96 protein-coding genes, 3 tRNA genes and 1 pseudogene (2 of these 100 only partly in view) are annotated in these 114,039 nt (G+C 67.3%); 41 read left to right on the plus strand and 59 right to left on the minus strand.

All coding sequences use genetic code 11. From position 1 onward, the window contains the following. Positions 1-322, minus strand: partial view of a TonB-dependent receptor gene (locus ACZK4H_RS06570; protein WP_099551378.1) — the start only. 1,883 nt of this gene lie to the left of the window's left edge; 322 of the gene's 2,205 nt are visible here — the first part of the coding sequence; its start codon is at positions 320-322; its stop codon lies beyond the left edge, outside the window. A gap of 136 nt (positions 323-458) precedes the next feature. Here ACZK4H_RS06570 and ACZK4H_RS06575 point away from each other — a divergent pair, with 136 nt between their 5' ends. Next, on the plus strand, positions 459-872 hold the full coding sequence (locus ACZK4H_RS06575) for a MerC domain-containing protein (protein ID WP_019338435.1): 414 nt from the start codon (positions 459-461) through the stop codon (positions 870-872). Positions 873-982: 110 nt separating this feature from the next. After that, entirely contained in the window at positions 983-1,162 is a 180-nt protein-coding gene (locus ACZK4H_RS06580; protein WP_004150462.1) for a 30S ribosomal protein THX, read from the plus strand. Between the two features lie 151 nt (positions 1,163-1,313). Here the strand turns inward: ACZK4H_RS06580 and ACZK4H_RS06585 are convergent, their stop codons facing one another. The 3 genes from ACZK4H_RS06585 to ACZK4H_RS06595 form a co-directional block, all read right to left on the minus strand. Further along, positions 1,314-2,564, minus strand: coding sequence for an alkaline phosphatase family protein (locus ACZK4H_RS06585; RefSeq protein ID WP_099551377.1), 1,251 nt, complete (start codon positions 2,562-2,564; stop codon positions 1,314-1,316). Between the two features lie 424 nt (positions 2,565-2,988). Next, positions 2,989-3,480, minus strand: a complete 492-nt coding sequence (locus ACZK4H_RS06590) for a methylated-DNA--[protein]-cysteine S-methyltransferase (RefSeq protein WP_012510484.1) — start codon at positions 3,478-3,480, stop codon at positions 2,989-2,991. Continuing rightward, the gene (locus ACZK4H_RS06595) at positions 3,477-4,955 is read right to left on the minus strand and encodes a DNA-3-methyladenine glycosylase 2 family protein (protein ID WP_099551376.1); all 1,479 of its coding nucleotides are present in this window, start codon (positions 4,953-4,955) and stop codon (positions 3,477-3,479) included. Before ACZK4H_RS06595 ends, ACZK4H_RS06590 begins: the two co-directional genes overlap by 4 nt. A gap of 514 nt (positions 4,956-5,469) precedes the next feature. Here ACZK4H_RS06595 and ACZK4H_RS06600 point away from each other — a divergent pair. From ACZK4H_RS06600 to ubiM, 4 genes are all read left to right on the plus strand, one after another. After that, positions 5,470-6,633, plus strand: coding sequence for a COG3904 family protein (locus ACZK4H_RS06600; protein WP_099551375.1), 1,164 nt, complete (start codon positions 5,470-5,472; stop codon positions 6,631-6,633). 58 nt (positions 6,634-6,691) lie between these two features. Then, positions 6,692-7,237: a DUF4019 domain-containing protein gene (locus ACZK4H_RS06605; RefSeq protein ID WP_099551374.1), complete on the plus strand. Its 546-nt coding sequence runs from the start codon at positions 6,692-6,694 to the stop codon at positions 7,235-7,237. Between the two features lie 11 nt (positions 7,238-7,248). Further along, positions 7,249-7,638 carry an MAPEG family protein gene (locus tag ACZK4H_RS06610; RefSeq protein WP_099551384.1) on the plus strand — a complete coding sequence of 130 codons (390 nt, stop codon included), beginning with the start codon at positions 7,249-7,251 and terminating at the stop codon, positions 7,636-7,638. Positions 7,639-7,718: 80 nt separating this feature from the next. Then, a complete protein-coding gene (gene ubiM, locus ACZK4H_RS06615; protein ID WP_099551373.1) occupies positions 7,719-8,897 on the plus strand; it encodes a 5-demethoxyubiquinol-8 5-hydroxylase UbiM in 1,179 nt (392 codons plus the stop codon). A gap of 11 nt (positions 8,898-8,908) precedes the next feature. Here the strand turns inward: ubiM and ACZK4H_RS06620 are convergent, their stop codons facing one another. Beyond that, positions 8,909-9,130 carry an RNA-binding S4 domain-containing protein gene (locus tag ACZK4H_RS06620; protein ID WP_012479588.1) on the minus strand — a complete coding sequence of 74 codons (222 nt, stop codon included), beginning with the start codon at positions 9,128-9,130 and terminating at the stop codon, positions 8,909-8,911. 266 nt (positions 9,131-9,396) lie between these two features. On the opposite strand from ACZK4H_RS06620, the gene ACZK4H_RS06625 reads away from it, so the two are divergent. The 6 genes and pseudogenes from ACZK4H_RS06625 (at position 9,397) to ACZK4H_RS06650 (ending at position 19,056) form a co-directional block, all read left to right on the plus strand. Next, positions 9,397-11,343: a DEAD/DEAH box helicase gene (locus tag ACZK4H_RS06625; protein ID WP_099551372.1), complete on the plus strand. Its 1,947-nt coding sequence runs from the start codon at positions 9,397-9,399 to the stop codon at positions 11,341-11,343. Between the two features lie 227 nt (positions 11,344-11,570). Then, a pseudogene (locus ACZK4H_RS06630) lies at positions 11,571-13,994 on the plus strand (putative bifunctional diguanylate cyclase/phosphodiesterase). 109 nt (positions 13,995-14,103) lie between these two features. Then, complete coding sequence (locus tag ACZK4H_RS06635; RefSeq protein WP_099551370.1) at positions 14,104-15,768, plus strand: sensor domain-containing diguanylate cyclase; 1,665 nt, start codon at positions 14,104-14,106, stop codon at positions 15,766-15,768. Between the two features lie 34 nt (positions 15,769-15,802). Further along, positions 15,803-16,525 carry a pseudouridine synthase gene (locus ACZK4H_RS06640; RefSeq protein ID WP_099551369.1) on the plus strand — a complete coding sequence of 241 codons (723 nt, stop codon included), beginning with the start codon at positions 15,803-15,805 and terminating at the stop codon, positions 16,523-16,525. A 144-nt stretch (positions 16,526-16,669) separates the two neighbouring features. Then, entirely contained in the window at positions 16,670-17,734 is a 1,065-nt protein-coding gene (locus ACZK4H_RS06645) for a sensor domain-containing diguanylate cyclase (RefSeq protein WP_099551368.1), read from the plus strand. A gap of 161 nt (positions 17,735-17,895) precedes the next feature. Then, positions 17,896-19,056, plus strand: coding sequence for an AAA family ATPase (locus ACZK4H_RS06650; RefSeq protein WP_099551383.1), 1,161 nt, complete (start codon positions 17,896-17,898; stop codon positions 19,054-19,056). 45 nt (positions 19,057-19,101) lie between these two features. Here the strand turns inward: ACZK4H_RS06650 and ACZK4H_RS06655 are convergent, their stop codons facing one another. Genes ACZK4H_RS06655 through ACZK4H_RS06665 form a run of 3 tightly spaced genes read right to left on the minus strand, consistent with a single transcriptional unit; the run spans position 19,102 to position 21,342 of the window. Further along, the gene (locus ACZK4H_RS06655; RefSeq protein ID WP_032128349.1) at positions 19,102-20,049 is read right to left on the minus strand and encodes a DMT family transporter; all 948 of its coding nucleotides are present in this window, start codon (positions 20,047-20,049) and stop codon (positions 19,102-19,104) included. A 34-nt stretch (positions 20,050-20,083) separates the two neighbouring features. Continuing rightward, positions 20,084-20,902 carry a DUF72 domain-containing protein gene (locus ACZK4H_RS06660; RefSeq protein ID WP_099551367.1) on the minus strand — a complete coding sequence of 273 codons (819 nt, stop codon included), beginning with the start codon at positions 20,900-20,902 and terminating at the stop codon, positions 20,084-20,086. Next, a complete protein-coding gene (locus tag ACZK4H_RS06665; protein ID WP_099551366.1) occupies positions 20,899-21,342 on the minus strand; it encodes a VOC family protein in 444 nt (147 codons plus the stop codon). The genes ACZK4H_RS06660 and ACZK4H_RS06665 overlap by 4 nt, the downstream gene beginning before the upstream one ends. A gap of 110 nt (positions 21,343-21,452) precedes the next feature. Here ACZK4H_RS06665 and ACZK4H_RS06670 point away from each other — a divergent pair, with 110 nt between their 5' ends. The 3 genes from ACZK4H_RS06670 to agp all read left to right on the plus strand — a co-directional run bounded on the left by ACZK4H_RS06670 (position 21,453) and on the right by agp (position 26,341). Then, on the plus strand, positions 21,453-23,012 hold the full coding sequence (locus tag ACZK4H_RS06670) for a serine hydrolase (protein WP_099551365.1): 1,560 nt from the start codon (positions 21,453-21,455) through the stop codon (positions 23,010-23,012). A 199-nt stretch (positions 23,013-23,211) separates the two neighbouring features. Further along, positions 23,212-25,050: a multidrug efflux ABC transporter SmrA gene (gene smrA, locus ACZK4H_RS06675; RefSeq protein WP_478473065.1), complete on the plus strand. Its 1,839-nt coding sequence runs from the start codon at positions 23,212-23,214 to the stop codon at positions 25,048-25,050. A 67-nt stretch (positions 25,051-25,117) separates the two neighbouring features. Beyond that, the gene (agp, locus tag ACZK4H_RS06680; protein ID WP_099551363.1) at positions 25,118-26,341 is read left to right on the plus strand and encodes a bifunctional glucose-1-phosphatase/inositol phosphatase; all 1,224 of its coding nucleotides are present in this window, start codon (positions 25,118-25,120) and stop codon (positions 26,339-26,341) included. A 9-nt stretch (positions 26,342-26,350) separates the two neighbouring features. Here agp and ACZK4H_RS06685 read toward each other — a convergent pair whose 3' ends face one another. Continuing rightward, complete coding sequence (locus ACZK4H_RS06685; RefSeq protein ID WP_099551362.1) at positions 26,351-27,352, minus strand: polysaccharide lyase; 1,002 nt, start codon at positions 27,350-27,352, stop codon at positions 26,351-26,353. A gap of 143 nt (positions 27,353-27,495) precedes the next feature. Further along, positions 27,496-29,304, minus strand: a complete 1,809-nt coding sequence (locus tag ACZK4H_RS06690) for a DUF885 domain-containing protein (RefSeq protein WP_099551361.1) — start codon at positions 29,302-29,304, stop codon at positions 27,496-27,498. Between the two features lie 112 nt (positions 29,305-29,416). On the opposite strand from ACZK4H_RS06690, the gene ACZK4H_RS06695 reads away from it, so the two are divergent. Further along, entirely contained in the window at positions 29,417-29,773 is a 357-nt protein-coding gene (locus tag ACZK4H_RS06695) for a GFA family protein (RefSeq protein ID WP_099551360.1), read from the plus strand. A gap of 32 nt (positions 29,774-29,805) precedes the next feature. Continuing rightward, the gene (locus ACZK4H_RS06700; RefSeq protein WP_099551382.1) at positions 29,806-30,585 is read left to right on the plus strand and encodes a DUF4349 domain-containing protein; all 780 of its coding nucleotides are present in this window, start codon (positions 29,806-29,808) and stop codon (positions 30,583-30,585) included. A 31-nt stretch (positions 30,586-30,616) separates the two neighbouring features. Here ACZK4H_RS06700 and ACZK4H_RS06705 read toward each other — a convergent pair whose 3' ends face one another. Continuing rightward, positions 30,617-30,910: a hypothetical protein gene (locus ACZK4H_RS06705; RefSeq protein ID WP_005408721.1), complete on the minus strand. Its 294-nt coding sequence runs from the start codon at positions 30,908-30,910 to the stop codon at positions 30,617-30,619. A 68-nt stretch (positions 30,911-30,978) separates the two neighbouring features. After that, positions 30,979-31,923 (minus strand): LysR substrate-binding domain-containing protein, encoded by a 945-nt coding sequence (locus ACZK4H_RS06710; RefSeq protein WP_099551359.1) that lies wholly within the window; start codon positions 31,921-31,923, stop codon positions 30,979-30,981. A 115-nt stretch (positions 31,924-32,038) separates the two neighbouring features. Between ACZK4H_RS06710 and ACZK4H_RS06715 the strand changes: the two genes are divergently transcribed. Beyond that, positions 32,039-32,911: a DMT family transporter gene (locus ACZK4H_RS06715; protein ID WP_049454681.1), complete on the plus strand. Its 873-nt coding sequence runs from the start codon at positions 32,039-32,041 to the stop codon at positions 32,909-32,911. A 574-nt stretch (positions 32,912-33,485) separates the two neighbouring features. Here ACZK4H_RS06715 and ACZK4H_RS06720 read toward each other — a convergent pair. Beyond that, a complete protein-coding gene (locus tag ACZK4H_RS06720; protein ID WP_099551358.1) occupies positions 33,486-34,388 on the minus strand; it encodes a peptidylprolyl isomerase in 903 nt (300 codons plus the stop codon). Positions 34,389-34,524: 136 nt separating this feature from the next. Between ACZK4H_RS06720 and ACZK4H_RS06725 the strand changes: the two genes are divergently transcribed. Both ACZK4H_RS06725 and ACZK4H_RS06730 read left to right on the plus strand, forming a co-directional pair. After that, positions 34,525-34,890, plus strand: a complete 366-nt coding sequence (locus ACZK4H_RS06725; RefSeq protein WP_099551357.1) for a PadR family transcriptional regulator — start codon at positions 34,525-34,527, stop codon at positions 34,888-34,890. Continuing rightward, positions 34,887-35,876 carry a sensor domain-containing protein gene (locus tag ACZK4H_RS06730; protein ID WP_099551356.1) on the plus strand — a complete coding sequence of 330 codons (990 nt, stop codon included), beginning with the start codon at positions 34,887-34,889 and terminating at the stop codon, positions 35,874-35,876. The genes ACZK4H_RS06725 and ACZK4H_RS06730 overlap by 4 nt, the downstream gene beginning before the upstream one ends. A 200-nt stretch (positions 35,877-36,076) precedes the next feature. Here ACZK4H_RS06730 and ACZK4H_RS06735 read toward each other — a convergent pair whose 3' ends face one another. Then, positions 36,077-37,384, minus strand: coding sequence for a polyhydroxyalkanoate depolymerase (locus ACZK4H_RS06735; protein WP_099551355.1), 1,308 nt, complete (start codon positions 37,382-37,384; stop codon positions 36,077-36,079). A 93-nt stretch (positions 37,385-37,477) separates the two neighbouring features. Next, entirely contained in the window at positions 37,478-38,068 is a 591-nt protein-coding gene (locus tag ACZK4H_RS06740) for a class I SAM-dependent DNA methyltransferase (protein ID WP_099551354.1), read from the minus strand. A 187-nt stretch (positions 38,069-38,255) separates the two neighbouring features. Here ACZK4H_RS06740 and ACZK4H_RS06745 point away from each other — a divergent pair, with 187 nt between their 5' ends. After that, positions 38,256-38,711, plus strand: a complete 456-nt coding sequence (locus ACZK4H_RS06745; RefSeq protein ID WP_049433848.1) for a CopD family protein — start codon at positions 38,256-38,258, stop codon at positions 38,709-38,711. Positions 38,712-38,995: 284 nt separating this feature from the next. On the opposite strand, the gene ACZK4H_RS06750 is transcribed toward ACZK4H_RS06745, so the two are convergent. The 24 genes from ACZK4H_RS06750 to ACZK4H_RS06865 all read right to left on the minus strand — a co-directional run bounded on the left by ACZK4H_RS06750 (position 38,996) and on the right by ACZK4H_RS06865 (position 67,368). Next, positions 38,996-39,955 carry an acetyl-CoA carboxylase carboxyltransferase subunit alpha gene (locus ACZK4H_RS06750; protein ID WP_054171326.1) on the minus strand — a complete coding sequence of 320 codons (960 nt, stop codon included), beginning with the start codon at positions 39,953-39,955 and terminating at the stop codon, positions 38,996-38,998. A gap of 113 nt (positions 39,956-40,068) precedes the next feature. Next, complete coding sequence (locus ACZK4H_RS06755) at positions 40,069-40,938, minus strand: hypothetical protein (protein WP_099551353.1); 870 nt, start codon at positions 40,936-40,938, stop codon at positions 40,069-40,071. Positions 40,939-40,995: 57 nt separating this feature from the next. Continuing rightward, complete coding sequence (gene dnaE / locus ACZK4H_RS06760) at positions 40,996-44,586, minus strand: DNA polymerase III subunit alpha (RefSeq protein WP_099551352.1); 3,591 nt, start codon at positions 44,584-44,586, stop codon at positions 40,996-40,998. Between the two features lie 216 nt (positions 44,587-44,802). Then, positions 44,803-45,462: a ribonuclease HII gene (locus tag ACZK4H_RS06765; protein WP_099551351.1), complete on the minus strand. Its 660-nt coding sequence runs from the start codon at positions 45,460-45,462 to the stop codon at positions 44,803-44,805. Beyond that, positions 45,459-46,661 carry a lipid-A-disaccharide synthase gene (gene lpxB / locus ACZK4H_RS06770; RefSeq protein ID WP_239503756.1) on the minus strand — a complete coding sequence of 401 codons (1,203 nt, stop codon included), beginning with the start codon at positions 46,659-46,661 and terminating at the stop codon, positions 45,459-45,461. The genes ACZK4H_RS06765 and lpxB overlap by 4 nt, the downstream gene beginning before the upstream one ends. A gap of 53 nt (positions 46,662-46,714) precedes the next feature. After that, entirely contained in the window at positions 46,715-47,506 is a 792-nt protein-coding gene (gene lpxA / locus ACZK4H_RS06775; protein ID WP_099551349.1) for an acyl-ACP--UDP-N-acetylglucosamine O-acyltransferase, read from the minus strand. A gap of 16 nt (positions 47,507-47,522) precedes the next feature. Then, the gene (gene fabZ, locus ACZK4H_RS06780; RefSeq protein ID WP_012479607.1) at positions 47,523-47,981 is read right to left on the minus strand and encodes a 3-hydroxyacyl-ACP dehydratase FabZ; all 459 of its coding nucleotides are present in this window, start codon (positions 47,979-47,981) and stop codon (positions 47,523-47,525) included. Beyond that, positions 47,978-49,000 (minus strand): UDP-3-O-(3-hydroxymyristoyl)glucosamine N-acyltransferase, encoded by a 1,023-nt coding sequence (lpxD, locus tag ACZK4H_RS06785; RefSeq protein WP_099551348.1) that lies wholly within the window; start codon positions 48,998-49,000, stop codon positions 47,978-47,980. The genes fabZ and lpxD overlap by 4 nt, the downstream gene beginning before the upstream one ends. Before the next feature lie 533 nt (positions 49,001-49,533). Next, positions 49,534-51,897, minus strand: a complete 2,364-nt coding sequence (gene bamA, locus ACZK4H_RS06790) for an outer membrane protein assembly factor BamA (RefSeq protein WP_099551347.1) — start codon at positions 51,895-51,897, stop codon at positions 49,534-49,536. Positions 51,898-51,971: 74 nt separating this feature from the next. Beyond that, on the minus strand, positions 51,972-53,330 hold the full coding sequence (rseP, locus tag ACZK4H_RS06795; protein ID WP_099551346.1) for an RIP metalloprotease RseP: 1,359 nt from the start codon (positions 53,328-53,330) through the stop codon (positions 51,972-51,974). Positions 53,331-53,385: 55 nt separating this feature from the next. Further along, entirely contained in the window at positions 53,386-54,576 is a 1,191-nt protein-coding gene (locus tag ACZK4H_RS06800; protein WP_099551345.1) for a 1-deoxy-D-xylulose-5-phosphate reductoisomerase, read from the minus strand. Positions 54,577-54,578: 2 nt separating this feature from the next. Continuing rightward, positions 54,579-55,415: a phosphatidate cytidylyltransferase gene (locus tag ACZK4H_RS06805; protein WP_099551344.1), complete on the minus strand. Its 837-nt coding sequence runs from the start codon at positions 55,413-55,415 to the stop codon at positions 54,579-54,581. Next, positions 55,412-56,179 carry a polyprenyl diphosphate synthase gene (gene uppS, locus ACZK4H_RS06810; RefSeq protein ID WP_099551343.1) on the minus strand — a complete coding sequence of 256 codons (768 nt, stop codon included), beginning with the start codon at positions 56,177-56,179 and terminating at the stop codon, positions 55,412-55,414. Before uppS ends, ACZK4H_RS06805 begins: the two co-directional genes overlap by 4 nt. Positions 56,180-56,184: 5 nt before the next feature. Further along, the gene (gene frr / locus ACZK4H_RS06815) at positions 56,185-56,739 is read right to left on the minus strand and encodes a ribosome recycling factor (RefSeq protein WP_049427358.1); all 555 of its coding nucleotides are present in this window, start codon (positions 56,737-56,739) and stop codon (positions 56,185-56,187) included. 96 nt (positions 56,740-56,835) lie between these two features. Continuing rightward, entirely contained in the window at positions 56,836-57,564 is a 729-nt protein-coding gene (pyrH, locus tag ACZK4H_RS06820) for a UMP kinase (protein WP_005408745.1), read from the minus strand. A 121-nt stretch (positions 57,565-57,685) separates the two neighbouring features. Further along, complete coding sequence (locus ACZK4H_RS06825) at positions 57,686-59,224, minus strand: GGDEF domain-containing protein (protein ID WP_099551342.1); 1,539 nt, start codon at positions 59,222-59,224, stop codon at positions 57,686-57,688. 271 nt (positions 59,225-59,495) lie between these two features. Next, on the minus strand, positions 59,496-60,371 hold the full coding sequence (tsf, locus tag ACZK4H_RS06830) for a translation elongation factor Ts (protein ID WP_099551341.1): 876 nt from the start codon (positions 60,369-60,371) through the stop codon (positions 59,496-59,498). 126 nt (positions 60,372-60,497) lie between these two features. Further along, positions 60,498-61,304 (minus strand): 30S ribosomal protein S2, encoded by an 807-nt coding sequence (gene rpsB / locus ACZK4H_RS06835; protein ID WP_005408748.1) that lies wholly within the window; start codon positions 61,302-61,304, stop codon positions 60,498-60,500. A gap of 220 nt (positions 61,305-61,524) precedes the next feature. Further along, a complete protein-coding gene (locus tag ACZK4H_RS06840) occupies positions 61,525-62,223 on the minus strand; it encodes a fimbrial biogenesis chaperone (protein ID WP_164145925.1) in 699 nt (232 codons plus the stop codon). Continuing rightward, a complete protein-coding gene (locus ACZK4H_RS06845) occupies positions 62,223-62,441 on the minus strand; it encodes a hypothetical protein (protein ID WP_185959189.1) in 219 nt (72 codons plus the stop codon). The genes ACZK4H_RS06840 and ACZK4H_RS06845 overlap by 1 nt, the downstream gene beginning before the upstream one ends. 227 nt (positions 62,442-62,668) lie before the next feature. After that, positions 62,669-63,706 (minus strand): Csu type fimbrial protein, encoded by a 1,038-nt coding sequence (locus tag ACZK4H_RS06850; protein ID WP_099551067.1) that lies wholly within the window; start codon positions 63,704-63,706, stop codon positions 62,669-62,671. Continuing rightward, positions 63,703-66,081 carry a fimbria/pilus outer membrane usher protein gene (locus ACZK4H_RS06855; RefSeq protein WP_099551068.1) on the minus strand — a complete coding sequence of 793 codons (2,379 nt, stop codon included), beginning with the start codon at positions 66,079-66,081 and terminating at the stop codon, positions 63,703-63,705. The genes ACZK4H_RS06850 and ACZK4H_RS06855 overlap by 4 nt, the downstream gene beginning before the upstream one ends. 7 nt (positions 66,082-66,088) lie before the next feature. Next, positions 66,089-66,838 carry a fimbrial biogenesis chaperone gene (locus tag ACZK4H_RS06860; RefSeq protein WP_099551069.1) on the minus strand — a complete coding sequence of 250 codons (750 nt, stop codon included), beginning with the start codon at positions 66,836-66,838 and terminating at the stop codon, positions 66,089-66,091. Further along, positions 66,838-67,368, minus strand: coding sequence for a Csu type fimbrial protein (locus tag ACZK4H_RS06865; RefSeq protein WP_099551070.1), 531 nt, complete (start codon positions 67,366-67,368; stop codon positions 66,838-66,840). Before ACZK4H_RS06865 ends, ACZK4H_RS06860 begins: the two co-directional genes overlap by 1 nt. A gap of 173 nt (positions 67,369-67,541) precedes the next feature. On the opposite strand from ACZK4H_RS06865, the gene map reads away from it, so the two are divergent. Genes map through dapE form a run of 6 tightly spaced genes read left to right on the plus strand, consistent with a single transcriptional unit; the run spans position 67,542 to position 74,471 of the window. Continuing rightward, entirely contained in the window at positions 67,542-68,384 is an 843-nt protein-coding gene (map, locus tag ACZK4H_RS06870) for a type I methionyl aminopeptidase (RefSeq protein WP_005408754.1), read from the plus strand. 20 nt (positions 68,385-68,404) lie between these two features. Further along, the gene (locus tag ACZK4H_RS06875; RefSeq protein WP_447385576.1) at positions 68,405-71,014 is read left to right on the plus strand and encodes a [protein-PII] uridylyltransferase; all 2,610 of its coding nucleotides are present in this window, start codon (positions 68,405-68,407) and stop codon (positions 71,012-71,014) included. After that, complete coding sequence (gene dapD, locus ACZK4H_RS06880) at positions 71,014-72,075, plus strand: 2,3,4,5-tetrahydropyridine-2,6-dicarboxylate N-succinyltransferase (protein WP_099551072.1); 1,062 nt, start codon at positions 71,014-71,016, stop codon at positions 72,073-72,075. The genes ACZK4H_RS06875 and dapD overlap by 1 nt, the downstream gene beginning before the upstream one ends. Positions 72,076-72,077: 2 nt before the next feature. After that, positions 72,078-72,944, plus strand: coding sequence for a hypothetical protein (locus ACZK4H_RS06885; protein WP_099551073.1), 867 nt, complete (start codon positions 72,078-72,080; stop codon positions 72,942-72,944). A gap of 31 nt (positions 72,945-72,975) precedes the next feature. Next, entirely contained in the window at positions 72,976-73,347 is a 372-nt protein-coding gene (locus ACZK4H_RS06890) for an arsenate reductase (RefSeq protein WP_197577866.1), read from the plus strand. Continuing rightward, a complete protein-coding gene (gene dapE / locus ACZK4H_RS06895; protein ID WP_099551074.1) occupies positions 73,344-74,471 on the plus strand; it encodes a succinyl-diaminopimelate desuccinylase in 1,128 nt (375 codons plus the stop codon). The genes ACZK4H_RS06890 and dapE overlap by 4 nt, the downstream gene beginning before the upstream one ends. 55 nt (positions 74,472-74,526) lie before the next feature. Here the strand turns inward: dapE and ACZK4H_RS06900 are convergent, their stop codons facing one another. Then, complete coding sequence (locus ACZK4H_RS06900) at positions 74,527-75,405, minus strand: tetratricopeptide repeat protein (RefSeq protein ID WP_099551075.1); 879 nt, start codon at positions 75,403-75,405, stop codon at positions 74,527-74,529. A gap of 336 nt (positions 75,406-75,741) precedes the next feature. On the opposite strand from ACZK4H_RS06900, the gene asnB reads away from it, so the two are divergent. Both asnB and ACZK4H_RS06910 read left to right on the plus strand, forming a co-directional pair. Further along, positions 75,742-77,433: an asparagine synthase B gene (asnB, locus tag ACZK4H_RS06905; protein ID WP_099551076.1), complete on the plus strand. Its 1,692-nt coding sequence runs from the start codon at positions 75,742-75,744 to the stop codon at positions 77,431-77,433. A gap of 100 nt (positions 77,434-77,533) precedes the next feature. Beyond that, positions 77,534-78,922: a cation:proton antiporter domain-containing protein gene (locus ACZK4H_RS06910; RefSeq protein WP_099551077.1), complete on the plus strand. Its 1,389-nt coding sequence runs from the start codon at positions 77,534-77,536 to the stop codon at positions 78,920-78,922. Positions 78,923-79,000: 78 nt separating this feature from the next. Here the strand turns inward: ACZK4H_RS06910 and ACZK4H_RS06915 are convergent, their stop codons facing one another. After that, positions 79,001-81,328 (minus strand): penicillin acylase family protein, encoded by a 2,328-nt coding sequence (locus ACZK4H_RS06915; protein ID WP_099551078.1) that lies wholly within the window; start codon positions 81,326-81,328, stop codon positions 79,001-79,003. A gap of 124 nt (positions 81,329-81,452) precedes the next feature. On the opposite strand from ACZK4H_RS06915, the gene bfr reads away from it, so the two are divergent. Beyond that, on the plus strand, positions 81,453-81,941 hold the full coding sequence (gene bfr / locus ACZK4H_RS06920; protein ID WP_010486279.1) for a bacterioferritin: 489 nt from the start codon (positions 81,453-81,455) through the stop codon (positions 81,939-81,941). A gap of 273 nt (positions 81,942-82,214) precedes the next feature. Here bfr and parC read toward each other — a convergent pair whose 3' ends face one another. Next, on the minus strand, positions 82,215-84,458 hold the full coding sequence (gene parC / locus ACZK4H_RS06925; RefSeq protein WP_099551079.1) for a DNA topoisomerase IV subunit A: 2,244 nt from the start codon (positions 84,456-84,458) through the stop codon (positions 82,215-82,217). 60 nt (positions 84,459-84,518) lie between these two features. Continuing rightward, positions 84,519-85,400, minus strand: coding sequence for a helix-turn-helix domain-containing protein (locus ACZK4H_RS06930; protein ID WP_185959191.1), 882 nt, complete (start codon positions 85,398-85,400; stop codon positions 84,519-84,521). A 172-nt stretch (positions 85,401-85,572) separates the two neighbouring features. Between ACZK4H_RS06930 and emrR the strand changes: the two genes are divergently transcribed. From emrR to emrB, 4 genes are read left to right on the plus strand one after another with little or no spacing between them, the layout of a single operon-like run. Beyond that, entirely contained in the window at positions 85,573-86,016 is a 444-nt protein-coding gene (gene emrR, locus ACZK4H_RS06935) for a multidrug efflux system transcriptional regulator EmrR (protein WP_099551081.1), read from the plus strand. After that, entirely contained in the window at positions 86,013-87,506 is a 1,494-nt protein-coding gene (gene emrC / locus ACZK4H_RS06940; RefSeq protein ID WP_099551082.1) for a multidrug efflux transporter outer membrane subunit EmrC, read from the plus strand. Before emrR ends, emrC begins: the two co-directional genes overlap by 4 nt. A gap of 11 nt (positions 87,507-87,517) precedes the next feature. Continuing rightward, positions 87,518-88,696: a multidrug efflux MFS transporter periplasmic adaptor subunit EmrA gene (emrA, locus tag ACZK4H_RS06945; protein ID WP_099551083.1), complete on the plus strand. Its 1,179-nt coding sequence runs from the start codon at positions 87,518-87,520 to the stop codon at positions 88,694-88,696. A gap of 7 nt (positions 88,697-88,703) precedes the next feature. Further along, a complete protein-coding gene (gene emrB, locus ACZK4H_RS06950; RefSeq protein WP_099551084.1) occupies positions 88,704-90,290 on the plus strand; it encodes a multidrug efflux MFS transporter permease subunit EmrB in 1,587 nt (528 codons plus the stop codon). Between the two features lie 111 nt (positions 90,291-90,401). On the opposite strand, the gene ACZK4H_RS06955 is transcribed toward emrB, so the two are convergent. From ACZK4H_RS06955 to ACZK4H_RS06965, 3 genes are all read right to left on the minus strand, one after another. Then, on the minus strand, positions 90,402-90,569 hold the full coding sequence (locus tag ACZK4H_RS06955) for a hypothetical protein (protein ID WP_239503755.1): 168 nt from the start codon (positions 90,567-90,569) through the stop codon (positions 90,402-90,404). Between the two features lie 431 nt (positions 90,570-91,000). Beyond that, positions 91,001-91,085: transfer RNA gene (locus ACZK4H_RS06960), tRNA-Leu, on the minus strand. Between the two features lie 50 nt (positions 91,086-91,135). Then, positions 91,136-92,035: a LysR family transcriptional regulator gene (locus ACZK4H_RS06965; RefSeq protein ID WP_099551086.1), complete on the minus strand. Its 900-nt coding sequence runs from the start codon at positions 92,033-92,035 to the stop codon at positions 91,136-91,138. A gap of 99 nt (positions 92,036-92,134) precedes the next feature. Here ACZK4H_RS06965 and ACZK4H_RS06970 point away from each other — a divergent pair, with 99 nt between their 5' ends. Continuing rightward, entirely contained in the window at positions 92,135-92,881 is a 747-nt protein-coding gene (locus ACZK4H_RS06970) for a sulfite exporter TauE/SafE family protein (protein ID WP_099551087.1), read from the plus strand. Between the two features lie 56 nt (positions 92,882-92,937). Here the strand turns inward: ACZK4H_RS06970 and ACZK4H_RS06975 are convergent. Together ACZK4H_RS06975 and ACZK4H_RS06980 are read right to left on the minus strand one after the other, a co-directional pair. After that, a tRNA-Leu gene (locus tag ACZK4H_RS06975) sits at positions 92,938-93,022 on the minus strand. Positions 93,023-93,227: 205 nt separating this feature from the next. After that, positions 93,228-93,312 (minus strand) — tRNA-Leu (locus tag ACZK4H_RS06980). 128 nt (positions 93,313-93,440) lie between these two features. Between ACZK4H_RS06980 and rnr the strand changes: the two genes are divergently transcribed. The 3 genes from rnr (at position 93,441) to rlmB (ending at position 97,351) form a co-directional block, all read left to right on the plus strand. Then, positions 93,441-95,900, plus strand: coding sequence for a ribonuclease R (gene rnr, locus ACZK4H_RS06985; RefSeq protein ID WP_099551088.1), 2,460 nt, complete (start codon positions 93,441-93,443; stop codon positions 95,898-95,900). A gap of 130 nt (positions 95,901-96,030) precedes the next feature. Then, positions 96,031-96,516, plus strand: coding sequence for a GFA family protein (locus ACZK4H_RS06990; protein ID WP_099551089.1), 486 nt, complete (start codon positions 96,031-96,033; stop codon positions 96,514-96,516). Between the two features lie 91 nt (positions 96,517-96,607). Then, positions 96,608-97,351 (plus strand): 23S rRNA (guanosine(2251)-2'-O)-methyltransferase RlmB, encoded by a 744-nt coding sequence (rlmB, locus tag ACZK4H_RS06995; protein ID WP_005408775.1) that lies wholly within the window; start codon positions 96,608-96,610, stop codon positions 97,349-97,351. A gap of 395 nt (positions 97,352-97,746) precedes the next feature. On the opposite strand, the gene ACZK4H_RS07000 is transcribed toward rlmB, so the two are convergent. Genes ACZK4H_RS07000 through ACZK4H_RS07010 form a run of 3 tightly spaced genes read right to left on the minus strand, consistent with a single transcriptional unit; the run spans position 97,747 to position 102,382 of the window. Beyond that, positions 97,747-99,186, minus strand: coding sequence for a TolC family protein (locus ACZK4H_RS07000; RefSeq protein WP_099551950.1), 1,440 nt, complete (start codon positions 99,184-99,186; stop codon positions 97,747-97,749). Then, a complete protein-coding gene (locus ACZK4H_RS07005) occupies positions 99,183-101,141 on the minus strand; it encodes a MacB family efflux pump subunit (protein ID WP_099551949.1) in 1,959 nt (652 codons plus the stop codon). Before ACZK4H_RS07005 ends, ACZK4H_RS07000 begins: the two co-directional genes overlap by 4 nt. After that, entirely contained in the window at positions 101,138-102,382 is a 1,245-nt protein-coding gene (locus ACZK4H_RS07010; protein WP_099551948.1) for an efflux RND transporter periplasmic adaptor subunit, read from the minus strand. Before ACZK4H_RS07010 ends, ACZK4H_RS07005 begins: the two co-directional genes overlap by 4 nt. Before the next feature lie 204 nt (positions 102,383-102,586). Here ACZK4H_RS07010 and ACZK4H_RS07015 point away from each other — a divergent pair, with 204 nt between their 5' ends. From ACZK4H_RS07015 to ACZK4H_RS07025, 3 genes are all read left to right on the plus strand, one after another. Next, the gene (locus ACZK4H_RS07015) at positions 102,587-103,315 is read left to right on the plus strand and encodes a response regulator (RefSeq protein ID WP_005408779.1); all 729 of its coding nucleotides are present in this window, start codon (positions 102,587-102,589) and stop codon (positions 103,313-103,315) included. A 6-nt stretch (positions 103,316-103,321) separates the two neighbouring features. Beyond that, positions 103,322-104,731 carry an ATP-binding protein gene (locus ACZK4H_RS07020; RefSeq protein WP_049428723.1) on the plus strand — a complete coding sequence of 470 codons (1,410 nt, stop codon included), beginning with the start codon at positions 103,322-103,324 and terminating at the stop codon, positions 104,729-104,731. 177 nt (positions 104,732-104,908) lie between these two features. Next, positions 104,909-107,935: a ligand-binding sensor domain-containing diguanylate cyclase gene (locus tag ACZK4H_RS07025; RefSeq protein WP_099551947.1), complete on the plus strand. Its 3,027-nt coding sequence runs from the start codon at positions 104,909-104,911 to the stop codon at positions 107,933-107,935. A 233-nt stretch (positions 107,936-108,168) separates the two neighbouring features. Here the strand turns inward: ACZK4H_RS07025 and rnt are convergent, their stop codons facing one another. From rnt to pstA, 8 genes are all read right to left on the minus strand, one after another. After that, positions 108,169-108,819, minus strand: coding sequence for a ribonuclease T (gene rnt / locus ACZK4H_RS07030; protein WP_014036542.1), 651 nt, complete (start codon positions 108,817-108,819; stop codon positions 108,169-108,171). Between the two features lie 317 nt (positions 108,820-109,136). Then, positions 109,137-109,658: an HvfX family Cu-binding RiPP maturation protein gene (locus ACZK4H_RS07035; protein ID WP_099551946.1), complete on the minus strand. Its 522-nt coding sequence runs from the start codon at positions 109,656-109,658 to the stop codon at positions 109,137-109,139. Between the two features lie 25 nt (positions 109,659-109,683). Next, positions 109,684-110,439, minus strand: a complete 756-nt coding sequence (locus ACZK4H_RS07040; RefSeq protein ID WP_099551945.1) for an HvfC family RiPP maturation protein — start codon at positions 110,437-110,439, stop codon at positions 109,684-109,686. Beyond that, on the minus strand, positions 110,432-111,307 hold the full coding sequence (locus ACZK4H_RS07045) for an HvfB family MNIO-type RiPP peptide maturase (protein ID WP_099551944.1): 876 nt from the start codon (positions 111,305-111,307) through the stop codon (positions 110,432-110,434). Before ACZK4H_RS07045 ends, ACZK4H_RS07040 begins: the two co-directional genes overlap by 8 nt. Continuing rightward, positions 111,294-111,650, minus strand: a complete 357-nt coding sequence (locus ACZK4H_RS07050) for a hypothetical protein (protein ID WP_099551943.1) — start codon at positions 111,648-111,650, stop codon at positions 111,294-111,296. Before ACZK4H_RS07050 ends, ACZK4H_RS07045 begins: the two co-directional genes overlap by 14 nt. A 267-nt stretch (positions 111,651-111,917) precedes the next feature. Then, a complete protein-coding gene (gene phoU / locus ACZK4H_RS07055; RefSeq protein ID WP_014036547.1) occupies positions 111,918-112,625 on the minus strand; it encodes a phosphate signaling complex protein PhoU in 708 nt (235 codons plus the stop codon). Between the two features lie 65 nt (positions 112,626-112,690). After that, positions 112,691-113,521, minus strand: a complete 831-nt coding sequence (pstB, locus tag ACZK4H_RS07060; protein ID WP_005408788.1) for a phosphate ABC transporter ATP-binding protein PstB — start codon at positions 113,519-113,521, stop codon at positions 112,691-112,693. A 19-nt stretch (positions 113,522-113,540) separates the two neighbouring features. Further along, positions 113,541-114,039, minus strand: the 3' portion of a protein-coding gene (gene pstA / locus ACZK4H_RS07065; RefSeq protein WP_032127902.1) for a phosphate ABC transporter permease PstA. The gene runs 365 nt beyond the window's last position; only the last 499 of its 864 coding nucleotides appear in the window; its start codon lies off the right edge, out of view; its stop codon occupies positions 113,541-113,543.

The following is a 114,039-nucleotide window of genomic DNA, read 5'->3' on the forward strand; positions in this document are numbered from 1 at the left end:
CTTCCTGGCCGCGGATGATCGGGCGGCCGACGCCGGGGCCGAAGAAGGTGCTCTGCACGCCGGGCAGCTTGGCCACGGTATCGCCGAGGGTGCCGGCCTTCTGCTCGTCCAGGCGTTCACCGGCCAGTACCTCCACCGGGCGCGCCAGCGATTCGGCGTCGCCCTGCAGCGGCGAGGCGGTGACCTGCACCGACGACAGTTCAGTCAGGTGGCGGTCACGATGGGAATCGTCTTCGCTGGCGGCGAAGGCAACGGTCGGAAGCAGGGCGGTGAGGGCCAGGGCGAGGGAATGCGGCTTCAACCGCGGGGTACGGGCGGGCATCGGTGGGTCCTTTGTTACACTGTATCAATCGCTGGGCGCACGAATCCCGTCAGCGGGACAGGGGGGAGGGAAACCGTGCGGGTCGGGGAGGGATGTTATATTATTCCATAACGATTCGCCGACCCTGCTGGAAGTCATGTCCCTGTCCTCACGCCTGCGCCACCTGCTCGACCGTTTCGGCGCCACTGGTTCGATGCTGTGCGCGGTGCATTGCGCGGTGATTCCGGTGCTGCTGGCCGCAGCGCCTTCGTTGGGCCTGTCGTTCTGGCTGAGCGACGGCGTGGAACAGGCGCTTGTGGTGTTCGTGACCCTGCTGGGGCTGTTTAGCCTGGTCTGGGGCTACCGTCGCCACGGCGCGCTGCGTGCGCTGGGCTTCCTGATTCCCGGCCTGGTCGCATTGTGGGCCGGCGTGCTGTACGACCCGTTGCACCACAATGCGGTGCCGCACGCGGTGGTGATGACCGTCGGCGGCCTGCTGGTGGGTGTGGCCCATCTGGTCAACCTGCGCCTCAACCACGGTCACGTGCACGACGCCAGCTGCGCGCACTAGGCGCTCCGTGATAGGATTTTCGATCGTGCGCGGGGGCGCCCAGCAAGGCGGCCCCGCCGAACCCGTGTCAGTACGGGGTAACCAGATTTCACATTTGAGGAGTTGAAGACATGGGTAAGGGTGACCGCAAGACCGCCAAGGGCAAGCGCTACAACGCCAGCTACGGCAACGCCCGTTCGCACACCGCGAGCAAGGTCGCCGTAGGCGCCGCTGCTCCGGTTGCCAAGAAGACCGTGGCCAAGGCTCCGGCGAAGAAGGCTGTGGCGAAGAAGGCCGTCGCCAAGGCCTGATCCGGCCGAACGACCGGTTCAAGGAAAAACGCGGCGCCTGGCGCCGCGTTTTTTTATGCGTGTCGTCCTGGCCGCCGCGTTCGCCGGGCATGGCCCGGCGCTACCCACATTGGCGCGGTAACGCCGGGCCATGCCCGACAGAGACATTCGATCAGCGCAGGGTCTTCTTCAGCGTTTCCGGATTGCCGTCGTTCGGCGCGGCCGGCACCTGCAGCAGGTGGGCCAGCAGCGGGTAGACGTCGACATTGTCGAAGCCATCGATCACCAGGCCTTGGCGGAACGACGGGCCACCGGCCACGAACACCGCACGCATGGACGGCAGCGCGTTGTCGTAGCCATGAGAACCCCGGTCCTGCTTGGCGCGCTTGGCGATCTTTTCGCGGTGCAGTGCATCCCAGCCTTCATCCATGGCGCAGACGATGGCCGGGACCCGCGGGTGCGTGCCGTAGTGCCAGCGCGGTGGCAGGTTTTCCTTCTTCCAGCATTCGTAATGCGCATGGCGGCCGAGCAGGGCGCGCTCGGCCTCTGCTTCGCGGCCTGCGACCGGCGCGAAACCCACCGACTGGCCCTGGCTGACATTGCGCGCGATGGCCGGATCGGCCATCGATTCGGTCGCGATCACGTGGCCATCGGCCACGCTGGCCATGCCATGGTCAGACACCACGATGACGTTGGTGGTCGCAGCCAGGCCGCGCTGCTGCAGTCCGTCGAGCACCTGGCCGACGATCTGGTCGGCGCGCACGATGGCGTCGGCGTACTGCTTCGACTCGGGGCCGTAGTTGTGACCGGCCTTGTCCACGTGTTCCATGTACAGCGTGGTGAGGCGCGGTGCATCAGCATCGGTCTGGGCCAGCCAGTCGAGCACGATGCCGGCGCGCTGCTCCAGCGGTTCCTTGCCGTCGTAGATGCGCCACTGGCTCGGGCGCACGCCGCGGATTTCCGATTCACTGCCCGGCCACGACGTGGTGGCCGAGCGGACGCCGGCGTTCTCGGCGCCGACCCAGATCGGTTCGCCGCCCCACCAGGCACTGGTGGTGACGGCCTCGCGGTTGCTCAGTTCGAAACGGCCCAGGGTTGCATCGTCCATGCTGTTGTTGACGATGCCGTGGTGGTCCGGACGCAGGCCGGTGACGATGGTGTAATGGTTGGGGAAAGTCAGCGACGGATAGGACGGCGTCATCCAGCGCGCACGTACGCCTCCGTCGATCAGTCGCTGCAGGTTCGGAGTGAGCCCACGGTCCAGTGCATCGGCGCGTAGGCCATCGATGGAGATCAACAGCAGCTTGGGCGGCGCAGCCGAAGCGACGGGTGTGGGAACGGAGGCGGAAGGGGCGGGCGCGGTGGTGCAGGCGGCCAATGGCAGCAGCAGCGCCAGCGCGCAGGTCAGGCGTACGGAAGTCATCGCAACATCATAAGCGGCGGCAATGACGCGCCCAAGACACGGCGCGCTGTCGCGCGCCGTGTCCGCGCATTTTTCCTTATCCCCGCGCCTGTCGGCGCGCCCCCTTCAACAAGAAGGGGGCTTTTCTCCAGACATATTCCTGATGCTTCCATCCACGCATGGCGTGGATCTACCGTGTTGACCAAGGTCGACACCTACCAACAGTTGCGCAGTGCACCACCCCGACAGATCGCAGGAATCTGTCGAAGGCGTGGTGGGGCCGGTTGCGGTGGTGTCCGCGGCATGGATGCCGCGGCCAAGCCCCCATGGACGGGTTTACGGCGTCCCCCGCAACCGGCCCACCACGCCATGCCTCGGAATGCTGCTGTTGCTTCGGCCGTTGCGGTTGCCTCTGCGGGTGCCGGGCGGCGCCCGGCCAGCCCTCTCAGGCGAACAGCGGGGCCTGGCGTTGTTCCAGCCGCAGCAGCGCGGCCTTGGTTTCCAGGCCGCCGCCGAATCCGGTGAGCGCGCCATTGCTGCCGATCACGCGATGGCAGGGCAGGATGATCGGCAGCGGGTTGCGGCCGTTCGCGGCGCCGACCGCGCGGGTCGCACTGGGCTGGCCGAGGTGCTGCGCCAGCTGCAGGTAGCTCCAGGTCTGGCCGAATGGGATCAGCGCCAGCGCCTGCCACACCCGCAGCTGGAACGGCGTGCCGCGTGGCGCCAGTTCAAGGTCGAAGCTGCTGCGTTCGCCGTGCAGGAACTGCAGCAGCTGTTCGCGCGCTTCCGGCAGCGCATCCGGTGCGTAGTGCCAGTCATCGCGTCCGCGTGCCGGATGGCGGTTTTCGGGGAAAAGCACATGTGACAGGCCACGTTCGTCACCGGCGATGGTCAGCACACCGATCGGGCTGTCGAAACGATCGAACAACAGGGTCATGTCGGTTCTCCAACGAAGGTTCCGGACAGGTGCCACAGGTGCAGCACGGCATAGGCGCGCCACGGGCGCCAGGGTTGCGAGCGTGCTTCGGTCGCGCGTTCGCTCAGGCGCTGGCCCTGCGCGTGGCCGAGGACCTGCTGCAGCACCAGGTCACCGGCCGGGAATGCATCGGGCTGGCCGAGTCCGCGCAGGGCGATGTACTGTGCGGTCCACGGGCCGATGCCGGGCAGTGCAACGCAGCGCGCAACAAACTCCTCCAGAGCCTGCCCGGGTTCGAAGTCCAGCTGGCCACTGGCACACGCAGCGGCCAGCGCACGCACGGTTGAGGCTCGGCTGCGCGGCAGTCCGATCGATTCCAGCGGCGCCTCGGCCAGTACCTCTGGTGCCGGAAACTGGCGATCGAACTCGGACGGCATGCCCGGCAGATGCGCACCGTACGCATCCACCAGACGCCGCGCAAAGGTAGTGGCGGCGGCGACGCTGACCTGTTGGCCGAGCACGGCGCGTACGCCGACCTCGAAGCCATCCCAGCCGCCCGGAACGCGCAGGCCTGGGCGTTCGGCGATGCCGCGCGCCAGCAGTGGTTCTTCGCCGAGGGCTGCGTGGACCTGCTGCAGATCGGCATCGAGGTCGAACACGCGACGCACACGGCGCACGATGTCGGGGATCAGGCGCGGGTCGACCGCACCCAGCTGCAGACGCAGTTCCGGGCGCTTCGGGTCGGCAGTGACGCGCAGCAGGGTGGGGCGCTCCGGCGTGCCGAGCACGCGCTGGTAGCTGTCGTCGCCGATCAGTTCGATGCCGGGCAGGCTGCGCTTGCGCAGGAAGGCCAGCATGCGCGGGAAATCCAAAGGTGGGCGGTACACCAGGCGCAGCACCAGGCCGCCGTCATCGGCTGCCAACGGTTGATGCTGGCGGCGCAGCGCGGTCGGCGCCATGCCGCAGCCCTGCAGGAACGCGGTATTGAAACGTCGCAGGCTGTTGTAGCCGGCGGCCAGCGCGACGTCGGTCACCGGCAGGGTGGTTTCGGTCAGCAGCTGTTTGGCCAGCAGCAGGCGGTGGGTGGCATGGATCTGCCCGGGTGTGGCGCCGAGATGTTCGACGAACAGGCGCTGCAGCTGGCGCGCGCTGAGTCCAATCTTCTGCGCCAGGTCCGCTACCGGTTGCTCCTGCAGGAAGCCGCCGTGGATGATGGCCAGGGCGCGCTGTACGGTCTGCCCGGCGAGGGCCTGCTGGGCCTGTGGCGCCAGTTCCGGGCGGCAGCGCAGGCAGGGGCGGTAGCCGGCAGCGGCGGCCGCGGCCGCGGTCGGGTAGTAGGTGATGTTGCGTGGCTTCGGCGGTGGCGCCGGGCAGACAGGGCGGCAGTAGATGCCGGTGCTGCGCACGGCGGTGAAGAACACGCCGTCGAAGCGTGCGTCGCGGGCCAGGCGGGCGCGGTCGCAGGCGGCGGTGTCGAGGGCGAGGGCGGTGTCCATGGCGCCAGTCTAGGCGTGTGCGGGTAGGGATACTCGCCACATTCGGACATGGATGCTGAAGGGGGTCAGGCCGGGCTGCGCCCGGCACCCGCGGTAGTGCCGGCCGCTGGCCGGCAACAGCAACAGCAACAGCAGAAGCGGGATTCCTGTGGGATGGCGTGGTGGGTCCGGTGGCAGGGGACGCCGTGAACCCCCGGGCCGGCCCAGCCGCTGGCGGCTGGGCGTTCGGGCGCTTGCGAAGCAGTGCTTCGCAAGCAAAGCGCCCTCACCCATGGGGGCTCGATGGCGCCATCCATGGCGCCAACGGTCCTGCCAGCCCACATCGCCCACCTCTGTCAGTTGGTCGCTGCAGTTGGTGGGTGCCGACCGTTGGTCGGCACGCTTTGCTGTTGGTAGGTGTCGACCTTGGTCGACACGCTTTCCCAAGGGTCAGAAGGGGTTCAGTGCCACGCGCTGAATGCGCGCCCCGGACGGGTAGACTGTGGCTCTTGCTCCCATGAATCCCGGTTGCCCGATGTCCGCCAAATTCCGCTGGTTGCCCCTGTTGTGCCTGGCCCTGGCGGGCTGCAGTCAGCTGGAAAATCCAGGCAATGTGACCGCTGCCGACAAGGCAGCGCGGGCGCCGGCCAGCGATGGCGAGAACATGGTGTCGATCAATGCCGCCGATGCGCCGCCGCCGCCGGCGCCGCCGCGCAGCCGGGCGGATCGGCCGTGGCCACAGGCGCAGCTGGAGAATGGCCGCGCCTGGGTCAGCTGCAGCACGGAATATGCTGGCGATGCCGGCGACGGCGTCGAGCTGGAGGGCCTGCAGCGCGAGCAGATCACCCAGGCCCTGGCGCCGTGCGCCGAACGTGGCCTGATGCGCGTGCGCTACGCCGGCAAGATCAATCCGGGCTTCGCCGAAATGATGTGGCGGTTGGCCGTGGTCGCTGACGATCAGAAGATCCACAAGCGCATCCTCGATCTGGATTCCAGCGGCGGCCAGGTGGAATCGGCGATCGTCGCCGGTGACAGCATCGGTGAATCCGGCTGGACCATCTGGGTGCGCGAAGGCTCGATCTGCCACAGCGCCTGCGTGTTCGTGCTGGCCGCCGGTGACAACCGCCTGCTGTCGGGCAAGGTCGGCATCCACCGCATGATGCGCATCAGTTCCAAGGCCACCTCGCGCGCGGAACTCAACCGCGAGCTGCACGAGGTCTACGACAACGTGAAGGACTACCTGCAGCGCAACGGCGTGGCGGTGGGCGTGGCCGACCTGATGATGACTGTGCCCAATCGCAGCCTGCGCCTGCTGACGCCGGACGAGCTGCGTCAGTACGGCCTGGATGGCACCAATGCGGTGCAGGACGATCTGGAACGGATCAAGCAGATGCGCGCCTGTGGCGATGACTTCGTGCAGCGCAAGGACGCGTTCCTGATCGCCTTCGACCAGCAGTGCAAGCGCGAAGGCGCCGACATGGAATCGATCAACAGCTGCGGCCAGGCACTGAAGCAGCGCTTCGGCTTCCCGGATGCGGTGTGCCCGGAAGAAAGCCCGCTGTCGGAGATCGATGTGGCAACGCTGCCACCGGCACCGTCGGAGCCGCCGCCGGTGGCCGAACAGGCGCCGGCAGACACCGGCACGCCCGCCGCGCAGGCCGATGCCGCAGCGGTGGAAGGCAGCGCCAACGCGCGCTGACGGACAGCTCACCGTGCTGGCGTAGACTGCGGTTCTTTCCCGAGAACCGGCGGTGTTCATGAAACGCGTGCTCCTGCTGCTGTCCCTGATGCCCATGCTCGCGTTGGCGCAGACGCCTGCGCCCGCCACGCCCGCCCCGGCGCCCGCGCGCCCGGCACCGGCCTCGCCGTCGGCTGCAAAACCGGCCACCGCCGGTGCTCCGGCGTTGACCGCCGCGCAGCAGGCACAGGTGCAGAAACAGGATGCGGAAATGGGTGCGGCCGCAGTGAAGGCGGCGCAGCTGGTTGATGCCAATCGCGCCGGCGAGTTGTGGGATGGCGCTTCGGCCGTCGCGCGCCGTGCAGTACCGAAGGCCGCTTTCGTCAGCCAATTGACCGCCGAGCGCACGCGTCTGGGTGCGCTGGCCGGGCGTGGCCAGCCGACCATCACCCGGGTCAAGTACAGCGCCGGTGCCGCGGTGCCGGAAGGGCTGTACATCAACGTCAGCTTCCCGACCCGTTTCGCCAACAGCGCACAGCCGGTGCGCGAACTGGTCTCGTTCCGTTTCGACGAGGACCAGGTGTGGCGCCTGGCCGGATACAGCCTGCGTGCGTCGGCACCCTGAGGAGATGAATGATGGCAACTGAACTGACAATGCTGGCCTGGTCGATCGTGCTCGGCTTCGTCTACATCTTCGCTACCTCCACCGTGGTCACCCGCGAGCGCGGGATGAAGTGGAATGCCTCGGCACGCGATGGCGAAGCGAAGCCGCTCAGCCCACTGGCCGGTCGCCTGCAACGTGCGCAGGCCAACTTCCTGGAGACGTTCCCGTTCTTCGCCGCCGCCGCCATCGCAGTGGTGGTGGCCGGTCGCGGCAACGACACCACGACGTTGGCCGCGCAGGCCTACTTCTGGGCGCGCGTGGTCTACCTGCCGCTGTATGCCGCAGGCGTGCCCTATGTGCGCAGCCTGGTGTGGGCGGTGTCGCTGCTGTCGATCCTGGCGCTGGTGTTCGCGTTGTTGTGACCCGGGCCTGATCCAGATCAAGGCCGGTCAGGTGCGTGGCGCTATGCTGGCCCGGACTGAATCAACGGCAGGAGGCGCGCATGCGCAGGATGGACGTGGTGGTGGTCGGCGCCGGACCGGCGGGTCTGTGCTTCGCGCGTGCGCTGGCCGGCAGCGGGCTGCAGGTCGGGCTGGTCGAAGTGCAGCCGCGCCAGGCGCTGGCCGAGGCCGCCTTCGATGGCCGCGAGATCGCGTTGACCCATGCCTCACGGCAGAGCATGGAGCAGCTGGGGCTGTGGCAGCGCCTGCCGCAGGCCGAAGTCGCTGAGCTGCGCGATGCCAGGGTGATGAACGGCGGCTCGCCGTTCGCGCTGACCTTCGCCAGCAGCCAGGTTGACGGCCAGCCGCTGGGCTGGCTGGTACCCAATCATCTGATCCGCCGTGCTGCATGGGATGCCGTGCAGGGGCAGGACGGCCTGGAACTGTTCGACGGGCGCAAGGTGCTGGGCGTGCAGGCCGATGCGCAGGGCCACGTGGTCAAACTTGATGACGGCAGCCAACTTCATGCGCGGCTGCTGGTGGCCGCTGACAGTCGCTTCTCCGCCACCCGCCGCATGCTTGGCATCGGTGCGCAGATGCGTGACTTCGGCAAGTCGATGCTGGTGTGCCGCATGCAGGTCGAGCGCGACCATCACCACACTGCCTGGGAATGGTTCGGCTACGGCCGCACGATGGCGTTGCTGCCGCTCAACGAGGGCCAGGCATCGGCGGTGATCACGCTGCCGCCGCGGCAGATCGAGGAGCTGCTGGCGATGGATGAGGTGGCCTTTGGCGACGCCGTCAGTGCTTGCTTCGAACACCGCCTTGGCCGGATGCAGCCGGTGGCCACGCCGCAGGCGTATCCGCTGGTCGGTGTGTACGCGCACCGTTTTGTCGGCGAGCGTTCGGCGCTGATCGGCGATGCCGCCGTCGGCATGCACCCGGTCACCGCGCATGGCTTCAACCGGGGCCTGGCCAGCGCGCAGCGGCTGGCGCAGGGTATCGTCGCACAGCAGCGCCGCGGTGCCGACATCGCCGCCGCCGGCATGCTGGCCAGCTACCAGCGCGGTCATCGGCTGGCGTCGCGGCCTCTGTACGAGGCCACCAACGCGATCGCCAGCCTGTACACCGACGATCGCCGTCCGGCGCGCCTGCTGCGGGCGGCGGGCCTGCGCCTGGCGCAGGGCGTGGCACCGTTCAGGCAACTGATTGCCTCGCACCTGACCCAGCGCGTGGCCTGAACAGCTTCAGATCAGCCGGCGGCCAGCACCCGGATCTGGCTGTCGGCGAATTCGACCACCTGGCCTGCGCGGATCTTGCAGGCCTTGCGCAGTTCGACTTCGCCGTCGACCCGCACCTGGCCGTCGCTGATGACCATCTTGGCCTCGCCGCCACTGGTGACCAGGTCGGCCAGCTTGAGCAGCTGCTTGAGTTCGACGTAGTCGCCGTCGAGGTCGAATTCGAGAATCTGCATGGAGCGGGGTTCCTGGAAAGAGGGCGCGGGCCAGCGGCCGGGCCGGGAAGAGGGCGCGTATTGTGCGCCAGCGCGGGGCATGACGGCACGCGCACGGAAAGCTGTACGCCTCGTTCAGGATCAATGCGGTATCATTCCGCTCTGAGCGAGTGAAATCTCCTCCGACCGAGCAGCGCCAGGGCACGCGATAAGAAGGGCGCCCAAAGCGCGGACCATCACCTTTTTATCGCACTGCCAGGAAGACGGCAGTGCCTTCGGAGTTCCCCATGTCCCAAGATTCCCAAGCGCCGCTGCAGTTTGCGCAGCTCGGCCTGTCCGAGCCCGTGATGCAGGCGGTCACCGCCATCGGCTATGAAACCCCGTCGCCGATCCAGGCTGCCACCATCCCGGCGATGCTGGAAGGCCGCGACGTACTGGGCCAGGCCCAGACCGGTACCGGCAAGACCGCAGCGTTCGCACTGCCGGTACTGTCCAACATCGACCTGCAGCAGATCAAGCCCCAGGCCCTGATCCTGGCGCCGACGCGCGAACTGGCCATCCAGGTCGCCGAGGCGTTCCAGTCGTATTCGTCGAAGATCCCGGGCTTCCGCGTGCTGCCGGTGTACGGCGGCCAGCCGTACGGCCAGCAGCTGTCGGCCCTGCGCCGTGGCGTGCATATCGTGGTCGGCACCCCCGGCCGCGTGATCGACCACCTCGACCGCAGCACCCTGGACCTGTCCGAGCTGAAGACGCTGGTGCTGGACGAAGCCGATGAAATGCTGCGCATGGGCTTCATCGACGACGTCGAAGCCGTGCTGAAGAAGCTGCCGGAGCAGCGCCAGGTAGCCCTGTTCTCGGCCACCATGCCGCCGCAGATCCGCCGCATCGCGCAGACCTACCTGCAGGACCCGGTGGAAGTGACCATCGCGGCCAAGACCACCACCTCGGCCAACATCCGCCAGCGCTACTGGTGGGTGAGCGGCATGCACAAGCTGGATGCGCTGACCCGCATCCTGGAAGTCGAGCCGTTCGACGCGATGATCATCTTCGCGCGTACCAAGGCCGGCACCGAAGAACTGGCCAGCAAGCTGCAGGCCCGTGGCCTGGCCGCTGCCGCCATCAACGGTGACATGCAGCAGGCCCAGCGTGAGCGCACCATCGCCATGCTGAAGGAAGGCAAGCTGGACATCCTGGTCGCCACCGACGTGGCCGCGCGCGGCCTGGACGTGGAGCGCATCAGCCACGTGCTGAACTACGACATCCCGTACGACACCGAAAGCTACGTGCACCGCATCGGCCGTACCGGTCGTGCCGGCCGCAGCGGTGAGGCGATCCTGTTCGCCACCCCGCGCGAGAAGGGCATGCTGCGCCAGATCGAGCGCGCCACCCGCCAGCCGATCGAAGAAATGCAGTTGCCGAGCGTGGAAGCGGTCAACGACACCCGCATCAGCAAGTTCACCTCGCGCATCACCGAAACCCTGGGTGCCGGTGGCCTGGACTTCTACCGCCAGCTGCTGGAGCGCTTCGAGAACGAGCAGAACGTGCCCGCCATTGAAGTGGCAGCCGCGCTGGCGAAGATGCTGCAGGGCGATACCCCGTTCCTGCTGCAGCCGCCGGTGCGGGCCCCGCGTGAAGAGCGCGCGCCGCGCGAACGCTTCGACCGTGGCGACCGTCCGGAGCGTGGCGATCGCTTCGACCGTAACGAGCGTGGTCCGCGCTTCGAGCGTGGCCCGCGTCGCGATGACGCCGAAGGTGGTTTCGAGCAGCGTCCGCGCCGTGAGGTTCCGCCGCGTGGTGCGCCGGAGCAGGGCATGGAGACCTACCGTATTTCGGTCGGTCACCAGCATGGTGTGAAGCCGGCCAACATCGTGGGCGCCATCGCCAACGAAGCTGGCCTGGAAAGCCGCTTCATCGGCCGCATCGACATCCACGACGACTTCTCGCTGCTGGACCTGCCGGCACAGATGCCGTCGGACGTGCTGTCGCACCTGCAGAAGGTCTGGGTGTCCGGCCAGCAGCTGCAGATGCGCGCGCTGGCCCCGGGTGAAGACACCAACCCGGCCCCGCGCCCGTTCAAGCCGCGCTTCGACAAGCGTGGTCCGGGCGGTCCGGGTGGCCCGCGTCGTGGCGGCCCGGGTGGTCCGGGTGGCAATGGTGGCGATCGCGGCGGTGACCGCGACAGCCGCCCGCCGCGTCGTGACGGCTTCAAGCCGCGCGGCCCGCGCAGCTACTGAGTCGTACCGCAGCCATGACAACGCCAGCCTTCGGGCTGGCGTTGTCCGTTATGGGGCTGGAAAAGGGGACGGAGGGGATTAAGTCGTAAATGGCTGGCCGGGGGGCTTATGCCGAAAACGACTTAATCCCCTCCGTCCCCTTTTTCGCATGGCCAACACATTCCCGGTCCTAGGCTGAGCTGGTTCCAAAGGAGGTTGTCACCGCATCACATTCGGGGGGATCCGGGATGGGTAGGAGTGGCACGGACCAACAGAGCCGGCGGGTGCCGATGACCCGCGGCCTGGGACTTCGGTTTGCGTTGTTGACGGGCATGGCGATTGGACTGGTCGCACTGTCCGCCTTGATCCAGGAACTGCAGGCGGCTTCCACCGCCTGGATTGCCGGCCAGGGGTACTGGTCGCGGGGGCAGCAGGACGCGACCGCCGCACTCAGCCGCTACCTGGCGCGTGGTGATGCCCAGGACCTGGACGATGCACGCCGGGCCCTGCAGGTGCCCATGGGGGATCTGCAGGCGCGGCTGGCACTGGAGCAGGCCGAACCGGACGAGGCCAAGGCCCGGCAGGGCTTCCTGCGGGGCGGTAACGCGCGCGCCGATATTCCACGACTGGTGTTCTCGTTCCGGTATGCACGCGACATCGGCGCATTCCGTGAAGCGACCGCCCTGTGGCGGCAGACCGACGGCGACCTGATGGCCGTGCAGCGGCTGGTGGATGAGCTGCAGCAGCGGCACGGCCAGGGCGGGCTGCCGGTCGCTGCGCGTGACCGCTACCTTCAACAGCTGCGTGATCTCGACCGTCGCCTGCAGGTGCAGGCGCAGGCGTTCTCGCAGGCATTGCTGCGGATGGCCACCATGGTGCGCATCGCGACGCTGGTGGTGGGAGGACTGTAGGTGCTGGCGATCAGCCTGATGGCGGTGGCTCTCGCGCGCCGCGTGGGCAAGGACCTGACCGAACACGAGAGCCGCTTCCGCGCGGCGTTCTACCAGGCCAACGTCGGCATGCTCAAGCTTGACACCGAAGGCAGGGTGGTCGAAGCCAACCAGGCGATGGCCGATATCCTCGATTACCGGCGTGAGGTGCTGCTGCAGATGTCGCTGGGCGATCTGCTGATGGAAGGCGAGCTGGTCATCGACGGCGTCGGCCGCATCGACTGGGACCGCCAGCTGCGGCCGAGCGAACTGCGCTTCTGCCGGCGTGACGGCAGCCTGGTCTGGGGGCGCTGGAGCGGTACCGGTGTGCGCAGCGCCGGCGGTGGCCTGTCGGTGTTCGCGATCATCGAGGACGTCAGCCAGAACCATGCGCTGGCACGCGAGATCGAGCACCACGCCAGCCACGATCCGTTGACCGGCCTGATCAACCGTCGCGAGATCGAACGCCTGCTGGAACGCGCACTGCTGCAGGTGCGCAGCGATGGTGGAACGCATGCGCTGTGCTACATCAATCTGGACCACTTCAAGCTGGTCAACGACAGTTTCGGCCACGCCGCCGGCGATCAGATGCTGCGCAGCTTTGCCGACTACCTGGTGGCTGCGGTGCGTGATGGCGACTGGGTCGGGCGACTTGGCGCCGATGAGTTCGCGGTATTTCTTGCCCATGCCAGCCAGGACGAAGCCAAGCGGGTGCTGCAGCGGGTGATCCGCAACCTGGGGCAGGCGACCTTCCCCATCAGTGAAGGCCGCCCGCAGCTGAGCTGCAGCATCGGCGTGGTCGAAGTCAGCGCCGACGCACCCGATGTGAACTGGCTGATGAGCGCTGCCGACAGTGCCTGCTATGCCGCCAAGCAGGCCGGCCGCAACCGCGTGCACTGCTTCAACGAGAACCGCATGGCACTGGAGGAGCGGCGGCAGGAGGCCGAGCGCCTGCAGGGTGTCAGCCTGGCGATGGCCGAGAACCGGATGCTGTTGTATGCGCAACGCATCGCCCGGGTTGGCGATCCGTCCTACCTGCACTATGAAGTGCTGGTGCGCATGCGGGGCACCGACGGCAACCTGCACCTGCCCGGACAGTTCATGCCTGCGGTGGAGCGCTATGGCATGGCGGTAGCGCTGGACCGGCACGTGCTCGGACTGCTGTTCCGCCACCTGCAGGTCTGCCCGGTGCATGTCCGCCAGCTGGGACTGTGCAACGTCAATGTATCTGCCCAGTCGATTGCCGAACCGGGTTTCCTCTCCTTCGTCTGCGACCTGCTCGAACGCAACCGTGCGCTGGCGTCCAAGCTGTGTTTCGAGATCACCGAAACGGCCGCGATCAGCAACCTCAGCCAGGCCCGTGCGTTCATCGACGCGGTGAAGGCGCGCGGCTGCCGGATGGCGTTGGACGACTTCGGGTCCGGCCTCTCTTCGTTCGGTTATCTGCGCCAGCTGCCGGCCGACATGCTCAAGATCGACGGCGCCTTCGTCCGCGACATGGACACCGACCCGGTCAGCCACGCCACCGTGCGCGCGATCAGTGAACTGGGGCGCGAGCTGCAGATGGAGGTGGTGGCCGAATGGGTGGAGACCGCCGAAGTCGCCGCCGCACTGACCCGGCTTGGGGTGCAGGGCCTGCAGGGCTATGCGGTCGAGCGGCCGCAGCCGCTGGAGCGGATGACCCTGGCTGACCTGAGGCCGTTCCGGCTGGTGGCCGTGAAGGGACCGCCCAGCGCAGGCTGAACCGCGGGCGCCGACTTTGGTCTACACATGCGCGGCGTGCCCGGCTGCGATAATGCGCGCCAGGGGCGACGCGCAGTGGGCGCGGACGTAAGCAGGAACAGGACGTGGCGTGGGCGGCAGGCAGTGGCGGTATGGAACAGGAGCGGTGTTGGCCGTCCTGATGGTGTGGTTGGCGTTGCCGTGGCCGCTTCTGGCTGCAGAGGCCGTGTCGGGCCGTGATTATCTTCTGGTCGGCGGTGCTACCGACGAGCCGACGCCGCACCGAGCGTGCACGCCGCAGATGCTGTCCGGCGCCCGCCAGCAGGCCGAGGTGCCCGCACCGCCCACTGGCTGGTCGGGCGAGCCGCAGGCACTGGATGTGTTCAACGTCTTTGCCGGTGAAGTGCGCGTCCAGCATGGCGACCGCGAAATCTGCGGCGACATGCATGATGCCCGTACCCGCGATTCGCGTTTCCGCGCAGGTATCGGCATGGTGGCCGTACCGCCGGCAGGCAGCCACGAGCCTTTCCTGGTTTCCTGGCAGACGCCGCTGAAAACACGCTGGGTACCGACCCTGCGGCTGGGCGCACCCAGCCCGGTGCAGCAGAACGATACCGCGCGCCTGCTGGTACGTGCCGCCTGCATCGCGGTGGCGATCGCGCTGGCGTTGTCGGCGCTGATGGCGTTCCTGACCACGCGCGACCGAAGCTTCCTGGTCTATATCGCCTGCACCACCGTACTGGTGTTGTGGCAGGCCATCCTCGGCGGGCTCAGTGGCTACCCGGAACCCTGGCTGCCGGTGGGGGAGCATGGCGCGAGGTGGCTGCTGTCGTTGACCGCGGCCTCGCAGGCGCTGGTGCTGCCGGCACTGTGGCGGCTGAACGGAGGCGACCGCGTGCTGCCTCGATCGCGCTCTGCGCAGCTGCTGGTGTTGTGGACCCTGATGGCGCTGGCCGCGCTGGTGCCGTGGCTGCGCTGGGAGCATCTGGCCTGGGTCGCACAGGGCCTGCAGGTGTCCTATCTGTCCGGGTGTGGCCTGGCACTGCTGGTCGGCCTGTGGGCACGCTGGCGCGGTGACCGTTGGGCGCAGGCGGGTCTGGCAGCGCTGGCACCGATGCTGGTACTGATCATCGCCGATGCCTGTGGTGCGGAGTGGCTGCTGGAATACCGGGTGGAGGCGCTGCAGCTGGCGGTGACCTGGTTGTTGATGATGGCTGCCTACGCCCTGAACCAGCGGCTTGGCCGCCTGCGCCAGCAGCGTGACGAGCTGCGCCAGCTGGCCGAGACCGATGGCCTGACCGGCCTGCCCAACCGTCGTGCCGGCCTGCAGCAGCTGGCGCGGCATCTGGAGCGTGTCAACCGTGAAGGAGGGCCGCTGGTGATCGGCTTCCTCGACATCGACCTGTTCAAGGACATCAACGACCGTCATGGCCACGCGGTGGGCGACCAGGTGCTGGTGGCCGTCGCGCGGGCCTTGCGCACGGCGGTGCGCAGCCAGGACGAAGTGGTACGGATGGGTGGCGAGGAGTTCCTGCTGCTGATGCCGGGCATGCCGCGTGAGGCGGCATCGGCGCGGCTGGACCGCCTTCGCCAGCGCATCACCGAGGCCGGCCTGGCGTTGCAGGTAGCGGGGCTGGAAGTGACGGCCAGCATCGGCCTGGCACAGTGGCGGCCGGGCGAGGATGACCTGGCGGCACTGCTGCGGCGGGCCGACCATGCCATGTACGTGGCCAAGCGCGCAGGCCGCAACCGTGTGTTCGACGGTGAAGAGCTCGATCCGCCCGGCCCGGCATGAGGCGCAGCGGGCGGCGATGCCGGATAATAGGGCGATGACCACCCGACTCAACAAACACATCGCCGACACCGGCTTCTGCTCCCGCCGCGAGGCCGATCGCCTGATCGCCGCCCGCCGCGTCACCGTCAACGGCCACCCGGCCGGCACCGGTGCGGTGGTGGGCGAAGAAGACCAGGTACTGGTCGACGGCCAGCCGCTGCGCGCCCGCGTCGCCCGCAAGCCCGGGACCCGCCGCCACGTCTACATCGCGCTGAACAAGCCGGTCGGCGTCACCTGCACCACCGAAACATCGGTCAAGGGCAACATTGTCGACTTCGTCGGCCACGAACAGCGCATCTTCCCGGTCGGCCGACTGGACAAGGAGTCCGAAGGCTTGATCCTGATGACCAGCAACGGCGACATCGTCAACCAGATCCTGCGCGCTGAGAACGGCCACCAGAAGGAGTACCTGGTGGCGGTGAACAAGCCGGTTACCGATGAATTCCTGCGTGGCATGGCGCGCGGCGTGCGCATCCACGATCAGATGACCCTGCCGTGCAAGACCTCGCGCATCGCCAAGTTCGGTTTCCGCATTACCCTGCAGCAGGGCCTGAACCGGCAGATCCGACTGATGGCCGCTGAATTCGGCTACCGCGTGACCCAGCTGCGCCGTGTGCGCATCGACAACATCAAGATCGGCGCGCTGAAGCCGGGCCAGTGGCGCAACCTGACCGAGCAGGAACTGCAGGGCCTGCTGCCGAAGCAGCTGGACTGGTAACGCGTGGTAGTGCCGGCCGCTGGCCGGCTGCACCAGTCATCGAATGACTGCGGGATGCCGGCCAGTGGCCGGCGGTACCTGTTGTGCGGTTTACGCACCGGCATCCGCTAGACTTGGCGGTGACCTGCCGGAACATGACGCTGCATGATCAAGCCCGACAAGCCCGCCAACGAAGCCCTTCGGCTTGAGGCGCTGTACCGCTACCGCATCCTGGATTCGGAGCGTGAGAAATCCTTCGACGACCTGGTAGTGATCGCCAAGGCGGTCTGCGGCACTTCGATGGCGGCGGTGACCCTGATCGACGTCGAACGGCAATGGTTCAAGTCGATCCAGGGCATCGATGCGGCGGAGAACCTGCGCAGCGAATCGATGTGCGGCCACGCCATCCTGCAGCCGCAGGAAATCATGGTGGTGGAGGACGCGCTGCAGGACATCCGCTTCCACGACAACCCGGTGGTGACCGGCGATCCGCACATCCGCTTCTATGCCGGTGCGCCGCTGATCAGTTCAGATGGCCTGCCGCTGGGCACGCTATGCGTGTTCGACGCGCATCCGCAGCACCTGGCCAGCGACAAGGCCGAGGCGCTGGCTGCTCTGTCGCGGCAGGTGATGCTGGTGATGGAACTGCGCCGCTTCGCCCTCGACATCCAGAAGCACATGCTGGAGCGCGACGATTACGAGCGCCTGTTGTCGGAATACCAGGACGTACTGCTGGCGCAGAATGCCGACCTGGCCGCACAGAGCCGTACCGATGCCTTGACCGGCCTGCCCAACCGCCGTGCGATGGCGGCCGCGCTGGAAGAGGCGGTGGCCGGGAATCCGCCCAGTGCGGCCTGCGTGGCGCTGCTGGACATCGACCATTTCAAGCACATCAACGACTTCCAGGGTCACGCCACCGGCGACCGGGTACTGGCCGAACTGGGAGCGCTGCTGCGCTCGCACTTCGCCGGCCGCGGCATGGCCGCGCGTTATGGCGGCGAAGAGTTCGTGGCGGTGATGCCCGGTACCGATCTGCGCACCGCGGAGCTGCAATGCGAGTTCCTGCGCCTGGCGGTGGCCGACCTTCCGCTGGGTTTCCCGGTCACGATCAGTATCGGTGTCGCCCAGCACCTCACTGGCGAGAGCGTGGACGAGACCCTGGCACGTGCCGACAAGGCGTTGTACCGGGCCAAGGGCAATGGCCGCAACCGGGTGGAACGGGCCGACTGAATCGCCCCCCCGTCGAATGGATGCGACGTGCGGATGATTCGATGCCACTCAGGTAGGCCCACGCCACGCGTGGATGCCGTTCCCGATTCAACACCGTCGCGTCGCAATCCCTGCGACCACGACCGGCCAGCATGGTGCATCTGTTCCCGCGGACGCCGACCATGCTGCAGACCCTGGCCATCGCCCACTACCGTTCACTGCATGGACTGGTGCTGCCGCTGCAGCCGTTGAATGTGGTCACCGGCGACAACGGCAGTGGAAAATCCAGCCTGTACCGCGCGCTGCGCCTGTTGGCGGAAACCGCGCAGGGCGGAGTGGCCGCAGTGCTGGCGCGCGAAGGTGGACTCGGCTCGGCGTTGTGGGCCGGCCCGGAAAAGATCGACCGCCGGGTCACGGCGGGCGACATTCCCCTGCAGGGTGGCCCGCGCCAGGAAGCGGTGGGCCTGAAGCTCGGCTTCGCCACTGACCAGTTCGGCTATGCGATCGACCTGGGCTATCCACCGCCCAGCCGTTCAGCGTTCGCACTGGACCCGCAGATCAAGGCCGAGGCGATCTGGGCCGGGCCGTTCCTGCGCAGCGCCAACCTGCTGGTCGATCGCCGCGGGGCGATGGTGCGGCAACGCCATGCGCACGGCTGGGATCGGGTCGACGACCGGCTGTCATCGTTCGACAGCCTGTTCACCCAGGTCGGCGATCCGCAGCGCATGCCGGAAACCATCGCCCTGCGTGAGTACATCCGTCGCTGGCGCTTCTACGATCATTTCCGCAGCGATGCCGATGCGCCGGCGCGGCAGCCGGCGATGGCCACGCGCACGCCGGTGCTGCATCACGACGGCCGCGATCTGGCGGCGGCCTGGGTGACCATCCTCGAGATCGGAGATCCGGTTGCCTTGGCACGCAGCGTGGACGATGCCTTCCCAGGTGCCACGATCGGCTTCGAGGAACTGGATGGCCGATTGGCCCTGCGCTTCCACCAGCCCGGGCTGCTGCGGCCCTTGTCGATGACCGAGCTGTCCGATGGCACCCTGCGTTTCCTGCTGCTGGCTGCCGCACTGCACACACCGCGCCCGCCGCCGCTGCTGGTGCTCAATGAGCCGGAGACCAGCCTGCATCCAGACCTGCTGCCGGCGCTGGCGCGGCTGATCATCGCCGCCAGTGCACGCAGCCAGGTATGGGTGGTGTCTCACGCCAGCCGGCTGATCGCCGCGTTGGAGCAGGCACCGGGCTGCCACTCGCTGCACCTGCACAAGGAGCAGGGCCGCACGTTGTTGAGTGGGCAGGGGCTGCTGGATGCCCCGGCATGGCACTGGCCGCAGCGCTGAAACGTCGCTCCACGCGCGGTAGATCCACGCCGTGCGTGGATGCACTCAATCGGCGATGTTGCGCGCCTCGGCCGTGCCAAGGATTTCCGGATGCTGCACCGGCTTGCGGCGATTGAGCAGCGGATGCAGGAACACTGCTCCGACGATGATCGCCACGCCCAGGTAGAACCATGGCGTGACCTCGTGCTGCTCGCGCAGCAGCACCACCGCCAGCACCACTGCGTAGACAGGTTCCAGGTTGGTCACCAGCTGTACGGTGTAGGCGCTCAGGTGGCGCAGCGCGACCAGGGCCAGGGCGAACGGCAGCAGCGTGCAGAACCCGGCCAGTACCAGCAGCAGGATGCCGTCGTGCAGGTCCGGAACCACCCACAGCGGGCTGGCCAGCGCCGGCAGCAGGTAGGGCATCAGCGGTGCCAGCAGGGTCAGGGTGAGGGTGCCGGCACCCAGCTCCAGCGCCGTGACCGTAAGCGGATCGGCGTGGCTGACCATGCGCTTGTTGAGCGAGCCGAACACCGCCACCAGCAATGCCGAGATCGCGCCGATCAATACACCCAGGCGCATGCCATCGGGCACGCCACCGACCACCAGCGCCACGCCCGGCAGTACTGCCAGGCCGAAGGCCAGTTCACGCAGCTGGAACGGCCGCTTGGCTACCCACGGTTCGATGATTGAAGTGAACACCGGCGCCAGCGCAATGCAGGTGGCGGCCACCGACGCATTGGCCAGCTTCACCGCACCGTAGAACGTCAGCCAGTGCAGGGCGACCAGCGCGCCGATGCCAGCGTAGCCGGCCACCAGCCGCAGGGGCAGGGTGCGCAGCCCGCGCCACACCCGTGGCAGCAGGGCCAGCATCGCCGTCACCAGCAGCATGCGCCACCAGACCAGCGGCAATGCGGGCAGGGTGATCAGCTTGCCGAGGATGGCGGTGACGCCCCACAGCAGGACACAGAAGTGGATCTGCCACAGCGCTTTGCGGGTGTCGGGTGTGCTCATCCGCCTATTGTGAGGCAAGGCGAACGTCGCAGCGCTACCCGCGTGTGGAATTGTTGCCCCGGTCAACCTGCCGCTGCAGCGCCATCGCTGCCGCCGGGTTGCGCGCCTTGCCTGCGCCGATGCACAGCAGGTAGACCTCGCGCGGGGTTTCAGGGGCGGGCGCTGCCAGGCAGGGCAGGTCGTCCACCGGCTCGCCGCGCGACCAGCGCCGGGCCCGTTCGGCCCAGCGCTGCTGCACGGGTGCCGGCAGGCCCTCGTTCAAACGTGCCTGGCTGCGCTTGATCCGTGCGTAGACGAAGCCGGCGCTGACATCGCCATGCAGGGGTGCCTCGTCGCTGTCCTCGATCACCAGGGCCACGCCGTGCGCGCGCGCAGCGGTAACCAGTTCCGGGCCATGCGCCTCGGCATTGCGGACTTCCAGGGCGTGCTGCAGCGGCACGCCGTCCAGTTGCTTCGGCAGCTGCGCCATCAGCCGTTCCAGCGCTTCGGCGTCGGCCGGATGCCGTGGATCGAACTGCCACAGCAGCGGGCCCAGCCGGTCACCGAGCGCGAGTGCGGCCTGCAGGAACGGCGCCGCGGCATCCACCGTGCTGGACAGGTCGCGGCGCTGTACCAGGTAGCGCGGCGCCTTCAGCGAGAAACGGAAGCCTTCAGGGGTCTGCGCGGCCCATTGCGCGCATTGCACTGCGGTCGGCGTGCGGTAGAAGGTGCCGTTGATCTCGATGCAGCGCAGCGCACGGCTGGCGTGTGCCAGCTCTTCCCGCTGCGGCAGGCCGGCGGGATAGAACACGCCGCCGCGCCATTCCGGAAACACCCAGCCGCCGATGCCGCAGCGGATCGCTCCTGCGGTCACTGGCCGTGGTCCGCGCGCCAGGGATCGTAGCTGCCGAACCACCACAGGTAGCCTTCCGGATCGGCGCAGGCATAGCCACGGCCGCCGTAGTCCTGGTCGGCGATGTCGATGACGATGCGTGCCCCGGCCGCCTTGGCCCGGGCGTAGTGCGCGTCGGCATCGGTGACGATCACGCAGGCACTCTGGGTCTGGCGGCCGCCCACCTCGTCCGGCATCGCGGCATGCTGGCTCCAGGCGCTTTCCTTGACGGCCGAGCCGAGCATGATCATGCCGTTGCCGAAGGTCAGCTGGGCGTGGAACACGGTATCGCCATCGGCATACACCGCCTGGGCATGAAAGCCGAAGGCGCGCTGCAGCCAGTCGATCGCCGCCTGCGCATCGCGGTAGCGCAGGCAAGGAATGATGGTGGATCCATTGCTCGGTTGGCCGTTCCCGTCCATGACACCCCTCCTATGGCACAGGCCAGCCTGCGCCGATGACCGTTACCATCGCGCGAACCCTTGATGACGGCCTGCACATGGCCGCCACCCCTTTTCGGAGATCGTGCTGGATGAAACCCTGGATTGGAGGAGCCGTGCTGCTGGCATGCACGACCATGGCAAGCGCGGGCACCCCGGCGCAGCTGCAGGACCTGGATGCGACCGTCGAGCGCGTGCGCGCGCAGTTCGACGTGCCCGGCATCGCCGTGGCCGTGGTCAAGGACGGCCAGGTCGTGCTCGAGCGCGGTTGGGGCGTGCGTGAACAGGGCAGGCCGGAGCCGGTCCAGGCCGACACCCTGTTCGCCATTGCCTCCAATACCAAGGCGTTCACTGCAACCTCGCTGAACCTGCTGGCCGAGGACGGCAAGCTGAAGATGGACGACAAGGTGATCGACCACCTGCCGTCGTTCCGCATGTCCGATCCGTTCGTGACCGGGCAGATGACGATCCGCGACCTGCTGTCGCATCGCAGTGGCCTGAGCCTGGGCGCCGGTGACCTGCTGTTCTGGCCGACCACGTCCTACAGCAATGCCGAAGTGGTGGAGCGCCTGGGCAAGGTGCCGCTGAAGGGCGGTTTCCGCGAAAGCTATGCCTACGACAACATCCTGTACGCGGTCGCCCAGCAGGTGATCGAGCACGTTTCCGGCATGAGCTACCAGCAGTTCCTGCAGGCGCGCATCTTCGACAAGGTGGGCATGACCGGCACGCGCTACAACGCCGATCACCTGAAGCCCGGTGACAAGGCCGCGGTCGGTCACGCCAAGTACGATTTCAAGGATCTGCGCACCGTTGCGCCGCTGACCTGGTCGAACAACGCAGGCGCCGGTGGCATCTATTCCAGCGCGCATGACATGGCGCGCTGGATGCAGGTGCAGCTGGCCGAAGGCAAGCTGGCCGATGGCACGCCGTTGTTCACCGAGAAGAGCCAGCAGCAGATGTGGCGGATGATCACGCCGCAGTCGATTCCGGCGCCAAGCGTGCCGGAACTGGCACCGGCGCGGGCCAATTTCGCCGGCTATGGCGAGGGCTGGAGCCTGAGCGACTATCGCGGGCAGAAGCTGGTCTGGCACACCGGTGGCTGGCCAGGCATGGTTTCGCGGCTGACCCTGGTACCGGGCGAGAAACTGGGCGTGGTGGTGCTGACCAATCAGGAAGTGGGCGCGGCGTTCAATGCGATCACCCTGAGTGTGCTCGATGCCTACCTGGGCGGTGAAAAGCATGACTGGGTGGACGCCTATGCCAAGGCCGTGGCCAAGGGACAGGACAAGGCCGACGAGGCCTGGGCCAAGCACCAGAGCGCGCGCGACAAGGGCAGCAGGCCGTCGCTGGCGCTGGCCGGCTACACCGGCACCTTCCGTGACCGCTGGTACGGTGATATGCAGGTCAGCAGCGAGGGCAAGGGCCTGCGCCTGCGCTTTGCCAAGACCGCGCAGCTGAGCGGGCGCCTGGAGCACTGGCAGCACGACACCTTCATCGTGCGCTGGGACGACCGTTCGCTCAACGCCGACGCATTCGTGAACTTCAGCCTGGACCCGGATGGCAAGGTGCGCGAGGTGCGCATGCAGCCGATTTCCGACCTGACCGATTTCAGTTTCGATTTCCAGGACCTGCTGTTCACTCCGGTGAAGTGACGCCGCCGGACGTGGCCCGGCGCCAACGTTTGACGAATCCGATGGATAGTGCCGGCCGCTGGCCGGCAACCTCATGTTCCCCGGATGCGTCGCAAGGGTGCCGGCCAGCGGCCGGCACTACCGGAGCCGCGGCGATCGTCGGCCGGTGTACACATGCGGCGTGGGATACTCCGCCGGCTAATGATGGCGAGGGAATGCGATGTTCCGTTGGTTTGAATCCCTGATCCCTGTGTTCCCGCCCGTGGATGGGCGCATGCCACCGCGCAAGGTGCTGCCGTTCTACCTGCACTACCTGCGCCCGGTGTGGCCGGTGCTGCTGGCCACGCTCATCGCCGGCCTGCTGCTGGCGCTGGTGGAAGTGGCGATGTTCGATTACCTGGGCCGTATCGTCGACATGGTCGCCGAGCAGCCGGGTGCCGGTTTCTTCCAGCGCCACGCCAATGAACTGGGCTGGATGCTGTTCATCACGGTCATCGCACGGCCGATCCTGGTCGGCCTGCACAACCTGCTGGTCAACCAGGCCATCGTGCCCGGCCTGAGCAACCGCTCGCGCTGGCTGATGCACAACTACGTGGTGCGGCAGAGCCTGAGCTTCTTCCAGAACGATTTCGCCGGCAGCGTCGCCAACCGGGTGATGCAGACCGGCACGTCGCTGCGCGAATCGGCGGTGCAGATGGTCGATTCGCTCTGGTACATCGTGGTCTACACCGGCACTGCGCTGTACCTGTTCGCGCAGGCCGACTGGCGGCTGATGGTGCCGCTGATCCTGTGGTTGCTGGCCTACGCGGTGATCCTGGCCTACTTCGTTCCGCGGGCGAAGGAACGCGCTTGGATCGCCTCCGAAGCGCGTTCGAAGGCGATGGGCCGCATCGTCGATGGCTACACCAACATTCCCACGCTGAAGCTGTTCGCCCATGGTGGGCGCGAGCAGGCCTACGTGGCCGAGTCGATCCAGGAACTGGCGGTCAAGCACCGCGCGCAGACCCGCATCACCACCGGCATGGACCTGACCATCGCCATCGCCATCGTCAACGGCTTCCTGATTGCCGGCACCTGTGGGCTGGCGCTGTGGCTGTGGAATGGCGGCCACATCACCGTCGGCGCGATCACGCTGGCCACCGGCCTGGTGATCCGCATCCACAACATGTCCGGCTGGATCATGTGGACCATCAACGGCATCTTCGAGGACATCGGCACGGTGCAGGATGGCATCACCACCATCGCCCAGCCGCTGACCGTGCAGGACCGCGAGGATGCAGTGCCGTTGCAGGTGACCCGTGGTGGCGTGCACTTCCAGGACATCCACTTCCACTACGGCAAGAAGGGCGGCGTGATCGCCGGCCTGGACCTGGTGGTGAAACCCGGCGAGAAGATCGGCCTGGTCGGCCCCTCCGGTGCGGGCAAGTCGACCCTGGTCAACGTGCTGCTGCGCCTGTACGACCTGGAGAGCGGCCGCATCCTGATCGACGACCAGGACATTGCCTACGTCACCCAGGAAAGCCTGCGCCAGCAGATCGGCGTGGTCACCCAGGACACCTCGCTGCTGCATCGCTCGATCCGCGACAACCTGCTGTACGGCCGTCCGGACGCCACCGATGAGCAGCTGCGCGCAGCAGTAGCCAAAGCACGTGCCGAAGCCTTCATCGATACGCTGGTGGACGGGCAGGGCCGTCGCGGCTACGACGCGCACGTCGGCGAGCGCGGCGTGAAGCTGTCCGGTGGCCAGCGCCAGCGTATCGCCATTGCCCGCGTGCTGCTGAAGGACGCACCGATCCTGGTGCTGGACGAGGCGACCTCGGCGCTGGATTCGGAAGTGGAAGCGGCGATCCAGGACAGCCTGGACGAACTGATGGGTGGCAAGACGGTGATCGCGATCGCGCACCGGCTGTCGACCATCGCGCGCATGGACCGGCTGGTGGTGATGGACCAGGGCCGCATCGTCGAAACCGGCAGCCATGCGGAACTGATTGCGGCCGGTGGACTGTACGCACGGTTGTGGGCGCGGCAGACCGGTGGTTTCGTGGCTGCCGATCAATGATGGGATCGGGGTCGGATCCCTTTCCGCAGGAAAGGGCTCTGACCCCAGCGTGCTTCTGGAGACCTGCATGATCCTCCCCCTGCGCTCCCTGTTGCTGGCGCTCGCGCTGGCCATGAGCACTGCAACCGCGATGGCCGCACCCGCCGCAGGCGAGCAGCTTGAGCAGGTCATCCTGCTCAGCCGCCATAACCTGCGCGCGCCGGTGGTGGCCTCCGGCGCGCTCGCCAACGCGACACCCGAGACCTGGCCGCGCTGGGAGGTGGCACCGGGCGAGCTGACCACCAAGGGCGGCGTGCTGGAGGTCTACATGGGCCGCTACATCGGCCAGTGGCTGCGCCAGGCGCGACTGTTGCCGGCGTCGGGTTGCCCGCAGCCCGCTGACTTCCACGCCCATGCCAACAGCCTGCAACGTACCCAGGCCACCGCGCAGTTCTTCGTTGCCGGTGCCTTCCCGGGCTGCCACGTTGCGATCGAGCAGCGCATGCCGCTGGGCACGATGGATCCCTTGTTCAATCCGGTAATCCATAACAGAGACACGGTCTTCCGCGACCGCGCGCTGTCGGCAATGCAGCAAGCGCTGACCGACGTGGACATGGCACCGGCACTGTCCGTGGTGGAGCAGATCACCCGCTACCCGGAGTCGGCGGCGTGTACCGGCCGCGGCGACTGCCATCTGACGCTGGCCGATATCACCTTCAGTGCGGAGCCGGGCAACGAGCCTCGCGCTTCGGGTTCACTGGCGCTGGCCAGCGGGGTGGTGGATGCGCTGCTGATGGAGCACTACCAGGGAAGTGGCATTCCGCGCGAAGGCTGGGGCCGCTTGAACAACGAAGCGCAATGGCAGGCGCTGGCGCAGATCCGCAATCGCTACCAGGACATCCTGTTCGGTACCCCCGAGGTCGCCCGTGACGTGGCCGCGCCGCTGCTGGCACGGGTGGCCGCGCTGTTCACGGATCCGGCGTCACCGAAGGTGTCGCTGCTGGTCGGCCACGATTCCAACATCGGCTCCGTGCTGGCCGCGTTGGGAATCGCTGACTACACGTTGCCAGGCCAGTACGAGAAGACGCCGATCGGTGGCCTGCTGCAGTTCGAGCGTTGGCGTGACCGCAAGAGCGATGGCGAGCGTTTCCGCGTGTCCTACGTCTATCCCACCACCGGGCAGCTGCGCGATGCGCTGCCGCTGACCGAGGCGCAGCCGCCGGGGCGCGTCGCACTGCCGTTGCCGGGCTGCGACCGGCAGGGCTGCAGCCGCGCGCAGTTGCAGCAGCTGCTGCAGCGGGCCCGTCACTGAAACAGAGTGCTATCGCAGCGGCGTGCGCACGATGCCATGGGTGGCCATCAGCGTAAGGTCGCCCCCCAGCCGTGGCGAGTGGAACGGGCCGCGTGCATGCGCGGCATCGAACAGACCGCCATCGGGTGATCGCAACCGGTAGAACTCGACCCAGCCGCTCGGTCTGCGGAGCGGCAGCTGTGCAACGCCGGTGTGTTGGTTGAACCATGCAGGGTCCTTGCTGCCTTCGATGACGCGACGGGCAAGGTGGTCGATGGCGTGATCCCTGCTGGCATACCAGTCCTGCCCGCGTAGCCGCGCCAGTTCGGCCATCATCACCAGTGGCGCCAGTGCGTAGTCGTGGTAGTGCAGGGCACGCTGCCCGCGGGCCATTTCCAGCGGCAGGCTGCCATCGTCCTGGACGTCATCGATGCCTTTCTGGAAGGCGGCGTGGCCGGCCTGCCACAGGGCGTCGTCGTCGGTGGCCAGGCCGGTCGCCAGCACGCCCAGGCCGCCCCAGTAGTAGTGGTTGTTGCGGCGCCGTTTCGGGTTGTCCCAGTAGGCCAGGTTGGCGCGTGCCAGCTGTTGCAGCCACGGATCGATGCGTGCGCGCTGCTGCGGGTCGGCCTGGTCGTGCACTTTCAGGTAGGCCATCGCCACGGCATCGAGCATCCACTGCCGCATGTAGAACGACTGGTCGTTGTTGACCCGGATCATCTGCCCGAGCATCGCGCCTCCGTCTGCCCATGCACCCAGCCATGCCAGCGTGCATTGCGCCGCTGCCGGGTCACCGTTGCGCAGATAGTCGTCGCTCATGCGCGCCACGTCGGCGGCATAGCGGTCCAGCGGCGCAGTGGCGTCCTTGTTCTGCTGGTGCAGTGCCGGGTCGATCACCGAGCCGGCCTGGTCGGTGTAGTAGCCCAGGGCACGGATGTCGGGCTGGCCGGGCGGTGGTGGAGGGCAGGCGGCGAAGGCACAGGCGCTGGCCAGCAGCGTGGGCAGCAGTGCAAGACGGAGCAGAGGGAGAGACATGGACGCTGGTGGAAGGGAGAACCCGGCGAACGATGCACCCGTGCATGTTGCCGGTGCGTGATGCAGCCGCGGCTCCCGCCACCGCATGTAGAAACGGCCCGGGTTTGCCCGGGCCGTTCCGTTTGCAACTTACACCACCCCGATCATTCGATCGGCTGGTCCAGCATCAGCTGGCGGGCGAAACGTACCGGCGGTGCGCCGTAGGACAGCATCTGGTCGTGGTAGGCCTTCAGGTTGAACTTGTCGCCCAGCTTCTCCTGCACCGCCTTGCGGGTGTCGAAGTGTTCCTGCGCACCGACGAAGTAGGTCGGCAGCTGCGCCGACGTCAGCTGTGCGCGCACCCACTTGCCCGAGGCTTCGCTTTCCTGCTGGAACGCGTCGTGGGTCATCAGGTGCATCGCCTTCTCGCGATCCCAGTTGTCCACGTGCACGCCCTGGTCGAGGATCGCGTTGGAGATCGTGCGCAGGTAGAACTTCAGCTGTACCAGGTGGAACAACGGGTCGTTGTTGAGGTAGCCCTGCTCCTGCATCATGCGCTCGGTGTAGACCGCCCAGCCTTCGGCGAACAGGCCCGAACGCAGCACCGCACGCAGGGTGGAGGGGAACTTGGCCGAGTGCCAGCCCTCCAGGTAGTGGCCCGGGGTGCCTTCGTGGATGCTGAGCAGGTGGATCATACGCGAGTTGTATTCACGCAGGAACGAGTCGACCTGCTTGTCGTTCCAGTCGTCCGGAATCGGCGACACGGCGTAGAAGGTCTTCAGGTTCTTGTCCAGCGGGCCCGGCGAATCGCAGTAGGCCACGGCCACGCCACGCTGGAATTCCGGCATCAGGATGATGTCCACCGGTGCGTCGGGCAGGGTCATCAGGTCGTGCTCGCGCACGAACGCAGTGGACTGGTCCAGCGCGGCCTTGGCATCGTCGACGACCTTGTCGCGTGCCGGCTTGTCGGCGTAGGCCAGTTCCAGCGCGGCCTCGATCGCCTTCTGCTGCTGCTCGTCGGTCGGCTGGGCCGGCATCTCCGGCGCACCCGGCTTGTCCTTCAGCACGGTCTGCGCGATGCCGTACATGTCCTCGCGCACGCGCTTGAGTTCGGCACGCGCGCGCTCACCGATCTCCTGGCGCGACAGCGAGGAGCTCAGCGCGAACTTCAGCTTCTGGTCGTACTTTTCCGCACCGATGCGGAAGTCGCCCTTGGCATTCGGCACCAGGGTCTTGTCCAGCCAGGTCTGCTGCTCGTCCACGGCCTTCTTCAGGCCGTCGATGGCGGCCTGCAGGCGCTGCTGGTCGGCCTGCGGCAGTTCGCCGATGTGGGGGGTGATGAAGGTATCGACGATGCTGAGGATGCCCTTGTTCTGCTTGGCCACCGTCTCGGCATGGATCTTCGGTACGCGCGCCGGGTCCAGGTTCTCGCGGGCCTGGGCGAAGATCGCCGGCAGCTTCTCCATGCGTGCGGTGGCTGACTTCAGGCGCTCCGGCAGCGGTGCGAATTCACGCGCCATCAGGCCGTAGATCGCGCTGCCGGCGATGCCGTTGTACAGCTGCGGGTCCCACTTGCCGGACTGCAGCACTTCGGCGTTCCAGATTTCCGACTGCAGCTGGTTGCGCAGGATCGCCGCGTCCACCTGGTTCTCGCGGCCCAGCTTGGCCACTTCGATCTTGTCCAGCTCGCCCAGCAGTGCCTTGTAGGCGGCCACGGTCTTCTGCTGGCCGGCGGCGCTGAGGTCGTCCAGCTCGCTGTCGTAGCGATGGTCACCGATCTGGGTGGCGCTGACCGGCGACAGCTGCATCCAGGTGTCCAGGGCGCGCTTGGACAGATCGGCGAAGGCGGCATCGACCGCCGCGTCACCGGCCTGCTGGCTGGCGGCCGGGGTGGAACCGTTGGTCGGGGCGTCGGCCGGCTGGCAACCGGCGAGGGCGGCGACCAGGGCGAGGGCAAGAAGATGCGGGCGCATCGGCGTTCCTGTACAGGGTCAAACCCCGAGCATAGGGCGCCGGAGCTGCTTTGTCCCCGTGCCATAGGATTACCATGGGCGCAGACACGGACCCTCCAGCGGAGCACAGGACATGGAATACCAGGGAAGCTGCCATTGCGGCAGGATCGCATTCACCGTACAGGCCGAGGCGCCGATCAGCGACGTCATCGACTGCAACTGCTCGATGTGCCGTCGCCGCGGCAGCCTGCTGTGGTTCGCCCCGCGCGAAGCGTTCCAGCTGAGCACCGATCCGGCGGACGTGGCCACCTACCACTTCAACAAGGCCCATATCGATCATCACCATTGCCGCGAATGCGGCATTGCCCCCTACAGCGAGGCGGTGGATCCGCGCAGCGGTACACCGATGGTGGCGGTGAACGTGCGCTGCGTGCCGCAGGTGGATCTGGCCGGTCTTTCGGTGACCTCCTACAACGGAGCCGCGCTGTGAGGCCGCTGCGCGCGTGGACGCGCACGCTGGCCATGCCGGTGCTGCTGCTGGCGCTGGGCGCCTGCGCCAAGCAGGGCGACATGGCGGCGGATGCGGGCGCCACGGCGGCCGAGGCTGCCATCGCTTCACCGGAAGGCGCATTCCTCGCCTACGAACACGACGTGCAGGTGCAGCTGGAAGCGGCGCAGATCGCACCGCGTGTCCAGCAGGTGGCACAGGCCTGCCAGAGCGCGAAGTTCGGTGACTGCGCGGTGCTGCAGGTCGACCAGCGCAGTGGCGAGCAGCCCAGCGGCGAGGTCAAGGTGCGGATTGCACCGAAGGGCACCGAGCCGTTGATCGCGTTGGCCGGTGAAGGCGGCACGCTGCAGTCACGTAACACGCGTGCCGAGGACCTCGCGCAGGCCGTGGCCGACACCGCGCTGACCAAGGCGCGGCTGGAGAAGGAACACGCGCGGCTGCTGTCCTACCAGGATCGCAAGGACCTGAAGATCGAAGACCTGATGGCGATCACCACGCGGCTGTCGGAGATCGAGGCCGGTGTCGAGCAGGCCAACAAGGAGGCCGCGCAGCAGCGTCGGCGCATCGATACCCAACTGGTGACGATCCACTTCGACACCACCTCGGGCCAGCGCAGCCGCAGCGAGATCGGCGAGGCGCTGAGCGAGTCGGGCGGCATCCTCAGCACCAGCATTGCGTTCCTGATCCGCGCCGCCGCAGCGCTGCTGCCGGTGGCGGTGCTGGCCTTGATCGCGGCCTGGGGTGTGCGGGCGTGGTGGCGCCGCCGCCGTCGCAAGCTGCCGCCCAACCTCTGAGGTGAAGGCTGATGCCGGCAGCCAGCCGGCATCAGCCCTCGTCGGTCTCGTACTCGACGAACACATCCAGCTCCAGCGCCAGTTCCTGCACGGCATCGCGCACCTTCTGCGCGGTGCTTTCATTGCCGACTTCCACTTCCAGTTCGTGGATGCCCGGGCCGATGTCGTCGGACAGCCCGGCCGAACTGGAGTCGTCGTCGTCCATGTGCGGCATCAGGTCGTCGGTTTCCTCGACATGCTCGATGCCTTCCAGGCCGAGCAGCAGATCGCTGATGGCGCGGGCGTCGTCTTCGGTTCCGGTGATGCGCAGTCGCAGCATGGCCATGGCATAGGTACGTTGTGGGTTCGCCAGCAGCCTAGCCAGCGTGAAGCAAAGAGCGGGTGAGGGCGCAGTCAGCCGCGCGTGGCAGGGCGCCCCAACAGACTGTCCGGCAGCGCGGGAATCGGCGTGCGCTCGTCCTGCGCCTGCTCCAGCAACCAGTCGATGAACAGGCGTGCCGCAGGGCTCGGCGGCTGCCCTTCGGCATGCACCACGTAGTAGGCGTAGCGGGCCTTCAGCGCAGGGCCGGGCAGGCGCACCACTTCATAGCGCTGCAGGTAGGGCTGGGCGACGTGGGTGCGCGCCAGCACCGCGCCCATGCCATACACCGCTGCACGCATCGCATCGGTGCTGTCGGCGAAGGTGTGCATCGGCGGCAGCGGCGACGGCGGGCGTACACCGGCGTGGCGGAACCAGTCACGCCAGCCCTGCGGTGACAGATCGGTCAGCAGCGGCAATCCAGCGATGCGCGCCGGGTCGTCCAGGATTTCGACGCCGGCGAGCGCGGGTGAGGCTACGGGGAACAGATAGTCGTCCATCAGATGCTGCGCGCGCAGGCCCGGCCATTGCCCCAGCCCGTAGCGGATGCCGACTTCGGGGCCGTTGTCGTCGTAGCGATCCAGCCCGCTGCCGGTATGCAGTTCGATGCGGATATGCGGATGCGCCTGGGTGAAGCGCGGCAGGCGTGGCAACAGCCAGCAGTAGGACAGCGAGCGCAGGGTAGTGATCCGCAGCGGTACGCTGTCGGCATCGGGGTGCAGATGGTGGGCAACCGCTGCGACGTCGGTGAACGCAGCGCTGGCGGCGTCGGCCAGCTGTCGGCCTTCGGCGGTCAGGCGCACGCCGCGGGCGTGGCGCAGGAACAGGCGTACTTCCAGCACTTCTTCCAGGCGACGCACATGGTGGCTGACCGCGCTGGCGGTCAGGTGCAGTTCCTGAGCGGCCTGGGCGAAGTTCTGGTGGCGTGCGGCGACCGCGAACACGGCCAGTGCGGGGAGCAGGGAAGGGCGTAGCTGCATGTCGAGCCTCAAACCATATTTGTGGCTGGCAGCGATACTACGCGCTTGTGTGGCGGGCGTCTGCGCCTGATCCTGTCTGCCTTGGCACGAAACAGATGATGGACGGAGGCAGGGCATGAATGCGGTCCCACAGGCGGCCGAGCGCGACTGGCGCACGCCGCTGGAATTGACCCTGCTGGGCGCCATCTGGGGCTGCTCGTTCCTGTTCATGCGGGTGGCGGTGCCGTCGTTCGGCCCGTTCGCGCTGGTCGAGGTACGGCTGGTGCTGGGAGCGCTGGTGCTGCTGCCGTTCCTGTGGCGTGCCCGCGCGCAGTTCCCGCCGCGGCGCTGGCTGTGGCTTGCACCGATCGGCCTGATCAACTCGGCGCTGCCGTTCGTGCTGTTTGCCTATGCCGCCGAACAGGCGCCGGCCGCGATCGGTGCGATCTGCAATGCGATGACGGTGCTGTTCGCTGCGCTGATCGCGTTCCTGTTCTTCGGTGAAAAGATCGGCATGCGCCGTGCCGGTGCGCTGCTGGTCGGCTTTGCCGGCGTGGTGGTGCTGGCCACCGCCAAGGTCTCGGGCCTGAGCATCGGCACCGCGGTGCTGGCCGGCGCGGCGGCTTCGCTGCTGTACGGCCTGGGCGTGAACCTGGTGAAGCGGCACATGACCGGCCTGCCGTCGGCCGCGGCTGCGGCAGCCACGCTGTCGTGTGCCTCGCTGTGGATGCTGCCGATGGCGGTGAGCCACTGGCCGCAGGCGGCGATTCCGCTGAAGGCCTGGGGCGCGGCGATCGCCTTGGGCGTAGCCTGCACCGGGCTGGCGTTCCTGATGTTCTACCGCCTGATCGGCCGCATCGGCCCGTCACGCGCGTCGACGGTGACCTACCTGATTCCGCTGTTCGGCGCGGCGTTTGCGTGGTTGTTCCTGGGTGAGGCGGTGACGGTGCAGATGCTGATTGCCGGTGTGCTGATTCTGGGTAGCGTGGCGGTGAGTCAGAAGGGCTGAGGAATTGGCGTTTTGCGCGTTGCGCGTGCTGAAGGTGCTTCACTGTTCATGGGCGTTACTTTTCTTTGTACGCAAAGAAAAGTAACCAAAAGAAACGTTCCGCCGGCCGCGAGCCGGTGCTGCGCACCGGTGCCCTGCGCTCCTCGGCCCGTCGAGGGACGGCGCGGGAACTCGCTGCGCTCAGACACCCGCACCTCTTCGCCCTCGCCGGACCTGCGGTGCTCGGCTCGCTCAAGGCGGATCCAAGATCAAAGGCAGAAGCGGTCGCTTCGCTCGCCGGGCCCGGCCCGGCACTACCATGCATCGTCGTGCAGCTGTGGCTCTTGACCTTGGGTCCGCCTTGAGTGAGCCGAGCATCGCAGGGGAATCAGGGGCGAAGAGGTGCCGATGTCTGAGCGCAGCGAGTTCGGCACCGTCCCCTGATTCACCGAGAAGCGCAGGGGACCGACGTGCGAAGCACGGCGGCTCGCGACCTGGCGGCGCGTTTCTTTTGGTTACTTTTCTTTGCGTACAAAGAAAAGTAACGCCCATGAACAGTGAAGCACCTTCAGCACGCGTCACGCGCAGGAAACCATCAGCGCACCGGCACCGGAATATTGCAGAGATCGATATGCCCGGCCGGGCGCTTGTAGAAATCATCCACGCGATTGCGGCGTGCCTCCACCGTATCGGCGAAGGTCTTCGAATCGGTACGCAGCACCTGGATCGGCGTGCGCTCTGCGGCCGGCACGTCGCTGGCGCGGCGGATCGACACGATCGGCGTGCGCAGTTTCGGGTCGGTGTAGAACCCCATCGGCGCGGGTCCGCGCGGGATCGCGCTGAGCAGTTCCATGCCCTTCAGCACGCGACCGACCAGGGTGATGTTGCGGTCCAGTTGGCGCGGCGACTGGCCGGTCACCACGTACAGTTCGGCACCGATGCTGCTGTCTTCCTCGTTGCTGCGGCCGGCGCCGAGCATCCCGTAGCAGTGGGCCAGCCAGGCCTTGCCGGCCTGCGGATCCTGGCCCACCGGGAAACCGTCGACGAACCCGGTCTGCGCGGCCCAGCCATCGCGGTCCGGCAGCACGCTGACCTTCAGGCCGGCGCTGGCGCGTTCGAACTCGGCCGGCAGCTTGCGCGCGGCACTGCCGAACGGCTTGGCCTTGGCCGCGTCATCGGCGTCGGCATCGCCGAACTGCACCACGAAGTTGTCCTGCGAGCGGTAGATGCTGGTGCCGTCCCAGAAGTGCTCGTGGGCGAAGGTCTGGATGTTGGCAACATGGCGCGGGGCGAACTGCGGCGCCAGTTCGATGATCACCCGCCCGGCCGGCAGGTCCATGTACAGCAGGTTGGCCGGATCCGGGGTGCGCCAGTCGCTGGCCGCCGACGCATCGAGAATCTGCTGCGGGCTTCGGTAGGGCGTGGCGGCACTGGCCAGGGCGGGCAGCAGGCAGGCGAGGGCGAGGGCGGTCAGGGCAAGGCGACGACGGTGCGGCATGGGAACCCCGGAACATGAACAAGGCTTCGATTCTGCGCGAGGGGCCGGGTCTCGCCAACCGGCACGATGACTAACGACACATTCGCTATACCGAACTTCGCACTACTGTGGACTTCAACGTAGTGGAGGGCCGGTCATGTCCGAGGACGATGTCCACCTGAAGAAGTTCCAGAAGGAGCTGAGCGCTGGAACGGTGTCGCTGGCCCTGCTGGCAGTGCTGGCCCGGGCCGGCGAGCCGCTGTACGGCTACCTCATTGCCAAGGAGCTGGAACGGGTGGGCGAGGGCGTGCTGAGCGGCAAGCAGAGCGCGCTGTACCCGGTGCTGCGCAACCTGGAGGGCGCCGGCCTGCTGGAAAGCCATGTGGAGCCGTCCAGCAGCGGGCCGCCGCGGCGCTACTACCGCATCAATGATCGTGGCCGCGAGGTGCTGGCGCAATGGCGCCAGGCCTGGCAGGCCACCCGCGATTCCGTCGATTCCGTGTTGGAGGGGGTACCGCAATGAACGACCCGAGCCTGGCAGGCCGAGCCCTGCCCACGACCATCCCGCAGTATCTGGCGCAGCTGCGCGCGGCGCTGGAAGGTGCCGATCCGGCGATGGTGCAGGACGCGCTGTACGACGCCGAGGAATACCTGCGCTCGGAGCTGGCCGCGCAGCCCGGCCGCAGCGAGGCCGAGGTGATCGCCGATGTTGCCGGCAGCTATGGTGCGCCGGACGAAGTGGCCGACATCTACCGCGAGACCGAAGTGACGGTGAACCGCGCGCTGCGTACGCCGCGTGCGGATACCGCGCCGGTGCTGCGTGCGGCGGCGGAAGCCAGTGGCGTCGAGCCGGCCTCACCGCCGCCGGCGCCGGTGCAGCGTTCGCTGCTGGCGCGCTTCTTCGGCGTGGTGACCGATCCGCACACCTACGGTGCGCTGTTCTACATGCTGCTGTCGCTCGCCACCGGCATCTTCTTCTTCACCTGGGTGGTGACCGGCCTGTCGCTGTCGCTGGGCCTGCTGATCCTGATCGTCGGCATTCCGCTGACCGTGCTGTTCTTCGGCTCGGTGCGCGGGTTGGCGCTGCTGGAAGGACGGCTGGTGGAAGCGCTGCTGGGCGAGCGCATGCCGCGTCGTCCGCGTTACACCGACCGCAGCCGTACCTGGCTGCAGCGCATCGGCGACATGTTCACCGATGGCCGCACCTGGCTGACCCTGCTGTACTTCGTGCTGATGCTGCCGCTGGGCGTCATCTACTTCACCATCGCGGTGACGTTGCTGTCGCTGTCGCTGGGCCTGATCTGGGCGCCGGTCGCGGCGATCTTCAGTGGCGAGATTCCTGGCGTGTACGTCGATGGCGTGAATGTACTGCCGATGGCGGCCTCGCCGCTGGTGGCGATCGCGGTCGCCGCGGTGGGCGTGCTGCTGCTGCTGTTGACGATGCATCTGGCACGCGGCATCGGCAAGCTGCATGGGTTGATCGCGAAGAACCTGCTGGTGCGGTTGTAAGCGGGAATCCACGCTTCGGCAGGTGCCAACCCTGGTTGGCACAATCCATCAGCGTCGGGGCGTTTGGTGGACTTCGCTTTGGTAGGTGCCAACCTTGGTTGGCACGCTCCATCAGCTACCGGGATTCCATGGTAGAGCGCCAACCAAGGTTGGCATCTACCGGGACGCACCAACCCAGGTCGGCACCCACCACCGGCGGGTTACCCCGCCTTTCGACGCAACGGGGTGACGTTGCTCTTCTTCTTCGTAGCCTTCGCCGCCGGTGCTTCGGCATGCGCTGCGAAGAAGTCGCGCACCTTCGGGTACACCACTTCGCGCCAGCGACGACCGCTGAAGATCCCGTAGTGGCCGGCACCTTCGACGATGAAATGCTCGCGGCGGTCCGCAGTGATACCGGTGCACAGCGCCTGCGCGGCTTCGGTCTGGCCGAGGCCGGCGATATCGTCCAGCTCGCCTTCGATGCTCAGCAGCGCGGTATCGCGGATCGCCGACGGATCGACCTTCTCGCCATTGACCACCCACTCGCCACGCGGCAGCAGGAAGTCCTGGAATACCACGCGGATGGTATCGAGGTAGTACTTGGCCGGCATGTCCAGTACCGCGTTGTACTCGTCGTAGAAACGGCGGTGCGCGTCGGCGTCTTCCAGATCGCCCTTGACCAGGTCGGTGTAGAAGTCCCAGTGCGAGCTGAAGTGGCGGCTCGGGTTCATCGACAGGAAGCCGGCGTGCTGCAGGAAGCCCGGATACACGCGGCGGCCGGCACCGGGGTAGCTGGCCGGCACGGTGTGGATGACGTTGTTCTCGAACCACGACAACGGGTTCTGCGTGGCCAGGTTGTTCACTGCGGTCGGGCTGCAGCGCGCATCGATCGGGCCCCCCATCATCACCAGGGTGCGCGGGGTCGGCTCGCCACGGCTGGCCATCAGCGAAACCGCGGCCAGCACCGGTACGGTCGGCTGGCACACGCTCACCACGTGCAGGCGCTCGACGCCGAGGTGGCGGATGAATTCCTGGATGTAGGCGATGTAGTCGTCCAGGCCGAATTCGCCTTCGCTGGACGGCACCATGCGCGCGTCGACCCAGTCAGTCACATACACGCGGTGGTCGCGCAGCAGCGTGCGCACGGTATCGCGCAGCAGCGTGGCGTGGTGGCCGGACAGCGGCGCCACCACCAGCACGAACGGCTGGTTGAGCATCGTGTGCAGCTGGTCGGCTTCATTGCTGTGGCGCTTGAAGCGCAGCAGCTTGCAGAACGGCTTGCTCACTTCCTCGTGCACGACGATCGGCACGCGTTCGCCATCGACGTCGATTTCGTTGATGCCCCACTCGGGCTTCTCGTAATCCTTGCCGATGCGATGGAAGAGTTCATTGACCGCCGCCAGGCGATCAGCGCCGGGCATCTGCGACCACCAGTGGCCCTGGTTGGCGAAGAACCTGGCGTTGGCCTGGGCCTGGTGCACCCAGGGGGCGAGCAGGTTGCGGGTCAGTTCGTGCAGTTGATAGAGCATGACGACCGAATATGTATGGTCATATGTTGCCGCGCAGCATATCCCATCCGGGTGTCCCGCAGGTTAAGTCGGCTGAAAATAATGAATCCGGATTCACATCCGTTCCAGCGCGGCCGCATCGCCTGCCAGGGCGGGGCCGAGCCAGCAGTGCGACCCCACCGGCTGCAGGCCATGCCGGGCCAGCGTGCGGCGGTACCAGCGCGCCGGGCGGGCCTGGAAGCCGTCATGGTCGCCCTCGAACGCGTCTTCGGCGGTGAAGGTTTCCAGGAAGGCTACCCCTCCGGTCAGTTCGGACAGTCCGGCCAGTCCTGCACGCAGCTCGCGGTCGGGCACGTAGTGCATCACGTCCGAGCAGATCAGCAGATCGACCGGGGCACAGGGCCGCAGCCAGGCGAAATCGCCGAAGCGGGCCATGTGCAGGTTGCGGGTCCTGCCGTAGCGGCGCACAGCGTACTCGCTGCTGTCGAAGCCGAGGTATTCGACCTTCGGACGCAGCTTCAGCAGCGGCGCGCGCCAGGCGCCTTCGCCGCAGCCGATATCCAGCACGCTGCGGATCGGCCGCTCCAGGTAGTACTCGGCGCTGGCCACGGCCAATGCCACCTTGCGCGCCAGGCGGGCGCTGCCGCCGATGTCGGCACGGCGGTACCAGCGTTGGAAGTAGGCGGCGTCGTAGGTCTTGTCCATGGGGCGGTGCGCGATCGGGGAAAACGGCGTCTATCGTACGGTGTTGTGCCCCCGGGTGTGGCGGACCTGCAGTAGAGCCACGCCATGCGTGGCTGCCATGGTGCGGCGATTGGACGCGGCAGCCACCCATGGGGTGGCTCTACTGCGACAATAGGTATCCACCTACGCCAGCCGCCGGAGCGAGCGCATGCAGAGCTACTACTGGGTCAAGACCTTCCACATCGTGTTCGTGGTGGCGTGGATGGCCACGGTGTTCTACCTGCCGCGCATCCTGGTGAACCTGGCCGAGACCGCAGGCCAGCCGGCGGTGACCGAGCGCCTGCAGCTGATGGGCCTGCGGCTTTACCGCTTCGGCCACTCGATGTTCGGCCTGGCCTTCCTGCTCGGCCTAGTGCTGTGGCTGGGCTACAAGGTCATTCCCGATTTCCCGACCATGGTCGCGCCCGGTGGCGCCGGTTGGCTGCATGCCAAGCTGGGGCTGGTGGTGCTGCTGCTCGTGTACTTCAGCTGGATTGGCCGCCTGCTCAAGGGCGTGGCCAAGGGCAGGGCGCTGCCGTCGTCGCGCGCGCTGCGCTGGATCAACGAGATCCCGCTGCTGGCCTTCATTCCGATCGTATGGCTGGTGCTGGCCAAGCCGTTCTGAACGGGGCGCGCTGCGCGCGCGGCGCATCGCACAGATGCATCCACGCATGGCGTGGTTCTACTGGGTGCAGCTGTGGCTTTTGATGTCCAGGTCCGCCATGAGCGAGCCGAGCATCGCAGGTGAAACAGGGGCGAAGAGGTGCCGATGTCTGAGCGCAGCGAGTTCGGCGCCGTCCCCTGATTCACCGAGAAGCGCAGGGAACCGGTGCACAGCACCGGCTCGCGTTCGGCGGCGTGTTCTTTGGTTACTTTCTTGCACGAGCAAGAAAGTAACAAGCCGATGAATCAGGCTGCTTCGTACGTGCCGTAGCTGCGCAGGCGGGTGTAGCGCTGTTCCAGCAGCTGTTCGGTGGACAGCTTGTCCAGCGCGTCCAGTTCGTTCAGCAGCACCGCCTTCAGGCGCTTGGCCATCTGCGTCGGGTTGCGGTGGGCGCCACCGGTCGGCTCGCGCACGACCTTGTCGACCAGGCCCAGGCTCTTCAGGCGCGGGGCGGTCAGGCCCAGCTGTTCGGCGGCATCCTTGGCCTTGCCGGCGTCCTTCCACAGGATCGAGGCGCAGCCTTCCGGGGTGATGGTCGAGTACACCGAATACTCCAGCATCACGGTGCGGTCGCCCACGCCCAGCGCCAGCGCGCCGCCGGAGCCGCCTTCACCGATCACGGTGCAGATGATCGGCACCTTCAGTTCGGCCATCTCGATCAGGTTCCGTGCGATCGCTTCGGACTGGCCGCGCGATTCGGCGTCGATGCCCGGCCAGGCGCCGGCGGTGTCGATCAGGGTCAGCACCGGCAGGCCGAAGCGCTCGGCCATCTTCATCAGGCGCAGGGCCTTGCGGTAGCCCTCCGGCTTCGGCATGCCGAAGTTGCGCTTGATCTTTTCCTTGGTGTCACGGCCCTTCTGGTGGCCGATCACCATCACTGCACGGCCGTTGATGCGGGCCAGGCCACCCATGATGGCCTTGTCGTCGGCGAAGGCACGGTCGCCGGCCAGCTCCTGGAACTCATCGAACATGACGCGGAGGTAGTCGGCGGTGTACGGGCGCGACGGATGACGGGCCAGCTGCAGCACCTGCCACGAGGTCAGGTTGCGGAAGATCTGCGCGGTGCGCATGCGCAGCTTGTCCTGCAGCGCGTGCACTTCCGCCTCGACATTGACCGCCGGCCCGGCACTGGCGTTGCGCAGTTCCTGGATCTTGGCTTCCAGGTCGGCGATGGGTTGCTCGAAGTCGAGGTAGTTCGGATTCATCGGAAGCCGTCGTGTAAAGAAGAGGGGAATTCTAGCCGAATGCGTGCAAACCACCCGTACGCCCTCGTCTGGAAGGCGACGGTAGCGCAGCCGGGCAGGGGGCGCCAGTCAGTTCAGGGCACCACCAGGGCGCTGCGGCCCATCAGCTGGCTGCGCTGGGAGACGAAGTCGTTGTAGGCCTCGTTGGCCTCCCTGCCCAGCCCGCTGCCCAGGCTGGCGGTGGCCGCGGTGAAGGCCATCTGCGCGGCGAAGTCCTGCTTGCGCAGGGCCTTCTGTTCCTCGGCGGTGGTGGCCTTCAGCCAGCGCGCATAGACCTCGCGCAGCGGCGCGGCGTGGGTCTCGAAGGCCGGTACCAGCGCCGGCAGGCTGGTCGGGGCCGGTTCCAGGCTGTACGCCGGGGCCACGTAGCCGGCCGGCTGCTCGCGTTTGAACGCACCCGGCTCGCCCATGCCTTCTTCGACGTAGGCAATGAAGTCGGGGGCGGTGAACACCTTGGCCACGATCTGGCCACCGCTGGCGTCGACGTGGGCCACCACCTTTTCCTTCGGGAAGGGCTCGCGCACGCCGTAGGTCCAGGTCTTGTCGATGAACAGGTCGTGGTGCTTCTCGAACGGGCCTTCGAAGTCGACGCCACCCAGCTCGATGCCGGCCTTGCCGGTGCCGAAGTTCTTCAGCTTGCTCTCGTCGGTGACGTAGATCTCGCGGGCGACCACGTATTCGCTCAGGGTCGGGTTGATCAGGCCGCCACGACCGTCGGTGTAGACGATGAAGCGCACGTCGCCGAGCTTTTCGGTGTGCAGGCGATGCTCGCCCACGGCCAGCGAAATCGGGCGCGAGCCCTGTGCGGCGACCGGCAGGTCCTTGCCATCGATGCTCAGTGCCAGCGGCGTGTCGGTGGGGTTGTCGATCTGGAACTCGACCTTCGAGGGCGAACAGGCGGCCAGGGCCAGAGCGGCAGCGAACGGGAACAGCAGGGTCTTCATCGGAAAATCGTCCTTGATATCTGGAACGGGGAGTGCAGGAAAACGATGGCGCCAGCCTCAGCTGGCCCACGGTGGGCTGTAGCGCACCTTCAGCGTGCGCACGGCCGGGTCGGCGCGCAGCGCCTCCATCAGCTTGGAATCGATGCGTACGGCGCTCTGCCCGGACACATCGAGCATGCCGGCGACGCCGCCCTGCGGGCCCTTCAGCAGCAGGTCCAGGCGCAGTGGGGTACGCCCCGGGCGATGGCGGTCGAGCAGGGCATCGATGCGCTCCCAGACCGGGCGCTGCTGGCGCAGGTCCAGGCGTAGCGACAGGCGCGTGGCGTAGTTGGCGCAGACCTCGTCGAAGTCCCAGCACTGGCGGATGCGCAGTGCGTAGCCGCCGTTGAACTCGTCCTCGCGCAGGCCACCCTTGACCACCAGGATGCGGTCCTTGGTCATCAGGTGGCCGAACTCGGCCATCGCGTCGGAGAACGCGCTGCACTCGACGCGGCCACGGCCGTCTTCGAGCTGGATGAAGATCTGGCTCTCGCCCTTGCGGCGCACGCCGACCACCTGGCCGGCCAGCACGGTCTGTACTTCGGGGCGCCAGCGCTTCTCGCCACCGCCACCGCCGCCACTGTTGGCGCTCCAGATCTTCTCCACCGCGCCCAGGTCGTTGCCGACCAGGTCGCGCACATCGTCGCGCCAGGGATCGAACGGGTGCCCGCTGAGGTAGAAGCCCAGCGTGTCGCGCTCGCCGTTCAGGCGCTGCAGCAGCGGCCATTCCTCGGCTTCGGGCAGGTCCAGCTGGATCGTGGTCGTGCTCGGGTCGGGGCCGCCGAACAGCGAGTTCTGGCCCGAGGCGCGCTCGCGCGCCATCTGGTCGGTGGCCTTGATCACTTCCGGCAGCTGCAGCATCAGCGAGGCGCGGTTGTGACCGAGCTCGTCCAGCGCGCCGCAGTTGATCATCGCTTCCAGCGTGCGCCGGTTGAGCTTGGCCGAGCCGACGCGGGTGCAGAAGTCGAGCAGGTCCTTGTACCCGCCGCCCTTCAGGCGCTCGTCCACCACCGCTTCGCAGGCCCCCTGGCCAACGCCCTTGATCGCGCCCAGGCCGTACTGGATGGTGTCCGGGGTCACCGCTTCGAACATGAAGGCCGACTGGTTCACCTTCGGTGGCAGCACGGTCAGGCCGAGGTTGCGCACCTCGTCGAGGAAGCCGACCACCTTGTCGGTGTTGTCCAGGTCGGACGACAGCGTGGCCGCCATGAACTCGGCCGGGTAATGGCGCTTCAACCACGCGGTCTGGTAACTGACCAGCGCGTAGGCGGCGGCGTGCGACTTGTTGAAGCCGTAGCCGGCGAACTTCTCCATCAGGTCGAAGATCGCATCGGCCTTGGCTTCGTCCACGCCGTCCTTGGCCGCACCTTCGCGGAAGATCTCGCGGTGCTTGGCCATTTCGGCCGGCACCTTCTTGCCCATCGCACGGCGCAGCAGGTCGGCGCCACCCAGCGAGTAGCCGCCGACGATCTGCGCCATCTGCATCACCTGCTCCTGGTACACCATGATGCCGTAGGTGTCTTTCAGGATCGCTTCGGTGCGCGGATCGGGATAGATGATTTCTTCCTGGCCGTGCTTACGCGCGTTGAACGAAGGAATCAGGTCCATCGGGCCGGGGCGGTACAGCGACACCAGCGCGATCAGATCTTCGAAACGGTCGGGGCGCGCGTCCTTCAGCAGGCGGCGCATGCCCGAGGATTCGAACTGGAACACCGCGCCGGTGTTGCCGTTGGCGAAGATGTCCTTGTAGGTGGGCGTGTCGTCGAGCGGGATCGCGGCGATGTCCACCGGCGGGATGCCGGCGCGCTCATGGCGCTTGTTGATCGCCTTCACCGCCCAGTCGATGATGGTCAGCGTGCGCAAGCCGAGGAAGTCGAACTTCACCAGGCCGACTTCTTCCACGTCGTTCTTGTCGAACTGGGTGACCGGGTTCTTGCCCAGGCCGTTCTCGTCGTGTTCGGCGTACAGCGGGCAGAACTCGCTCAGCGGTTCGGGACCGATCACCACGCCACCGGCATGCTTGCCTGCGTTGCGGGTCAGGTCTTCCAGCTGCAGCGCCAGGTCGATCAGGTCGCGGACATCGTCCTCGGTCTCGTAGCGCTGGATCAGCTCCGGCGAGGCCATTTCCGAGCTGGGGCCTTCCTTGCCCTTGCCCAGTGCATCCTTCAAGTGGATGCCCAGGATGTTCGGGATCAGCTTGGAGACGCCATCCACCAGGCCGTACGGGAAGCCGAGCACGCGGCCGGAGTCGCGCACCACCGCCTTGGCGGCCATGGTGCCGTAGGTGATGATCTGGCTGACGCGCTCGCGCCCGTACTTGCGCGCGACGTAGTCGATCACCTCGTCGCGGCGGTCCATGCAGAAGTCGATGTCGAAGTCGGGCATCGACACGCGTTCCGGGTTCAGGAAGCGCTCGAACAGCAGGTTGTACGGCAGCGGGTCCAGATCGGTGATCTTCAGTGCCCACGCCACCAGCGAACCGGCACCCGAACCACGGCCCGGGCCGATCGGGATGCCCTGGTTCTTGCCCCACTGGATGAAGTCGGCCACGATCAGGAAGTAGCCGGGGAAGCCCATCTTGATGATGGTGTTGAGCTCGAATTCCAGGCGTTCGAAGTATTCTTCGCGGGTCTTGCCCGGCGCCAGCGGATTCTTCTCCAGGCGCTCTTCCAGGCCATCGCGCGACATCTTCTGGATCCAGGTGTCCAGGGTCTCGTCGTCGGGCACCGGGTAGTTGGGCAGGAAGTAGGTGCCCAGCCGCATCTCGATGTTGCAGCGCTCGGCCAGCGCCAGCGTGTTGTCGATCGCATCGGGGATGTCGGCGAACAGCGCACACATCTCCTCGGCCGACTTCAGGTACTGCTGGTCGCTGTACTCGCGCGGGCGCTTGGGGTCGTCCAGCACGCGCCCGGTGGAAATGCACACGCGCGCTTCGTGCGCGCTGAAATCGGTGGGCGACAGGAAGCGCACATCATTGCTGGCCACCACCGGCAGGCCACGTTGGCCGGCCGCCATCAGCGCGAACTGGTTGAAGGTTTCCTCGCCCTCGCGGCCGGTACGGGTCAGTTCCAGGTGCAGGCCATCGCCGAACACGCGCTGCCAGTCGGCCAGCTGCTGCTCGGCCAGTTCATGCTTGCCGTCCAGCGCCAGGCGCCCGGCCAGGCTCTGCCGGCCGGCCAGCGCGAACAGGTTGGCATTGCCGGCCTTCAGCCAGTCCGGATGGATGGCCACACCGCCTTCCGGGCGATGGCCTTCCATCCAGGCGCGGGTCAGCAGCCGCGACAGGCTCAGGTAGCCTTCGCGGTCGCGGCACAGCAAGGTCATCCGCCACGGGTCCTGGCCCTCTTCGGCGATCAGCACGTCGGCGCCGGCGATCGGCTTGATGCCCACGCCTTCGGCGGCCTTGTAGAACTTGACCAGCGCGAACAGGTTGTTGAGATCAGTCACCGCCAGCGCGGGCAGGCCGAGCTCGACCGAGCGCGACAGCAGGTTGGCCTGCTTGGCCTTTTTCGGGTCCGCCTGGTCCGGTTTGGCCGGTACACGGATGGTGGAGTCCGCCAGCGAGAACTCGGTGTGGACGTGGAGATGTACGAAGCGGGAGTTGGACATGCCGGACCAGGTTGGAGCGCGCGGGCCCCGGGTGCTGACGGGGGAATCGTCGCCGGGGTCGGGAAGCGCTGGAGTGCCCGGTCAGGGTAGCGAGGGCAGGGGGAGGCGACAAGGACTTGACGGTACGTCGATTGCGCGAATACCGCCGGGCATGGCCCGGCGCTACCGGATGCGTTCACATTGGCGTGGTAGCGCCGGGCCATGCCCGACGGCTGTTCAGGCGATCGTGACGGCCTGCTCGGCCTGCAGGCACTCACGCACCGGGGCGAAGCTGCGGCGGTGTTCCTCGCAGGGGCCGTGCTCGCGCAGGGCTGCCAGGTGGGCCGGGGTGCCGTAGCCCTTGTGCTGCTCGAACCCATACTGAGGGTAGCGGGCGTGCACGTCCTGCATGTAGCGGTCGCGCGAGACCTTGGCCAGGATCGAAGCGGCCATGATCGACCGGTCGATGCCGTCGCCACCGACCAGCGCCTGTGCGGGGAGCACCAGGCCCTTGGGCACGACGTTGCCGTCGATGCGGGCGAAGCCGGCGACGTGGGCCACTGCCGCAACCACGTCGCGCATGCCCTGCAGGGTGGCCTGGTAGATGTTCAGGCGGTCGATGGTGTCCACGTCCACCAGCACCACCTGCCAGGCCAGGGCACGTTCGATGATGCGGTCATGCAGTTGCTCGCGGCGGGCTGCGGTCAGCTGCTTGGAATCGTCCAGGCCGTTGATGCGCGGCCGGGATGGATCGAACACCACTGCTGCCACCGCCACCGGTCCGGCCAGCGGACCGCGGCCAGCTTCGTCGACGCCGGCGACCAGACGCTCCGGCTCGACCACGGCGGCGCCGTCGAACAGGGCCAGGCTGGCCGCTGCGGCATGGCGGCGGCTCATGCCTGGGCCTGGTCACGCATCAGCAGCTCGCCCACCGCGTCGGCCGCACGGGCCGAGGCATTGCGGCGCAGGCGCTCATGCAGGCGGGCATAGGTGTCCTGCAGGTCGATCACCCGCTGCGGGTGGTCGAACCACTGCTGGATGGCTGCCGCCAGCTTGTCTGGTGTGCAGTCGTGCTGCATCAGTTCCGGTGCCAGGTCCTGGCCCGCCAGGATGTTGGGCAGGGCGAAGCGATCGACCTTGATCAGGCCCAGCGCCTTGACCAGACGGTAGGTGAGCTCGTTGACGCGGTAACCGACCACCATCGGCCGCTTGACCAGCATCGCCTCCAGCGTCGCGGTGCCCGAGGCCAGCACCACCACATCGGCGGCGATCATCGCGTTGCGTGCCTCGCCGTCGAGAACGTGCGAAAAAGCCACCGGCAACGCCGAGCGTGACAGCTGCTCTTCGATCAGGCGCTTGCAGGCCGGGTTGGCCGCAGGCACCACCACGTGCAGGCCGGGGATGCGTTCGGAGACCTGCCAGGCGGCCTCGAAGAACGGTTCGCCCAAGCGCGAAATCTCGCCCAGGCGGCTGCCCGGCAACACTGCCAGTACCTTGGCCGAGGTCGGCAGGCCAAGTGCGGCACGGGCCTCCTCGCGGTTGCCCTGCAGCGGAATGTCATCGGCCATCGGGTGGCCGACGAAGCGCGCGTCGATGCCGTGCCTGGCATAGATCGGCGGTTCCATCGGGAACAGGCACAGCACCAGGTCGGCGCTGCTGCCGATCTTCTCCGCCCGCTTCTCGCGCCAGGCCCAGACCGAGGGGCTGACGTAGTGCACGGTGCGCACGCCGCGCTGCTTCAGCCAGCGCTCGATGCCCAGGTTGAAGTCGGGCGCGTCGATGCCGATGAACACGTCCGGCTGCCATTCCAGTGCACGCTGGCGGAACGCCGAACGCAGTTTCAACAGGCGTGGGAGATGGCGCAGTACTTCAGTCAGGCCCATCACCGCCAGTTCGCTGGCGTCGTGCCAGGTCTGGCAGCCGGCGCTGCGCATGGCATCGCCGCCGATGCCGGCGAATTCGGCATTCGGGAAGCGCGCTTTCAGTTCGCGCACCAGGCCCGCACCGAGCAGATCGCCGGAGGCCTCACCGGCCACCAGGGCGATCCGCAACGGGCGCTCGCTGAGCACCCGCTGGGCAGGGACGCTGCCAGCCATGGAGGCCAGCGGAATCACGGCGGCGCCGGCCGGCGCCTGGCCGGTCGTGCTGCTCATCGCAGCAAGGGCCTCTCGGCGTGCTCGATGAAGTCCAGCATCGCCTTGACGTCATCGCTGTCACGCGCCTGTTCGGTCAGCTGCACCTTGGCTTCGGCCAGCGGCAGGCCTGCCACGTACAGGGTGCGATAGGCGCGCTTGATGGCGGAGATGCGCTCGGCATCGAAGCCGCGGCGCTTCAGGCCTTCGCTGTTGATACCACGCGGGCGGCCCAGCGAATCGGTGCCGACCATGGTGAACGGTGGTACGTCGCCATTGGTCAGCGCGCCCATGCCGAGGAAGGCATGCGCACCGATGCGGCAGAACTGGTGGGCACCGGCGAAGCCGCTGATGATCACGTAGTCGCCCACGGTCACGTGGCCGGCCAGCGTGGTGTTGTTGGAGAACACGCAGAAGTTGCCGACATGGCAGTCATGCGCCACGTGCGTGTAGGCCAGCATCCAGTTGTCGTCGCCGATGGTGGTGATGCCACCGCCGCCGCCGGTGCCACGGTTCAGCGTGACGAACTCGCGGAACACGTTGCGGTCGCCGATCACCAGTTCGGTGCGTTCGCCAGCGAACTTCTTGTCCTGCGGCTCGCCACCGACCGCTGCGTGGCCCACGAAGCGGTTGTCACGGCCGATCTTCGTCGGGCCGTGGATGCTGCAGTGGGGGCCCACCACCGTGCCGGCACCGATTTCGACATCGGCACCGATCAGGGTGAACGCGCCGACCTGGACGTCGTCGGCCAGGCGCGCGGCCGGATCGATGACGGCGGTCGGGTGGATCCGTGGTGCGTTGTCAGTCATTGCTGCCTCCCGTGGATCAGCCCTTGGCACCGGCGCACATGACCTCGGCCGAGGCGACGACTTCACCGTTGACCTTGGCTTCGCCGTAGTACCAGCCCATGTTGCGGATCAGGCGCTTCATCTGCACATCCAGCATCAGCACGTCGCCGGGGACGACCTGCTTGTTGAAGCGGGCGTTTTCCACCTTGACCATGTAGAACAGCTTGGACTGCGCATCGCGGCCAAGCGTCAGCTGGGTCATTACGCCACCGGCCTGGGCCAGCGCTTCGATGATCAGCACACCGGGCATGATCGGGCGGCCCGGGAAGTGGCCCTGGAAGAACGGCTCGTTGATGCTGACGTTCTTCTGCGCAAGGATGCGCTTGGCTTCGATGTCGAGTTCAAGCACCCGGTCCACCAGCAGGAACGGGTAACGGTGCGGGAGCAGTTCCTGGATCTGGCAGACGTCGATAGGAAGCTGCAGCGTGTCGTTCATTCTTTCTCCTTGCCAGCAGCCAGGACGCGGCGAGCCAATGCGTCCAGCTGCTTGAAGCGCGCGGCGTTCTTGCGCCACGTGCGGTTGTCGGTCAACGGGGTGCCGGACGAGTACTCGCCCGGCTCATGGATGGAATTGCGGACCACCGACTTGCCGGTGATCACGACCTTGTCGCAGATCTCGAGGTGGCCGACCACGCCGACGTGGCCGCCGAGCAGGCAGTAGCGGCCGATCCTGGCACTGCCGGCGATGCCGGTGCAGCCGGCGATGGCCGAGTGCGCGCCGATCTGCACGTTGTGCGCGATCTGCACCAGGTTGTCCAGGCGCACGTCGTCGTCCAGCACGGTGTCTTCCAGCGCACCGCGGTCGACGCAGGTGTTGGCGCCGATCTCGCAGTCATCGCCGATGCGCACGCCGCCGAGCTGCGGCACCTTGATCCACTTGCCGGCATCCATGGCCAGGCCGAAGCCATCGGCGCCGAGCACGGCACCGGGATGCACGCGAACGCGCTTGCCGAGCTTGACCCGGGTGACCAGGGTGACCCGCGCGATGAGCTCGCAGCCGTTGTCCAGGCTGCAGTCTTCGCCGATCACGCTGCCGGTGCCGATGATGCAGTTCTCACCGACCACGCTGCGCGCGCCGATGGAGACGAAGGGACCGATATGGGCGCTGGCGGCGACCTGGGCGCTGGGATCGATGACGGCGCTGGGGTGGATGCCCGGCGGGCGCGTCGGCGCGATGTCGAACAGCGCGGCGATCTTGGCGAAGGTGGTGTAAGGGTCCTTGGCCACGAGCGCGGCGCCGGGGGCGGCCTCGGCGTCGTCGGCACGCAGGACCACCAGCGAGGCCTGGCTGTCGGCCAGCTGGGCGCGGTAGCGGGGGTTGGCGAGGAAGGTCAGCTGGCCAGGACCGGCATGGGCGAGGGTGGCCACGCCATGGATGGCGGTGGCGGGGTCGCCATGGACCTGCAGGCCGAACTGCTCGGCGAGTTGCTGGGCGGTGTAGGTGGGAGTATTCACGGCGGGAGTTTAACGTGTGAGGCCATTGCGGTCATGCGGGGTCAAAAGCGGCGCCTGCCTGATGTCCCGGGGTGATGGCGCAGGGGGCTGCCCAGGACACGTCGTAAGCCCCGCTCCGCGGTCCGGCCCAGCCGCTGGCGGCTGGGCGTTCGGGCGCTTGCGAAGCAGTGCTTCGCAAGCAAAGCGCCCTCACCCCTGGGGGCTCGATGGCGCCTTGCTCGTGTGCGCTGTCCTGCGCACACGGCAAGACCGGGGTTGGGCGTCCTGCCCAACCCGCCCGAAGCATGCCTCGGGCCCATGGCGCCAACGGTCCTGGTCAGCCCCCTGCGCCATCACCAGATGATTTCACGCGAGCGCGGGAAGTAACGGTGGCGAGCAAGTAAAACGAAAACGCCGGGCAGAGCCCGGCGCTTCGCGCCCCGTCTGGTGGAGAGCCCCCCTTTTGTTAAGGGGGGCGCGCCAGCGGCGCGGGGGATAGGTGAAATGCGCGGGCAATTCACCGGAGGTGGATCAGTTCTGAGGAACGTCGTTCCTCAGAACTGGCCGCCGAAGGTGAATTGCAGGCGTTCGATCTTGTCGCCGTCTTCCTTCTTCAGCGGGAACGCGTAGCTGATCGAGATCGGGCCGACCGGAGCACGCCACAACAGGGCGACACCGGAGGACACGCGCAGCTCGTTGGCCTTGAAGTTCTTGGTGCCGTTGTAGACGTTACCGAAGTCGACGAAGGCCGACACGCGGGCCGACGGGCTGTCGAACAGGCGCGGGAAGTAGGCTTCGACCGAACCGACGGTCTTCAGCGAGCCACCCAGCGGCTGGCCTTCCGGGTAACCCTGGGTCACTTCGCGCGGACCGAGGGTGTTGTCCTCGAAGCCGCGTACCGAGTTGGTACCACCGGCGTAGAAGTTCTCGAAGAACGGCAGGCCGCTGGCGGTGACGGTACGGGTTTTGCCGTCGGCGTCGGTGATCGTGCGGGTGTAGTCCTTGCCGTAAGCATCGCCGTAGCCCACTTCGGCGCGGGTGTTGATCACCAGCGACGGCATGATCGGCCAGTACTTGCTGATCTGGTAGTTCAGCTTGTAGTACTCGATGGTCGAACCTGGCAGGGTCGTTTCCAGGCCGACGCGCTGGTAGGTGCCGCGGGTCGGCATGAAGTAATCGTTGCGCGAGTCGCGCGCCCAGCCGAGCTCGGTACGCCAGGCATGGAAGGTGCGCGAACCGACCGCATCGATGTAATCGATGATCGAGGCCGGGGTCGAGCCACGGTAGGTCGTGATCTGGTTGCTGTCGATGCCGAACATCAGCGAGACGGTGTCGGTCTCGGTCAGCGGCACGCCGAACACCACCTGCGCCGAACCATTGGTGCTGTTGTACTGAGCGGTGTTGAAGTCGGAGTAGTCCAGTTCACGCCAGGACAGGTTGTAGCCCAGCGACACGCCGTCATCGGTGAAGTACGGGTTGGTGTAGCTGAAGCCGTAGCGCTGCAGGTAGCTGCTGCGCGAGGCTTCGACCGACACGCGGTTGCCGCCGCCGAGGAAGTTGTTCTGCGACAGCTGCACCGAGGTGGTCATGCCGTAGGACTGCGAATAGCCCAGGCCAAACACGAAGCTGCCGGACGTGGTTTCCTTGACGTTGTAGACGACGTCGACCTGGTCGTTGCTGCCGCTGACGGCCGGGGTTTCCACGTCCACCGATTCGAAGTAGCCCAGGCGCTGCAGGCGGATCTTGGAGCGGTCGATCGCGGCCTGCGAGTACCAGCTGTTCTCGAACTGGCGCATTTCGCGACGCATCACTTCGTCGGAGGTGCGGGTGTTGCCACGGAACAGGATGCGGCGCACCGACACGCGCGGGCCCGGAACGACCTGCATGTTGATGGCCACGGTCTGGTCGGGGCGGTTGGTGGTCGGGATCGGGTTCACCTTGGCGAACGCGTAGCCGATGTTGGACAGCGAGTTGGTGATGGTGTCCGAGCTGAATTCCAGCAGGGCACGCGAGAACGTGTCGCCGGACTTCTGGATCACCATGCGCTCGACGTCCTCCTGCGGGAGGATGGTGTCGCCGCTGACCTTGATCTCGGAGATCTTGTACTGCGCACCCTCGGTCACGCCCGCGGTGAGGAACATGTCGCGCTTGTCGGGGCTGATCGAGACCTGGGTGGAATCGATGCTGAAGTCGACGTAGCCGCGGTCCAGGTACCAGGAGTTGAGCTTTTCCAGGTCGCCGGACAGCTTTTCCTTGGAGTACTGGTCGTCACGGCGGTACCACGACGCCCAGTTGTGCTCCTTGGACTCCCAGGTCTCCAGGATGTCCTTGCTCTCGAACTTCTCGGTGCCGACGAGGTTGACGTGGCGGATCTTGGCCGCCTTGCCTTCCTTGATCGCGATCGCGATGTCCACGCGGTTGCGGTCCAGCGGGCTCACGGTCGGGGTGATCTCGACGGTGTACTTGCCACGGTCGTTGTACTGGCGGCGCAGTTCCTGGGTCACGCGGTCCAGGCTCAGGCGGTCGAAGGTGCCACCCTCGGTCAGGCCGATGTCGGACAGGCCCTTGAGCAGCTGCTCGGACTTGATGTCCTTGTTGCCGGTCACGGTCAGCTTGTTGATCGCCGGGCGTTCCTTGACGGTCACCACCAGGATGCTGCCCTGGCGGTCCAGCTGCACGTCTTCGAAGAAGCCGGTCTTGTACAGGGCGCGGATGGTCTCGCCGACCTTGTTGTCGGTGATCGTCTCGCCACGTTCCACCGGCAGGTAGGTGAACACCGTGCCCGAGCTGATGCGCTGCAGGCCATCGACGCGGATGTCGCTGACAGTGAAGGGCTCGGCTGCCTGGGCCAGGGCGGGAGCGCCGGTGACGGCGGCGAGGGCGAGGGCCAGCAGGCGGCGATTGGGGAGTCGCGTCATGTCACGTCCGGTAGGAAGGTCGATTTCATTGGTGCGGGATGCCGACGCTGTAGACGGCAACAACGTGGAAAAGTTCATCGCGGGACCAGGCCGAGGATGTCGTTGTAGAACGCCAACCCCATCAGCCCGGCCAGCAACGCCAGGCCGATGTATTGGCCGGCGGCGATGGCACGCTCGCTCAGCGGGCTGCCCTTGACCAACTCGATAAGGTAATACAGCAGGTGCCCGCCGTCCAAGATCGGGATCGGCAACAGGTTGATGATGCACAGGCTGAGTGACAGCAGGGCAAGGAACTGCAGGAACCAGTCGAGGCCGCGTTTGGCCGAGACATTGGCCACGCGGGCGATGGTGACGGGCCCGGAAACGTTCTGCAGCGAGGCTTTGCCGGTGACGATGCGGCCCATCATGCCCAGCGAATCGGCGGCAAGCCGGCCGGTTTCACGCACGGCGACGGTCACTGCATCCAGCGGCCCATAGCGCAGCAGGGTGTCGTAGGAGGGGCTGTAGGTGGTGGGGAAGCCGACGCCGATCTGCCAGACCGGGTTGCCCTTGCCATCCTTGCCCTGGCGGGGCGTGACTTCCAGTGCAAGGCGTTCACCGCCTCGCAGGACCTCGATCATGCCAGGGCCTCCGGCACGCCCGAGGGCCTGGATCTCGCCGATCACCTGGTCGACGCTGTCGATGCGCTGGCCGTCGATCGCCACGATCAGGTCGCCCGGCTGCAGCAGCCCGGTGACCACCGAATCGGCGGTGAGCGAGTCGACCAGCGCCGGCTGCAGCCACGACTGCCAATACAGGCCGGCCAGGATCGGCACCCGTCGTTCATCGAAACCGGCGGGCAGCTGCGACAGCGGCAGGGTGCGCACGCGTACCTGGTCCGCGGGGTCGAGTACTTCAAGCGTGACGTCGCGGCGATCCATCGCGGCGGCGGTCAGCGCCATGCTGGCCTCGCCCAGCGTGGCGACCTGGCGGTCATCCACCCGCAGAACGCGGTCACCACTGACCAGGCCGGCACTGGCGGCGATGCCGTCAACCCGGCCGATCGTCGGCGAGTAGTCCTGCTTGCCGATCACGAACATCGCCCACAGCAGCAGGATGCACAGCAGCAGATTGGCGATCGGCCCTGCAGCAACGATGGCGATGCGCTGCCACACGGTCTTGTGGTTGAAGGCCTGGCCGCGCTCGTGGGGATGGACCTCGACCTCGCGCTCGTCGAGGAACTTCACGTAGCCACCCAGCGGGATGGCGGCAACGGCGAACTCGGTACCGTGCTTGTCGCGGCGCGACCACAGCGGGCGGCCGAAGCCGACCGAGAAGCGCAGGATCTTGACCCCACAGAGGCGGCCGACCCAGTAATGCCCGAACTCGTGGAACGTGACCAGCAGCCCGAGGCTGACAATCATCCACCAGACCGATCCGATGAAGTCAGTCATGCAGGCTCACAGTGGCGGGCAGGGGCGGCGGCGTCATGCTGGGCGAGGCGGTCGTTCAGGCGGCGTCGATGGCGTTCAGGGTGAGCTGGCGTGCCCGCTGGTCGGCGGACAACAGGACCTCCAGTGTATCGGCTGCTTGCGTCGGCAGTGTTGAAAGAGCGTTAGCAACCAGCTCCGGGATGGTCAGGAAACCGATCCGGCCCTGAAGAAATGCTGAAACCGCCTCTTCATTGGCGGCGTTCAGCACCGCCGGGGAGGTGCCACCGGCCTGCATCGCCTGCCACGCAAGCGCCAGGCAGGGGAAGGCGTCGGTGTCAGGCGCCTCGAAATCCAGCCGGCCCTGCGCCAGCAGGTCCAGCCCGGCCACGCCTGATTCGATGCGCTGCGGCCAGCCCAGGCCGACCGCCAGGGTGGTGCGCATGTCCGGCAGGCCCATCTGGGCCAGGGTGGAGCCGTCGACGAACTCGACCAGCGAATGCACCAGGCTCTGCGGGTGCACCAGTACCTCGATGCGCTCGCCGGGCACCGCGAACAGGTGATGGGCCTCGATCACTTCAAGGCCCTTGTTCATCAACGTCGCCGAATCGACCGAGATCTTCGGGCCCATCGACCACTTCGGGTGGGCCACGGCCTGGGCCGGGGTGACCTCGGCCAGCTCGGCGCGGCTGCGGCCGCGGAACGGGCCACCCGACGCGGTCAGCAGGATCCGGCGCACGCCGGCGCCGTCGATGCTGGCGTCGCGCGAACGCAGGCACTGGAAGATCGCGCTGTGCTCGCTGTCGATCGGAATGATCTCGGCGCCGGCGCGCTCGGCGGTGCGGGTCAGCAGTTCACCGGCCAGGACCAGCGATTCCTTGTTGGCCAGCAGGATGCGCTTGCCGGCCGCAGCGGCGGCGAGGGTCGAGGACAGCCCTGCAGCACCGACAATGGCTGCGACGACGGTGTCGCAGGCATCGCTTGCTGCCAGCTGGTCCAGTGCGGCATGACCGGCGTGGGCCTCGGTGGACAGCCCGGCATCGCGCAGGCCGTCGCGCAGTTCGGTGAACAGCGCTTCGTCGGCGATGACCGCGTGCGCGGGCTTGTGCTGGCGGCACAGCGCCAGCAGCGCCTGCACCTGGCGGCCGGCGGCCAGCACCGTGGCCTGGTAGCGCTGCGGGTGGCGGGCGATCACGTCCAGCGTGGAGGCACCAATCGAGCCGGTGGCGCCGTATACGGCGACCCGGCGCAGGTCTGCGACAGCATTCATGGTCAGAACCCGAAGATTTCCTTGCCCAGCGCGAACACCGGCACGGCGGCGAGGACGCCGTCGACGCGGTCGAGCACGCCACCATGGCCCGGAATCAGGTTGCCCGAGTCCTTGGCACCGGCGTGGCGCTTGATCAGGCTTTCGAACAGATCACCCAGCACAGACGCGAATACGGCCACCACCGAGGTGATCAGCAGGCCCGGCAGGTGCGCGATGTCGATGCCGGCCAGCCAGCCCAGGCCGAGGGCCACGCCGACACCAGCCAGCAGGCCGCCGAACAGGCCTTCCCAGGTCTTGTTGGGGCTGATCCGCGGCGCCAGCTTGTGCTTGCCGAAGTGACGGCCGGCGAAATAGGCGCCCGAATCGGCTGCCCAGACCAGTGCCAGTGCCGCCAGCAGCCACAGGTGGCCCTGCTTGCCCGGCGGGTCACCGCCGGCGTGGATCAGCACCAGCGCAGCCCAGGCAGGAACGATGGCCAGGGTGCCGGCCAGCATCTTCACGATACGGGAGGGGGCCGTCGGCTGGGCGCCGAAGTTGAAGAAGCGCAGCCAGACCAGCGCCGCCAGCCACCAGGCGACCCCCGCCAATGTGGTGATCTGGAACAGCACCAGCGTGCTGCCATCGGCCCACACCAGCAGCACCATCAACAGCAGGTTCAGCACCAGCAGCACGGTGCGCGCGAGGGTGTCTTCGATGCCGGCCAGCTTGAGCCATTCCCACAGGCCGATCAGCAGTACGGCGGCGGCGGCGGCGGCCAGCCATTGCGTCGGCAGCAGCAGGATCGCGGCAATGGCGACCGGCGCCATGATCAGCGCGGCGAGGACTCGGGTCTTGGTCATGGGCTGGAGGTCTCGGTGGCCAGTGCGGCGATCTGGGCGCTGGTCAGGCCGAAACGACGCTCGCGGCTGCCATAGGCATCCAGCGCCTGCTGCAGCAGGTCGGCATCGAAGTCCGGCCACAGCGCCTCGGTGAACCACAGCTCGGTGTAGGCCAGCTGCCACAGCAGGAAGTTGCTGATGCGGGTGTCGCCACCGGTGCGGATGAACAGATCCGGCGGCGGCAGGTCGGCCAGGGCCACCTGGCTGCCCAGCAGCGATTCGTCGATCTGTTCGGGCAGCAGGCGGCCTGCGGCGACTTCAGCGGCCAGCGCGCGCGCGGCACGGGCGATGTCCTGGCGCCCGCCGTAACTGGCGGCGATCGACAGGGTTAGAGTGGTGTTGTCGGCGGTGCGCTGCTCGGCCAGCTGCATGCGGCTGACCAGTCCGGCACCGAAGCGCTCGCGTTCGCCGATGAAGCGTACGCGCACGCCGCGCCGGTGCAGTTCGTCCACTTCGCGATCGAGCGCGCCAAGGAACAGCTTCATCAGGGCGTCGACTTCTTCCTGCGGCCGGCCCCAGTTCTCGCTGGAAAACGCGAACAGGGTCAGCGCCGGAATGCCCAGTTCAAGGCAGCGCTCGATGGTGCGGTTGACCGCGCGCGCGCCGGCGCGGTGGCCGATCACGCGCGGGCGGCGGCGCTGCTGTGCCCAGCGCCCGTTGCCATCCATGATGATGGCAACGTGGCGGGGCAGGGCGGCCGGCAACGGAGGCGGGACTGAAGGCATCGACTTCAGACCGACAGCAGTTCTTTTTCCTTGTCGGCGACGACCTTGTCGACGTCCTTGATGTTGGCGTCGGTCAGCTTCTGGATGTCGTCTTCGCCGCGCTTCTTTTCGTCTTCGCTGATCGCCTTGTCCTTGACCAGCTTGGCGATTTCCTTGTTCGCGTCCTGACGGATGTTGCGGATCGCGATCTTGGCGCCTTCGCCTTCCTTCTGCACCTGCTTGGCCAGTTCCTTGCGGCGCTCTTCGGTCGGCGGCGGCATGTTGATGCGGATCGCGGTGCCCAGCGTGTTCGGGGTGAACTCGGCGTTGTAGAGACCCTTTTCGATCTCCTTGATCATGCCCTTGTCGAACGGGGTGACCAGCAGCGAGTGCGCGTCGGCATTGGAGATCGAGGCAACCTGGTTCAGCGGGGTGCTGGCATTGCCGTAGGCATTGACCGTCACGCGGTCCAGCAGGGCCGGCGTGGCACGCCCGGTCCGGATGGAGGTGAGGGTGTGCTTCAGAGCGTCGATGCTCTTGGCCATGCGCGTCTGCGCGTTGTTCTTGATGTCGTTGAGCATCGCCCGGTCCTGGATGTATCTGGAATCGGGCGATTATAGGCGAATACGGGACGCTGCCGGGCCTGAATCGGCCCGGTTGTCGCCGCGCGCTCAGGCTCAGGCCGGATCGCGGCCCTGGACGAGGGTGCCGATGTTCTCGCCGTTGAGGATCTTCAGCAGCTCGCCCGGCTGGCCCATGTCGAACACGCGCATCGGCAGGTCGCTGTCGCGGGCCAGTGCGAAGGCGGCGGTATCCATCACTTCCAGGCCGCGGCGGATCACTTCGTCGTAGCTCAGGCTGTCGAAGCGGACCGCATCGCTGTGCTTGTTCGGGTCCTTGTCGTACACGCCGTCGACCTTGGTGGCCTTCAGCAGCAGGTCGGCGCCGATCTCGATCGCGCGCAGGGCGGCACCGGAGTCGGTGGTGAAGAACGGGCTGCCGACGCCGGCGGCGAAGATGACCAGTCGGCCCTTTTCAAGGTGGCGGATGGCGCGGCGGCGGATGTAGTCCTCGCACACGTCGTTGATCTTGATCGCGCTCATCACGCGGGCCTTGGCGCCCAGCTTCTCCAGGGCGTCCTGCATGGCCAGGGCGTTGATGACGGTGGCCAGCATGCCCATCTGGTCGCCGGTGACCCGGTCCATGCCGCCCGCGGCCAGGCCAGCGCCGCGGAAGATGTTGCCGCCGCCGATCACCAGCGCCACTTCGGCACCGGCCTGCTGGGCTTCGATGACCTCACGGGCCAGGCGGTTGATGATCTTCGGGTCGATGCCGTAGTCCTCATCTCCCATCAGCGCCTCCCCGGACAGTTTCAGAAGGATGCGGCGATAGGCGAGCTTGGACATGGGGACCTCGGGTGCGTGGAAATCGCGGGCGATTCTACGCGCATGCGGCGTCAGGCCATAGTGTTTTGTGCACTGCGGCGTAAAATCCCGGCGTTCGCCCCGGTCATCCGGGGCTTCCCGTTCAGCCCAGCTCGGCGCCGGCGGTCGCTGACAGCTCGTCGTGGCCGAGGGCGCCGGGGGAGCGCGCGATCACCCGGTTGCGGCCGAGGTTCTTGGAGCGGTACAGCACGTCGTCGGCGGCGCGCAGCAGGTCCTGCACGTCGGCGAAGCGTTCGTAGCCGCCCTGGGTGGCGACGCCGGCGGAGAAGGTGACGAACAGCGGGCCGCCTTCCAGCTCGGCCATCGGCGTGGCGACGATGTTGGCCAGCACCCGGCGGATCACGTCCAGTGCCACCGTTTCGCTGGTGTTGGGCAGCAGCGCGACGAACTCCTCGCCGCCGAAGCGGGCCACGGTGTCGCTGTTGCGCAGCTGGCCCTGGAGCTTGCCGGCGAAGGCGCGCAGCACTTCGTCGCCGGTCAGGTGGCCGTGGGCGTCATTGATTTTCTTGAAGTCGTCCAGGTCGATGAAGGCCACCGACAGCGGCCAACCCTGGCGCCCGGCGCGCAGGAACTCCTGCTCCAGCACCGCTTCCAGCTGGCGCCGGTTGAGCACGCCGGTGAGGGCGTCACGATGGGCCTGGTCTGCCAGTCGCTTGGCCCGGGCTTCGAATTCGTCGGCGCGGCGACGGGCCTGGTCGGCATCCTGCAGCTCGCGCAGGTTGCGCAGGGTTGCCAGCTCCTGCGCATGGTCGATCAGTTCGCGCACCCGCGAGGGGGAATTCAGGCCGGCCTCGAACAGGCTGGCGATGTCCGGCAGCGCCTCGCTGATGCGGGTCAGGACCTGGTCGAAACGGGCGCTGTCCAGTTCAAGGCGGTCATGCACCTGCTGCAGGGCGCGTTCGCGGGCGGCATCGGCGTCATCATCCAGCCAGATGTCGGCCACCGCGCCGGACAGCTGCACGCAGGCCTGGAACGGCGATTCTGCGGCGTCCAGGTCTTCGCTGTGGCTGATGCTTTCCACCAGGTAGCGCGGCAGGCCCCACTGCTCGGCCACCCAGGCGCCCACCTCGGCGTGACTGCAGCCCAGTTCGTCACGCTCGCGCGCGACCAGATCGATGTTGTCGCGCGCTTCGCGCAGCAACGGCAGGTAGCGCTCCGATTCGGCCTGGGCCAGGCACAGTACGCCCAGGTCCTGCAGCAGGCCGGCCAGCATCAGTTCTTCCAGCCGGCGCAGGCCGCGGGCCTGGCCCAGCTGGCTGGCGGCCAGTGCGCTGAGGATGCTGCGCTTCCAGGCGCGTTGGCGCAGGTCGTGGTCGGCGCCGGCACCGCCGGTCAGTCCCTGAGTGACGGTGAAGCCGAGGGCCAGGCTGATCGTGGCATTCAGCCCGAGCATGGTCAGTGCCTGGCCGAGGTTCTCGATCCGGCGGCGGCTGGCGTACAGCGGCGAATTGGCGATGCGCAGCATGCGAGCACTCAGCGCCATGTCGATGGCGATGATGTCGGCGGCGGTGGCGATATCCGCTTCCGGGTCCTGTGCCAGTTCGATGATGCGCAGGGCAATACCGGGTGGCGAGGGCAGGTTGCGGCAGAGCGCCAGGGCAGCTGTCAGCTCGGGAGGCATGTCGGGTCGTTCAATTCCATTGGGACAAGAATACCTAGGAATGCATCACAGTCCGCGATTTTCGTTCCTGCTAAATGACTGTTGATTCCCTGTGCCGAGTATCGGCTTGATTCGCGCGCAACGCAAAGGTGCCGGTGTGCCCGGCGCCGGCGTGCGCACCGAGCGTGCGCACCCACGGTTGGAGCATGGGCCTCCCATTGTCCCGGGCATAAAAAAAGAGCCGCGGTTTCCCGCGGCTCCTTCTGGTCGTTTCACGGCCCGAGGGCTGGAATCAGACCTGCATCGCCTTGGCAACTTCGGCGGCGTAGTCTTCCACCACCTTCTCGATGCCTTCGCCGACGATCAGCAGCTGGAAGCCGGCCACGTCGGCACCGGCGGCCTTGACCACCTGCTCGACAGTGGTGTCGCCCAGCACGTAGGTCTGGCCGTACAGGGTCACGTCGCTGACGATCTTGTTGATCTTGCCGCTGATGATCTTTTCCAGGATCTCGGCCGGCTTGGCCTTGTCCTTTTCGGACATCTTGGCCAGCTCGATTTCCTTTTCCTTCTCGACGAACTCGGCCGGGACGTCCGCAGCCTTGTTGTGCGGCGGCTTCAGGGCAGCCACGTGCATGGCCAGGCCACGGGCCAGCTCGACGTCGCCGCCGACCAGGTCGACCAGCACGCCAACCTTGCCGTTGGTGTGGACGTAGGCGCCGATGGTGTTGTTGCCATCAACCTTCACCATGCGACGGATCTGGATGTTCTCACCCAGGGTCTGCACGGCGGTGGCGCGGGCTTCTTCAACGGTGCGGCCATCGGCCAGCTTGGCAGCCTTCACGGCTTCGACGTCGCTGGCGCCCGATGCCAGGGCGGCAGCGGCGACGGCGTTGACGAAGGACTTGAAGTTGTCATCGTTGGCGACGAAGTCGGTTTCCGAGTTGACTTCGACCAGCACGGCCTTGCCGCCGTCCTGGGCCAGGCCCAGACGGCCTTCGGCGGCCACGCGGTCAGCCTTCTTGTCGGCCTTGGCGGCGCCGGACTTGCGCATGGCTTCAGCAGCAGCGTCGATGTCGCCGTTGGCTTCAGTGAGCGCCTTCTTGCATTCCATCATGCCGGCGCCGGTGCGCTCGCGCAGTTCCTTGACCAGGGAAGCAGTGATTTCCACGGGATTACCTCACGAAAGAAAGGGGTAGGGCCGGCATGGTGGCCGGCCCGTGTGACACGGTCCTGTCACGCGCCAAGGGCTGCGCGCAGGGAGGGTGGACGCCGGGCGTCCACCCCGGGGCCTGGATCAGGCCTGGGCGTCGTCGCCCTTCTTGGCAGCCTTCTTGGCCGGAGCGCGGCGGGCCGGCTTCTCTTCGCCTTCGGCAGCGGCTTCAGCGAACTCTTCCTCGCGCACCGAAGCGGCGTGCGGGGCAGCGGCCTTGCCTTCCAGCACGGCATCGGCAGCGGCGCGGGCGTACAGCTGCACAGCGCGGATGGCGTCGTCGTTGCCCGGGATGGCGTAGTCCACCAGTTCCGGGTTGTAGTTGGTGTCGACCACGGCGATGACCGGGATGCCCAGCTTCTTGGCTTCCTTGATCGCGATGTCTTCGTGGCCGATGTCGATCACGAAGATGGCGTCCGGCAGACGGTTCATGTCCTTGATGCCGCCCAGCGAGGCTTCCAGCTTGTCGCGCTCGCGACGCAGGCCCAGCACTTCGTGCTTGACCAGCTTCTCGAAGGTGCCGTCGGTTTCACCGGCTTCCAGTTCCTTCAGGCGGGCAACCGACTGCTTGACGGTACGGAAGTTGGTCAGGGTGCCGCCCAGCCAACGCTGGTTCATGAACGGCATGCCGCAACGCTCGGCTTCTTCCTTGATGGTTTCGCGGGCGCTGCGCTTGGTGCCCAGGAACAGGACGGTGCCGCGCTTCTGGGCCACCGACGAGATGAAGTTCATCGCGTCGTTGAACAGCGGGACGGTCTTTTCCAGGTTGATGATGTGGATCTTGCCGCGGGCGCCGAAGATGTACGGAGCCATCTTCGGGTTCCAGTAGCGGGTCTGGTGGCCGAAGTGGACGCCGGCTTCCAGCATCTGACGCATGGTGACCTGGGGCATTGCAATACTCCTGATATGGAACCAGCGATTCCGCCCGCGGGGATAGGTATGCGGGACGCGTGGAAGCGCGATCGGTTCCGGGGTTGGGCTTCCCTGTTGCCTCCGTGGCCGAACTCCTTGCGGAGCACCCCGGCACGGATGGGGGCAGCAGGTGTGGATTCACCGGTGACGTCCGGTGTGGACGGGCTCCCGCGCACGCAGGCGGCAGGAATCCGGTCGATTATAGCCCGCTCGGTGCGCTGGCTGCAATTGCCGGGTCTGGAGCGACCAGATCGACCACGCGGCCATCCTGCAGCAGGGCCTGGAAATGACCGCCGGCGTAGCCATCAGGGTGGGCGGGCAGGGCCCAGCGGCGCTCACGGCCGGCCAGCAGATAGCCGGCAAGCCCCGGCAGCAGCAGGGTGCGTCGGCCGTCGCTGGCGATGTAGGCGAGATCGTTCAGGCGTGCGTGCAGGGTACCGGCGTTGTTCATTCGCAGGACGGTATGCGACTGGCCAGGTTCAATCCATGCATGCAGCCGCGGCTGGGTCATTGGTGTGGCGTGCCCGCGGAACAACGGCAGCGAATAACGCTGCAGGCCTGGCGTGGTGGGGGCCAGGACGATCCGATAGGCCTGTTCACCGACAGCGGGTGCCGGCTGGCGTGGCAGCAGCCAGATGCGCTGGCGGATGCCGGGCGGGATGTCGAGCTGGGTCGGGCTGGCGACAACCTGGTCGGTGGGACGCAGCACTTCGGCGTCGGTCTGCTGTTCCCACGCCATGATCTGCACCCGGCCCTGCCAGCGGCCGGGACCGGGGTTGTAGAGCCACAGTTCGCCCTGGCCACCTTCGGCGGGCAGTTGCAGTGTGGTCGGCAACAGGTCCAGTGCCGCGGCAGGCAACGCCAGCAGCATCGCCAGCAGAGTCAGAAGTGCCCGCATCAGTAGATGACGGTCACGGCGGACGTCGAGTCTTCGTCGTCGGCGGGAGGTGCGAGCTCGCGGACCTGGGGAGGCAGTTGCGGTGCGTCGCTGCGCTGGTGGGGGGCGGGGCAGTGGGCGCTGCCGGGATCATCGCGGCAGGCTTCGACCACGGTCAGGCGAATCTGCAGCGGCGCGGGACTGGGTTCAGCCCACGCCGGCGTGCTGGCGACCAGCATCGCCCCGATCAGAATTGCGCGAACCACCTGCCAACCACCGTGCTGAAAGATATCGCTGCGCGGTATCGGCTGGATCGGCCGAATCTGTAGAACTGTCAGTCGGCTGCTCCTGGCGCAGGCGTGATGCGCGCATCCACGCATGGCGTGGATCTACGGAAACCCGCCCCGGTGGGCGTCGATCGTCCGAAACCTGCCTGGTGGGTGCCGACCGTTGGTCGGCACGCAGGTCAATAGGTGATCGTCACCTGCACCACATCGTTGTAGGTGCCGGCCGGTGGTTGGCCGGTGACCGGCGGCACCCGGCCATAGATTGTCAGCTGCTGCGCGCTGCCAGTGCCGGTACCGCTGGCGGTATCGACGGTCAGCGTGTTGCCCCAGCGCTGGGTGCGTGTGGAATCGCGGTACAGCTCGTAGGTGAGGTAGTAGGTGCTGGCGCCGATGGTGGTGGCCATGCGCCGCGTGCTGGTGGCGGTGGGGTTGTTCTGGCCGTTGTTGAGGCTGACCTGGTAGGCCGTGTTCTTAAGGCATGTCAGGGTCAAGGTGGCGGTCTGGTCGATGTTGGCGGGAATGCTGCCGGTGACGTTGCCGAAGTTCATGTTGGTGGTGACATAGCTTCCGCACTGCGGCAACACGTTGGCGGTGGCGGTAAAGCTGAAGGCGGCACTGGCGCTGTTGGTACCGGTGGCGCCGCCGTTGCAGGTGGCGGGCACGGTGGCCGTGCCGAGCAGCACTTCGTTCCAGGCCCAGGTCAGCACCACGTTCGCACCGCTGAACGTACTGCTGTAGGCGCCCGACGCCAGGATCTGGTTGGCCGGGATCTGCGCGAACAGCTGGGTCGACTGCGCACCGCTGCCACCGGTCAGCAACGGCACGCTGTAGGTCATGGCCAGTTCCTGTGCCGGCGGCGTGCCACGCGGGGTCAGCCCGGTTACCTGGCTGAAGTTGGAGGTGTTGTAGAGCTGGAAATTCATGCTGTCGCTGGCGCTGGTCTTCATCGTGCGCCAGCTGGAGCTGCTGCCGCCGCCGCTGCCGGCGCCGATGCCCACGCAGACCCGCACGCCGGTGGTGGCCAGCAGGCTCAACGCAGCGGTGGTGCAGGACACCGTGATGTTGAGCGTGCCGGTGGTTGCGCCTGGCGCATTGCTGTTCACGTTGCCGAACGGCAGCGTCGGATCGGCGATGGCGGTGCAGACCGCGGTGGCACGTGCCGGTGCCGCCGCCAGCAGGCCGGCTATCAGCAGCAATCCGAGCAGCAGCACCTTCATGGCGCCACCTCCGGAATGCACTGCAGCGGCGCCGGTTTGGGGCGTGCACCGGTGGCCACCACCTTGGGCAGGTCCGGCACCTTCACCCGGCACTGGCCGCGGCTGGTGGTGATGTACAGCACGCTGCCGGCGGCCACGTCTTCCAGGTACAGCAGGCCGTCATAGCCCACCAGCGCCTGGCGCCCGTCCGGCAGCTGCACCTCGCTGCCGACCTCCAGCGGTTGCCCGTCCATGCCGTGCAGGGTCAGGCTCAGCGAGGGCCGCGAGCGCAGTGCGAAGGTCACGTGGGTGCCGGCGCGCTGGCGTGGTGTCACCCAGTCTTCGATGCGGTCGGCGCGCATGTCCTCGGGCAGGTCCAGGGTATCGATGGAGACGCGGTTGCGCTGCCAGGACAGCAACGGGCTGACCAGCAGCAGGCCGCGATCATCGGTCACGCCGATCAGCCGGTTTTCCAGCCGCACCGGCACGCCACCGATACCATTGGTGCTGATCACCGCGAATGCATCGGAGACCTCGCGGGTGGCGAAGGCATGCCCGCCCATCCACACCAGGCTGCCACTGGCGCTGGCGTAGGCGTAGTTCAGGCCGCCCTGGCGCGAGGCGCCGAATGAGTAGCGACCGATAGCATTGAGGATGCCGACTTCGGCGAGGCCACCATTGCCATCCTCGCCATGGCGCACCTGCGCACGCCAACCGACGCCGCCGGCGCTGCCGTCGCCGGGCACCGGCTGGGTGACATCGGCCACCCAGCTCTGGCTGTCGCCATTGCGCTGGCTGGACAGGCTGGCCTGGCGGTTGTTGCCCAGGCTGGCGGTGACCGACAGGTAGATGCTGCGGTCATCGCTCTTGTCCAGGTTCTGGTTCACCGACAGGTAAGCCGACCAGCGCTGGCTCCAGGTGCGCGACCAGAAGAGGCTGGCGTAGCGGTTGTCCTCGCCGTCGGGATAGCGCAGGCGCAGGTAGCTGGCGCTGAGTGTGCCCAGCCGCAGCAGATCGGCGCCGACCGTGGCCTGTTCGCTGATGCTCGGCGGCAGGTTGCCCTGCAGTGCGCCCAGGTCGCGGTAATCACCATGGCTGCGCACGGTGCGCAGATTGAAGTTGAGCCGGCGGTTGTTCCAGCTGTAGCCCAGTGCCCATTGCCCGCCCTGCAGGCCGTGATAGTCACTGTGCGCATAGGCGGCGTTGAACACGCCCGCGCCGCCGAGCAGCCACCAGCCGCCGATGCCGGCCTGGGCCAGGCCGCCGCCGCCTTCGGCATGTGCTTCGCCGGTGAAGGCGTCGCTGACGCCGCCGCGCCAGCTGGCACTGGCCACGGTGCGATCGTCGTAGGCGAAGGAGCGCTGGCCGAAATCCTCACGCAGGCGGCCAACACCGACCGACCAGTCCGACAGGCCCTTGGCAAGCAGTTGCTGGGTGCCGTAGAAGCTGAAATCCAGCGTCTGCATGCGGCCGAACGCATCGGTCACCACCACCTGCGCACTGCCGGTGCCGCTGATGCCGGGTTGCGCGGCCAGCTGGAATGGACCGACCGGCACCTGCCCGCTGTACTGGCGCAGCCCATCGACGTACAGCTCGACCGTGGACGGCACCACCGCCTGTCCGAGGAAGCTGGGGGTGGGCGTGAGCACACGGTAGGGCTGCAGGCCGTAGTTGCGGCCGATCTGCAGGCCGCCCATGCGCACGGGCCGGGTCCAGTCGACGAAACCACTGTAGAAGTCGCCGACGTCCAGGGTCATCGCCCTGTCGGGGAAGTCCAGGCTCCACCGGGTGTCCAGGCGCACGCTCTCGCCACGCCAGCGGCGGTCACCGGATTGCTGGTAGCGGCGGCTGATCGCGGTGTTTTCGAAGGTGCCGTTGCCGATCCCGAAAAGGCGCAGCTCCGAGCTGAGGCTGAGGTTGCCGAGTGTGTCGACCCGGCTGCCATACACGTCGTAGTTCAGCAGCAGGCCGGGCGAGGCGCTTCCGGCCAGCGCGCGGGTCTGTGGCTGGCTGAGCACGGTGGTCGGCAGGGTCAACTGGTCCAGTGGCACGTCCAGGGCCAGGGTCTGCATATGCGCGTCGTAGCGCACCACGGCCCCGCTGATCTGGTCCAGATAGACCGGCGCATCGCCGCGGGCGCTGAAGCCGAGCTGGCGCAGCACTTCCGGACTGGCCTGCAGCCGGCCATGGTTTTCGGTGAACGGCAGCAGGCCGCGCGGCGTGCTGTTGAGCGAGACGTCCAGGTACAGCGTCTGGCTGGCGGTCAGGGGCGTGGGGGCAGGCAGGATCGCATCGGCCGACACCCCGGAGACATCCGCAGCCCCGGCAGCAGCCATGCCGGGCACATCGGCGGCCTCGGTCGCCGCAGGAGCCAGGGCAGCCAACAGCGCGCCCATCAACGCCTCAGCGAGCCGGTGGTGGCGACAGCGGCGTCTGTTCCGACTCGCCATTGAGCTTGGCCGTGATCTGGTCGTTGTCGCGGTCGATGGCCGTGCGCTCGATCGGCCAGCGCATCACCTGCCCGGGCAGTACATACCCCAGCAGGCCGGGGTGCACGATGCGCGGACGCTGGACGCTGCCCAGTGCGAGGTCGGCGATCTGTGCATAGCTGTTGCCGGTGTTGGCCACCTCCACGCCGTTGCGTCCGTCCTCCAGCCGGACCAGGCTGGCCTGCAGGCGCGGCGCCAGCTTGCCGCCCGAGGGTTGCACGAACACCGGAATCGAATAGCGCAGCACGAACTGCATGCCGTTGGCACGGGTCGCCAGATCAGGCACCTCGTCGACGATCAGCCGGTAGTACTGCTGTGCCGCAGGCGGTTCGTGGTTCGGGCGCATCACCCGTACCAGCTGCTGCTGGCCAGCGCCCAGTTCCTGCATCGGCGGGGTGGCCAGCAGTTCATCAGTGGGCAGCAGTTGTTCCTGGCCATCCTGCTGCACCCAGCGGAAGACCCGCACCTGCAGCCTGACCGGCGAGGTACCACTGTTGGTCAGCCACAGTTCGCCGGCACGCTGGCGGGCCTCAAGCTGGAGGCTGGTGGGGGCGACCTGGAGGCTGGTGGCACTGGCAGCGGCGGTGGCCAGCAGGAAAAGGGCGAGCAGCGCCACGCCGGTGGCGCGCCACGGGCGGGGTCCGGCCATGCGGGCGTGCTCCATCAATAGGTGATCGTGGCGGTGACCGTATCCAGGTAGTTACCGGTGGCCGGGTTGTTGGTACTCAGGTTCAGGATCTGGCCGTAGACGATGTAGGGCACGGCCAGGCCGGTGCCGATGCCGGCCTGGGTGTTGGTGCCTGAGGTGGCACCCCAGACCAGGGTATGCGCGGCGTCCTGGTAGAGCTGGTAGCCGACGAAGTTGTTGGCGGTCACCGCGGCATTGGTGTTCTTCATCCGGCGGGTGGTGACGTCGTTGGCGGTGCTGGCATTGGCGCCCGCGTTCAGCGAAATCGTGTACGGGGTCAGGGCCGAGCACTGGGCGGTCACCGTACCCTGGCCCAGGGTGGGGGTCGCCGTGGTCGAGGCCGCCGTGCCGAAGTCAACGTTGGTGGCGGCCGCTGCCGTGATCGTGCAGGCCTTGGTGACCACCAGGGTGACGTTGAAGGTCGTGGTATCGGCCGCCAGTGCGGGGCCGGCCAGCAACAGTCCGGTCAGGGCCCAGGCGAGCGGTGAGCGGAGCGTGGATCGCATGGACAACCTCCCTGACCCGAAGGTCTGTTGAACAAGGCGAAGGCGGCGCATTCGGGGCCGCTTTGACGACAGTCATGGCCAGCTTGTGGGGGTAAGTGTCTGTAATCCGTGATAAATAGGCATGCGAAAGGGTGGAGGTCGTCACGCTTTCACTTTCCTTGCCGGAACCGTGCATGCCCCGGATCGCCAGTTGGGTGGCGTTCGTTCAGATTGCAGCCGGATCGGCGATAATGGGCGCCATGAGCGTGAATCTGAAAACCCCGCAGGAAATCGAGATGATGCGCATCGCCGGCCGCCTGGCCAGCGAAGTGCTCGACATCGTCACCCCCCACGTCAAGCCCGGTGTCACCACCGAGGAGCTGGACCGCATCTGCCACGACCACATCGTGAACGTGCAGGGCGCGATTCCGGCCAACGTCGGCTACCGCGGCTTCCCGAAGACCGTGTGCACCTCGGTCAACAACGTCATCTGCCACGGCATTCCCAGCGAAGGGAAGGTGCTCAAGGATGGCGACATCATCAATATCGACGTTACCGTCATCAAGGACGGCTGGCACGGCGACACCAGCCGCATGTACTTCGTCGGCACCCCGTCGGTAATGGCCCGCCGTCTGGTGGAAACCACCTACGAAGCCATGTGGCGCGGCATCCGTGCGGTGCGTCCGGGCGCAACCCTGGGTGACATCGGCCATGCCATCCAGAGCTATGCCGAAGGCGAGCGTTTCAGCGTGGTGCGCGAGTACTGCGGCCACGGCATCGGCAAGGTCTACCACGACGAGCCGCAGGTGGTGCATTACGGCCGCCCGGGCCAGGGCCTGGTGCTGCAGCCCGGCATGACCTTCACCATCGAGCCGATGATCAACGAGGGCACCCGCTACAACAAGGTGCTGCCGGATGGCTGGACCGTGGTGACCAAGGACCGCAAGCTGTCGGCGCAGTGGGAGCACATGATCGCGGTCACCGAGACCGGCGTCGACGTGCTGACCCTGTCGCCGGGCGAGTCGCAGGTCTCCTGAGGATGCTGCCGGCGAGTTCGCTGCTGGACACGCCGGCCGCGTCGCTCAACGACCCGGATTGGGCTGCTGCCGCGCGCCAGGCGCTGCAGCAGGCCGACGCGCGCCTGTACCGCCGCTTCGACCAGGGCGACAACATCGAGCGCCTGCTGGCGCTGCGCGCGCGTGCCGCCGACCATCTGATCCGCCTGGCCTGGCAGCGCTGCCTGCCGGTCGACAGCGGCCTGTCGCTGTTCGCAGTGGGTGGTTATGGGCGCGGTGAACTGTTCCCGCGCTCGGACATCGACCTGCTGGTGTTCGGCGATCCGCCGGCACAATTGGCGCACGAATCCGCACTGGCGCGCCTGTTCGCGCTGCTGTGGGATTGCGGGCTGGCAGTCAGCCATGCGGTGCGCAGTGCCGCGCAGTGCCGCGAGGCTGCTGCCGACCAGACCGTGTTGACCGCGCTGATCGAGGCGCGTCCGATCCTGGCTGAGGACGCTGCCCGACGCGCGCTGCGCGAGGCCATCGACGACCGGGAGCTGTGGCCTGCACGTGCCTTCTTCCTGGCCAAGCTGGAAGAGCTGCGCAACCGTCACCAGCGTTTCGGTGACACCGCCGACAACCTGGAGCCGGATCTCAAGGATGGCCCCGGCGGCCTGCGCGATCTCAACACGCTGGGCTGGATGGCGCTGCGCGCCTTCGGCGTGCGCGACCTGGAAGCGCTGGTCGGCCTGGGCCACCTGGGTGCCGACGAAGCGGCCGCGCTGAAGCGCGAGCGTGCGGTGCTGGCGCGTCTGCGCTTTGGCCTGCACCTGGTGGCGCGGCGCCCGGAAGAACGGTTGCGCTTCGATTACCAGAAGACCCTGGCCGCGCGCCTGGGCTTCGAAGACGATGCCGAGAATCTCGGTGTCGAAAAGATGATGCAGGGCTTCTACCGCGCCGCTCTGGTGGTGCGCCGGATCAGTGACCGCCTGCTGCAGCGCTTCGAGGAACAGTTCGATGGCGAGGCGCAGCCGGAACCGCTGACCGTGGGTTTTTCCCTGCGACGCGGCTACCTGGCGGCCAATGATGCCGACTGGCCGCGTGGCGATATCGGCCAGGTGTTCGCGCTGTTCTCCAGCTGGGCCAACAACCCGCAGGTGCGCGGCCTGCATTCGCTGACCGCGCGCGCGCTGGCCGAATCGCTGCCGCTGCTGCCGGCCTACGACCAGGCCGACGCCGACGCGCGCGAGCAGTTTCTGGCCCTGCTGCGTGGCCAGCGCCCGGTCGATACGCTTTCGCGCATGGCCAGGCTGGGCGTGCTCGGCCAGTGGATTCCGGCATTCGCCCAGGTCAGCGGGCGCATGCAGTTCGATCTGTTCCATGTCTATACGGTGGACCAGCACACGCTGATGGTCCTGCGCAACATCGGCCAGTTCGCCAGCAGCCGTGCCGACGAGCGCTTCTCGATCGCACATGAGGTGTGGCCGCGCCTGCGCAAGCCGGAGCTGCTGCTGCTGGCCGGCCTGTTCCATGACATTGCCAAGGGTCGCGGTGGCGACCACTCCGAACTGGGCGCGGTCGATGCACGCGCGTTCTGCCAGGCGCATGCCCTGAGCATCTCCGACACCGAACTGGTGGCCTGGCTGGTCGAACAGCACCTGCGCATGTCGGTGACCGCGCAGAAGCAGGACATCGCCGATCCGGTGGTGATCCATCGCTTTGCGACCCTGGTCGGCAGTCGCGACCGCCTCGACTATCTGTACCTGCTGACCTGCGCCGATATCGCCGGCACCAGCCCGAAGCTGTGGAACGCGTGGAAGGACCGCCTGCTGGCCGACCTGTATTTCGCGACCCGGCGCGCGCTGCGTGAAGGCCTCGAGCACCCGGTGCCTGCCGCCGAGCGCGTGGCCGAGGCGCGTGACAGCGTGCGTGCGCTGGTGCGCGAGCAGGGGTATGACGATGCCACCATCGACCGCCAGTTCGCCGTGATGCCCGACGAAGGCTTCATCCGCCTGCGCCCGGAGCAGCTGGCCTGGCAGGCTGCCGCACTGGTACCGGTGAAACAGGGCCAGGCGCTGGTGAAGGTGCGCCGCATCAGCGTCGACGACCCGGCACTGGAAGTGTTCGTGCATTCGCCGGACCGCGACGGCCTGTTCGCTGCCATCGTGATGACCCTGGACCGCAAGGGCTACGGCATCCATCGCGCGCGGGTGCTGGATGGTCCGGCCGACACCATTTTCGATACCTTCGAAGTGAACCCGGCCGACAGCTTCGCCGATGGCAGCAGCGCCAACCTGGAGGCCGCGCTGCGCGAGGCACTCAGTGGTGACCTGTCGCGCCTGCGCCCGTCGCGCCGGGTGGTGCCACGCCAGCTGCGCCATTTCCGTTTCGCCCCGCGCATCGAGTTCCGCGATGAACCGGGCGCAACCCGTTTTGCCCTGGTCGCGCCCGACCGCCCCGGCCTGCTGGCCGACGTGGCGTTCGTGCTGCGCAACCAGGGCCTGCGCGTGCATGATGCGCGCATTGCCACGTTCGGCGAACGCGCCGAAGACACCTTCGTGATCAGTGACGAACACGACCTCCCCCTGACTGAACCTGCCCGGCAGCAGCTGCATGACGCGATGCTGGCCTGCCTGGACCCTGATCGAAACGCCGGAGACCCCGCCTGATGGCCACCAAGCCCGTTAAGAAGACTGCTGCCACCGCCAAGAGCGCAGCGGCCAGGAAAATTGCCGCCGTGCCGGCCGCGAAGAAGGCTGCCACGCCGAAGAAAGCCGCAGCGGTGAAGGCGCCGGCGAAGAAGGTGGCGGCACCCAAGAAGGCCCCGGCCAAGAGTGCAGAAGCCGCACGCGCCGAAACCATCGCCCGCAAGTCGCTGCGCAAGCCGGCCGCGCCGGGCGTGGAAGAACTGAAGTTCGGTATCGAAAGTGCCTTCGAACGCCGCGCCACGCTGACCCTGCACGAACTGGAAGGCTCGACCAAGCCGCTGGTCAACCGTGTGATCGATGGCCTGGAAAGCGGCGAATTCCGCGTTGCCGAACCGGACGGCCACGGTGGCTGGAAGGTCAACGAGTGGCTGAAGAAGGCGGTGCTGTTGTACTTCCGTGTCAACGACATGGCTGTGGTCGATGCGCGCCCGGCGCCGTTCTGGGACAAGGTCGAATCGCGTTTTGCCGGTTATGACGAAGCCAGGTTCCGCCGTGGTGGCGTGCGCGTGGTGCCGGGTGCGATCGCCCGCCGTGGTACGTACTTCGGCAAGGACGTGGTGCTGATGCCGAGCTTCACCAACATCGGCGCCTACGTCGGCGAAGGCACCATGGTCGATACCTGGGCTACCGTGGGTTCCTGCGCGCAGATCGGCCAGCACTGCCACCTGTCCGGCGGCGCCGGCATCGGCGGCGTGCTGGAACCGCTGCAGGCCAGCCCGACCATCATTGAAGACCACTGCTTCATCGGCGCGCGTTCGGAAGTGGTGGAAGGCGTGGTGGTCGGCCACCACAGCGTGATCGGCATGGGCGTGTTCCTCAGCCAGAGTACCCGCATCTACAACCGCGCCACCGGCGAGATCAGCTACGGCTACATCCCGCCGTACAGCGTGGTGGTGTCCGGCTCGCTGCCGAGCAAGGACGGCACCCACTCGCTGTACTGCGCAGTGATCGTCAAGCAGGTCGATGCCAAGACCCGCAGCAAGACCAGCGTCAACGACCTGCTGCGCGGCCTGGCCGACTGAAGGTGGCTGCGCCGGAAGACCTGGCGCAGTCCGCGATCTACCGGCATCCGTCCGACAACGCGTTCGGGCGGATGCTGCCGCGCCTGCTGCATGCATCCCGCTGGAGCCGGCTGCGTCGCGCGCTGTCGCGGCGCTGGCCGATGCCGGCACTGGCCAGCGATGTGCGCGACGTGGTCTACGCGAGCTGGTGGGTCGACGTGCGTCACGCACCAACGCCGCCACCGGGCCATCATTACGTGGTGCATGCCGGGCGCACGCCGTACACCATCCTCAGCTACCGTCACGGGCACTTCGGGCCCGCGCTGGCCGGGCCGCTGCGCGCGCTGATGCCGTCGCCGCAGCAGAGCAACTGGCGCTGGTACCTGTGCCGTGACGACGATCCGGACGCCACGCCGGTGGTGCTGTTTGATCGCAACGTGATGGACCAACTGGCCTTCGTCGCCGGGGCGCGTGCGTTCAGTGATGCCATGCAGCCGCATCTTTCCACCCGCTTCGAACATGTGCTGGATGCCGCCGGTCGTGGCCACACGCTGATCGAAGGCGGGCAGGGCAGTGCACCAGACCTTCGCCTGCAGTGGCGGGTTGCTGCCGACTGCGCGGATACCGCGTGGGCGGCGGCCTTCGGTGGCCAGCAGGCCCTGCTACGCTTCCTGACCTGCCAGGACGAAGCCATCGCCCGCACCTGTGATCGCCGCTGGGCCAGCACCCGTATCGCGCTGCCGGTGGACGTCGACAGCCTGCAGCCGCTGCGCCTGGAAGGCGAACTGCATTGCCCGCGCCTGCAGGCGATGGGCGTGGCGCTTGAATCGGGCCTGGCCTTCCGTTTGCCGAGGGTGCCGTTCCGGGTCGTGTCCGAGCGCCTGTTGTGAGATTCTGGCCCCCTGTTTTCCAGCATCACAGATGGCCATGAGCACCACTGTCTACGGTTTGAAGAACTGCGATACCTGCAAGAAGGCGACCAAGTGGCTGGACCGCTTCGGCGTGCCGTACACCTTTGTCGACTACCGCGAGAACAAACCCAGCCCGGAAATGCTGCTGGAATGGGCCGAACAGCTGGGGGGGCTGGCGGCGATGGTCAACAGGTCCTCCACCACCTGGCGGCAGCTGCCCGACAACCGCAAGGCCGCCGATTCCGAGGCCGAGTGGAAGCTGCTGCTGCGCGAGTACCCGCAGCTGATCAAGCGCCCGCTGGTGGTCACCGCCGATGGCAGGGCCAGCCAGGGTTTCAGTGACAATGGCTTCAAGGCACGCTTCGGCGTGGGCGACGCATGAGTGCCGTGCTCGACCTGGCCTGCGAGCTGATCGCACGGCCTTCGGTGACGCCGGACGATGCAGGTTGCCAGGCGCTGTTGGCGGTGCGGCTGAAGCAGGCTGGATTCCACTGTGACCACCTGCGCCTGGGCGAGGTCGACAATCTGTGGGCAACCCATGGCCAAGGCGCACCGGTGCTGGTCCTGCTGGGCCACACTGACGTGGTGCCAACCGGCCCGCGCGAAGCCTGGACCAGCGACCCGTTCACCCCACAGATCCGCGATGGCGTGCTGTACGGGCGCGGTGCCGCCGACATGAAAGGCAGCGTGGCTGCGTTCGTGGTCGCCGCCGAGCAGTTCGTCGCCGCCCATCCCGACCATCCCGGCACGCTGGCGGTGCTGCTGACCAGCGACGAAGAGGGTGATGCCATCGATGGGGTGCGCCACGTTGCACGCCTGTTCGCCGCACGCGGGCAGCGCATCGACTGGTGCATCACCGGTGAGCCGTCGTCGACCGCGGCGCTGGGCGATCTGCTGCGCGTGGGTCGCCGCGGCAGCCTGTCCGCCAAGTTGCGCGTGCAGGGGGTGCAGGGGCATGTGGCGTACCCGGAGAAGGCGCGCAATCCGATCCACCAGGCGGCGCCGGCACTGGCCGAACTGAGTGCGCGACGCTGGGACGATGGCTACGAGAGCTTCCCGCCGACCAGCCTGCAGATTTCCAACATCCACGCCGGCACCGGTGCCAACAACGTGATTCCCGGCGAGCTCGAAGTGGATTTCAACCTCCGCTACAACCCGCATTGGGACGCGCCGAAGCTGGAAGCAGAGATCGCCGCACTGCTGGACCGGCATGGCCTGCAGTACACGCTGAAGTGGCACCGCAGCGGCGAGCCGTTCTACACCCCGGAAGGCACGCTTCGCGCCGCCGCACGGGCGGTGCTGGCCGAGCACATCGGCCGTGCGCCGGAGGAAAGCACCGGCGGCGGCACGTCCGATGCGCGCTTCATCGCGCCGTTGGGTGCGCAGTGCATCGAAGTAGGCCCGGTCAACGCCAGCATCCACCAGGTGGACGAGAACGTGCGCGTGGACGAACTGGAAGCACTGCCCGGGCTGTACCAGCGGCTGGTGGAACGGCTGCTGGTGTGAGCCTGCGACGGTGGGTGCCGACCGTTGGCCGGCATGCCTCCTGCCGGGCTCGGCTCTACTCCGAAAAAATGAAGAACGGCGGCTCGACCGCCTTCTTCCAGTAACTCGGCGCTGCCATGTAGAAGCGCTGTGCCTCGGCCTTCGCGAACCAGCGTGCCGCCGCCTCGGTGTCCTTCTCCACGCCCGGCGCACTCCGGCCCAGCAGCAGCCCGGCGAAGTACTGGCCGAAGACATTGCCCTGTTCCCCGGCACGCTGGTACAGCTGCAACGCACGTGCCGGATCGCGCGGCAGTCCTATGCCTTTCTCCAGCAGTGCGCCCAGATCCACTTGCGCTTCGGCATCGCCACGCGCCGCGCGACGCTGGATGCGCGCAACCAGCGGATGCACGGTGTCGCCCTGCGCGGCCACTGCATCCGGCAGTTGCGAGGAACGGCTTGGATAGCGCTGGTAGATCATCGCGCGCAGGTCCCAGCGCAGCGCCTGTTGCGCGTCGCCCCGCTGACGATAGGCCTTGGCGAGCCCGTAGAACGCATAGGGATTGCCGTGGTTGGCGGCCGCCAGATAGGCGCGTTCGCCACGTCGCCAGGATGCGCGCAGCACCGGTGCCGGGTTGATGTGGGGGCTGTCGGCATGGCGCAGCGTGCCGGAGATCCAGATCCGGCCCAGTGCTTCTTCCGCCTTGGTGTTGTGGAAGGTCCACGGGGTGACCGCTGCGGCACGCTCGTAGTAGGTGATGGCCCGCGGATCGTTGAAGCGTTCGAAGGTTTGCGCGGTATCGAAGGCACCTTCGAAGCTGCCGTCGGCTCCGCGTTGTTCCAATGCCTGCTGCTGGGATTGCGGCAGGGTAGAAGGCGGGGCCAGGGTCTGGCAGGCCGTCAGGCCCAGGCAGAGCAGGGCGGCCAGTGCCCCGGTGCGTCCATTGCGGTGTTGCATTCCTGTTACACGGTTCAGGGCGCGCCATTATGCGCTCCAGGCGTGGTTGCTGACGCAACTGTTGCGCCGCGCCGAAAACCGGGGTAGGGTCGATGCCATGTCGATCCGCCTGGCCACCGCCGTCAATAACAACAACCGCAATAATCTGCGCGCGAATAATCGTGCGCGGCCGATGCGGGACTGCGCCCTGGGTAGATAGACAGCAACACACGCCCGGACACCAGAAAACCCGCATCAGCCGATGCGGGTTTTTTTGTGCCCGGGCGCAGCCTTCCCGGGCCTGGATGGCCGGTCGAACACCTTCCCCTCGTGAAATTCCCCAACAGGAGCTCCGCCATGTGTTCGATCTTCGGAATCTTCGGCCTGCAGGCCGGTGACGATCTTCCCGCCCTGCGCCGCCATGCGCTGGAACTGTCGCAGCGCCAGCGCCACCGGGGCCCGGACTGGAGCGGCGTGTACCTGGACGAAGGCGCACTGCTGGTCCACGAGCGGCTGGCCATCGTCGATCCGGCCGGCGGCTCGCAACCGCTGCTGTCGGCCGATGGGCAGCTGGCGCTGGCAGTGAACGGCGAAATCTACAACCACCAGCAGCTGAAGGCCGCGCTGACCACCGCCTACGACTTCCAGACCGGCTCGGACTGCGAAGTGATCAACGCGCTGTACCGCCAGGGCGGATCGCCAGCGCAGTGGCTGGAGCAGCTCAACGGCATCTTCGCTTTCGCGCTGTGGGACCGTGATGCCGGCCGGGTGCTGGTTGCGCGCGATCCGATCGGGGTGGTGCCGCTGTACTGGGGCCACGATGCGCAGGGGCGCCTGCGGGTGGCTTCGGAGATGAAGGCGCTGGTCGATTCCTGCGCCGATGTCGCGCAGTTCCCGCCGGGCCACTATTTCGACAGCGCCAGCGGTGAGCTGGTGCGCTACTACCAGCAACCGTGGCGTGACTACGCCGACGTGCAGGGCCGCCAGGCGGATCTGGCCGAACTGCGCCAGGCCTTCGAGCATGCGGTGGAACGCCAGCTGATGAGCGATGTGCCGTACGGCGTGCTGCTGTCCGGTGGCCTGGACTCGTCGCTGGTGGCGGCGGTGGCCGCGCGCTATGCACGCCGCCGCATCGAAGACGGCGGGCAGACCGAAGCCTGGTGGCCGCGCCTGCACTCGTTCGCGATCGGCTTGAAGGGCTCGCCCGATCTGGCCGCCGCTGCGATCGCCGCCGAAGCGCTGGGTACGGTGCACCACGGGTTCGAATACACCTTCGAAGAAGGCCTGGATGCACTGCCGGAAGTGATCCGCCATATCGAAACCTACGACGTCACCACCATCCGTGCATCGACACCGATGTTCCTGCTGGCGCGGCGGATCAAGGCGATGGGGGTGAAGATGGTGCTGTCCGGCGAGGGCAGCGATGAGATCTTCGGTGGCTACCTGTACTTCCACAAGGCGCCGGACGCGCGCGAATTCCACGATGAGCTGGTGCGCAAGCTCGACGCCCTGCACAACTACGACTGCCTGCGTGCCAACAAGTCGATGATGGCCTGGGGCGTGGAGCCGCGCGTGCCGTTCCTGGATCGTGAATTCCTCGACGTGGCGATGCGCTTCGATGCTGCGCACAAGATGGTCGGTGCCGGGTTCGGTGGCCGCCGCATCGAGAAGGCGGTGCTGCGCGAGGCATTCGATGGCTATCTGCCGGACAGCATCCTGTGGCGTCAGAAGGAGCAGTTCAGCGATGGCGTCGGCTACGGCTGGATCGACGGGCTGAAGGCGCATGCCGAGGCGCAGGTGAGCGACCGTGTGCTGGCGGCGGCCGACAAGCGCTTCCCGCACAACCCGCCGCAGACCAAGGAGGCGTACTACTACCGCCACCTGTTCGAGCAGTTCTTCCCGAGCCGCGCGGCGGCGGAGACCGTGCCGGGCGGCAAGTCGATCGCCTGTTCGTCGCCGGCGGCGATCGCCTGGGATGCCAGCTTCGCCGCAGCTGCCGACCCTTCCGGACGCGCGATTGCCGGCGTGCACGCGCAGGCCCTGGCCTAAGCCCCAAAAAGGGGACGGAGGGGATTAAGTCGTTAGTGGCACAAACGACTTAATCCCCTCCGTCCCCTTTTTGTATCATCGCCCCCCTGCGCATTGGGGAATGTTCATGGACGTACAGGCAGGCGGCAACGCGCCGCCCACGAAATGGGGATGGCGTTATCTGGCCTGGGCCGGTGTCCCGCTGCTGGTCGGCGTGCTGCTGGCGCGGTATGCCGGGCCGGCGGCGCCCGAGGCGGTCGCCCGTGCCACGGCTGCTGCCGAAGGCAGCTGGGCGCAGCATCTGGCGTCACCGCTGGGCCTGTTCCTGCTGCAGCTGCTGGTGCTGCTGCTGGTGGCCAAGGGCGCAGGTGCGCTGCTCAAGCGCTTTGGGCAACCGGCGGTGATCGGCGAGATGGCCGCCGGCCTGATGATGGGGCCGCTGGTGCTCGGCAGCCTGTTGCCGCAGCTGCATGGCGCCCTGTTCCCGGCCAGCTCGCTTGGCCCGCTGGGCATGCTCAGCCAGCTGGGCGTATTGATGTTCCTGCTGGTAGCCGGTGCCGAGCTGGACCTGGCGGCACTGCGTGGCCGCCGGCGTTTTGCTTTCACGGTCAGCCATGCTGGCATCGCGGTGCCGTTCGTGCTCGGCGTCGCCCTGGCGATCTGGCTGTATCCGCAGCACGGCCCTGAAGGTGTGGGCTTCACCGCGTTCGCGTTGTTTGTCGGCATCTCGATGAGCATCACCGCGTTCCCGGTGCTGCTGCGCATCCTCGCCGACCGCGGCATCACGCAGACATCGCTGGGCCAGACCGCCATCGCCTGCGCCGCCTTGGGCGACGCCACCGCGTGGTGCCTGCTGGCGCTGATCGTCGCAGCGGCCCAGGCCAGTGGCTGGCTACCGGCCAGCCTCAACCTGCTGTGCGTGGTTGCGTTCGTGGCGTTGATGCTGGGGCTGGTGAAGCCCTGGTTCACCCACCAGCAGATCGCACCGGGCCGTGAGGGGCGCTGGCTGCTGGGCATCCTGCTGCTGTCGCTGGCCAGTGCGCTGGTCACCGAGATGCTCGGCATCCATGCGCTGTTCGGTGCCTTTGCTGCGGGCGTGGCAGTGTCGTCCAACGTGCAGCTGCGCGAGCTGCTGATGGCCCGCGTCGAACCGTTCGCAGTGACGCTGCTGCTGCCGCTGTTCTTCGCCATGACCGGTCTGCGCATGCGCGCCGATGCATTGCAGGCCAGCGATATCGTGCTGTGCGCGGTGGTGATCGTGGTGGCCACGGCCGGCAAGCTGCTGGGCACCTTCAGTGCTGCACGCAGCGCCGGCATGCCCACGCGCGAGGCGTGGCGGCTGGGTGCACTGATGAACACCCGTGGCCTGATGGAGCTGATCGTGCTCAACCTGGGCTACGAGCTGGGCCTGCTCGGCGACCGCCTGTTCGCGGTGCTGGTGATCATGGCGTTGGTGACCACGGCGATGACCGGGCCGCTGCTGAACCTGATCGAGCGGCGCAGGGCCTGAGCGCTGGGGGGCATCCACGCAGGCGTGGAGGTGGGGTCAGATCCCTTTTCCTCTGGAAAAGGGATCTGACCCCGGCCGTCAACGCGCCGGCACCAGCGTCATCACGTGCTGTGCCTTGCCAGGCAGGAACGGGGTCGGGCGTCCATGCACCCAGTCCTCGTGGCCGGCACCCCAGTAAGGTGACAGCGGATGCCCGCTCTGGCCGCCGGGCATATGCACAAAGCCGTCGGCCTCGTGGCCGGGCGACACCACCATGCGCTCGGAAGCACCGAAGTTCGGCGTCTGTACGCGCGGCATGTCGCGGTCACCAGGCAGCCGGTCGGCGGGCATGCACAGCCAGCGCTTGGCGATGTCCGGCAGTGCGCGAGCAATGGGATGGCAGATCGCCGCGGTGTTGCGTTCACCCCACGTGCGCCTGGCCAGTGGGCCCTGCCTGGAGAGCTCGGCTTCCGTGCGGCGTGCTGCATCGATCAGCAGCGCATCCCAGCTGTCGAACGCCGGCGGCAGCAGGTTGGCCGGGCGCTGCTGCAGCATCGGCCAGGCTACGCCTTCCAGCTGCGCCAGGCGCGGATCGAGGTAGTCCTCACCCAGCTGCGCATTGGCCGGTGCCAGCAGCGCATCGGACAGCGTCTCCATCACCTGCGTGCGGAACTCGCGCACCACCCGGTAGCTGACCGAGTCGGCTGAAGCGCGCCCGCCCCACTGATGGCTGACCGCCTTCAATCGCTTCAGCGCAGGGTCGTCACTGCGTTCGATGACGTCGTGCAGCAGGGCCCACCAGCGCTGCAGGAACACGGCGCGGTCATCGAGCTGGATCGCCAGCAGATCGTGCTCGTCGAAGCGCTCCTGGATCGCCAGCAGGTCACGGATCTGCCGCGCCCGTGCACCGAGGTCATAGCCACCGTTGCCGGCGGCGGCCAGTGCCTCGCCGTCCAGAACGCGGCCGTTGGCGGTCCACAGGCGATGGTTGGGTGGGTCGATCAGTGCCGGTGAGGCATCGCTGCGGATCGGCCAGGGTGCGCAGTCCTGGTTGTTGGCGGCGGTGAAGCCCGCAGGCGCACAGCCGGGGCCGCGGTCCGGGCGGGCGCCGATCAGGCGCCAGGCGATGCGTCCGCTGCGGTCGCCGACCACCAGGTTCTGTGCGGGGATGCCGGCGTGGTCGGCGAACTGCAGGGCAGCGTCCAGGTCACCGGCGCGGGCCAGGTCACCGAAGTCCAGGCGCACCGCGCCGGGCAGCTGGGCGACCCAGCGCAGCGCGTCGCCGCTGCCATCGGCGTGGGTATGCAGGATTGGCCCCCAGGCGGTTTCGCGCACCGGGAACACCACGTCGGCCTGGCCGGCTACGGTGATGCGTTCTTCATGTACGGTCGCCGGGGCGTTGGCCGGTTCAGTGCGGTAGTCCGCCGTGTCGATGTAGCTGTTGGTGAAGCCCCAGGCCACGTGACCGTTGCTGCCGACGATCACCGCGGGCAGGCCGGGCAGCGAAAAACCGGTGACATCGACCTGGCCGCCGGCAGCCTGCGGGTCCGGGTAGCGCAGACGCACGCGGAACCACAGGCCCGGTGCACGCAGGCCCAGGTGCATGTCGTCGGCGACGATCGCGCGGCCATCGGCGGTAAGCGCCCCGGCCACCGCGAAGTTGTTGCTGCCGACGGCGTCCGCCTCTTCCTGCGCGGTGCCGGATGTTGCCTTCAATGTGCGCAGGTCAAGCTGGCTGGCATCGGGCAGGGCGGCGTTGCCGGTGGGTTCGCCGAACAGCGGTGCATCCCATTCGGTGCCGTCGTGGGCGATCAGCGCATACAGCGCCGGTGGCACCACCGCGCGGATGCGGCTCAGCGCAAGCTCGGTCTGGTTGCCCGGATCCTGCAGGTCGGCATACATGGCCAGCCCGGCCAGCACGCTGTCGCTGGCCTGCCAGGGCTGTGGTGATTGCCGCAGCAGCAGGTAGGCCCACGGGCGCACGGAGAGATCGGCCAGGCCCTCATTGACCCCACCGACATAGGCGCTCACGGCTTCGATGTTGTCGCCCAGCGCAGCCCGCATGTTCGCCTCGGTGCGCGCGCGCAGCCGATGCACGCGCATGCGCTTGTCGGCGTCGATGGCCTTCGGCCCGAACAGCGCCGACAGCTCGCCGGCGGCACTGCGGCGCATCAGGTCCATTTCGAAATAGCGTTCCTGCGCATGCACGCGACCCAATGCGCGCATGGCGTCGGCCTGGCTGCCGGCGGTGATGGTGACCACGCCCAGCGCATCGCGCTCGACGGTGACCGTCTTGGCCAGCCCCGGCAGGGCATGCTCGCCGTCCAGGTCGGCCAGGCTGCCACGCAGCAGCAGCCAGATTGTCAGGACCGCAGCCATCACGATGGCGATCAGCAGAGCCAGTATCCAACGCCATCTACGTCGCATTGCAGGTCCTTCCAGCACTCGAGGGGCGATTGTAGCCGCAGGCGCAACTGCGACTGATTCCGATTAGATCACCGTATTCTGAAATGGGGCACCCTATGCCACATCGATTCACAGGAGCCCCCCCATGAAAGGCAACCCGGACGTCATCGCCTGCCTGAAGGAACTGCTGCGCGGCGAGCTCGCTGCCCGCGACCAGTACTTCATCCATTCCCGCCGCTACGAGGACCAGGGCCTGTTCGCGCTGTACGAACGCCTGAACCACGAGATGGAAGAGGAAACCCAGCACGCCGATGCGCTGCTGCGCCGGATCCTGTTCCTCGGCGGCGACCCGGACATGCGCCCGCATGCCACCGAGCCCGGCAAGACCGTGGAAGAGATGCTGCAGAAGGATCTCGATACTGAATACGCCGTTCGGAACAATCTGGCCGCCGGCATGAAGCTGTGCGAAGAGAACGGCGACTACGTGAGCCGCGACATCCTGCTCGCGCAGCTGAAGGACACCGAGGAAGACCACGCCTGGTGGCTGGAGCAGCAGCTGGGCCTGATCAAGCGCATCGGCCTGGAGCTGTACCAGCTGAGCAAGATCGACGGCAACGGCGCCCCGGCGCACTGAGCCGCAGGGGGTGCCGGGCAATTCCCGGCGACCACCCGGTAGAGCCGACCGCTGGTCGGCTGCTCTTCAAAAGGCAGCCGACCAGCGGTCGGCGCTACCAGATGAAGCACAGCGTTCTGTCGCCCGCCAGCACCGGAGCACCGCCAGCCAGCCTTCGCCCGCCAGCTGCTCCACCGCCCGCCAGCCGACAACGAAAAAGCCGGGGAATTCCCCGGCTTTTTCGTGTCCGGGGTCGGAGCCCGTTCCGTTGGAACGGGGTCCGACCCCCAGCCCTCACTCCACCGACAACCCTTCCACCTTCTGCCAGCCGCGCGGCAGCAGGTGGCCGCGGGTGGCGCGGGCGCCGAGGTAGGCGTCCAGCTCATTGAACTTCAGGCCCATGGTGCGCTGGCCACTGCGTACCTGCAGGGTCTGCCCCGGGCTGATCGCCACGATGGCGACCACGCGTTCGGTGGCGAGCTTGGCCTTCGGGATCTCGATGATCTTGTTGCCCTTGCCCTTGTCCAGTTCCGGCAGGTCGTTGGCAGCAATCGCCAGCAGGTTGCCCGAACTGGTCACCGCCACGATGCGGTCGGTGGCCACGTTGGCGAGCACCGACGGGGTCAGCACCGAGGAACCGGACGACAGGTTCAGCATCGCCTTGCCGGCCTTGTTGCGACCGATCAGGTTCTCGAAGCGGGTGACGAAGCCATAGCCATGACTGGAGGCCAGCACGAAGCGGGCATCCGGCTCGGCACTGGCCAGGGTCACGAAGCTGGTGCCCGGTGCCGGCGAGAAGCGGCCGGTCAGCGGTTCACCGTTGCCGCGCGCCGAGGGCAGGGTGTGCACCGGCGTGGAGTAGGCGCGGCCCTCGCTGTCGAGGAACGCAACCTGCTGGGTGCTGCGCGCACGCACCGCGCCCTGCAGCGCATCACCGTCGCGGTAGGACAGCGCGGATGCATCGACGTCGTGGCCCTTGGCCGCGCGGATCCAGCCCTTCTCGGACAACACCACGGTCATCGGCTCGCTCGGCACCAGCTCGGTCTCGTCGATGGCCTGCGCGGCCTGGCGCTGCACCAGCGGCGAGCGGCGTGCGTCGCCGAACTTCTTGGCGTCGGCGGTCAGTTCGTCGCGGATCAGCTTCTTCAGCTTGGCCTTGCTGTCGAGGATGCCGAGGATCTTCTCGCGCTCCTTGGCCAGCTCGTCCTGCTCGCCACGGATCTTCATCTCCTCCAGGCGGGCCAGCTGCTTCAGCTTGGTTTCCAGGATGTACTCGGCCTGGTCGTCGGACAGGCCGAAGCGCGCGATCAGCGCGGCCTTCGGTTCGTCCTCGGTACGGATGATGTGGATCACCTCGTCCAGGTTGAGGAAGGCGACCAGCAGGCCCTCCAACAGGTGCAGGCGGCGCTCGACCTTCTGCAGGCGGTGCTGCAGGCGGCGGGTGACGGTGTTGCTGCGGAAGGTCAGCCATTCGCTGAGCAGCATCTTCAGGTTCTTCACCTGCGGACGGCCGTCCAGCCCGATCACGTTGAGGTTGACGCGGTAGCTGCGCTCCATGTCCGTGGTGGCGAACAGGTGGCCCATCAGCTGTTCGGCGTCGACACGGTTGGAGCGCGGCACCAGCACCACGCGCACCGGGTTGGCGTGGTCGGACTCATCGCGGATGTCCTCCAGCCACGGCAGCTTCTTGGCGCGCATCTGCGCGGCGATCTGCTCGATCACCTTCGACGGCGACACCTGGAACGGCAGCGCCGTTACCACGATGTTGTTGGCTTCCTTGGTGAAGGTCGCACGCGCACGCACGCTGCCGTTGCCGGTCTCGTACATGTTCCGCAGATCGTTGGCGGCGGTGATGATCTCGGCGCTGGAGGGGTAGTCCGGGCCCTGCACGTGCTCGCACAGGTCGCGCACGCTGGCATCGGGGTTGTCCAGCAGGTGCAGCAGAGCGCTGACGATCTCGTTGAGATTGTGCGGCGGCACGTCGGTGGCCATGCCAACGGCGATGCCGGTGGTGCCGTTCAGCAGCAGGTGCGGCAGCCGCGCTGGCATCCAGGTCGGTTCCTGCAGGGTGCCGTCGAAGTTCGGTGCCCAGTCGGTGGTGCCCTGGCCCAGCTCGCCCAGCAGCACTTCGGCGATCGGGGTCAGCTTGGATTCGGTGTAACGCATCGCGGCGAACGACTTCGGGTCGTCGCTGGAGCCGAAGTTGCCCTGGCCCTCGATCAGCGGGTAGCGGTACGAGAACGGCTGGGCCATCAGCACCAGCGCCTCGTAGCACGCGCTGTCGCCGTGCGGGTGGTACTTACCGATGACGTCACCGACGGTGCGCGCGGACTTCTTCGGCTTGGACGCGGCATTCAGGCCCAGCTCGCTCATCGAATAGATGATGCGGCGCTGCACGGGCTTCAGGCCGTCGCCGATGAACGGCAGGGCGCGGTCCAGGACCACGTACATCGAGTAGTCGAGGTAGGCGCGTTCGGCGTACTCGCGCAGCGGCAGTTGTTCGAATCCGTGGAACACGGGGCGGGCAAGTTCGGTCATGCGGCGTTGTTACCTGTTGTCGGGAGGCGGCGACGGCGGTCGCCGCTCGCAATCCTGTGATTATCCGGATGCGGCGGGGGATGCCAAGCCGCGCGCAGGGTCCAGCCCGGTTTCCAGGCCATGTCCGGCCCGCGCCAGGTAGCGCCCCGGCGGCAGCCCGAAGTGGCGGCGGAACACGGTGACGAAGGCGCTGGCGCTGCTGAAGCCCAGTGCATGGGCGATGTCGGCGACGCTGCGGCCGTCGGTCAGCTGGCGCAGGGCTTCGGACAGCCGGGCCTGCTGCCGCCACTGGGCGAAGCTGAGCGTGGTCTCGTCGCGGAAGTGGCGGGTCAGGCTGCGCGGCGACAGCCCGGCCCAGTGCGCCCACTCGGCCAGGCTGCGCTCGTCGGACGGGTCGGCCAGCAGCTGCGAGGCGATCTTCAGCAGGCGCCGGTCATGCGGCATCGGCAGATGCATGCGCTGGCGCGGCGCGGTGCGGATCTCATCCAGCAGCACCTCGATGATGTGCTGGCGCTCGGGCGTGGTGTCATAGCCCAGCGGCCATTCGCAGATGCGGTCGGCCAGCGCCTGCGCCAGCTTGGACAGGCCCAGCACGCAGGGATCGGCGGGCAGGGTGGCGCAGGCTGGCGCGGCCAGTGCCATGCCCCAGCCGCGCAGCGGGCCGTCCAGGGTGACCGTATGCGGCTCCAGCGGCGGCATCCAGCCGGCCGAGCCCGGCGCCAGTGACCACGTGCCGTGCGAGGTCCGGGTGGTCAGCAGGCCGCGTTCGACGCAGATCAGCTGCGCGCGCTGGTGGTGGTGCCAGTCCACTTCACGGACCAGGCCCAAGGGGCTGTCGAAGCGGAAAGCGACAACCGGTGGCCCGTCATTGCGCTCGAACCAATCCAGCGCGTCGTCGCGCAACAACCGCTTGGAAGGGGGGATTTCTGCCTTGTTCATCATATCCGCTGGCTGAAATGTGTCATCCATTGGCTGAATTGTACTACCGGGCCACCTGACCAGATCATTAAGGTAGGCGCCTTCATTGATCCAGCCCGCTGCTGCAACACAGCATTCGATGCCAGATCGAATATTTCCATTGAGAAATATTTTTTTTGGAAGAGAATGCTCCCCCATGATCTGTCCTGCAACCACTCCCCCCAGCTTCGGCCTGCTGCTGCGCCAGGTGCGCGACGGCCTGGTCCGTCAACTCGACGCATCCATGGCTGAAGAAAACCTGGGTATCGGCTTCACCCATTACATCGGGTTGAAGGTGCTTTCCAACATGGCCCCGTGCACGGCCAACGAGCTGGCCCAGGCCATCGACCAGGTGCCCAGTGCGGTGACCCGCCTGCTGGACAAGCTGGAGTCGCTGGGCTGCGTCCGCCGCGAACCGCATGCCCAGGACCGGCGTGCGCTGCAGATCGTGCTGACCGATGAAGGCCGCGCACTGTGGGCGCGGCTGAAGCTGCGCGGCGACGCGGTGATGGATTACGCCCTGCGTGATCTTTCCGCCGACGAGCGCACGCTGCTGCTGTCCCTCCTTACCCGAATCCGCGATTCCCTGACGACCCCATGAACCCGATCCCGCATTCCACTCTCCGCCGGTCCGGGCGCGCGCTGCTGGTGTCAGCGCTGGCCCTGGCCCTGGCCGCCTGCGCCAGCAGTCGTGGCCTCAACCCGCAGGGCCACGTGCTCGACGTGGACAGCCTGCACAGCGAACGCACCCTGGCCGACACCGACCTGAGCGCCACCGGCTTCCCGGCGCAGGACTGGTGGAAGGCGCTGGGCGATGCACAGCTGGACGCCCTGGTTGCCGAAGGCCTGGCCGGTCACCCGAGCCTGGACGCCGCCGATGCGCGCCTGCGCCAGGCCCAGTCCCAGGTGGGTACCGCGCGTGCCGATCGACTGCCGAGCCTGTCGGTGTCCGGTGGCTATACCGGCCTGCGCCTGCCTGAGTCGATGGCAGGCAGCGAGATGGGTGGCCACTACGCCGGCAGCAGCCAGGTCGCCTTCGACTTCAGCTATGGCGTGGACCTGTGGGGTGGCAAGCGCGCTGCCTGGGAAGCGGCCGTGGACGGCGCCCATGCCGCCACTGTCGAAGCCCAGGCTGCACGCCTGAACCTGTCCACCGGCATCACCCAGGCCTATGCCGACCTGGCCTATGCGTGGCAGCTCAACGACGTGGCCGAGGAAGAGCTGGCCCGTTCGCAGAAGTCGCTGGAACTGACCCGCCAGCGTCGCAGCGCCGGTATCGACAGTGATCTGCAGGTGCGCCAGGCCGAGGCCCGCGTGCCCGCCGCGCAGCAGCAGGTGCAGGCCGCGCAGCAGCGCATCGATGCCGCCCGCACCGCGCTGGCCGCGCTGGTCGGCAAGGGGCCGGACCGCGGCCTGTCGATCCAGCGCCCGCAGCCGCTGAATCCGATGGCCCTGCAACTGCCGGGCGTGTTGCCCAGCGAACTGCTGGGTCGTCGCCCCGACATCGTCGCCGCACGCTGGCGCGTGGAAGCGGCCGACAAGCAGATCAAGGTTGCGAAGACCAAGTTCTACCCGAGCTTCAACCTGACCGCGCTGGCCGGCGTGGTCGCCCCGAACGTGGGCGACCTGCTGAAGAGCAGCTCCACCTTCGCCTACATCGGCCCGGCGCTGAGCCTGCCGATCTTCGAGGGGGGCAAGCTGCGCGCCAACCTGGCCAACACCGATGCGCAGTACGACCTGGCGGTGGCCAACTACAACCAGGCCGTGCTCGACGCATTGCGCGACGTTGCCGACCAGGTCAATGCAGTGCGTTCGCTGGCGCAGCAGGCGCACTCGCAGCAGCAGGCGGTGGACACCGCGCGCTCGGCCTTCGATCTGGCCCAGCAGCGCTACCGCGCCGGCATCGGCAGCTACCTGGACGTGCTGACCGCGCAGTCCACCCTGCTGCAGTCGCAGCAGCAGCTGGCCGGGCTGCAGTCGCAGCAGGTGCAGTCCTCGGTGCGCCTGAGCAAGGCGCTGGGCGGTGGTTTCCAGCCCGCTGAAGCCGACCTCGCACCGATCGCCTCCCATTCCAATTCCTCGCATTCCTGAAGACGCCTGCCATGAGCCAGACCCAAGACACCGCGGCCCCGGCCGCCCCCAACCGCCGCGGCAACCTGCTGCGCGGCCTGTTCGTGATCGTCGTGCTGCTGCTTGCAGCACTGGCGCTGTGGTACTTCATGTTCGGCCGTTGGTTCGAAGAGACCGACGACGCCTACGTGCAGGGCAACCAGGTGCAGATCACCCCGCTGGTGGCCGGTACCGTGGTCGCCATCAACGCCGATGACGGCATGCGCGTGGAGCGCGGCCAGCTGCTGGTACAGCTGGATCCGTCCGACACCTCGGTGGCACTGCAGCAGGCCGAAGCCAACCTGGCCAAGACCGTGCGCCAGACCCGTGGCCTGTACCGCAGCGTGGAGGGCGCGCAGGCGGACTTGAACGCCCGCCAGGTGACCCTGAAGCGCGTGCGCGAAGATTTCGCCCGTCGCAAGGACCTGGCCGCCACCGGTGCCATCTCCAATGAAGAACTGGCCCATGCCCGTGACGAGCTGGCCGCTGCCGAAGCCGCCGTGGCCGGTTCGCGCGAGACCGTCGAGCGCAACCGCGCGCTGGTCGACGACACCGTGATCGCCACCCAGCCGGACGTGCAGGCCGCCGCCGCGCAGCTGCGCCAGGCCTTCCTCAACAACGCCCGCGCCGGCATCGTCGCGCCGGTGACCGGCTACGTTGCCCGTCGTTCGGTGCAGGTCGGCCAGCGCGTGCAGCCGGGCAATGCCCTGATGGCGGTGGTGCCGACCGAGCAGATGTGGGTCGAGGCCAACTTCAAGGAAACCCAGCTGCGCCACATGCGCCTGGGCCAGGAAGTGGAGCTGAAGTCGGATCTGTACGCCGGCGACGTGAAGTACAAGGGCCGCATCCAGAGCCTGGGCCTGGGCACCGGCTCGGCGTTCTCGCTGCTGCCGGCGCAGAACGCCAGCGGCAACTGGATCAAGATCGTGCAGCGCGTGCCGGTGCGCATCGCCATCGATGCCAAGCAGCTGGCCGAACACCCGCTGCGCATCGGCCTGTCGATGAAGGCTGAAGTGAGCCTGCGCGACCAGAAGGGCGAAGTGCTGCCGAGCACGCCGGCCAAGGGCACGGTGTTCGACACCGACGTGTATGCCAAGCAGCTGCATGATGCCGATGAGGTGATCCATACGATCATCCAGGGCAACCTGCCGCAGCAGGCGAAGGTGGGCTGAGGTCGCCATGTCCGCACAAGCTCCAGCCGCGCCCGGCGCTCCGGGCGCACCGGCGGCGCCGGGTGCGGCCTCCGGGTTCCTGCCGCCCAGCGTCGCCCTGTGCACCGTCGGCCTGGCGATGGCGTCGTTCATGCAGGTGCTCGACACCACCATCGCCAACGTCTCGCTGCCGACCATCGCCGGTAACCTCGGTGCCAGTTCGCAGCAGGCGACCTGGGTCATCACCTCGTTCGCGGTCAGCACGGCCATCGCGCTGCCGCTGACCGGCTGGCTCAGCCGCCGTTTCGGCGAACGCAAGCTGTTCGTCTGGGCCACGCTGGCCTTCGTCATCACTTCGCTGCTGTGCGGCCTGGCACAGAGCATGGGCATGCTGGTGCTGTCGCGTGCGCTGCAGGGCTTCGTGGCCGGCCCGATGTACCCGATCACGCAGTCGCTGCTGGTCTCGATCTATCCACGCGAGAAACGTGGGCAGGCCTTGGCGCTGCTGGCGATGATCACGGTGGTGGCGCCGATCTGCGGCCCGATCCTCGGTGGCTGGATCACCGACAACTACAGCTGGGAATGGATCTTCCTGATCAACGTGCCGCTGGGCATCTTTGCCGCGCTGGTGGTAGGCAACCAGTTGAAGGGGCGCCCGGAGCACATCGAGAAGCCGAAGATGGACTACGTCGGCCTGGTCACCCTTGTGATCGGTGTCGGTGCGCTGCAGCTGGTGCTCGACCTGGGCAACGACGAGGACTGGTTCTCGTCGATGAAGATCGTGGTGCTGGCCTGCGTGGCGGTGGTGACGCTGACGGTGTTCCTGATCTGGGAGCTGACCGACAAGGATCCGATCGTCGACCTGAAGCTGTTCCGGCACCGCAACTTCCGCGCCGGTACGTTGGCGATGGTGGTGGCCTACGCGGCGTTCTTCAGCGTGGCCCTGCTGATTCCGCAGTGGCTGCAGCGTGACATGGGCTACACCGCGATCTGGGCGGGCCTGGCGACGGCGCCGATCGGCATCCTGCCGGTGATCATGACCCCGTTCGTGGGCAAGTACGCCTCGCGCTTCGATATGCGGATGCTGGCTACGATTGCGTTCATCGTGTTGTCGATGACCAGCTTCCTGCGTTCGAACTTCAACCTGCAGGTGGACTACACCCATGTAGCGGGCGTACAGCTGATCATGGGCATCGGCGTCGCGCTGTTCTTCATGCCGGTGCTGCAGATCCTGCTGTCGGACCTGGATGGGCGCGAGATCGCGGCGGGCTCCGGCCTGGCCACCTTCCTGCGTACGCTGGGCGGCAGTTTCGCGGCGTCGCTGACAACGTGGCTGTGGGCGCGGCGTACCCAGGTGCACCATGCCGACCTGACCGAGCACATCTCGGCCTATCAGCCGGGCATGCAGGACCAGGTGACGGCGATGGGGCAGGGCGACCTGCAACATGGCGCGGCGGTACTGAACAACATGATCAACCACCAGGCATCGCAGATGGGCTTCAACGACATCTTCTTCCTGCTGGGCTGGATCTTCCTGGCGATCATCGCGTTCCTGTGGCTGGCCAAGCCGCCGTTCGGCGCAGGCGCAGGTGCGGCCGCCGGTGGCGGGCACTGAAAACTCCCTGGAAACACGTGCTGTATTTTGACCCCGCCGCAAGGCGGGGTTTTTGTTTGTGCAACGCGGGTCGTACGGGCCATGTCGATGGGGTAGTGCAACGGCGCAGGCTCAGCGTGTGCGATAGACGCGTTTGAACACCACCCGGTCGCAGAACAATCGGGAAATGGCCCACATTCCCGCCACAAGTACGGCGCCGCATGTGACCCAGCCGGCAGTGGCCTGCAATCGGCTGCCGACCAGTGCGCCGCAGATGATGGCGGCGACAACGACAAGCATTACGGCCTCCTTCGATGCGCCGTAGTGGGCCTCGGCCTGGCATCCCACGCATACGCGTACGCCGTGGTTCGAGACGGTATGACAGTGAGGGCAGATGATGCTGCGCTGCATTGGTGCGTCCTTGGGGGAAGGGGGCGCTGGTCAGGTCGTGGCGATACACCTGCAACCGGCTCCCGTAAATCTGCCTCCCACCGAAAAGAAATCGGGTGGATCTCGACTAGGAAAAGTACGAATTGAACGGGTAACGTGAAGTGCGGCCCAAAAGGGGGCCGTTCAAGGTCGGGTAACGACGCGCTGAGAGGATGTATGCACCAGCAGGCGACTCCCGGGTGGTGCGAGATACGACAGTCCGAGCGGTAGATGCGATGCCAGGTTCGCCGAACACCGGAAACGAAAAAACCCGCTTTCGCGGGTTTGATCATCTTGAGTCGTGGTGCCCAGGAGAGGACTCGAACCTCCACGGTTTTACCCGCTAGTACCTGAAACTAGTGCGTCTACCAATTCCGCCACCTGGGCGACTCAGGAGATGAATTGTGCGGTACGGCAGAGAGTGTGTCAACAACATTTCACACTTTTTTCTGCGGCTGCACGCCCAGGTGATGCAGCAGGCTGCGCATCGCCGGTGACAGCTGTGCCCACTCGGCGAAACAGGCGCACAGGCGGCGTTGTGCCCACGCATCTGCAAGCGGCACCGCAACGGTACGCGTACTGCGTCGATGCTGGCGCGCAATGGTACGCGGCACGATGCCGACACCAATGCCGTGGCCGACCATGATGCAGACTCCCTCGAAGGTCTTCATGCGGATGCGCACGTCCAGGCGACGCCCGATGTCGCGCGCCTGGTCTTCGATGTAGGTCTGCAGTGCATTGCCATCGGCCAGGGCAACGAAGGTCTCGCCGGCAACATCGGTGAAGGCCACGCTGCGCCGCGATGCGAAGCGGTGGTCTGCGGGCAGCAGCATCACCAGCGGATCTTCGGCGACCACATGCTGCTGCAGGCCGGCAGCGTCGACGGCATCGCTGATGATGCCGGCCTCGGCCTGGCCAGCACTGATCACACGCACGACTTCAGGGCTGGTGCGCTCCAGCAGTTCCACGTGCAGGCGCGGGCGTTCGGCCAGCCATGGCGCGAGCCGCGAGGGCAGGTAGTTGGTCAGCGCTGCGGTGTTGGCATACAGATGCAGGGTGCCGCGCGCACCGTGTGCGAACGCCTGCAGTTCACCGCGCAGCTGTGCCTGCTGCTGCAGGATCAGGCGTGCATGGTGGGCGAGGGCGGCACCGGCTTCGGTCAGGCTGACGCCGCGCGGATGCCGGTTCAACAACGCGCTGCCGGCGTCGGCTTCGATCGTGCGCAGGCGTTCGCTGGCCGAAGCCAGTGCCAGGTTCGCCTGGGCCGCGCCGGCCGTGATGCTGCCGGCTTCGGCAATGGCCAGGAACAGGCGCAGGTCGGCGATATCCATCCGCATGTGATGCCCTCATTGCAACGCCTGAGCCTTCGGATCAGCCGAAGGCGTGGCCGGGAAGACCGCATTGTGCGCCGGGTGGTCGGTCGATCCAATGAAGGCATGAATGAATCGATGTACTTCTACGTGCTGCTGGTAGTGGTGTTCGTGCTGGCCGGCGTGGTCAAGGGCGTGACCGGCATGGGCCTGCCGACCGTGGCGATGGGGTTGCTCGGCAGTACGCTGTCGCCGGTGGCGGCGGCATCGATGCTGTTCATCCCGACCTTTGTCACCAATGCATGGCAGCTGTTGTCCGGGCCATCGCTGGGCCACATCGTGCGGCGCCTGTGGCCGATGATGCTGGCGGTGGTGGTGGTGACGCTGGGTTCGGCCGCGCTGCTGGTACGGGTGGATCGCACCTGGTCGCGCGTTGCACTGGGCGTAGCGCTGGTGGTCTATGCGGCCTATGCCCTGCTTGCGCCGGTGTTCCGCGTGCCGCAGCGGCGCGAGCGTTGGCTGGGGCCGCTGGTGGGCGCGTTGTCGGGCGTGGTGACCGGCGCCACCGGCGTGTTCGTGATGCCGGCGGTGCCGTACCTGCAGTCACTGGGGTTGCAGCGCGAAGAGCTGGTGCAGGCGCTCGGGCTGGCGTTCACCGTGTCGACGATCTCGCTGACCACCGGCCTGGTGCTGCACGGCGCATTCGGCATCCAGCAGCTGGGGCTGAGTGCGCTGGCGGTGCTGCCGGCATTGCTGGGCATGTGGCTGGGGCAGGTGATCCGGCAGCGGATCAGTGCGCGGGTGTTCCGCGCCTGTTTCCTTGGGTTCCTGCTGCTGCTTGGGCTGGAGCTGGTGCTGCGGCCGCTGTTCTGATGCTGGATTCCGGCCATGAAAAAACCCGCTTTCGCGGGCTTTTCTCATTCTCGACGTGGTGCCCAGGAGAGGACTCGAACCTCCACGGTTTTACCCGCTAGTACCTGAAACTAGTGCGTCTACCAATTCCGCCACCTGGGCGTCGAGGAGCGAGATTATGGGGTGTTGTTATGGAGGTGTCAACACTTTTTCTGGATCCGGGGTCTGATTCCGTTTCGCGTGCGGAACGGGCTCCGACCCCATCCAACCTGCTTGGGGTCAGGGCCCTTTCCTTTGGAAAGAGATCCGACCCCATTGCTGGATTACAGGCAAAAAAAATCCCCGCCGAAGCGAGGAGTTTTTTCGTTGGTGCCCAGGAGAGGACTCGAACCTCCACGGTTTTACCCGCTAGTACCTGAAACTAGTGCGTCTACCAATTCCGCCACCTGGGCGTTCCAGAGGCGCAATTGTGAAGATGAATCCGGGGACTGTCAACGACTTCCTGAATTTATTTGATCCAACGCCTCCAGGGCGAGTGCTGACCCGTTCTGCACGCCGTCAACGGCTACCATGTAGGGCGATGACTACCAAAAAACCAAGCAAGGGCGGGAGCACCTCCCGCAGCCAGGCCCCGAAGAAGGGCGCCAAGGCGGGCACAGCCCGCGCCACCAAGCCGGGCAAGCCGTTGCCGGGCTGGTTCCCTGAATTGAATGAAGGCGGCGCACCACCGCGTGGCCGCAAGGTCCGCAGTAGCGACGCACCGGGCCCGGCCCCGGGCCGCAAGCTGCCGCCGACCGGCAAGGTGATCGACGATCCCTACGCCGCGCGCGAAGCGGAGAAATACGAACAACCCATCGCCAGCCGCGAGGCCATCCTGGCCCTGCTGGAGCGCTGCGAAGGGCCGCAGACCGCCGAGGAACTGGGCGCACGCCTGGGACTGACCGCACCGGACCGTGCCGAGGCGCTGTCGCGCCGGCTCGGCGCCATGGTCCGTGATGGCCAGCTGGTGCAGAACCGCCGTGGCGGCTTCGCCCCGATCCAGACCCTGAACCTGGTGACCGGCGTGGTGATCGCCAACCCGGAAGGGTTCGGCTTCCTGCGCCCGGTCGAGGGTGGCGACGATCTGTTCCTGCCGCCGTATGAAATGCGCAAGGTGATGCACGGCGACAAGGTGCTGGCCCGCGTGACTGGCATCGACCACCGTGGCCGTCGCGAAGGCAGCATCGCCCGCGTGCTCGAACGCGGCATGACCCGCCTGATCGGTCGCTTCAGCATCGAGATGGGCATCAATTACGTGGTGCCCGACGACAAGCGCGTGCAGCGCAACGTGCAGGTGCCGCCAGACCAGACCGGCGGCGCGCGTGACGGCCAGCTGGTGGTCTGCGAGCTGACCCAGGCGCCGGACAGCCGCCGCCCGCCGATCGGCCGCATCATCGCCGTGCTCGGCGACAAGCTGACCGCCTCGCTGGTGGTGGAGACCGCCATCCATGGCCACGAGCTGCCGTTCGAGTTCCCGCAGGAGGTGCTGGACGAAGCCGCCTCGGTGCCGCTGGTGGTCGAGCCGGCGATGATCGGCGGCCGCGTCGACCTGCGCAGCACGCCGTTGGTCACCATCGATGGCGAGGATGCCAAGGACTTCGACGACGCGGTGTACTGCGAGCCGAATGCCGATGGTTTCCGCCTGGTGGTGGCGATTGCCGATGTCTCCAACTACGTTCGTCCGGGCACGCCGCTGGACGAGGAAGCACAGAAGCGCGCCACCTCGGTGTACTTCCCGGGCTTCGTGGTGCCGATGCTGCCGGAGACGCTGTCCAACGGCATCTGCTCGCTGATGCCGAAGGTCGACCGCATGTGCTTCGTCTGCGACATGCAGATCGACCGCGACGGCCTGGTCACGCATTCGCGCTTCTACGAAGCGGTGATGAACTCGCACGCGCGCTTGACCTACACCCAGGTGTGGAAGGCGGTGGGCGAGGACGATGCCGATACCAAGGCCTGGATGGGTGACCTGCTGCCGCAGGTGCAGCGCCTGCACCAGCTGTACAAGGTGCTGTCCAAGGCACGCGCCAAGCGGGGTGCCATCGAGTTCGAAAGCAGCGAAGTGCGCTTCGTGCTGGACAACCGCGGTGAAGTCACCCAGGCCGGCATGCTGGTGCGCAACGATGCGCACAAGCTGATCGAGGAATGCATGATCGCGGCCAACGTCGAGGCGGCGAAGTACCTGCTGTCGCGCCACGTGCCGGCCCCGTACCGCATCCACGAGAAGCCGCCGGAAACCAAGTACGCCGACCTGCTGGAATTCCTCAAGGAGTTCAAGCTGAGCCTGCCGCCGTGGTCGAAGGTGCGCCCGGGCGATTACACCAAGCTGTTGAAGAAGATCCGTGACCGCCCCGATGCCACGCTGCTGGAATCGGTGCTGCTGCGCAGCCAGAGCCTGGCGATCTACAGCCCGGAAAACCACGGTCACTTCGGCCTGGCACTGGAGGCGTACGCGCACTTCACCTCGCCGATCCGCCGCTATCCCGACCTGCTGGTGCACCGCGCGATCAAGCACGCGCTGTCCGGCAAGCCGCTGGACAAGTTCACCTACAACGCCCGCGAAATGGCTGCGCTGGCGCTGCAGTGTTCCGAGCGCGAGCGTCGGGCCGACGAGGCCGAGCGCGAGGTGGACGAGCGCTACCGCGCCGCGTGGATGGAAAAGCACGTGGGCGGGCAGTTCGACGGCGTGATCAGCGGCGTGACCAGCTTCGGCCTGTTCGTCGAACTGGACGAGTCGAAGGTGCAGGGCCTGGTGCACGTGACCCAGCTGCCGCAGGACTATTACAAGTTCGACGCCACCCGCAAGACGCTGACCGGCGAACGCCGTGGCAGCAGCTACCGGCTGGGCGACCGCGTGCGCATCCTGGTGCTGAAGGCCAGCATGGAAGAGCGCAAGATCGACTTCCGCCTGGTCGAACACAAGGGCGAGGACGAAGGCGATGACCTGCCGCCGCTGCCCGAGCGTGGCAAGCCGGCCAAGCGCACCAAGAAGCAGTATTGATCGGTAGGGCCGAGCCATGCTCGGCTGAACATTCGCGGTGTGCCAACCAAGGTTGGCACCCACCGTATCGGCACCGCTCATCAGGTAGGTGTCGACCTTGGTCGACACGATCTTCCGGAGGAAAGCAGCAATGCAGGGCCAACCCGAATACAGCGGCGGCTGCCAGTGCGGCGCGATCCGCTTCCAGGCGCGCGGCGCGCTCACCGACAGTTCGATCTGCCACTGCCGGATGTGCCAGAAAGCCTTCGGTGCCTACTACGCTCCGCTGGTCTCGGTGCGCGGCGTGCAGTTCAGCTGGACACGCGGCCAGCCGCGCTATTTCCAGTCGTCCAACGTGGTACGCCGGGGCTTCTGCGCCGACTGCGGTACGCCGCTGACCTACGAGGCCCCGGACGGCGTGGCGGTGGCCGCCGGTGCCTTTGACGAACCCGAGCGGCTGCCGCCGACGATCCAGTACGGAGTCGAGCGCAAGCTGCCTTTCGTCGATACGCTGTCCAGCCTGCCGGCCCGTCGTACCGAGGAGGACATCGCGGCCCTGGACTTCCTGGCCACGATCGTGTCCCACCAGCACCCCGACCACGACACCCCGCACTGGCCGCCGCGCACGCGCGGGTAGCGCCGGGCCATGCCCGGCGGCCGTTGGGCTGCCGCAGCACCCGGCCCGCCGATGCTCTACCATAGCCACCCCCTTTCCGGTCCCCGCCCGCATGAGCAAGAACAGCCAGTGGATCGTCGGCGTCAACGCCGTCGCCTCCTCCATCGAGAACGACGCCGAGAACGTCCGCGAAGTGCTGGTCGAGGCCGGTGCGAAGAACCCGCGCCTGACCGAGATCGAGGAAAACGCCCGCCGCAAGGGCATTGACGTGCGCAAGGTGAACAGCCAGGCGCTGGATGGCGTGGGCGGTTCGGTGCGCCACCAGGGCGTGGCCGCGCGCTATGCCGCCGCCCGTACCTACAGCGAGAACGAGCTGGAAGGCCTGGTCACTGCAGCCGAGGGCAAGGCCCTGCTGCTGGTGCTGGATGAGGTACAGGACCCGCACAACCTCGGCGCCTGCCTGCGCTCGGCCGCTGCGGCCGGTGCGACCGCAGTGATCATTCCCAAGGACAAGTCGGCCACGGTCAATGCCACCGTGCGCAAGACCTCGGCCGGTGCCGCCGATCTGATCCCGGTGGTGGCAGTGACCAACCTGTCGCGCTGCCTGAAGGACCTGCAGAAGCAGGGCGTCTGGATCTATGGCCTGGCCGGTGAAGCGACCGCCTCGCTGTACCAGCTGGACCTGAAGGGCAACATCGCGCTGGTGCTGGGTGGCGAGGCCGATGGCCTGCGCCGTCTGACCCGCGAAAACTGCGATGGCCTGGTCAAGATCCCGATGCCGGGCGAGATCGAGAGCCTGAACGTGTCCGTCGCCGCCGGCGTCAGCCTGTTCGAGGCCGTGCGACAGCGCGGTTGATCGGCTGGCGCGACGTGATCGGGGTCAGATCCCTCTCCTACGGGAGAAGGGATCTGACCCATTTTTTTGATCGGAAGGATCGTGTCGACCAAGGTCGACACCTACCAGAGCAGAACCGGATCAGGGCCCGTGCCGACCAACGGCCGGCACCAAGCATCAGCAGCAGATTCCGACAGCTCGCGGAGACGGTCGAGGGCGGGGTGGGGCCGGTGGCAGGGGTGTGAGCCGCATGGATGCGGCGACCAAGCCCCCATGGACGGGTTCACGTCGTCCCCTGCCACCGGACCCGCCTCGCCGTCCCACAGGAAGCCAGCTTTTGACGTTGACGCTGCCGTTGCCGTTGCCGTTGCCGTTGCCGTCGCTTCGGCGGGTGCGGGGCGCAGCCCCGCATCGCCTTACCCCGCGCTGCCGCCCAGCGCCTTGAACAGGGTGACGTCGTTGTTCAGCTGCCCCTGGCGCACGCGTGCCAGCGACAGCTCGGCGTCGCGCCGGGTCTGCTGCGCTTCCAGCCAGGTCCGCAGATCGGTGGCACCCACGCGGTAGCGCACTTCCTGCGCGCGCTCCACTTCCACCGCTTCGTCGTACGAGGCCTGCGAGGCCGCTACCTGGCGCGCCAACTGTTCGCGCGCGGACAACGCGTTGTCCACTTCAGAGAGCGCGGTGTACAACGTCTTGCGGAAGTTGGTCGCGGCGATCTGGTACGCGGTGCCGGCGATATCCGTATCCAGCTGCGCGCGCTGCAGGTTGAGGAACGGCAGCGACAGGCCCGCGCCCAGCGTGGCCACCGGGTTGCGCAGCACATCCCCCAGCGAGGTCGCACTGGAGCCGAGGCTGCCGGTCAGGCTCAGGGCCGGGTAGTACTGGGTGGCGGTCACCTTGATGGTCTTCAGGCTGTTGCGCAGGCGCAGTTCGGCCGCGCGCAGGTCGGGACGGCGGCCGAGCAGGTCGGTCGGCAGGCCTTCGCTGATGCCCGGGCTGTGTGCGCCCAGCAGGTCCTGCGGTTCGTCCTGCTGCGGCCACGGCGTGCCGTCCAGCAGCACAGTCAGGGCGTTGCGCACCTCAACCCGCTGCTGTTCCAGCGCGCTCTGCGCCGAGCGCTGCGACTGCAGGTTCTGCAATGCCTGGCGAACTTCCAGGCGCGATACCGCGCCGGCCTCGAAGCGGGCCTGCACCAGTTCGCGGGTGCGCTCCAGGCGCTCCAGGTTGGCCTGGCCGGTGGCGATCGACTGATTGAGGTAGGCCAGGTTCCAGTACTGGGTGATGGTGTCGCCGATCACAAGCAGCGCGGTGTTCTGCCGGTCTTCCTCGCTGGCCTCGGCTTCCCAGCGGGCGATGTCACGCAGGGTGCGCAGGCGGCCCCACAGATCGACCTCCCAGCCCAGCGAGACGCCAGTGGAATAACTGCGGCGCCAGTCGTCGGCCTGGTCGGTGGCGCGGCTGGTATTGCCGCTGATGCCGGACGACGAAGGCTGTGGCCACAGCGCGTTGCTGGCCAGCCCGGCCTGCAGGCGCGAGCGTTGCACGGCCAGGCCGGCGGCAGCGAGGTCGCTGTTGGCGGCCAATGCCTGCGCTACCAGGCGGTCCAGCCGCTCATCGCCGAAGCCGGTCCACCAGCTGTCCTGGCGAATGTCGCGGCCGGGGGTATCCAGGCTGCTGCGCGGGTCGTCGGCCGGTGCATTGAGCGTGGCATCACCACGCCCGTAGGTGGCCGCCACATCGAGGTCGTGCACGGGATAGCGGCCGACCGACGCACAACCGGACAGCGCGAGCAGGACGGCGCCGGCCAGCAGCAGGCGCGAGGGAGCAGGGAAGGGTAGTCGGGTCATCATCTTCATTCGCGGGCCAGGGCCTCCACCGGGTCGAGCTGCGCGGCATTGCGCGCGGGCAGGAAGCCGAACGCCACGCCGATCAGCGTCGAGCAAGCGAATGCGGCAACAATCGAGGCGGTGGAGAACAGCACCTGGAAGTCACTGGCGAAGCGGCCGATCATCGAGCCCAGCAGCAGGGCCAGGCCAATGCCGAGCACGCCGCCGAGCAGGCACACCAGCACCGCTTCGATCAGGAACTGCTGGCGGATATCACTCTGCCGCGCGCCCACGGCCATGCGCACACCGATCTCGCGCGTACGCTCGGTCACCGACACCAGCATGATGTTCATCACGCCGATGCCGCCGACCAGCAGTGCGATGGCGGCAATGGCGCCGATCAGCAGGGTCATCGTACGCGTGGTCTGCTCGATGGTTTCGCGGATCTCGGCGCTGTTGCTGAGGAAGAAATCCTCGGTGCCATGGCGCAGGGTCAGCAGGCGGGTGATCGCTTCCTGTGCCGCATCCATCGGCGTGCTGTCGTCCACGCGCACGGTAATGCTGGAGACGTGGCTCTGGCCGAGCATGCGCGACATCACGGTGGTGTACGGCACCCATACGCTGAGGCTGGTGCTGCCACCAAAGCCGAAGCTCTGGCGCTTGGCCACGCCAACCACGCGTGCCGGCACGTTGCCGAGCAGGATCACCTGGCCGACCGGATCGACATCGGGGAAGAACTGGGTCTGGGTGTTCTCGTCGATCACCGCCACCTGGCCGAGGCCCTTCACTGCGTCACTGTCGAAGAAGCTGCCACTGAGCAGGGTCACGCCCTTGACCCGGAAGAACTGCTCGCCGACACCGCTGACCTGCGCGGTGGACGACTGGTTGCGGTAGCGCGCGGTGACCGAGGTCGACACGCTGGGGGTGGCGCTGTCCACATAGCTCTGCTTGGCCAGCGCATCGGCATCGCTGGCCTTGAGTGTCTGCACGCGGGCTGAGCGCATGTCGCCGAAGCCGCGGCCGGGATAGACGTCGATGGTGTTGGTGCCCAGCGCACTGATGTTCTGCAGGATCTGCTGCTGCGAGCCATTGCCCAGCGCCACTACCGAGACCACCGAGGCGATGCCGATGATGATGCCGAGCATGGTCAGGAAGGTACGCAGCCGATGCGCGTTCATGGCCAGCAGGGCCATGCGGAAGGCTTCGGTGAAACGATCCCGGGCCGCCCGCCAGCTGTTGCCGTGGGCAACGCCGGTGCTGGCTTCGCGCTGCGCGCGGTAGGTCGGCGCCTCCGGGTTGGCGCGGTCGGCGATGATCTCGCCATCGCGGATCTCGATGATGCGCTGCGCGTGCTGGGCCACGCTCATGTCGTGGGTGACGATGATGATGGTGTGGCCTTCGGCATGCAGTTCGCCGAGGATCGCCATCACTTCCTCGCCCGATTTCGTGTCGAGCGCACCGGTGGGCTCATCGGCCAGGATCACCTCGCCGCCGTTCATCAGCGCACGCGCGATCGAGACGCGCTGCTGCTGGCCGCCGGACAACTGGCCCGGCTTGTGGTGCATGCGATCGCCCAGGCCAAGCCGCTGCAGCAGCTGCTCGGCGCGCGCGTTGCGCACCGGGCCAGGGCTGCCGGCATACACCGCGGGTACTTCCACGTTGCCACGCGCGTCCAGGTCGCCCAGCAGGTGGTAGCGCTGGAAGATGAAGCCGAAATGCTCACGGCGCAGTTCAGCCAGTTCGTCCGGCTCCATCCTGCCGGTTTCGCGGCCGGCCACCTGGTAGCTGCCGCGGGTAGGGCGGTCGAGGCAGCCCAGGATGTTCATCAGCGTCGACTTGCCCGAGCCGGACTGGCCGACAATGGCCACCATCTCACCGGCGTGGATGTCGAGGTTGACGTCACGCAGCACGGCGATCACATCGTCGCCGGCCGGGAATTCGCGTCGCAGGTCGCGCAGGCGCAGCAGCGGCGCCGTCGTGCTCATCGGCGCGGACCCATGCCCGGGCCGCCGACCCGCATCTGCATGCCGCCACGGGTCCCGCCACCGGCACCGGCCGCAGCCGCATTGGCCTCGCCGACCACCACGCGCTCGCCTTCCTTCAGCCCGGACAGGATCTCGGCCGAGGCGCCGTTGTTGATGCCGACGGTGACCTTGCGCGGCTGCGGCTGGCCCTTGTCGTCCAGCACCCGCACCATGCGCTCATCGCCACGACGCTTCGGCCCCAGCGCCACCGCTGGCACCATCAGCACGCCCTTGGCCTGCTTGAGCAGTACCGAGACCTGCGCGGTCATGTCGATGCGCAGCGTGCCGTCCGGGTTTTCCACGTCGAACAGCGCGTTGTAGTAGACCGCGCTGCTGGAACTGGAGCTGGACGAACTGCTGGAGCTGGACGAATTCTCGTTGGCGATCGAGGCCGGCGCCGGATTGATCTGGCGCAGGGTGGCGTGGTACTTGCGGTCCGGGTCGCCCAGCGTGGTGAAGTACACCGGCATGCCGGCCTTGATCTTGACCACGTCGGCCTCGGAGATCTCGGCGTTGACCGTGACCACGTCCAGCCGCGCCAGCATCACGATGGTGGGCGCGGTCTGGTTGGCGTTCACGGTGCGGCCTTCCTCGGCCACCACCGCGACCACCGTGCCATCCATCGGCGCGGTGATGCGGGTGTAGGCCAGGTTGGCGCGGGCGGTGCCCAGCTCGGTTTCGCGGCCCTTGATCTGCGCCTCGTAGGACTGCAGCTGGGCGCGGGCGGTCTTCAGCTGCGCCTCAGCGGCATCGAATTCCTGGCGCGAGGTGGCCTCGGCGGCCAGCATCTGCTGCTGGCGCGCGAACTCCAGTTCGGCCTGGCGCAGGGTGGCCTGCTGCACGGCGCGCTGGGCGGTGACCTGGTCCAGCGAGGCCTGCGCGTTGAGCACCTGGTTCTGCTGGGTGGTGGCGTCGATCTCGGCGATCAGGTCGCCTTCCTTCACCGTGTCGCCCAGCTGCACCTTCAGCGACTTGATCTGGCCGGAGGCCTGCGCACCGACGCTGACCAGCTTGTAGGCGTCGATCACGCCGGTGGCGTCCACGGTCTGCTCGATGTCGCCGCGGCTGACCGGCGTGGTCGCTACGGCCGGGGCGGCGGGCCTGCGCAGCAGCCACCAGGCGGCCACGGCAACAATCAGGGCAAGCAGGGCGATCAGTATCAGGCGACCCCGGCGGGTCGCGGGCAACAGGCGGAACGTCACGTCGTGGCTTCACTCTCGGGGCCGCACGGGCGGCGTTGGTGGGCATTGTGAAGACCGGGCGATGGGCCGCTCAATCCTCGGGGTATGTCTCTATGTAACACTGTCGGTGAATACGCGTAACCACGGGTATCCCGCCCGCGGCTGGATACACTGGTACGCATTGCCCCGGATGCGGTTCAGCTGCCGACACGGGATGATCGCGACATGGAGACTGAAAACACGATGCATCGACTGCTGATCGTCGACGACGACAACGACATCCGCACCCTGCTGGCCGAACAGCTCGGCCGTGCCGGCTACCAGGTGAGCACGGCCGCCGATGGCACCGCCATGCGCCAGCTGCTGGACCGCGAGCACGTGGACCTGATCGTGCTCGACCTCAACCTGCCGCGCGAAGATGGCCTGACCCTGTGCCGCGACCTGCGCGCGCGCTCGAACACGCCAGTGATCATGCTGACCGCGCGCGCCGAGCCGATCGATCGCGTGCTGGGCCTGGAAATGGGTGCCGACGACTATCTGGCCAAGCCGTTCGAACCGCGCGAGCTGCTGGCGCGCATCCGCAACGTACTGCGCCGGACCGAGGCGCTGCCGGCCAACCTGGAGCCGCTGGCGGTGCGCCGCGCGCGGTTCTCGCGCTGGGTGTTCGACCTGGAGCATCGCCACCTGGTGGACCCGGACGATCGCGTGGTGGTGCTGTCCGGCGCCGAGTTCCGCCTGCTGCGGGTGTTCATCGCCCATGCCAACAAGGTGCTGTCGCGCGAGCAGCTGGTGGCGCTCAGCAGTGGCCGCAACTACGAGGCGCAGGACCGCGCGATCGACCTTCAGGTCAGCCGCCTGCGCAACAAGCTGGGCGATGATGGTGGTCCGGATGGCCTGATCAAGACCGTGCGCAACGAAGGCTACGTGCTGGCCTCCTCGGTGAACCTGGAATAAGCCGTCATGAAGCGCCTGCGCCATTTCCTGTCCTCGATGGTCGGGCGGTTGTTCGTCATCCTGCTGCTGGGCATGAGCGTGGCTGCGATCGGCGCAACCATGCTGGCCACCTCCAAACGCCAGCAGGAGTTCGAGCGGCAGAACCTGAACCGCATTGCCGACCGCCTGCAGGGTTACGTCAACCTGCTCGATGGCAATCCCGAACTGCGCGAGCGCCTGCTCGAGGTCGGCGGGCCCAGCGTGCGTGCGCTGCAGCCCGGCGCGCGCCTGGGGCGGGCGGATACCGCACTGATGGAAGTCCTGGATGACCGGCCCGGCCCGGTGTCGCGCGCGCATGTGCACTTCACCTCGTTCCGTTCCTGCATTCCCAAGCTGCAGGACCTGCTGCCGCCACCGCCGCCGGGGCACCGGCGGCATCCGCGCGAGCGCGATCCGGCCTTCATTCCGCCCAAGTGCCGCGCGGTCGATGTGACGCTCAACGACGGTACGCTGCTGAAGCTGGCGCTGGATTCGCCGGCGGTGGCCCACAACGGCATTCTGGCCGTGGACCCGTGGTTCCTGACCCTGCTGGTGCTGGCCATCGCGGTGCTGGCCTACATCGTCGCGCGCATGGCCAGCGCGCCGCTGCAGGAGCTGGCGGCCGCCGCCGAGGATCTCGGCGACGATCTGCAGCGCGATCCACTGCCATTGCGCGGGCCGCGCGAGGTGCAGCGCGCCGCCGAGGCCTTCAATGCCATGCAGCACCGCCTGCAGCGGCACCTGGCCGAACGCACGCAGATGCTGGCGGCGATCACCCATGACCTGCAGACCCCGTTGACCCGCCTGCGCCTGCGCCTGGAGAACGTCAGCGACGAGGTGCTGCGCGAACGCCTGATCGGCGATCTGGCGGCGATGCAGGCACTGGTGCGCGAAGGCCTGGAGCTGGCCCGCAGCGCCGAGAGCGCCGAGCAGCGCGCCGCGCTGGATCTGGATTCACTGCTGGAAAGCATCGTGGAAGACGCCGCCGAGGGCGGTGCCGATGTGGTCTTTGAAGGCGGCACCGGTGCGGTGCTGATGCTGCGCCCGCTGGCCATGCATCGGCTGTTCTCCAACCTGGTGGACAACGCCGTGATGTATGCCCACCGCGTGCGCGTGCGGGTGGAGCGCAGCGGCGGCGCGATCACGGCGATGGTGTCCGACGATGGCCCGGGCCTGGCGGAAGATCAGCTGGAGGCCGTGTTCGACCCGTTCGTGCGGGTGGAAACCTCGCGTTCGCGGGAAACCGGCGGCGCCGGGCTGGGCTTGACCATCGCGCGCGCGCTGGCCGAGAAGGATGGCGCTCGCCTGTGGCTGCGCAACCGTGCCGAGGGCGGTCTGGAGGCGGTGGTGCAGTGGCCGGCCAGTGCGCAGGTGGTGCCGCCTGGCCGGGCCGGCTGAGCGTGCCGGCCGCACGGCGATGACGCCGGGGCCAGTGTTTGGCCTATCATCTGCGCATCTCCCCAGTTTCTCCCTGATGAGTCAGCCCGTTCCTGCCGGCCCGCTGTTCCGCGTTGCACGGTCGTTTCCGCTTGCTGCCATGCTCTGCAGCCGCCACCGGCCACTGCCGCCGAGCTGATGGGCAGGCCAGGGGACAACGGGTGCTGGGTGGAGCGCCGCGTTTCGAAAGCCCGGCAGGCGCTGCAGCGCGGCCTGCTGTGGCTGCTGCTGGCCCTTGCAGTGCCGGCGGCAGCGCAGGAGGGGGCACCGCCACTGCGCGACTACGCCATCGATGTGTGGACCTCGCGCAACGGCCTGCCACACAACTCGCTGCGCGACATCGCGCAGACCCCCGAAGGCCACCTGTGGTTCGCCACCTGGGAAGGCCTGGTGCGCTACAACGGCCTCGATTTCACCGTGTTCGACCGCAGCACCCGCCCGGGGCTGCGCGACAACGGCATCGGCGCGCTGTTCGTCGACCGCCAGGGCGGATTGTGGATCAGTGATTCGCGCGGCAACGTCAGCCACCGCGGCAACGACGGCCAGTGGCGTGTCTGGGAGCACCAGGCCGATACCCCGCAGGTACTGATCCAGTCCATGCAGATGGACAGCCAGGGCCGCCTGTGGCTGCTGTATGAAGGCAAGGGCATCGGCTATCTGACGCCGGACACCGGCATCGTCTACCAGGCCCCGGCCGCCGACCTGCCGATGGCGATGAGCTTCACCAAGCTGGTGGTCGATGCGCAGGACCGGGTGTGGGTCGGCACGCTTGACGGGCTGGTGCTGCGCGACAACGACGGCGTGCTCAAGCGCGCGCCCGCCGCGTGGGGCCTGGGGGCCGGCACCGGCCTGTCATGGCCGTACCGGGCTCCGGATGGCGCGCTGTGGATCGTCGCTGGCGAGCGCCTGTACCGCGTGGAGGATGATCAGCTGGTGCTTGTGCACCGGTTGCCGGGACAGCTGCACATGACCTCGATGCTGCAGGACCGGCACGGCGACCTGTGGCTGGGAACCGAGAACCAGGGCCTTCTGCGGATCTCGGCGCATGGTCTGGAACGATTGCCGGCCGGCCTGAACCTGCCAGGCGGGCGCGTGGTCAGTCTGCGCGAGGATGCCGAAGGCAGCATCTGGGTGGGGGCCAACGGTGGCCTGTACCGCCTGCGCGAAACGCTGTTCAGCAGCTACACCGAGCGCGATGGCCTCAGTGGCGACTATGTGCGCACCGTGTTCGAGGACCGCGACCGCCAGCTGTGGGTCGGCAGTGCCAGCGGCCTCGACCTGCAGACGCCTGATGGCCGCTTCCGCGCGGTTCCCCTGCACAACCGCGGTGGCAAGGCGCCATCGGTATTGAGCCTGGCGCAGGGGCCGGACGGCGACCTGTGGGTCGGTACGTTCGGCGATGGCGTTTACCGGCTGGGCCGCGATGGCAGTCTCCGCCACAACTATGCGGCGGCCGACGGCATGCCGGGTGGCAACATCCGCGCGATCAGTGTCGACCCGCGGGGCAGGGTCTGGGCGGGTACGCAGAAGGGCGTCGTCCGCATCGATGGCGACCGCGTGCAGGTATCAAACATGGTGGGCATGCCCAGTGGCCTGATCACCGCGCTCGAGCACGATCATCAGGGCAACCTGTGGATCGGCACCATCGAGGGAATCCGCGTACTGCGCGGCGACCACGTGCAGTCGATCGACCTGGCGCCGCTGGGTGGCGGCCGCAGTGTGTTCGGCTTCCATCAGCTGGGCGATGCGATGTGGATCAGCAGCGACCGTGGCCTGTACCGCTGGCGGAACGGCACGCTGGCGCGGGTGGGGCTGGAGCAGGGCATGCCGGTGGATGCGGTGTTCCAGCTGGTGCCGGACCGCCTGGGCAATGTGTGGATCAGCAGCAACCGCGGCGTGCTGCGCACCGACATGGCCACCCTCAACGCCGTGGCCGATGGCCGCGCACCGCGCGTAGTGGTGGAGCGCTACAACGAGATCGACGGCATGGCCAACGCACAGGCCAACGGCAGCTCCGGACCATCGGCGATCCTGCGCCAGGACGGCACGTTCTGGGTGGTCACCGCCGGTGGCCTGAGCACCGTCGACCCGCAGCGCCTGCAGCGCTTCCGTGAGCGCCCATCACCGCCGGCAGCGATCGAGAGCGTGCAGGTGGATGGCGCACCCGTGCATTGGGAAGGCCCTGATCGCAACTACATCCCCGGCGGCCGACGTCTGGCGGTGAGCTATGTGGGCCTGAGCTACCTGATGTCCGACCGGATCCGCTACCGCACGCGGCTTGATGGCCTGGATGCGGGCTGGGTCGAGCGTGGCCCGCAGCGCAGTGTCGAGTTCGTCGGCCTGCCGCCGGGTGACTACACCCTGCACGTGTCGGCGGCGCATCCAGGCGGGGCCTGGGGCCAGCAGGAAGCCGTATGGAGCTTCACGGTGGAGCCGTTCTGGTGGCAGCGCCGCAGCGTGCAGCTGCTGGGCGGGCTGTTGCTGCTGGCCGGGCTGGTTGTGCTGTACCGCCTGCTGCTGCAGCAGCTGAAGGCCAGCAATCTGCGCCTGGCACGGCGGGTGGATGAAGCCACCTTTGACCTGCAGGCCAAGACCGTGCACCTGCAGGCGCTGAACCAGGAAAAGACCGAACTGGCCGAGCGCCTGGCACGCCAGGCCGAGGCATTCGAACGGCAGGCCCGCGAGGATGCGCTGACCGGCCTGGCCAACCGCCGTGCCTTCGATGAAACCCTGGCCCGCGACTTCGCGCGTTCGCAGCGCAGTGGCCACCCGCTGTGCCTGGTGGTGCTGGATATCGACCACTTCAAGGACGTCAACGACCGCCACAGCCACAGCATCGGCGACGCCGTGCTGGTGCAGGTGGCGCGGTTGATCGCCGCCGCCAGCCGCGACTCGGACCTGCCCGCGCGCACCGGAGGCGAGGAGTTCGCGCTGCTGCTCAACGACACCCGCCTGGAAGAAGCCGCGCAGCTGTGCGCGCGCCTGCGCGGCCTGTTCCATGACCACCCCGACTGGGCCGGCGTGGCGGGCCTGCGCGTGACCTTCAGTGCAGGGCTGGTGGAACTGGATGCCGATGACCGCACCCCGGCGCTGCTGTACCAGCGCGCCGACCGTGCGCTGTACCGCGCCAAGAGCGACGGCCGCGACCGCACGAGCATCGGTTGATCACATCCACGCGTGGCGTGGATCTACTGGAGTGCCGTACCAACTGGCGGTGCCGACCAATGGTCGGCACCCACCAAAGAAGTGACCCACCACAGAGGTCGTCGGCAGCCCCCCAACGAGCGCAGCGACCCGCTGTTGCTCCTGCTTTTCTGATCTTTCCGTGGCGCCCAGCAACCCGTCCGGCCCAACCGATGATTCGCTTCACGCCACGAGGGGCTCCGCCGTTGGCTGCGTTACCGCGGCCAGGCGTTGGCGATGGTGCAGAACAGCCGCGCGGTCTGCTCGGTGTCATACACCGCGCTGTGCGCTTCGTTCGCATCCCAGCCCAGCCCGGCAGCCGTGGCTGCACGCGCCAGCACCGTCTGCCCGTAGGCGATGCCGGCCAGGGTCACTGTGTCGAACACGCTGAACGGATGGAACGGATTGCGCTTGTGGCCGGTCCGGGCCACGGCGGCGTTGACGAAGCCCAGGTCGAAATGAGCGTTGTGGCCGACCAGGATCGCGCGCTGGCAGCCGTACTTCTTCATCGCCGCACGCACCGGGGTGAAAATGTGGTCCAGTGCGGCCTTCTCTTCCTTGGCCAGCCGGAACGGGTGGTCGAGGATGATGCCGGTCACTTCCAGCGACTTCGGGTCGATCTCCAGGCCCTCGGCCGGGACCACGTGGGCACTGGCGGTCTGGCCGGGGTAGAGCAGGCCGTTCTCGTCCATCTCGATCGGCACGGCGGCGATTTCCAGCAGCGCGTTGCGCTGGCTGTCGAAACCGCCGGTTTCCACGTCCACCACCACCGGCAGGAAGCCGCGGAAGCGTTGCGACATCGCGCGCTGCGCCTGGGGTACTGCGGAATCGGGAGCGGCGGCAGGTGCGGGAGTGGGGTCAGTCATGCGTGAATTCTAGCAGAGCGATCCTGAGCGCCCGGCTGGCCCGCGATGCACGGGATGCCTGCGTGGGGGTGTGTCGACCAAGTTCGACACCTGCCGGTGCACCGCACGCTCAGGATCCCGGTAGGTGCCAACCTTGGTTGGCACACGGTGCACCGACCAGGGGAGGCGCCTACCGAACCGCAGGCCGCGCCACCATGCCCGACGCGGACCAACGCGCCAGCCACGCATCCACGCTCAGCCTGCCGGGCACCGCACGCTCAGGGTTCCGGTAGGTGCCAACCTTGGTTGGCACGGTGTGCGCCGACCAAGGTCGGCATCTACCGGACTGCTGGCCGCACAGGCGTGGCCGAGGGAGACCAACGCGCCAGCCACGCATCCACGCTCAGCCTGCCGGCACCGGTGAACAGCAGCGGCAGCAGCATCGCCATGAACAGTACCGGCAGCTTGAAGTTGCCAAAGCCCTGGTCACTGATGGCATATCCCATGGCGAGGTCGCCCAGCGAATGCCATTCCATCGGCCAATGCACTGCATACGTCGCCACCACGGTCAGCACCAGCAGGCTGGCGGCGGCAAAACGGGTGCCGAAGCCGACCAGCAGGCAGGCCGCACCGATCAGTTCGAACCAGGTGGCGAGTTGCCAGTTCAGGCCGGCCGGCAGCTGGTCGAACGGGAACGGGAAGGCGTCCTGCAGGTCGGCAAACCAGTTCTGGCCGTGCAGCTTCTCGCGGCCGGATTCGAAGAATTCCCAGGCCAGCAGCAGGCGCAGGCCGAGCGGGGCCAACCAGGGGGCGAGACGGTCCAGCTGGCCGCGCGCGGCGGCCAGGAGCGGAAGGTTCATCGATGGATCTCCGGTGGAAGGGGCGTCAGGGTGGGGATGCAAGCGGGCCGATCACACCGGCCTGCAGGAGCTGCTGCAGCAGCGCGGCACCGGGTTCGGCCAGCGCATCCTCGGCCAGCCCATGTGCAGCAGCCAGCTGCTGCAGGTAGATATGCCCTTCCTGGCCAGGCTGTTCACCGATGCTGGACAGCAGGTACACCGCCAGCGGGCTGAGCGTGGCGAACCGCACCTCGCCGTCGGCATCGCGGCGCACAAGAAGGCCCGTCGGATCGGCCGGTGGCTCGGTCGGTGCATCCTCGGCGCCGAGGCGGTGCACCGGCCACTGGTACAGCAGCGGCCACGCCAGCGGCGAGCGCTGCAGCGGCACCCGCAGCGGGTCGATGCCGCCAGGCGCAGGAAGTGGCTCGGCCTGCAGCTGGTACAGCGCGGTTTCCACCCACTCGTAGTGGGCCAGCTCGGCCAGCGCCGGGTGTGGCAGCTGCGGCTGCGCCTGCAGCCATTGCACGAACTCAGCGGCCAGTTCGGTGAACAGCGGGGTCTGGCAGCGGTGCATGCTGAAGTAGTGGCGGACCAGCGCGCTCCAGGTCGGTTCACCGAGCAGGCGCACGCAGACCGGGAAGCCGTTGCTCAACAGACCGAGCAGGTTGTTGAACAGCAGCCGCTGGTACACCGCCACGCGGCGCGGTTCGAGTCCGGCGGGTGAGGCCACCGCCTGTGGATCGCGCAGGTGTGCGGTGAACGCGTGCTGCTGCGCACGCAGCGTGGCGGGGGCATCAGCCATGCAGGGCCTCCGCGTGCGCGGCCTGCAGGCGGCGGATGGTCTGCAGTTCGCCGCGCAGTTCGGCGTAGGGTGGGAAATTGAAATCGCGCTCGAGCAGGGTGGGGCGAGCGCCGATGCGCGCATAGGTGCGTGCCAGCAGCTCCCAGACCGGGTCGATCACCGCACTGCCATGGGTATCGATTTTCAGGTCCGGCGCTTCATCCAGGTGCCCGGCCACGTGCAGGCAGACGATGCGGTCTGCGGGCAGGCCGGCGATGAACGCGTCGGCGTCGTAACCGTGGTTGCAGGCATTGACGTAGACGTTGTTGACGTCCAGCAGCAGATCGCAGTCGGCCTCGGCGAGCACGGCATTGGTGAAGGCCAGTTCGTCCATCGCCGGCTCCGGCGCCAGGTAATAGGACACGTTCTCCACCGCGACGCGGCGGCCCAGCAGATCCTGCACCTGACGGATGCGTGCGGCGGTGTGGCGCACTGCTTCATCGGTGAACGGAATCGGCAGCAGGTCGTACAGGTGGCCGTCGTCGCTGCAGTAGCTCAGGTGTTCGCTGTACAGCGGCACGCGGTGCATCTCCAGGAACTGGCCGACCTGCTCCAGCAGCCGGGTATCCAGCGGCGCACTACCGCCCAGCGACAGGGACAGGCCGTGGCAGCTGAGCGGATGGCGCTGTGCCAGCTCGGCCAGCGCATCCCCGGCGGGGCCGCCGACATTGATCCAGTTTTCCGGCGCGCATTCGAGGAAATCGAAGTCGTCCGCCGGTGCATCACGCAGGTCCTGCAGCAGCGCCCGGCGCAGCCCCAACCCGGCGGCCGCCGCACGAAGCGGCGACCGCGGGTTGACGGCGCTGGCGCGGACCTCAGTGCTTGCCACCGCACTTGCCTTCGCCACACTTGCCTTCGGCCGCCTTCTTGTCGCCGGTCTTGGCCTTGGCGCCAGCGGCCGCACCGGCAGCCTTGCCCTTGTCAGCACCGCACTTGCCTTCGGCGGTCTTGCCGTCGGCACCACACTTGCCTTCGGCATGCTTGGTCGCGTCAGCGGCCATCCTGGTGTCGGCGGCCTTGGCGTCGGTACTGGCCTTGGCTGCCTGTCCGGCCACCAGGTAGCCTTGGGCGAGGTCGCTCATGCTCAGGGCCGAGGCACTGGCGGTCATGCCCAGGCCGGCGGCCAGGGCGGTAGCAGTCAGCAGGGACAGGGTCTTGTTGGAACTGCTCATCGGTCTTACTCCTGGGTGGTGGGCAGGTGCCCGGGGTGAATCGATGGTGCAGCGATCCTACTCAACGAATCCTCGCCAAGAACTCAAATTTTCGTGAGATTTGTTACAGAAGCGGAGAACGGTAGCCGCGGCAGCGCATCCACGCCACGCGCGGCCCGGTAGATCCACGCCATGCGTGGATGAATTCACGGAGAAACCCAAAAAAGAAGGCCGCTGTCACCAGGACAGCGGCCACCTTGGAGTCGACTCCGGTGTTGCAGTGCAGCGTCAGGGCTGGCCGGTGCTGGAGGTCTCGTCGCGCTTCTCGCGCGGCGGCAGCGGCTGCTCGCCGTGCACCAGGAACCACACGTTCTCGGCGATGTTGGTGGCGTGGTCACCCACGCGCTCCAGGTTCTTGGCCATGAACAGCAGGTGCGTGCACGGGGTGATGTTGCGCGGGTCTTCCATCATGTAGGTCAGCAGCTCGCGGAACAGCGCGGTGTACTGCGCGTCCAGGCGGGCGTCGTCCTCGCGCAGTTCCAGCGCGGCGTCGGCGTCGTTGTCGCGGTAGGCGGCAATGGCGCGGCGCACCTGCTGCGCGGCCAGGCGGCCCAGCGCACGCAGGCCCTGGATCTGCGGCAGCGGCGGCACCTTGCCCAGCGCGATCGAACGCTTGGCCACGTTCGCTGCATAGTCGCCGATGCGTTCGATGTCGGCCGGGATGCGCAGGCCGGCCAGGATCTCGCGCAGGTCGCGCGCCATCGGCCCACGCAGCGCCAGACGCATCACGTCATGGCTGATCTGCTGCTCAAGCGCATCGATCGCTTCGTCGTTGGCGATGATGCGATGGGCGGCGTTCTCGTCGCGCTTCTCGATCACGTCCATCGCCGCTTCGAGCTGGGCGACGGCCATCTCGCCCATGCGCACGATTTCGGCCACCAGGCGCTGCTGCTCTTCGTCGTAGCTCTTGACGATGTGGTCGTTGGGAAGGTTCATGGTCTGCAATCCGGGTAGAGCCAGGCCATGCCTGGCTGGGACATATGGCGAAGAAACAGCGTCGATCAGCCGAAGCGACCGGTGATGTAGTCCTCGGTCTGCCGCTGCGACGGCTGCGAGAAGATCACTTCGGTGCGGTCGTGCTCGATCAGGTCGCCCAGGTACATGAAGGCGGTGTAGTCGGACACGCGCGCGGCCTGCTGCATGTTGTGGGTGACGATGACGATGGTGTACTCGTGCTTGAGCTCTTCCACCAGCTGTTCGATGCGGCTGGTCGAGATCGGGTCCAGCGCCGAGGTCGGCTCGTCCAGCAGCAGCACCGACGGGCGCAGGGCCACGGCGCGGGCGATGCACAGGCGCTGCTGCTGGCCACCGGACAGGCCCAGTGCGCTCTGCCCCAGCTTGTCCTTCACTTCGTCCCACAGTGCGCCCTGGCGCAGCGCCTGCTCGACGCGGTCGGCCATGTCGGCCTTGCTCAGCTTCTCGTGGTGGCGGATGCCGTAGGCCACGTTCTCGAAGATGGTCATCGGGAACGGCACCGGCTTCTGGAACACCATGCCGACCTTGCTGCGCAGGCGGTTCATCGGGTACTTCGGCGACAGGATGTTCTCGCCGTCCAGCAGCACTTCACCGCGCGCTTCCAGCTTCGGGTACAGCGCGTAGATGCGGTTGAAGATGCGCAGCAGGGTCGACTTGCCGCAACCGGAGGGACCGATCAGCGCGGTCACGCGCTTTTCCGGAATCTCCAGGTTGATGCCCTTCAGGGCGTGGAACTTGTCGTAGTAGAAGTCCAGTCCACGCGCAGCCAGCTTCACCGGCGACGGCGTGTGCAGGCTCTCGTGCGAGGACGGCACGGCGATGCGCTGCATCGGCACGGCGTTGGAAAGGTCGTTCATGGCGTTATCCACGGAAAGGTCAGTCATGGGAGATACGGTTGCGCAGCAGGATGCCGCGGGCGGCAAGGCTGACCAGCAACACGAAGACAGTCAGCACCAGGGCACCGGCCCAGGCCAGAACCTGCCAGGATTCATACGGGCTGCCGGCGAACTGGTTCATCACCACCGGCACCGAGGCCATCGGCTGGAAGATGTTGTTGTTCCAGTACTGGTTGCCGAAGGCGGTGAACAGCAGCGGCGCGGTTTCGCCGGAGATGCGGGCCAGCGCCAGCAGGATGCCGGTGATGATGCCGGCCGAGGCACTGCGGTACAGCACCTGCACGATCACCTTCCACTGCGGGATGCCCAGCGACAGGGCCGCCTCACGCATCTGCGAGGGCACCAGGCGCAGCATCTCGTCGGTGGTGCGCACCACCACCGGCAGCACGATGAAGGCCAGCGACAGGGCACCGGCAAACGCCGAGAAGTTGCCGCCGGTCTGCATCACGTACAGGGTGTAGACGAACAGGCCCAGCACG

This window comes from Stenotrophomonas sp. 78350_Sma (assembly GCF_056482105.1).

Bases quoted from the DNA above. Each gene is read 5' to 3' on its own strand.
- ACZK4H_RS06575 (WP_019338435.1), top strand. From the start codon at position 459: ATGTCCCTGTCCTCACGCCTGCGCCACCTGCTCGACCGTTTCGGCGCC.
- ACZK4H_RS06580 (WP_004150462.1), top strand. From the start codon at position 983: ATGGGTAAGGGTGACCGCAAGACCGCCAAGGGCAAGCGCTACAACGCC.
- ACZK4H_RS06585 (WP_099551377.1), bottom strand. From the start codon at position 2,564: ATGACTTCCGTACGCCTGACCTGCGCGCTGGCGCTGCTGCTGCCATTG.
- ACZK4H_RS06590 (WP_012510484.1), bottom strand. From the start codon at position 3,480: ATGACCCTGTTGTTCGATCGTTTCGACAGCCCGATCGGTGTGCTGACC.
- ACZK4H_RS06595 (WP_099551376.1), bottom strand. From the start codon at position 4,955: ATGGACACCGCCCTCGCCCTCGACACCGCCGCCTGCGACCGCGCCCGC.
- ACZK4H_RS06600 (WP_099551375.1), top strand. From the start codon at position 5,470: ATGTCCGCCAAATTCCGCTGGTTGCCCCTGTTGTGCCTGGCCCTGGCG.
- ACZK4H_RS06605 (WP_099551374.1), top strand. From the start codon at position 6,692: ATGAAACGCGTGCTCCTGCTGCTGTCCCTGATGCCCATGCTCGCGTTG.
- ACZK4H_RS06610 (WP_099551384.1), top strand. From the start codon at position 7,249: ATGGCAACTGAACTGACAATGCTGGCCTGGTCGATCGTGCTCGGCTTC.
- ubiM (WP_099551373.1), top strand. From the start codon at position 7,719: ATGCGCAGGATGGACGTGGTGGTGGTCGGCGCCGGACCGGCGGGTCTG.
- ACZK4H_RS06620 (WP_012479588.1), bottom strand. From the start codon at position 9,130: ATGCAGATTCTCGAATTCGACCTCGACGGCGACTACGTCGAACTCAAG.
- ACZK4H_RS06625 (WP_099551372.1), top strand. From the start codon at position 9,397: ATGTCCCAAGATTCCCAAGCGCCGCTGCAGTTTGCGCAGCTCGGCCTG.
- ACZK4H_RS06640 (WP_099551369.1), top strand. From the start codon at position 15,803: ATGACCACCCGACTCAACAAACACATCGCCGACACCGGCTTCTGCTCC.
- ACZK4H_RS06645 (WP_099551368.1), top strand. From the start codon at position 16,670: ATGATCAAGCCCGACAAGCCCGCCAACGAAGCCCTTCGGCTTGAGGCG.
- ACZK4H_RS06650 (WP_099551383.1), top strand. From the start codon at position 17,896: ATGCTGCAGACCCTGGCCATCGCCCACTACCGTTCACTGCATGGACTG.
- ACZK4H_RS06655 (WP_032128349.1), bottom strand. From the start codon at position 20,049: ATGAGCACACCCGACACCCGCAAAGCGCTGTGGCAGATCCACTTCTGT.
- ACZK4H_RS06665 (WP_099551366.1), bottom strand. From the start codon at position 21,342: ATGGACGGGAACGGCCAACCGAGCAATGGATCCACCATCATTCCTTGC.
- ACZK4H_RS06670 (WP_099551365.1), top strand. From the start codon at position 21,453: ATGAAACCCTGGATTGGAGGAGCCGTGCTGCTGGCATGCACGACCATG.
- smrA (WP_478473065.1), top strand. From the start codon at position 23,212: ATGTTCCGTTGGTTTGAATCCCTGATCCCTGTGTTCCCGCCCGTGGAT.
- agp (WP_099551363.1), top strand. From the start codon at position 25,118: ATGATCCTCCCCCTGCGCTCCCTGTTGCTGGCGCTCGCGCTGGCCATG.
- ACZK4H_RS06685 (WP_099551362.1), bottom strand. From the start codon at position 27,352: ATGTCTCTCCCTCTGCTCCGTCTTGCACTGCTGCCCACGCTGCTGGCC.
- ACZK4H_RS06690 (WP_099551361.1), bottom strand. From the start codon at position 29,304: ATGCGCCCGCATCTTCTTGCCCTCGCCCTGGTCGCCGCCCTCGCCGGT.
- ACZK4H_RS06695 (WP_099551360.1), top strand. From the start codon at position 29,417: ATGGAATACCAGGGAAGCTGCCATTGCGGCAGGATCGCATTCACCGTA.
- ACZK4H_RS06700 (WP_099551382.1), top strand. From the start codon at position 29,806: ATGCCGGTGCTGCTGCTGGCGCTGGGCGCCTGCGCCAAGCAGGGCGAC.
- ACZK4H_RS06705 (WP_005408721.1), bottom strand. From the start codon at position 30,910: ATGGCCATGCTGCGACTGCGCATCACCGGAACCGAAGACGACGCCCGC.
- ACZK4H_RS06710 (WP_099551359.1), bottom strand. From the start codon at position 31,923: ATGCAGCTACGCCCTTCCCTGCTCCCCGCACTGGCCGTGTTCGCGGTC.
- ACZK4H_RS06715 (WP_049454681.1), top strand. From the start codon at position 32,039: ATGAATGCGGTCCCACAGGCGGCCGAGCGCGACTGGCGCACGCCGCTG.
- ACZK4H_RS06720 (WP_099551358.1), bottom strand. From the start codon at position 34,388: ATGCCGCACCGTCGTCGCCTTGCCCTGACCGCCCTCGCCCTCGCCTGC.
- ACZK4H_RS06725 (WP_099551357.1), top strand. From the start codon at position 34,525: ATGTCCGAGGACGATGTCCACCTGAAGAAGTTCCAGAAGGAGCTGAGC.
- ACZK4H_RS06730 (WP_099551356.1), top strand. From the start codon at position 34,887: ATGAACGACCCGAGCCTGGCAGGCCGAGCCCTGCCCACGACCATCCCG.
- ACZK4H_RS06735 (WP_099551355.1), bottom strand. From the start codon at position 37,384: ATGCTCTATCAACTGCACGAACTGACCCGCAACCTGCTCGCCCCCTGG.
- ACZK4H_RS06740 (WP_099551354.1), bottom strand. From the start codon at position 38,068: ATGGACAAGACCTACGACGCCGCCTACTTCCAACGCTGGTACCGCCGT.
- ACZK4H_RS06745 (WP_049433848.1), top strand. From the start codon at position 38,256: ATGCAGAGCTACTACTGGGTCAAGACCTTCCACATCGTGTTCGTGGTG.
- ACZK4H_RS06750 (WP_054171326.1), bottom strand. From the start codon at position 39,955: ATGAATCCGAACTACCTCGACTTCGAGCAACCCATCGCCGACCTGGAA.
- ACZK4H_RS06755 (WP_099551353.1), bottom strand. From the start codon at position 40,938: ATGAAGACCCTGCTGTTCCCGTTCGCTGCCGCTCTGGCCCTGGCCGCC.
- dnaE (WP_099551352.1), bottom strand. From the start codon at position 44,586: ATGTCCAACTCCCGCTTCGTACATCTCCACGTCCACACCGAGTTCTCG.
- ACZK4H_RS06765 (WP_099551351.1), bottom strand. From the start codon at position 45,462: ATGAGCCGCCGCCATGCCGCAGCGGCCAGCCTGGCCCTGTTCGACGGC.
- lpxB (WP_239503756.1), bottom strand. From the start codon at position 46,661: ATGGCTGGCAGCGTCCCTGCCCAGCGGGTGCTCAGCGAGCGCCCGTTG.
- lpxA (WP_099551349.1), bottom strand. From the start codon at position 47,506: ATGACTGACAACGCACCACGGATCCACCCGACCGCCGTCATCGATCCG.
- fabZ (WP_012479607.1), bottom strand. From the start codon at position 47,981: ATGAACGACACGCTGCAGCTTCCTATCGACGTCTGCCAGATCCAGGAA.
- bamA (WP_099551347.1), bottom strand. From the start codon at position 51,897: ATGACGCGACTCCCCAATCGCCGCCTGCTGGCCCTCGCCCTCGCCGCC.
- rseP (WP_099551346.1), bottom strand. From the start codon at position 53,330: ATGACTGACTTCATCGGATCGGTCTGGTGGATGATTGTCAGCCTCGGG.
- ACZK4H_RS06800 (WP_099551345.1), bottom strand. From the start codon at position 54,576: ATGAATGCTGTCGCAGACCTGCGCCGGGTCGCCGTATACGGCGCCACC.
- ACZK4H_RS06805 (WP_099551344.1), bottom strand. From the start codon at position 55,415: ATGACCAAGACCCGAGTCCTCGCCGCGCTGATCATGGCGCCGGTCGCC.
- uppS (WP_099551343.1), bottom strand. From the start codon at position 56,179: ATGCCTTCAGTCCCGCCTCCGTTGCCGGCCGCCCTGCCCCGCCACGTT.
- frr (WP_049427358.1), bottom strand. From the start codon at position 56,739: ATGCTCAACGACATCAAGAACAACGCGCAGACGCGCATGGCCAAGAGC.
- pyrH (WP_005408745.1), bottom strand. From the start codon at position 57,564: ATGTCCAAGCTCGCCTATCGCCGCATCCTTCTGAAACTGTCCGGGGAG.
- ACZK4H_RS06825 (WP_099551342.1), bottom strand. From the start codon at position 59,224: ATGCCTCCCGAGCTGACAGCTGCCCTGGCGCTCTGCCGCAACCTGCCC.
- rpsB (WP_005408748.1), bottom strand. From the start codon at position 61,304: ATGCCCCAGGTCACCATGCGTCAGATGCTGGAAGCCGGCGTCCACTTC.
- ACZK4H_RS06840 (WP_164145925.1), bottom strand. From the start codon at position 62,223: ATGCGGGCACTTCTGACTCTGCTGGCGATGCTGCTGGCGTTGCCTGCC.
- ACZK4H_RS06845 (WP_185959189.1), bottom strand. From the start codon at position 62,441: ATGCTGGTCGCCAGCACGCCGGCGTGGGCTGAACCCAGTCCCGCGCCG.
- ACZK4H_RS06850 (WP_099551067.1), bottom strand. From the start codon at position 63,706: ATGAAGGTGCTGCTGCTCGGATTGCTGCTGATAGCCGGCCTGCTGGCG.
- ACZK4H_RS06855 (WP_099551068.1), bottom strand. From the start codon at position 66,081: ATGGGCGCGCTGTTGGCTGCCCTGGCTCCTGCGGCGACCGAGGCCGCC.
- ACZK4H_RS06860 (WP_099551069.1), bottom strand. From the start codon at position 66,838: ATGGAGCACGCCCGCATGGCCGGACCCCGCCCGTGGCGCGCCACCGGC.
- ACZK4H_RS06865 (WP_099551070.1), bottom strand. From the start codon at position 67,368: ATGCGATCCACGCTCCGCTCACCGCTCGCCTGGGCCCTGACCGGACTG.
- map (WP_005408754.1), top strand. From the start codon at position 67,542: ATGCCCCGGATCGCCAGTTGGGTGGCGTTCGTTCAGATTGCAGCCGGA.
- dapD (WP_099551072.1), top strand. From the start codon at position 71,014: ATGGCCACCAAGCCCGTTAAGAAGACTGCTGCCACCGCCAAGAGCGCA.
- ACZK4H_RS06890 (WP_197577866.1), top strand. From the start codon at position 72,976: ATGGCCATGAGCACCACTGTCTACGGTTTGAAGAACTGCGATACCTGC.
- dapE (WP_099551074.1), top strand. From the start codon at position 73,344: ATGAGTGCCGTGCTCGACCTGGCCTGCGAGCTGATCGCACGGCCTTCG.
- ACZK4H_RS06900 (WP_099551075.1), bottom strand. From the start codon at position 75,405: ATGCAACACCGCAATGGACGCACCGGGGCACTGGCCGCCCTGCTCTGC.
- asnB (WP_099551076.1), top strand. From the start codon at position 75,742: ATGTGTTCGATCTTCGGAATCTTCGGCCTGCAGGCCGGTGACGATCTT.
- ACZK4H_RS06910 (WP_099551077.1), top strand. From the start codon at position 77,534: ATGTTCATGGACGTACAGGCAGGCGGCAACGCGCCGCCCACGAAATGG.
- ACZK4H_RS06915 (WP_099551078.1), bottom strand. From the start codon at position 81,328: ATGCGACGTAGATGGCGTTGGATACTGGCTCTGCTGATCGCCATCGTG.
- bfr (WP_010486279.1), top strand. From the start codon at position 81,453: ATGAAAGGCAACCCGGACGTCATCGCCTGCCTGAAGGAACTGCTGCGC.
- parC (WP_099551079.1), bottom strand. From the start codon at position 84,458: ATGACCGAACTTGCCCGCCCCGTGTTCCACGGATTCGAACAACTGCCG.
- ACZK4H_RS06930 (WP_185959191.1), bottom strand. From the start codon at position 85,400: ATGATGAACAAGGCAGAAATCCCCCCTTCCAAGCGGTTGTTGCGCGAC.
- emrR (WP_099551081.1), top strand. From the start codon at position 85,573: ATGATCTGTCCTGCAACCACTCCCCCCAGCTTCGGCCTGCTGCTGCGC.
- emrC (WP_099551082.1), top strand. From the start codon at position 86,013: ATGAACCCGATCCCGCATTCCACTCTCCGCCGGTCCGGGCGCGCGCTG.
- emrA (WP_099551083.1), top strand. From the start codon at position 87,518: ATGAGCCAGACCCAAGACACCGCGGCCCCGGCCGCCCCCAACCGCCGC.
- emrB (WP_099551084.1), top strand. From the start codon at position 88,704: ATGTCCGCACAAGCTCCAGCCGCGCCCGGCGCTCCGGGCGCACCGGCG.
- ACZK4H_RS06955 (WP_239503755.1), bottom strand. From the start codon at position 90,569: ATGCTTGTCGTTGTCGCCGCCATCATCTGCGGCGCACTGGTCGGCAGC.
- ACZK4H_RS06965 (WP_099551086.1), bottom strand. From the start codon at position 92,035: ATGCGGATGGATATCGCCGACCTGCGCCTGTTCCTGGCCATTGCCGAA.
- ACZK4H_RS06970 (WP_099551087.1), top strand. From the start codon at position 92,135: ATGAATGAATCGATGTACTTCTACGTGCTGCTGGTAGTGGTGTTCGTG.
- rnr (WP_099551088.1), top strand. From the start codon at position 93,441: ATGACTACCAAAAAACCAAGCAAGGGCGGGAGCACCTCCCGCAGCCAG.
- ACZK4H_RS06990 (WP_099551089.1), top strand. From the start codon at position 96,031: ATGCAGGGCCAACCCGAATACAGCGGCGGCTGCCAGTGCGGCGCGATC.
- rlmB (WP_005408775.1), top strand. From the start codon at position 96,608: ATGAGCAAGAACAGCCAGTGGATCGTCGGCGTCAACGCCGTCGCCTCC.
- ACZK4H_RS07000 (WP_099551950.1), bottom strand. From the start codon at position 99,186: ATGAAGATGATGACCCGACTACCCTTCCCTGCTCCCTCGCGCCTGCTG.
- ACZK4H_RS07005 (WP_099551949.1), bottom strand. From the start codon at position 101,141: ATGAGCACGACGGCGCCGCTGCTGCGCCTGCGCGACCTGCGACGCGAA.
- ACZK4H_RS07015 (WP_005408779.1), top strand. From the start codon at position 102,587: ATGGAGACTGAAAACACGATGCATCGACTGCTGATCGTCGACGACGAC.
- ACZK4H_RS07020 (WP_049428723.1), top strand. From the start codon at position 103,322: ATGAAGCGCCTGCGCCATTTCCTGTCCTCGATGGTCGGGCGGTTGTTC.
- ACZK4H_RS07025 (WP_099551947.1), top strand. From the start codon at position 104,909: ATGGGCAGGCCAGGGGACAACGGGTGCTGGGTGGAGCGCCGCGTTTCG.
- rnt (WP_014036542.1), bottom strand. From the start codon at position 108,819: ATGACTGACCCCACTCCCGCACCTGCCGCCGCTCCCGATTCCGCAGTA.
- ACZK4H_RS07035 (WP_099551946.1), bottom strand. From the start codon at position 109,658: ATGAACCTTCCGCTCCTGGCCGCCGCGCGCGGCCAGCTGGACCGTCTC.
- ACZK4H_RS07040 (WP_099551945.1), bottom strand. From the start codon at position 110,439: ATGGCTGATGCCCCCGCCACGCTGCGTGCGCAGCAGCACGCGTTCACC.
- ACZK4H_RS07050 (WP_099551943.1), bottom strand. From the start codon at position 111,650: ATGAGCAGTTCCAACAAGACCCTGTCCCTGCTGACTGCTACCGCCCTG.
- phoU (WP_014036547.1), bottom strand. From the start codon at position 112,625: ATGAACCTTCCCAACGACCACATCGTCAAGAGCTACGACGAAGAGCAG.
- pstB (WP_005408788.1), bottom strand. From the start codon at position 113,521: ATGAACGACCTTTCCAACGCCGTGCCGATGCAGCGCATCGCCGTGCCG.